The 111,924-nt window shown below is 64.4% G+C and carries 111 protein-coding genes, 2 tRNA genes and 1 other RNA gene (1 of these 114 running past the window's edge); 60 read left to right on the top strand and 54 right to left on the bottom strand.

What is annotated here, in order from left to right; translation table 11 throughout:
• Positions 1–426: 426 nt before the first annotated feature.
• The 5 genes from B0G69_RS16215 to B0G69_RS16195 form a co-directional block, all read right to left on the bottom strand.
• A complete protein-coding gene (locus B0G69_RS16215) occupies positions 427–2,970 on the bottom strand; it encodes a glycoside hydrolase family 2 protein (protein ID WP_121319476.1) in 2,544 nt (847 codons plus the stop codon).
• A 183-nt stretch (positions 2,971–3,153) separates the two neighbouring features.
• Positions 3,154–4,221, bottom strand: coding sequence for a DUF1839 family protein (locus tag B0G69_RS16210; protein ID WP_121318556.1), 1,068 nt, complete (start codon positions 4,219–4,221; stop codon positions 3,154–3,156).
• Positions 4,218–5,288: an amino acid--[acyl-carrier-protein] ligase gene (locus B0G69_RS16205; protein ID WP_121318554.1), complete on the bottom strand. Its 1,071-nt coding sequence runs from the start codon at positions 5,286–5,288 to the stop codon at positions 4,218–4,220. Before B0G69_RS16205 ends, B0G69_RS16210 begins: the two co-directional genes overlap by 4 nt.
• Positions 5,289–6,560, bottom strand: a complete 1,272-nt coding sequence (locus B0G69_RS16200) for an acyl-CoA dehydrogenase family protein (RefSeq protein ID WP_121318552.1) — start codon at positions 6,558–6,560, stop codon at positions 5,289–5,291.
• Positions 6,557–6,808 (bottom strand): acyl carrier protein, encoded by a 252-nt coding sequence (locus B0G69_RS16195; protein WP_121318550.1) that lies wholly within the window; start codon positions 6,806–6,808, stop codon positions 6,557–6,559. Before B0G69_RS16195 ends, B0G69_RS16200 begins: the two co-directional genes overlap by 4 nt.
• 284 nt (positions 6,809–7,092) lie before the next feature.
• On the opposite strand from B0G69_RS16195, the gene B0G69_RS16190 reads away from it, so the two are divergent.
• From B0G69_RS16190 to lepB, 5 genes are all read left to right on the top strand, one after another.
• A complete protein-coding gene (locus B0G69_RS16190; protein WP_121318548.1) occupies positions 7,093–7,626 on the top strand; it encodes a GNAT family N-acetyltransferase in 534 nt (177 codons plus the stop codon).
• 56 nt (positions 7,627–7,682) lie between these two features.
• Positions 7,683–9,266, top strand: coding sequence for a mannose-1-phosphate guanylyltransferase/mannose-6-phosphate isomerase (locus B0G69_RS16185; protein WP_121318546.1), 1,584 nt, complete (start codon positions 7,683–7,685; stop codon positions 9,264–9,266).
• Between the two features lie 464 nt (positions 9,267–9,730).
• Positions 9,731–10,450: an FCD domain-containing protein gene (locus B0G69_RS16180; RefSeq protein WP_121318544.1), complete on the top strand. Its 720-nt coding sequence runs from the start codon at positions 9,731–9,733 to the stop codon at positions 10,448–10,450.
• A 144-nt stretch (positions 10,451–10,594) separates the two neighbouring features.
• Positions 10,595–11,593 (top strand): Gfo/Idh/MocA family oxidoreductase, encoded by a 999-nt coding sequence (locus B0G69_RS16175; protein WP_241991334.1) that lies wholly within the window; start codon positions 10,595–10,597, stop codon positions 11,591–11,593.
• A gap of 126 nt (positions 11,594–11,719) precedes the next feature.
• Complete coding sequence (lepB, locus tag B0G69_RS16170) at positions 11,720–12,418, top strand: signal peptidase I (RefSeq protein WP_121318540.1); 699 nt, start codon at positions 11,720–11,722, stop codon at positions 12,416–12,418.
• A 24-nt stretch (positions 12,419–12,442) separates the two neighbouring features.
• Here lepB and B0G69_RS16165 read toward each other — a convergent pair whose 3' ends face one another.
• The 7 genes from B0G69_RS16165 to B0G69_RS16135 form a co-directional block, all read right to left on the bottom strand.
• On the bottom strand, positions 12,443–13,102 hold the full coding sequence (locus B0G69_RS16165) for an amino acid ABC transporter permease (protein ID WP_121318538.1): 660 nt from the start codon (positions 13,100–13,102) through the stop codon (positions 12,443–12,445).
• A 344-nt stretch (positions 13,103–13,446) separates the two neighbouring features.
• Complete coding sequence (locus tag B0G69_RS16160) at positions 13,447–14,238, bottom strand: cystine ABC transporter substrate-binding protein (RefSeq protein ID WP_121318536.1); 792 nt, start codon at positions 14,236–14,238, stop codon at positions 13,447–13,449.
• Between the two features lie 145 nt (positions 14,239–14,383).
• Complete coding sequence (locus tag B0G69_RS16155) at positions 14,384–15,445, bottom strand: quinone-dependent dihydroorotate dehydrogenase (protein ID WP_199731230.1); 1,062 nt, start codon at positions 15,443–15,445, stop codon at positions 14,384–14,386.
• 100 nt (positions 15,446–15,545) lie between these two features.
• Complete coding sequence (locus tag B0G69_RS16150; RefSeq protein ID WP_121318532.1) at positions 15,546–16,367, bottom strand: arginyltransferase; 822 nt, start codon at positions 16,365–16,367, stop codon at positions 15,546–15,548.
• A gap of 107 nt (positions 16,368–16,474) precedes the next feature.
• Positions 16,475–17,212, bottom strand: a complete 738-nt coding sequence (gene aat / locus B0G69_RS16145) for a leucyl/phenylalanyl-tRNA--protein transferase (protein ID WP_121318530.1) — start codon at positions 17,210–17,212, stop codon at positions 16,475–16,477.
• 9 nt (positions 17,213–17,221) lie between these two features.
• A complete protein-coding gene (locus tag B0G69_RS16140) occupies positions 17,222–17,767 on the bottom strand; it encodes an NUDIX hydrolase (RefSeq protein ID WP_121318528.1) in 546 nt (181 codons plus the stop codon).
• 362 nt (positions 17,768–18,129) lie between these two features.
• Positions 18,130–18,206: transfer RNA gene (locus B0G69_RS16135), tRNA-Met, on the bottom strand.
• Positions 18,207–18,476: 270 nt separating this feature from the next.
• Between B0G69_RS16135 and B0G69_RS16130 the strand changes: the two genes are divergently transcribed.
• Positions 18,477–18,974 carry a heme-degrading domain-containing protein gene (locus B0G69_RS16130; RefSeq protein WP_121318526.1) on the top strand — a complete coding sequence of 166 codons (498 nt, stop codon included), beginning with the start codon at positions 18,477–18,479 and terminating at the stop codon, positions 18,972–18,974.
• Positions 18,975–18,978: 4 nt separating this feature from the next.
• Positions 18,979–19,317 (top strand): SMR family transporter, encoded by a 339-nt coding sequence (locus tag B0G69_RS16125; protein WP_121318524.1) that lies wholly within the window; start codon positions 18,979–18,981, stop codon positions 19,315–19,317.
• Positions 19,318–19,438: 121 nt separating this feature from the next.
• On the opposite strand, the gene B0G69_RS16120 is transcribed toward B0G69_RS16125, so the two are convergent.
• Positions 19,439–19,831 (bottom strand): hypothetical protein, encoded by a 393-nt coding sequence (locus B0G69_RS16120; protein WP_121318522.1) that lies wholly within the window; start codon positions 19,829–19,831, stop codon positions 19,439–19,441.
• A 72-nt stretch (positions 19,832–19,903) separates the two neighbouring features.
• Positions 19,904–20,095 carry a hypothetical protein gene (locus tag B0G69_RS16115; RefSeq protein WP_121319474.1) on the bottom strand — a complete coding sequence of 64 codons (192 nt, stop codon included), beginning with the start codon at positions 20,093–20,095 and terminating at the stop codon, positions 19,904–19,906.
• A 264-nt stretch (positions 20,096–20,359) separates the two neighbouring features.
• On the opposite strand from B0G69_RS16115, the gene B0G69_RS16110 reads away from it, so the two are divergent.
• Complete coding sequence (locus B0G69_RS16110) at positions 20,360–20,623, top strand: hypothetical protein (protein ID WP_121318520.1); 264 nt, start codon at positions 20,360–20,362, stop codon at positions 20,621–20,623.
• Between the two features lie 200 nt (positions 20,624–20,823).
• Positions 20,824–21,108, top strand: coding sequence for a DUF1488 domain-containing protein (locus tag B0G69_RS16105; protein ID WP_121318518.1), 285 nt, complete (start codon positions 20,824–20,826; stop codon positions 21,106–21,108).
• Positions 21,109–21,260: 152 nt separating this feature from the next.
• Here B0G69_RS16105 and B0G69_RS16100 read toward each other — a convergent pair whose 3' ends face one another.
• On the bottom strand, positions 21,261–22,259 hold the full coding sequence (locus tag B0G69_RS16100) for an NAD-dependent epimerase/dehydratase family protein (protein ID WP_121318516.1): 999 nt from the start codon (positions 22,257–22,259) through the stop codon (positions 21,261–21,263).
• A gap of 133 nt (positions 22,260–22,392) precedes the next feature.
• Between B0G69_RS16100 and B0G69_RS16095 the strand changes: the two genes are divergently transcribed.
• Positions 22,393–23,316 (top strand): TetR/AcrR family transcriptional regulator, encoded by a 924-nt coding sequence (locus B0G69_RS16095; protein ID WP_121318515.1) that lies wholly within the window; start codon positions 22,393–22,395, stop codon positions 23,314–23,316.
• A gap of 45 nt (positions 23,317–23,361) precedes the next feature.
• Positions 23,362–24,498, top strand: coding sequence for an enoyl-CoA hydratase/isomerase family protein (locus B0G69_RS16090; protein WP_121318513.1), 1,137 nt, complete (start codon positions 23,362–23,364; stop codon positions 24,496–24,498).
• 153 nt (positions 24,499–24,651) lie between these two features.
• On the opposite strand, the gene B0G69_RS16085 is transcribed toward B0G69_RS16090, so the two are convergent.
• A complete protein-coding gene (locus B0G69_RS16085; RefSeq protein ID WP_121318511.1) occupies positions 24,652–25,077 on the bottom strand; it encodes a hypothetical protein in 426 nt (141 codons plus the stop codon).
• 500 nt (positions 25,078–25,577) lie between these two features.
• Here B0G69_RS16085 and ssuD point away from each other — a divergent pair, with 500 nt between their 5' ends.
• The 4 genes from ssuD to B0G69_RS16060 are packed head-to-tail and all read left to right on the top strand — an operon-like array spanning position 25,578 to position 28,945.
• Positions 25,578–26,738, top strand: coding sequence for an FMNH2-dependent alkanesulfonate monooxygenase (gene ssuD, locus B0G69_RS16075; protein WP_121318506.1), 1,161 nt, complete (start codon positions 25,578–25,580; stop codon positions 26,736–26,738).
• A 55-nt stretch (positions 26,739–26,793) separates the two neighbouring features.
• Positions 26,794–27,663, top strand: a complete 870-nt coding sequence (gene ssuC / locus B0G69_RS16070; protein WP_199731228.1) for an aliphatic sulfonate ABC transporter permease SsuC — start codon at positions 26,794–26,796, stop codon at positions 27,661–27,663.
• Positions 27,660–28,682 carry an ATP-binding cassette domain-containing protein gene (locus B0G69_RS16065; RefSeq protein WP_121318504.1) on the top strand — a complete coding sequence of 341 codons (1,023 nt, stop codon included), beginning with the start codon at positions 27,660–27,662 and terminating at the stop codon, positions 28,680–28,682. The genes ssuC and B0G69_RS16065 overlap by 4 nt, the downstream gene beginning before the upstream one ends.
• 47 nt (positions 28,683–28,729) lie before the next feature.
• Positions 28,730–28,945, top strand: a complete 216-nt coding sequence (locus B0G69_RS16060) for a molybdopterin-binding protein (protein WP_008922916.1) — start codon at positions 28,730–28,732, stop codon at positions 28,943–28,945.
• 15 nt (positions 28,946–28,960) lie between these two features.
• Here B0G69_RS16060 and B0G69_RS16055 read toward each other — a convergent pair whose 3' ends face one another.
• Positions 28,961–29,224, bottom strand: coding sequence for a hypothetical protein (locus tag B0G69_RS16055; RefSeq protein ID WP_121319469.1), 264 nt, complete (start codon positions 29,222–29,224; stop codon positions 28,961–28,963).
• A gap of 410 nt (positions 29,225–29,634) precedes the next feature.
• On the opposite strand from B0G69_RS16055, the gene B0G69_RS16050 reads away from it, so the two are divergent.
• Both B0G69_RS16050 and B0G69_RS16045 read left to right on the top strand, forming a co-directional pair.
• Positions 29,635–29,829 (top strand): hypothetical protein, encoded by a 195-nt coding sequence (locus B0G69_RS16050; protein ID WP_121318502.1) that lies wholly within the window; start codon positions 29,635–29,637, stop codon positions 29,827–29,829.
• Positions 29,830–29,967: 138 nt separating this feature from the next.
• Complete coding sequence (locus B0G69_RS16045) at positions 29,968–30,210, top strand: DUF6566 family protein (RefSeq protein ID WP_121318500.1); 243 nt, start codon at positions 29,968–29,970, stop codon at positions 30,208–30,210.
• 287 nt (positions 30,211–30,497) lie between these two features.
• On the opposite strand, the gene B0G69_RS16040 is transcribed toward B0G69_RS16045, so the two are convergent.
• Positions 30,498–30,764, bottom strand: a complete 267-nt coding sequence (locus B0G69_RS16040) for a hypothetical protein (protein ID WP_121318498.1) — start codon at positions 30,762–30,764, stop codon at positions 30,498–30,500.
• Positions 30,765–31,159: 395 nt separating this feature from the next.
• Here B0G69_RS16040 and dusA point away from each other — a divergent pair, with 395 nt between their 5' ends.
• Together dusA and B0G69_RS16030 are read left to right on the top strand one after the other, a co-directional pair.
• The gene (dusA, locus tag B0G69_RS16035; RefSeq protein ID WP_121318496.1) at positions 31,160–32,161 is read left to right on the top strand and encodes a tRNA dihydrouridine(20/20a) synthase DusA; all 1,002 of its coding nucleotides are present in this window, start codon (positions 31,160–31,162) and stop codon (positions 32,159–32,161) included.
• A 90-nt stretch (positions 32,162–32,251) separates the two neighbouring features.
• Positions 32,252–32,327, top strand: a tRNA-His gene (locus B0G69_RS16030).
• 141 nt (positions 32,328–32,468) lie between these two features.
• Here the strand turns inward: B0G69_RS16030 and B0G69_RS16025 are convergent.
• Positions 32,469–32,819, bottom strand: a complete 351-nt coding sequence (locus tag B0G69_RS16025) for a hypothetical protein (protein ID WP_121318494.1) — start codon at positions 32,817–32,819, stop codon at positions 32,469–32,471.
• Between the two features lie 353 nt (positions 32,820–33,172).
• On the opposite strand from B0G69_RS16025, the gene B0G69_RS16020 reads away from it, so the two are divergent.
• Positions 33,173–34,771, top strand: coding sequence for a sulfotransferase (locus B0G69_RS16020; RefSeq protein ID WP_121318492.1), 1,599 nt, complete (start codon positions 33,173–33,175; stop codon positions 34,769–34,771).
• A gap of 94 nt (positions 34,772–34,865) precedes the next feature.
• Here B0G69_RS16020 and B0G69_RS16015 read toward each other — a convergent pair whose 3' ends face one another.
• Both B0G69_RS16015 and B0G69_RS16010 read right to left on the bottom strand, forming a co-directional pair.
• Positions 34,866–35,111 carry a hypothetical protein gene (locus tag B0G69_RS16015; RefSeq protein ID WP_121318490.1) on the bottom strand — a complete coding sequence of 82 codons (246 nt, stop codon included), beginning with the start codon at positions 35,109–35,111 and terminating at the stop codon, positions 34,866–34,868.
• 216 nt (positions 35,112–35,327) lie between these two features.
• Entirely contained in the window at positions 35,328–35,540 is a 213-nt protein-coding gene (locus B0G69_RS16010; RefSeq protein ID WP_042323893.1) for a DUF3820 family protein, read from the bottom strand.
• A 144-nt stretch (positions 35,541–35,684) separates the two neighbouring features.
• Here B0G69_RS16010 and B0G69_RS16005 point away from each other — a divergent pair, with 144 nt between their 5' ends.
• Together B0G69_RS16005 and B0G69_RS16000 are read left to right on the top strand one after the other, a co-directional pair.
• Entirely contained in the window at positions 35,685–36,737 is a 1,053-nt protein-coding gene (locus B0G69_RS16005) for an NADP(H)-dependent aldo-keto reductase (RefSeq protein WP_121318488.1), read from the top strand.
• A gap of 561 nt (positions 36,738–37,298) precedes the next feature.
• Positions 37,299–37,721, top strand: coding sequence for a hypothetical protein (locus B0G69_RS16000; RefSeq protein ID WP_121318486.1), 423 nt, complete (start codon positions 37,299–37,301; stop codon positions 37,719–37,721).
• 134 nt (positions 37,722–37,855) lie between these two features.
• Here the strand turns inward: B0G69_RS16000 and B0G69_RS15995 are convergent, their stop codons facing one another.
• Together B0G69_RS15995 and nodI are read right to left on the bottom strand one after the other, a co-directional pair.
• Positions 37,856–38,683, bottom strand: a complete 828-nt coding sequence (locus B0G69_RS15995; protein WP_121318477.1) for an ABC transporter permease — start codon at positions 38,681–38,683, stop codon at positions 37,856–37,858.
• A gap of 47 nt (positions 38,684–38,730) precedes the next feature.
• On the bottom strand, positions 38,731–39,645 hold the full coding sequence (gene nodI, locus B0G69_RS15990; protein WP_121318475.1) for a nodulation factor ABC transporter ATP-binding protein NodI: 915 nt from the start codon (positions 39,643–39,645) through the stop codon (positions 38,731–38,733).
• Between the two features lie 275 nt (positions 39,646–39,920).
• Here nodI and B0G69_RS15985 point away from each other — a divergent pair, with 275 nt between their 5' ends.
• Positions 39,921–40,385: a universal stress protein gene (locus B0G69_RS15985; protein ID WP_121318473.1), complete on the top strand. Its 465-nt coding sequence runs from the start codon at positions 39,921–39,923 to the stop codon at positions 40,383–40,385.
• Between the two features lie 61 nt (positions 40,386–40,446).
• Here B0G69_RS15985 and B0G69_RS15980 read toward each other — a convergent pair whose 3' ends face one another.
• The 3 genes from B0G69_RS15980 to lexA all read right to left on the bottom strand — a co-directional run bounded on the left by B0G69_RS15980 (position 40,447) and on the right by lexA (position 42,284).
• Positions 40,447–41,052: a DUF2939 domain-containing protein gene (locus B0G69_RS15980; RefSeq protein ID WP_121318471.1), complete on the bottom strand. Its 606-nt coding sequence runs from the start codon at positions 41,050–41,052 to the stop codon at positions 40,447–40,449.
• 175 nt (positions 41,053–41,227) lie between these two features.
• Positions 41,228–41,572 carry a hypothetical protein gene (locus B0G69_RS15975; protein ID WP_147440734.1) on the bottom strand — a complete coding sequence of 115 codons (345 nt, stop codon included), beginning with the start codon at positions 41,570–41,572 and terminating at the stop codon, positions 41,228–41,230.
• A gap of 61 nt (positions 41,573–41,633) precedes the next feature.
• Positions 41,634–42,284 carry a transcriptional repressor LexA gene (lexA, locus tag B0G69_RS15970; protein ID WP_121318467.1) on the bottom strand — a complete coding sequence of 217 codons (651 nt, stop codon included), beginning with the start codon at positions 42,282–42,284 and terminating at the stop codon, positions 41,634–41,636.
• Positions 42,285–42,594: 310 nt separating this feature from the next.
• Between lexA and B0G69_RS15965 the strand changes: the two genes are divergently transcribed.
• The 6 genes from B0G69_RS15965 (at position 42,595) to B0G69_RS15940 (ending at position 49,044) form a co-directional block, all read left to right on the top strand.
• Positions 42,595–43,635: a sulfate ABC transporter substrate-binding protein gene (locus B0G69_RS15965; RefSeq protein WP_121318465.1), complete on the top strand. Its 1,041-nt coding sequence runs from the start codon at positions 42,595–42,597 to the stop codon at positions 43,633–43,635.
• 148 nt (positions 43,636–43,783) lie between these two features.
• Entirely contained in the window at positions 43,784–44,683 is a 900-nt protein-coding gene (gene cysT / locus B0G69_RS15960) for a sulfate ABC transporter permease subunit CysT (RefSeq protein ID WP_121318463.1), read from the top strand.
• Positions 44,680–45,753: a sulfate ABC transporter permease subunit CysW gene (gene cysW, locus B0G69_RS15955; protein WP_199731226.1), complete on the top strand. Its 1,074-nt coding sequence runs from the start codon at positions 44,680–44,682 to the stop codon at positions 45,751–45,753. The genes cysT and cysW overlap by 4 nt, the downstream gene beginning before the upstream one ends.
• Positions 45,753–46,811 (top strand): sulfate ABC transporter ATP-binding protein, encoded by a 1,059-nt coding sequence (locus B0G69_RS15950; RefSeq protein WP_121318461.1) that lies wholly within the window; start codon positions 45,753–45,755, stop codon positions 46,809–46,811. The genes cysW and B0G69_RS15950 overlap by 1 nt, the downstream gene beginning before the upstream one ends.
• A 132-nt stretch (positions 46,812–46,943) precedes the next feature.
• Entirely contained in the window at positions 46,944–47,870 is a 927-nt protein-coding gene (locus B0G69_RS15945) for a CysB family HTH-type transcriptional regulator (RefSeq protein ID WP_042323869.1), read from the top strand.
• Between the two features lie 160 nt (positions 47,871–48,030).
• The gene (locus tag B0G69_RS15940; RefSeq protein ID WP_121319465.1) at positions 48,031–49,044 is read left to right on the top strand and encodes an asparaginase; all 1,014 of its coding nucleotides are present in this window, start codon (positions 48,031–48,033) and stop codon (positions 49,042–49,044) included.
• Positions 49,045–49,206: 162 nt separating this feature from the next.
• Here B0G69_RS15940 and lysM read toward each other — a convergent pair whose 3' ends face one another.
• From lysM to gcl, 4 genes are all read right to left on the bottom strand, one after another.
• Positions 49,207–49,695: a peptidoglycan-binding protein LysM gene (gene lysM / locus B0G69_RS15935; RefSeq protein ID WP_121318459.1), complete on the bottom strand. Its 489-nt coding sequence runs from the start codon at positions 49,693–49,695 to the stop codon at positions 49,207–49,209.
• Positions 49,696–50,453: 758 nt separating this feature from the next.
• Positions 50,454–51,362, bottom strand: coding sequence for a 2-hydroxy-3-oxopropionate reductase (locus tag B0G69_RS15925; RefSeq protein ID WP_121318457.1), 909 nt, complete (start codon positions 51,360–51,362; stop codon positions 50,454–50,456).
• Between the two features lie 81 nt (positions 51,363–51,443).
• A complete protein-coding gene (hyi, locus tag B0G69_RS15920) occupies positions 51,444–52,253 on the bottom strand; it encodes a hydroxypyruvate isomerase (RefSeq protein ID WP_121318455.1) in 810 nt (269 codons plus the stop codon).
• A gap of 126 nt (positions 52,254–52,379) precedes the next feature.
• The gene (gcl, locus tag B0G69_RS15915) at positions 52,380–54,155 is read right to left on the bottom strand and encodes a glyoxylate carboligase (RefSeq protein WP_121318453.1); all 1,776 of its coding nucleotides are present in this window, start codon (positions 54,153–54,155) and stop codon (positions 52,380–52,382) included.
• Between the two features lie 181 nt (positions 54,156–54,336).
• Between gcl and B0G69_RS15910 the strand changes: the two genes are divergently transcribed.
• The 10 genes from B0G69_RS15910 (at position 54,337) to B0G69_RS15865 (ending at position 62,420) form a co-directional block, all read left to right on the top strand.
• Positions 54,337–55,251 carry a LysR family transcriptional regulator gene (locus tag B0G69_RS15910; RefSeq protein ID WP_121318451.1) on the top strand — a complete coding sequence of 305 codons (915 nt, stop codon included), beginning with the start codon at positions 54,337–54,339 and terminating at the stop codon, positions 55,249–55,251.
• Positions 55,252–55,427: 176 nt separating this feature from the next.
• Complete coding sequence (locus B0G69_RS15905; protein WP_121318449.1) at positions 55,428–56,333, top strand: RNA polymerase sigma factor; 906 nt, start codon at positions 55,428–55,430, stop codon at positions 56,331–56,333.
• Positions 56,323–57,342, top strand: a complete 1,020-nt coding sequence (locus B0G69_RS15900) for a zf-HC2 domain-containing protein (RefSeq protein ID WP_121318447.1) — start codon at positions 56,323–56,325, stop codon at positions 57,340–57,342. Before B0G69_RS15905 ends, B0G69_RS15900 begins: the two co-directional genes overlap by 11 nt.
• Positions 57,343–57,665: 323 nt before the next feature.
• On the top strand, positions 57,666–58,040 hold the full coding sequence (gene rpsF / locus B0G69_RS15895) for a 30S ribosomal protein S6 (RefSeq protein WP_006048823.1): 375 nt from the start codon (positions 57,666–57,668) through the stop codon (positions 58,038–58,040).
• A gap of 51 nt (positions 58,041–58,091) precedes the next feature.
• On the top strand, positions 58,092–58,391 hold the full coding sequence (priB, locus tag B0G69_RS15890; protein WP_121318445.1) for a primosomal replication protein N: 300 nt from the start codon (positions 58,092–58,094) through the stop codon (positions 58,389–58,391).
• 2 nt (positions 58,392–58,393) lie between these two features.
• On the top strand, positions 58,394–58,669 hold the full coding sequence (gene rpsR / locus B0G69_RS15885; protein WP_007182109.1) for a 30S ribosomal protein S18: 276 nt from the start codon (positions 58,394–58,396) through the stop codon (positions 58,667–58,669).
• 27 nt (positions 58,670–58,696) lie between these two features.
• On the top strand, positions 58,697–59,149 hold the full coding sequence (gene rplI, locus B0G69_RS15880; protein ID WP_121318443.1) for a 50S ribosomal protein L9: 453 nt from the start codon (positions 58,697–58,699) through the stop codon (positions 59,147–59,149).
• A gap of 133 nt (positions 59,150–59,282) precedes the next feature.
• Positions 59,283–60,668: a replicative DNA helicase gene (locus B0G69_RS15875; protein WP_121318441.1), complete on the top strand. Its 1,386-nt coding sequence runs from the start codon at positions 59,283–59,285 to the stop codon at positions 60,666–60,668.
• A gap of 115 nt (positions 60,669–60,783) precedes the next feature.
• The gene (locus tag B0G69_RS15870; protein ID WP_121318439.1) at positions 60,784–61,410 is read left to right on the top strand and encodes a DUF47 domain-containing protein; all 627 of its coding nucleotides are present in this window, start codon (positions 60,784–60,786) and stop codon (positions 61,408–61,410) included.
• Positions 61,410–62,420, top strand: a complete 1,011-nt coding sequence (locus tag B0G69_RS15865; protein ID WP_121318437.1) for an inorganic phosphate transporter — start codon at positions 61,410–61,412, stop codon at positions 62,418–62,420. Before B0G69_RS15870 ends, B0G69_RS15865 begins: the two co-directional genes overlap by 1 nt.
• 177 nt (positions 62,421–62,597) lie before the next feature.
• Here B0G69_RS15865 and B0G69_RS15860 read toward each other — a convergent pair whose 3' ends face one another.
• From B0G69_RS15860 to B0G69_RS15800, 12 genes are all read right to left on the bottom strand, one after another.
• Positions 62,598–63,404 carry an SDR family oxidoreductase gene (locus tag B0G69_RS15860; protein ID WP_121318436.1) on the bottom strand — a complete coding sequence of 269 codons (807 nt, stop codon included), beginning with the start codon at positions 63,402–63,404 and terminating at the stop codon, positions 62,598–62,600.
• Between the two features lie 118 nt (positions 63,405–63,522).
• Complete coding sequence (locus B0G69_RS15855; protein ID WP_121318434.1) at positions 63,523–64,752, bottom strand: C40 family peptidase; 1,230 nt, start codon at positions 64,750–64,752, stop codon at positions 63,523–63,525.
• 202 nt (positions 64,753–64,954) lie between these two features.
• The gene (locus B0G69_RS15850; protein WP_121318432.1) at positions 64,955–66,808 is read right to left on the bottom strand and encodes a PhoH family protein; all 1,854 of its coding nucleotides are present in this window, start codon (positions 66,806–66,808) and stop codon (positions 64,955–64,957) included.
• A 347-nt stretch (positions 66,809–67,155) separates the two neighbouring features.
• On the bottom strand, positions 67,156–67,617 hold the full coding sequence (locus tag B0G69_RS15840; RefSeq protein ID WP_121318430.1) for a peroxiredoxin: 462 nt from the start codon (positions 67,615–67,617) through the stop codon (positions 67,156–67,158).
• Between the two features lie 151 nt (positions 67,618–67,768).
• A complete protein-coding gene (locus B0G69_RS15835; RefSeq protein ID WP_121318428.1) occupies positions 67,769–68,662 on the bottom strand; it encodes a polysaccharide deacetylase family protein in 894 nt (297 codons plus the stop codon).
• Between the two features lie 12 nt (positions 68,663–68,674).
• Positions 68,675–69,721, bottom strand: coding sequence for a bifunctional UDP-4-keto-pentose/UDP-xylose synthase (locus B0G69_RS15830; RefSeq protein WP_121318426.1), 1,047 nt, complete (start codon positions 69,719–69,721; stop codon positions 68,675–68,677).
• Complete coding sequence (locus tag B0G69_RS15825) at positions 69,718–70,653, bottom strand: formyltransferase (protein WP_121318424.1); 936 nt, start codon at positions 70,651–70,653, stop codon at positions 69,718–69,720. Before B0G69_RS15825 ends, B0G69_RS15830 begins: the two co-directional genes overlap by 4 nt.
• Positions 70,650–71,693, bottom strand: coding sequence for a glycosyltransferase (locus B0G69_RS15820; RefSeq protein ID WP_121318422.1), 1,044 nt, complete (start codon positions 71,691–71,693; stop codon positions 70,650–70,652). Before B0G69_RS15820 ends, B0G69_RS15825 begins: the two co-directional genes overlap by 4 nt.
• A 6-nt stretch (positions 71,694–71,699) precedes the next feature.
• A complete protein-coding gene (locus B0G69_RS15815) occupies positions 71,700–72,851 on the bottom strand; it encodes a DegT/DnrJ/EryC1/StrS aminotransferase family protein (protein WP_121318420.1) in 1,152 nt (383 codons plus the stop codon).
• 248 nt (positions 72,852–73,099) lie between these two features.
• Entirely contained in the window at positions 73,100–73,471 is a 372-nt protein-coding gene (locus B0G69_RS15810) for an SMR family transporter (protein WP_121318417.1), read from the bottom strand.
• A 25-nt stretch (positions 73,472–73,496) separates the two neighbouring features.
• Positions 73,497–75,218, bottom strand: a complete 1,722-nt coding sequence (locus B0G69_RS15805) for a glycosyltransferase family 39 protein (RefSeq protein WP_121318415.1) — start codon at positions 75,216–75,218, stop codon at positions 73,497–73,499.
• Positions 75,219–75,615: 397 nt separating this feature from the next.
• A complete protein-coding gene (locus tag B0G69_RS15800) occupies positions 75,616–75,990 on the bottom strand; it encodes an Mth938-like domain-containing protein (protein ID WP_121318413.1) in 375 nt (124 codons plus the stop codon).
• 602 nt (positions 75,991–76,592) lie between these two features.
• Here B0G69_RS15800 and B0G69_RS15795 point away from each other — a divergent pair.
• The 6 genes from B0G69_RS15795 to moaE all read left to right on the top strand — a co-directional run bounded on the left by B0G69_RS15795 (position 76,593) and on the right by moaE (position 82,969).
• Positions 76,593–77,840, top strand: a complete 1,248-nt coding sequence (locus B0G69_RS15795) for a pyridoxal phosphate-dependent aminotransferase (protein ID WP_121318411.1) — start codon at positions 76,593–76,595, stop codon at positions 77,838–77,840.
• A gap of 91 nt (positions 77,841–77,931) precedes the next feature.
• On the top strand, positions 77,932–79,263 hold the full coding sequence (locus B0G69_RS15790; protein ID WP_121318409.1) for a homoserine dehydrogenase: 1,332 nt from the start codon (positions 77,932–77,934) through the stop codon (positions 79,261–79,263).
• A 7-nt stretch (positions 79,264–79,270) separates the two neighbouring features.
• Positions 79,271–80,722: a threonine synthase gene (gene thrC / locus B0G69_RS15785; RefSeq protein WP_121318407.1), complete on the top strand. Its 1,452-nt coding sequence runs from the start codon at positions 79,271–79,273 to the stop codon at positions 80,720–80,722.
• A gap of 195 nt (positions 80,723–80,917) precedes the next feature.
• Positions 80,918–82,156, top strand: coding sequence for a gephyrin-like molybdotransferase Glp (gene glp / locus B0G69_RS15780; RefSeq protein ID WP_121318405.1), 1,239 nt, complete (start codon positions 80,918–80,920; stop codon positions 82,154–82,156).
• A gap of 34 nt (positions 82,157–82,190) precedes the next feature.
• Positions 82,191–82,448 carry a molybdopterin converting factor subunit 1 gene (gene moaD, locus B0G69_RS15775; RefSeq protein WP_121318403.1) on the top strand — a complete coding sequence of 86 codons (258 nt, stop codon included), beginning with the start codon at positions 82,191–82,193 and terminating at the stop codon, positions 82,446–82,448.
• Between the two features lie 44 nt (positions 82,449–82,492).
• Positions 82,493–82,969 (top strand): molybdopterin synthase catalytic subunit MoaE, encoded by a 477-nt coding sequence (gene moaE, locus B0G69_RS15770; RefSeq protein WP_121318401.1) that lies wholly within the window; start codon positions 82,493–82,495, stop codon positions 82,967–82,969.
• Between the two features lie 89 nt (positions 82,970–83,058).
• Here moaE and B0G69_RS15765 read toward each other — a convergent pair whose 3' ends face one another.
• Positions 83,059–83,598 carry a group III truncated hemoglobin gene (locus B0G69_RS15765; RefSeq protein ID WP_121318399.1) on the bottom strand — a complete coding sequence of 180 codons (540 nt, stop codon included), beginning with the start codon at positions 83,596–83,598 and terminating at the stop codon, positions 83,059–83,061.
• A 303-nt stretch (positions 83,599–83,901) separates the two neighbouring features.
• Between B0G69_RS15765 and B0G69_RS15760 the strand changes: the two genes are divergently transcribed.
• Positions 83,902–84,414, top strand: coding sequence for an Rrf2 family transcriptional regulator (locus B0G69_RS15760; RefSeq protein ID WP_121318397.1), 513 nt, complete (start codon positions 83,902–83,904; stop codon positions 84,412–84,414).
• 129 nt (positions 84,415–84,543) lie between these two features.
• Positions 84,544–87,141 carry an ATP-dependent chaperone ClpB gene (clpB, locus tag B0G69_RS15755; RefSeq protein WP_121318395.1) on the top strand — a complete coding sequence of 866 codons (2,598 nt, stop codon included), beginning with the start codon at positions 84,544–84,546 and terminating at the stop codon, positions 87,139–87,141.
• A 140-nt stretch (positions 87,142–87,281) separates the two neighbouring features.
• On the opposite strand, the gene B0G69_RS15750 is transcribed toward clpB, so the two are convergent.
• Together B0G69_RS15750 and B0G69_RS15745 are read right to left on the bottom strand one after the other, a co-directional pair.
• Positions 87,282–87,713 (bottom strand): YidB family protein, encoded by a 432-nt coding sequence (locus B0G69_RS15750; protein WP_121318393.1) that lies wholly within the window; start codon positions 87,711–87,713, stop codon positions 87,282–87,284.
• Between the two features lie 199 nt (positions 87,714–87,912).
• Positions 87,913–88,503: a helix-hairpin-helix domain-containing protein gene (locus B0G69_RS15745; protein WP_121318391.1), complete on the bottom strand. Its 591-nt coding sequence runs from the start codon at positions 88,501–88,503 to the stop codon at positions 87,913–87,915.
• Between the two features lie 301 nt (positions 88,504–88,804).
• Here B0G69_RS15745 and B0G69_RS15740 point away from each other — a divergent pair, with 301 nt between their 5' ends.
• Together B0G69_RS15740 and B0G69_RS15735 are read left to right on the top strand one after the other, a co-directional pair.
• On the top strand, positions 88,805–89,299 hold the full coding sequence (locus B0G69_RS15740) for a MerR family transcriptional regulator (RefSeq protein WP_199731223.1): 495 nt from the start codon (positions 88,805–88,807) through the stop codon (positions 89,297–89,299).
• A complete protein-coding gene (locus B0G69_RS15735) occupies positions 89,251–89,685 on the top strand; it encodes a carboxymuconolactone decarboxylase family protein (protein WP_121318389.1) in 435 nt (144 codons plus the stop codon). Before B0G69_RS15740 ends, B0G69_RS15735 begins: the two co-directional genes overlap by 49 nt.
• Before the next feature lie 162 nt (positions 89,686–89,847).
• Here B0G69_RS15735 and B0G69_RS15730 read toward each other — a convergent pair whose 3' ends face one another.
• The 8 genes from B0G69_RS15730 to trxA form a co-directional block, all read right to left on the bottom strand.
• Entirely contained in the window at positions 89,848–91,227 is a 1,380-nt protein-coding gene (locus tag B0G69_RS15730) for an MATE family efflux transporter (RefSeq protein ID WP_121318387.1), read from the bottom strand.
• A gap of 2 nt (positions 91,228–91,229) precedes the next feature.
• On the bottom strand, positions 91,230–92,987 hold the full coding sequence (locus B0G69_RS15725) for a glycosyltransferase family 39 protein (RefSeq protein WP_121318385.1): 1,758 nt from the start codon (positions 92,985–92,987) through the stop codon (positions 91,230–91,232).
• 352 nt (positions 92,988–93,339) lie between these two features.
• A complete protein-coding gene (locus tag B0G69_RS15720; protein ID WP_121319461.1) occupies positions 93,340–93,606 on the bottom strand; it encodes a type B 50S ribosomal protein L31 in 267 nt (88 codons plus the stop codon).
• A 303-nt stretch (positions 93,607–93,909) separates the two neighbouring features.
• Positions 93,910–94,743, bottom strand: coding sequence for a M90 family metallopeptidase (locus B0G69_RS15715; RefSeq protein WP_121318383.1), 834 nt, complete (start codon positions 94,741–94,743; stop codon positions 93,910–93,912).
• Positions 94,744–94,758: 15 nt separating this feature from the next.
• Positions 94,759–96,315: an MFS transporter gene (locus tag B0G69_RS15710; protein ID WP_121318381.1), complete on the bottom strand. Its 1,557-nt coding sequence runs from the start codon at positions 96,313–96,315 to the stop codon at positions 94,759–94,761.
• Positions 96,312–96,848: a MerR family transcriptional regulator gene (locus tag B0G69_RS15705; protein ID WP_121318379.1), complete on the bottom strand. Its 537-nt coding sequence runs from the start codon at positions 96,846–96,848 to the stop codon at positions 96,312–96,314. Before B0G69_RS15705 ends, B0G69_RS15710 begins: the two co-directional genes overlap by 4 nt.
• Positions 96,849–97,027: 179 nt before the next feature.
• Complete coding sequence (gene rho, locus B0G69_RS15700) at positions 97,028–98,296, bottom strand: transcription termination factor Rho (RefSeq protein WP_006048863.1); 1,269 nt, start codon at positions 98,294–98,296, stop codon at positions 97,028–97,030.
• A gap of 241 nt (positions 98,297–98,537) precedes the next feature.
• On the bottom strand, positions 98,538–98,864 hold the full coding sequence (gene trxA / locus B0G69_RS15695) for a thioredoxin TrxA (RefSeq protein WP_006048864.1): 327 nt from the start codon (positions 98,862–98,864) through the stop codon (positions 98,538–98,540).
• Positions 98,865–99,306: 442 nt separating this feature from the next.
• Between trxA and ffs the strand changes: the two genes are divergently transcribed.
• The 8 genes from ffs to B0G69_RS15655 all read left to right on the top strand — a co-directional run bounded on the left by ffs (position 99,307) and on the right by B0G69_RS15655 (position 108,183).
• Positions 99,307–99,405, top strand: an RNA gene (gene ffs / locus B0G69_RS15690) — signal recognition particle sRNA small type.
• A gap of 239 nt (positions 99,406–99,644) precedes the next feature.
• Positions 99,645–102,392: a DNA polymerase III subunit gamma/tau gene (locus B0G69_RS15685; protein ID WP_121318377.1), complete on the top strand. Its 2,748-nt coding sequence runs from the start codon at positions 99,645–99,647 to the stop codon at positions 102,390–102,392.
• Positions 102,393–102,460: 68 nt separating this feature from the next.
• Positions 102,461–102,787 carry a YbaB/EbfC family nucleoid-associated protein gene (locus tag B0G69_RS15680; RefSeq protein ID WP_007182071.1) on the top strand — a complete coding sequence of 109 codons (327 nt, stop codon included), beginning with the start codon at positions 102,461–102,463 and terminating at the stop codon, positions 102,785–102,787.
• Between the two features lie 306 nt (positions 102,788–103,093).
• Positions 103,094–103,690 carry a recombination mediator RecR gene (gene recR, locus B0G69_RS15675; RefSeq protein WP_121318375.1) on the top strand — a complete coding sequence of 199 codons (597 nt, stop codon included), beginning with the start codon at positions 103,094–103,096 and terminating at the stop codon, positions 103,688–103,690.
• 133 nt (positions 103,691–103,823) lie between these two features.
• Positions 103,824–105,077 carry a CaiB/BaiF CoA-transferase family protein gene (locus tag B0G69_RS15670; protein ID WP_121318373.1) on the top strand — a complete coding sequence of 418 codons (1,254 nt, stop codon included), beginning with the start codon at positions 103,824–103,826 and terminating at the stop codon, positions 105,075–105,077.
• A gap of 192 nt (positions 105,078–105,269) precedes the next feature.
• On the top strand, positions 105,270–106,307 hold the full coding sequence (locus B0G69_RS15665) for an ABC transporter substrate-binding protein (RefSeq protein ID WP_121318371.1): 1,038 nt from the start codon (positions 105,270–105,272) through the stop codon (positions 106,305–106,307).
• 151 nt (positions 106,308–106,458) lie between these two features.
• Positions 106,459–107,271 (top strand): ABC transporter ATP-binding protein, encoded by an 813-nt coding sequence (locus B0G69_RS15660; RefSeq protein WP_121318369.1) that lies wholly within the window; start codon positions 106,459–106,461, stop codon positions 107,269–107,271.
• A gap of 87 nt (positions 107,272–107,358) precedes the next feature.
• Entirely contained in the window at positions 107,359–108,183 is an 825-nt protein-coding gene (locus B0G69_RS15655; protein WP_121319459.1) for an ABC transporter permease, read from the top strand.
• A 121-nt stretch (positions 108,184–108,304) separates the two neighbouring features.
• Here B0G69_RS15655 and B0G69_RS15650 read toward each other — a convergent pair whose 3' ends face one another.
• On the bottom strand, positions 108,305–109,279 hold the full coding sequence (locus B0G69_RS15650) for an NADPH:quinone oxidoreductase family protein (protein WP_121318367.1): 975 nt from the start codon (positions 109,277–109,279) through the stop codon (positions 108,305–108,307).
• A gap of 219 nt (positions 109,280–109,498) precedes the next feature.
• On the opposite strand from B0G69_RS15650, the gene surE reads away from it, so the two are divergent.
• The 3 genes in view from surE to B0G69_RS15635 are tightly spaced (at most 5 nt apart) and all read left to right on the top strand, a layout consistent with a single transcriptional unit that may run on beyond the window.
• Positions 109,499–110,257, top strand: coding sequence for a 5'/3'-nucleotidase SurE (gene surE / locus B0G69_RS15645; protein ID WP_121319457.1), 759 nt, complete (start codon positions 109,499–109,501; stop codon positions 110,255–110,257).
• A complete protein-coding gene (locus B0G69_RS15640) occupies positions 110,254–111,354 on the top strand; it encodes a protein-L-isoaspartate(D-aspartate) O-methyltransferase (RefSeq protein WP_121318365.1) in 1,101 nt (366 codons plus the stop codon). Before surE ends, B0G69_RS15640 begins: the two co-directional genes overlap by 4 nt.
• Positions 111,355–111,359: 5 nt before the next feature.
• Positions 111,360–111,924 carry the 5' portion of a peptidoglycan DD-metalloendopeptidase family protein gene (locus B0G69_RS15635; protein ID WP_121318363.1) on the top strand. Its footprint extends 365 nt past the window's final position, so the window shows 565 of its 930 coding nt (coding positions 1–565); its start codon is at positions 111,360–111,362; the stop codon falls past the right edge of the window.

Genomic DNA, 111,924 nt, shown 5'->3' with positions numbered 1-111,924 from the left:
CCAACGCCACCTAAAGCGAGCGCTGGTGCGGCGCAGCGAACCAAGCCTGAGCGGCGCGCGAAGCCAAATGTGACTTTTTGTTTCAAATCTGTACAACGCGCCGCCTCGAGGTCCGCGTTTCGCGGGCTTATTTCAAACGACCGAAGCCGTTGATGGTATTGGCCTGGAGCGTGTCCGCCGGGTTCACGCAGCAGGTGTCTCAGCGGCGAAATAGCCCTGCCATGGGCGTTGTGGTGCGATGTCCGCGATGTGCCGGAATTGATTCAGATGTGTTCAACGCGTTGCGTACGTTGCCGCACGGAGTGTCTTTTCGACGATGCGGAAGTCGCAAAAAAACCAACAGTGATTCGCTCAGGCAGACACATGGGTTCGCGAAGTGTGAGGTTTTATGCGGCTCGCGCGCGATACCTAGATCAGCGCGACAATCTAGCGATAGAAGGTGGCGGATATCGCATTGATCGCGCGCACTTCACCCGCGGGGCTCGCGCATGTTGCATCAGCGTTAACCATGGAGCTGGATGCGTGCGCAACGATTCGTTCTTGCGCCGCCGGTGAGGTCAGAGGAATCAGCGGCACGATGACGGGACGATGCGGAGCGACGTGGAACCAGTCGCGCGCGCCACGATAGTGTGGGTCGATGATATGAACAAAGCGCGCAAAGCGTTTCGTTTCGATGACGAGCTGCCAGCCGTCGCCACTGCGCTGGACGAGGGCAGTCAGACCGAGGTCGTGACGCTCGCTCATGCGCCGATCGGGCAGATGAAACGCCTCGCAAACGATTTCTTCGCTTGCCGCCTCGCGCAGTGTCGCCAGCGTGACATCATGCGCGCGCGGGCCGAATCGGTAGGCGTGCGTAAAGTCGAAGAACTGGCCGAGGCATACGGCCGCGCCGAGACGTTGCGCGCTGCGCGGCGGCAACTCGACGGGGCAACTCGCGGACACGACCTTCACGCTGCCATCGCGCAGGCAGACCAGTTCGAGTCGTCCGCTAAACGTTTGCGCGCGTTCGTTGATCAGGTGGATATCGAGGCCGTTGAGGCCTTCGTCGGTCAGCGTGATCTGGATGGGTTGCAATGTGTGCGCGAGCCCGTGTAGCGCGCTTTTGGGCCGTCCTGTGGCGTCGATCACGCCCCAGCCTGCGCCCGCGCGCAGATCCTGCAATTGCCAGACCAAACCGCCGGCACAGGTCGAGTCCGCGCGTCGCCATTCGGCGAACACGTCGCTCATCACCTCCGCCACCACCGCGCGCGACAGATCCAGATAACGCTCGGGGTCTTCATAGCGCAACTGCGCGGGCTCGACGCCGTACAGCGTGCGCAGGTAGTGGTCGCGCACGTCGTCGAAATCCCAACCGGCGCCAAGGTCGCGCGGCACGGCGGCCTTCCAGCGCGGATCGTGCGAATGGATCGTGCCCAGCGCGTCGTGCAAGGTCGCGTCGTCGGGGACGTTGGCGAAGGCGAGGCATTCGGCGGCAAAGCGCACCCGCGCGCGGCGCGCGTCGTCGAGCGGACGCTGATAGGCGCCTACCCCGTAGTAGTGCGTCACGCCTTCGTCGGTCGAAAACGGCCACGTTCCACCCGTAGGCGAGTTGGGGACATACGGCACGTCCGGCCGTTCGCGCGCGACGATGGCGGGTAACAGTTCAGTGAACACGGCTTGTGCGCGCAGCGAAGGCGGCAGGCCGAGCATGGCCGCCTGCTGGTCGACTTCGCTGCCACCGCACAGTACGGCGAGCGCCGCGAAGCGTCGTGTGCGGGTCAGAAACTGCGTGGCTTCCAGTTCGATCGACGCACGGAAGGCCGCATCGTTCGGGTAGTCGAAATTTGCCAGCGCGAAGTCTTGCCAGACGAGCAGGCCGTATTCGTCGGCGAGCGCATAGAACACGTCGGACTCATACACCATCGTGCCGCTCACGCGCAGCATATTCATGCCGGCCGCGCGAGCCAGCTCCAACGTGTGACGCAGTTGCGCTTCAGTGCCGGCGAGCGTCACGAGGTCCGCGCTGGTCCAGCACGCGCCGCGGCAGAACACGGGCACGCCATTGACGTGGATGGCGAAGCCCCTGCCGTCGGCGCCGCGTTGCACGTCGAGGCTGCGAAAGCCGATCGAGCCTAGAGAGTATGAATTTGAGCGATCGTCATCGAGTTGCAACGTCAGAGGATATAAAGTCGGCTCGCCGTGCGTGTGCGGCCACCAGCGCTCGGCGTGCGGCACGCGCACGGCGCCGGTCAGGGTATAGGCGTCACGCCATTGCAAAGACGAAATGGCTGCGCCGCATGTGAGCGTCGCGCCGCCAGTCGCGGCGTCGTGTGGATACGCGAAACGTAGCGTGAGCGAAACAATGCCGTCATCGCCATCGACGCGGCTAGCCAGGTCGACCGTGTCGAATGCATGCGGCGCGTCGCCCAGCAGTTCGACTGGACGCCATGGACCGACCGCCTGAATCGACGGGCACCAGCCCGGCATATGGCCGAGCAGTGTGGTGCGCACGTTGCGCAGCGAAGGCGGCGAAACGAGGCGCGGCCGCCAGCGCGCGCGCGGGCGTTTTGCCGTCAATGCGGCTGTCAGTGCGCGAAAGCACAGCGCCAGTGTCGCGCTGCCATTCAGTTCGATGTCCAGATCATGTGCGACGAACATCGAATCGGAGTCGAGGCGCCGCACATCGTCGAGCCAGACTTCGGCGAGCGTGGCGAGGCCGTGCAGCCGCAAGCGGCGTTTGCCTATGCCGGTGAGCGTGACGCGATACCAGTGGTCGTCGAACGCGAGGGGCGGCGGGTGAGCGGCGTCGAGCAGACCCGCGGCCCGCCGTGCGCTTGCGACGGTGCCGGGCACCGGCGCAGCGAGCCAGCCATGCGCGGGCAGCGCCGCAGGCGACCCGCATGCGCCCGCCGGCGTGCTGACACACTGCCAGCCGGTGTCGAGCCGCTGCGGCCAGAGTGAGGGCGTCGCCGCCTCGTCCGATGCAGCCACGCATGTGCGCGCATCCTCGGTTGGGGCGAGCCGCGCGGCTTCAGCGAGTGAGGCGGCGATGGTGGTGGTTGCGACAGCATGCGCAATCGAACCATCGCCGCGAGCGTCATCGGCCGCCGGACCGTGCGTCAGTACATCCACACCAAACCCCCAAAAAACGCTATATGGCGCGAGAAGCGCGCGTCATCGCACCAGCGCGGCGAGCGGTGGCAAGGTCGCTTCATAGGCGCTTTCGAGCACGTCGAAGCAGTCTTCGCACGCATCGCGCCGTCTGCGCGCGATGGCTCGCACGAGCCGGAACTGCATCACCATCGACTCCGACGCGATGCGCTGCGCCGCGGCCGGGATCGACGCGGGCATGTCGAAGCCTTGCGCGGACAGCCACAACAGATACTTCGACAGAAACTCGAAGTTCGCGCCGAGCTGCCGCATCAGGTTGAACGAGTACGGATGGAAGAACGCCTCGCCGCGTTCGAGCAGCATGTCGAGATGCGCGGGAAACGCGGCACGCCACGACGAAATCGGATTGACGAGCGGCCTTCGCTGCAGATGCGCGCACAGCAATTCCGCCGAGGTTTCCGCGAGCGCGGCGCCTTCGAGCGCGGGCCGCGCCTGTTTGGCGAATTCCACATACGGAAACAGCAGATCGGGTTGCTGTGCGAATTGCGGAAGTTTGCGGAACACGCCGTCGTAGTCCTCGCCGTCGAGCAGGTGATAGCCGGTGTTGTGGAAATAGCCGAGGCGGCGCGCGGCGGGATCGATGAAGTCGATGCCCACCGTGGTCTTCGGATGCTCGCGGCGATACGACGTGGCGCGCGTGTTCGGCAGGTAATAGCCGTCCACTTCCACCAGCACCGTATGGCCGCGCGTGGTCTGCGCGAGCACGCGGGCTTCGAGCGAATCGTAGATGGCCAGTTCCTGCACTTGGGTGCCGTACAGCCGCTCGATGTCGTCGAGCGGGAATTTGAAGAACGTGAACTGGTCGCCTTCGAAGTCTTGTGTGACGGTAAAGGCGAACGCCGCGCGCGGGTCGAGCCCGAAGCCATGCAACAGTTCGATCCACAGATCGACGTAGCAGTTGGTCTCCTGCCACACGCGCTCGCCCTGATGCAGCGCGTGCGGCACGTGTTCGCGCAGGCGCATGCCGGATCCCGGCGCGGCGGCGCTGTCACCCGTAGACAGCTCGACGCGCCGGGGCATCGGCAAAGCGCTGGACGTGCTCGTTGGCGTAGATGTCAGAGACGGGTTCATGCGCCACCTCCGGTGTGTGCCGCGCTCGCCAGCAAGCTCTGCAGGCCTTGCGCGACGCGCGCTTCGGTGTCGCCCCACAGCAGCGCGCGCACCTCGTCAGGCCAGCCGTTCACGTCGAGGCCATGATGACGGAACAGCGCGAGCGTGATGCGTTCCATGCCGAAGCCGACGCAGCCCGTATGCGCCACGGCACCGTCTGCGCAGGCGATCTTCCAGATCGCGCCGAAGTGCTCCATGTGATAGTTGAACGACAGGCAGGCAGTCTTGCCGCGCGGATCGGCGATGGGAATCAGCAGTTCGAACTTCAGCGCCTGGGCGCGCTGACTGTCGGCGACGATCTTGCCGCCGCGGCCGAAGAAAGGATCGTTGGCGAGATCGACCTCGACCGGCAATTGCAGCAACGTCACCAGCAGCGAGCCGCGATCGATCCACATCTGCCGGAACGCCATCACCTGTTCGGCGCTGCCGAGGCGCACGTATTCGCGCTGCCGGAACAGCTGCATGCGGCCCGGATCGCGCGACGGTTCGTGGCGGAAGCAGTACGACAGCACGTCGACCGTGCGGCCTTCAGCGGGCAGTGCGCCGCGCCGCGCCATCACCGGATAGATCGGATAGCAGGCGGCGGGCGTCAGCACCACACGCGTGGGCTTTTGCTGCGCCATCCATGCGTCGCTGCGCTCGTCGCCGCTGTCGCTGTCGGTCAGCGCATCGTCGAGCGCGCGCAGCAGGCGGCGGTGACCCAGGTCGTCGCCGCAGAACGAATGGATCGTGCCCGCGAGATTCGGGAAGCTCTTCAGGTATTCGCTGTCTTCGAAGTCGGTGCGGCGCATCGCCGGTGGAAAGCGCAGCACTTCCGGTTGCTGGTCCGCGCCCAGACGCGTGATCGCGACGTTCAGGCGCTCGAGCACATCCTCGAAAATCTGGCTGCGGCCGTACAGGCCGTTTTCACCGGTATCGATCAGCAGGCCCGCGGCCAGCAGTTCGTCGCGAAAGTCCGGCGCGGTGTTCGCGTCGGCAACGGTGCCGGCGGCAGCAGCGGCCGCGGCGGTATCGGTCATCGTGTTCATTCAGGCTTTCCCCGGTGCGGCAGGACGCTGCGCGAGCAACAGGCTCGCGGTGTTTTGCGCAATGCGGTCGTTATTGATCATGAGCGGCGCGGAGTGCAGGTCGCGCAAATGGCGTCCTACGCTGTACGGCGTGCCGTTCTTGTAGCCCGCCATGCCGCAGATCATCAGCACTTGCTGGACGACTTGCAGCGCGGTGGTCGAGATGCTGGTCTTCAGCGTGTTCATGTCGGACGCGAAGCCGAGCAGCGCCGCGAGCGGCGCATCGGCCTGCGGACCGTCGTGCCGCGCCTGATGCGCAGCGCGTGCCGCTTCCAGCGCGACCGACAGGCGCGCCTGCATCATCTGCAGCAGGCCGACCGCTTCAGCAAGGCGCACGCCCGCCGGCGCAATCGAGCCGGGCGTCGCACGCGCCTGAGCGCGGAAGAACGCCTTCGCGCGATTCACCGCGTCGATCGCGATGCCGGTCCAGACGGAGGCCCACAGCGTGTGCGAGACCGGCAGCATGGTCTGGTCGGCGATCTCGGCGAACGGCGTCGCGAGGATCTGTTCGGCGAGTCCCGTGGCGATCAGCCGGAAGCCCTCGCTGCAGGTGCCGCGCATGCCGAGCGCGTCCCAGCCGCCGCGCTTTTCGAGTTGCGTGTCATCGCGCAACGCGACGATCAGCACCTGGTCGGCGGCCGCCGACTCCGCGGTGCGGCGCGCGGTGACGAGGATGCCGTCGGCGTGCGCGCCGTAGGAGATCGTCGGCGCGAGCTTTTCGATCCGGAAACGCGGACCGTCGAGCTCGACCGAGCAGGCGCTCGTGCGCATGTTGCCGCCGATGGTTTCCTCGGAAGTCGCCGATGCCAGCAGCCATTGATGCTCGACCAGTTGCGCGAGCAGGCGCCGATGCCACGCCGATTCGCCACCATGCGCCTCGACGCACGCGACCTGGATCTGATGCATCGCATAGACCATGGCGGTCGACGCGCAGCCTTGCGCGAGCGTCTCGCAGATCGCGCCGATGTCTGCGAGCGACAATCCCGCGCCGCCGCACGCGCTCGGCACCATCGCCGACAGCAGACGTTCGCGTTTGAGCGCGTCGAATGCTTCGCTGGGAAAGCGGGCGTCGCGGTCGACCGCATCGGCGAACTGCGCGGCTACTGCGGCGCAGCGGTGCGCGGCCGCGCGCCAGCCGGGCTCGGCTTCGACCGTCGTCAACGTGACGGTCGCTTCAGCGCTGTCGTGCGCTGGGGTTGCGGCGCTGGCCGCATCCGGCTGTGGGGCGCTCATGCTGCGGCCTTGCCCTGCTGCAATTCGGTGATCGCAGCGGCCATCGAATCGATGCTGGAGAAGAGCCGGCGTGTCAGCAGGCGGTCTGGGATCTCGACGTCGAATTCATCTTCGATGGCCAGCATCAGATGCACGGTCGCCAGCGACGATAAGCCCGCAGCGTAGAGATCGGCGTCGTCCGCGAGGCTGTCGACCGGCACGTCGAGACGGGCGGATTCGGAAATGATGCGACGCAATGCAGTCTTCATGGTGCGGTGCCCCCTTGATGGTCCAACGGTGCTGAAACGATGTAGACGGAAAACGCGTGAGACGTGTGCGCTTTCCGCGTTTATCTGCCCGGCCGAGATCGTTGCCAGGCTCTGGAACGTATTTAAGGATTGAGAAAGCGGAGCGTCAGTGCGATGGCGCACGGAAACACGAGTTTCGCGCACGTACCGTGTGGACATGACAACGAGCCGGCATGTCGAGCCAGGCCGTCCAGGGTGGTGGACATCGTCACCCTCGTTGAACTTTCTGACCGGTGGGGAACGTGATGAATTGGAAGACGCTGGAGTTCGATCAGCTATCAGCCCGCGAGTTGTATCTGATCCTGCGGGCGCGTAGCGCGGTGTTCGTCGTCGAGCAATCGCATGTCTGCCTGGATGCGGACGGTCGGGATGAAAATGCGCTGCACGTGTTCGCGGTGGAAGATATGGGAAGGCCGATGCCGATCCTTGCTTACGCTCGTGTGCAACCCGGCGACGCGGAAGATCCGGAAATCACCATCGACAAGGTGCTGACGAGTCCGCTGCGGCGCGGCGACGGCACCGCGGAGCTGCTGCTCGACCGTGTGCTGGAAGCGATCGCCGAGCGTTGGCCCGGACACGCCGCGCGCGTGAGTGCGCCGCTCAATCTGCGTGGCTTCTATGAGCAGTTCGGTTTTCGCAAGACGGAAGGGCCGTTTCTCGAACATGGCGTGCCGTTCATCGGCCTCACGCACCAGGTTCGCAGCAGTCAGCCGCGCTTTGGCGCGCGGCGCCGTGCACGTGATGGTGAATCACTCGTCGATACATTCGAGCTACTGTAACGGGGGCATTGCTGGATCACGAATCGGACCTGACCTGACATCGACGGGAACCGTTCATGAATCGTATCGTAGTACCAGGCAATTCATTCGCTCCGCGCGTGGGCGCCTCCGAAACAACGACGCGCTTTTCCGTGCAGCCGGCGATTCTCGCAGGCGGGCCCGGCACGCGGCTTTGGCCGTTGTCGCGCGAGCGCAATCCCAAGCAGCTGATCGATCTGATCGGCGACGAATCGCTGCTCGAAGCCACGCTGCGCCGCCTCGACGAGGCGTTCGTGGTGGCCGCGCACGACATATCGTCCGTCGCCGCGCTCGCGACGGCCACGCCGCTGGTGCTCTGCTGCGAGGAGTTGCACCAGCAAACGCGCGAGCGCCTCGAACACTGCGGCCAGCGGGTGCGCATGGTGCTCGAGCCGGTGCCGCGCGATACCGCGCCCGCGCTGACCATCGCCGCGCTCGCCGCGCGCGCGGCGGCGGCTGGCGATGATCCGATCATCGTTGCGCTGCCCGCGGACCATCTGATCGCCGATCACGCCGCGTTCGGCGTGGCGCTCGCCGAAGCGCTCGCGCACGCGGCGCGCGGTGCGATCGTCACGCTCGGCGCGCCGCCGCGGCACGCGGCAACCGGGTACGGCTATATCCGCACGGGTATGGCGCTCGGCACGCACGGCGCGCGCGCGATCGAACGCTTCGTCGAGAAGCCCGATGCCGAAGAACTCGCCGAACGTTATGTCGCCTCCGGCGAGTACTGGTGGAACAGCGGCATGTTCGTGGTGCGCGCGTCGGTGTGGCTGGCGGCTATCGAGCTGTGTGCTCCCGTGATCGCGGCGGCGTGCGCGGACGCTTTCCAGCAGGCCAGCGTCGACGACGACGGTGCCCTGCATCTCGGGCGCGACGCGTTCGCCGCGTGTCCGTGCGATTCGATCGACCACGCGGTGATGGAGCGCGTCGCCACCGATGCGCGGTTCGTCGGCGTCACGGTGCCGCTGGTGGCGGGATGGTCGGACGTGGGGGCGTGGGACTCGGTGTGGGACGCGTCGGCCAAAGATGACGCGGGCAACGTCGCACGCGGCCGCGTGATGTTCGACGGCTCGACCGACAGCTTCGCGCATTCGGAAGGGCGCCTCGTCGCGTGTGTCGGCGTGAGCGGCGTGGTGGTGGTCGAAACCGCCGATGCGGTGCTGGTCGCCGCGAAGGACCGCGTGCAGGACGTCAAGGCGATCGTCGACCGGCTGAAGGCGGAGCGCAGCGCCGAAGCGCAGGAGCATCGCAAGGCCGGGCGGCCATGGGGCTTTTCTGATTCGCTCGACCGCGGCGAACGCTTTCAGGTGAAGCGCATCGTCGTCAAACCGGGGGGACGCCTTTCGTTGCAGATGCATCATCATCGCGCCGAACACTGGATCGTCGTGCGCGGCACGGCGTTCGTCACGCGCGGCGAGGAACGCTTCCTGCTCTCGGAGAATCAGTCGACGTATATCCCGCCCGGCGTCACGCACCAGCTCGAAAATCCGGGCAAGACATCGCTCGAAATGATCGAGGTGCAATCGGGCGACTATCTCGGCGAGGACGACATCGTGCGCTTCGACGATCCATACGGCCGCGATCAGGCCGGCACCGAGGCGGGCAAGGGCGCGTCACTTTAACGTGTACGGCGGGCGTACCCGGCCGCGGCCGTCGGGTCCGACGAGCGCGTGCCGCTGGCGCCTGGCGCGCGGACGTGGCCTTCGTTTGCGAATTGCTCGAGCGCCTGCGATCACGCAAGCCGACGTCCTCCAGACCACGCGCCTCTCTTCAACCGCCACCGCGAGCCAACCGTAAGTTCTCCCAAATCAGACAATTCGCGCCGCTACGTGCGTATTCGCACTATGAACATTTTGCAACACAGGCACGCTTGAGGCGCAAGCTTATGGCCCATCGAAACGTTTTGCGTTACACGAACGAAACAATTCATCAGAGGGATAACCCTGTCAGGAAGTGTCCCAACTGGCGCAGATGTTTCGAAGCTAGCAACGTATCGTCAAGAACTGCTGCACCTATAAAAACGATACGCCAGGGCCGCTCAATTCAACAGGCTACGCGGGGAGAACACCGCTTCGGGGAGAGTGCCATGGAACAGGCAAACAAAGATCGATCGCTGGTCAGCAAGGTGATGGACGGACTCGTCACCGGCATCGTCGAAGAGAAGTACGGCGCGATCCTGCCACCGCAGGATGTGCTGTCGAAAGAGTTCGACGTCAGCCGCACCGTCATGCGCGAGGCGCTGTCGATGCTGCTCGCGCGCGACATGCTGGACGTGCGGCCGAAAATCGGCACGCGCATCCGGCCGATGAGCGACTGGCGCATGATCGACGAGGACGTCGTGAACTGGCGTTTTCGCGCGAAGCCCGATCCGCTGTTTCTGCGTGACGTGATCGAGTTTCGCATCCTGATCGAACCGCGCGCGTCGGCGCAGGCGGCCGCGCGAGGCAGCGCCGCGGACATCGCGGGCATTCGCGAGGCGTTCGAGGCGTTTCGTGTGATCCGCCCGGGCGAGGCCAGCTATCAGGAAGCCGACGAACTGTTCCATACCCGCATCGTGGTGGCGAGCGGCAATCAGTTCTTCAAGCAGATGGCGGCGATCGTGCGCGGCGCGCTCTCGACGGTGAACCCGATCGTCACCGACAAGGACGGCCTGTGGGAAGGCGCGGTGAGTTCGCATCAACGCGTGCTCGAAGCGATCGAGCGGCGCGATCCGAACGAAGCCGAAATTGCGTCGCTCGCCTTGATCGACTTTACGGCCGGCGAAGTCGGCGGCAAATTTTCAGCGGAGCCACCCACGCGCGTCTGAGCGCGGATACGGTGGCCTGGTTTTACTGCGAGCTCTCCTGCGGGATACAGCGGATCACGGCAGACGCCATCGGATCTCCACGCGTCCACGTTCGGCATGCGCGACAATAGCGCCTGTTCCGAACCGCATGGACCCGAAGAAACGATGACGATTGCAACGCAGGAAACGCCCTCGAACCGCGTGATTCGCTGGGGGATTGTCGGCACGGGCCGGATTGCCCGGCGCTTTGCGCAGAGCCTCGCGCATGTGCCGCATGCGCGGATCGGCGCGCTGTGGTCGCGTCGCGCGCAACCGGCGCAGGCCTTTGCCGAAGAATTCGGCGGCGAGGCGTGCGCGAGTTTCGACGCGCTGCTCGCGAGTGGGATCGACGCGCTCTATATCGCCACCGTCCAGGACAGTCACGCCGACTATGCGATCGCCGCGCTAAAAGCCGGCCTGCACGTGTTGTGCGAAAAACCCGCCGCCATCAACCGGCCGCAACTCGAGCGCGTGCTCGATGCCGCGCGCGCCGCGCAACGGCTCTTCATGGAAGCGATGAAGCCGCCGTTCTACCCGCTCTACAGACAATTGCGCGAGCATCTCGCGGCCGAACCGATCGGTGACGTCGGGCTCGTGCGTGCGGGCTGTTCGGTGCCGGGCGTGCCGGACGATCATCCGTCGCTGTCGTTCGAGCATGCGGGCGGCGCGCTGCTCGATATCGGCATCTACGAAATGTTTCTCGCGGTGGACTGGCTCGGCGCGCCGCACGAAGTGCAGACGCTCGGGCGGCTCGGCTCGACCGGCGTCGATACGTTCGCGAGTCTGAATAGCCGGCACGAGCGCGGCATCGCGCAGCTTTTCTGCGGGCTCGATCTGCATGGCAAGGGCGATGCGCTGCTGATGGCCCCCAGCGGCCACGTGACGATTCATGAGCCGTGGTGGAATCCGTCGCGCGCGACGATCCGCTACGCCGACGGCCGCGTGGTCGAACTGGACGCGCCGTTCGAAGGCGGCGGTCTGAACTACGAGACCGCGCACTTCTGCGAGCTGATCCGCGCAGGGCTGCTTGAGAGCCCGGTGATGCCGCACGCCAGATCGTTGCAGATGATCGCGATGGCCGACGCGGCGCGTGCGACGCTGGGGCTGAAGTTCGCCGGGGAGTGAGCGCAGCGGGGCGGCGCCGAAGACGCGCCGCTGCGCGCTGCGATGGTACGATGCCCGCGGGTCCGCCGCTGCGCCACGCTGCGCGCGCGGACGCCGCTTTCGAATTTCTTCCACTGGAGCCTCGCCATGCGCATGCTCGGCAAGCTGTGGCGCGAGAGCAGGAGCCTCGTCGCGTTTGTTTTCCTGATGGTGCTGTTTCGCAGCGCCGTGGCCGACTGGAATGTCGTGCCGAGCGGCTCCATGCTGCCGACGATCCGCATCGGCGACCGGATCTTCGTCGACAAGATGGCCTACGATCTGCGCGTGCCGCTCACACATATCGCGCTCTTGCATCTGCACGATCCGCAGCGCGGCGACATCGTCACGATCGATTCGTCGGCCGCGCACGAACTGATGGTCAAACGCCTGATCGGCTTGCCCGGCGACAGCGTCGCGATGCGTGAGAACGTGCTGTATGTGAATGGCGTGCGCGCCGATTACCAGCCGCTGACACTCGCGCCACTGTCGGGCGATGCCGTGTCTCACGGCGATTATCTGACCGAGCGTTTCGACGGCGTCGCCCATGCGGTGCGGCTCGCGCCCGACGCGCCGAGCCCGCGTGATTCGTTCGGTCCGGTCACCGTGCCGCCGGGCAAGTATCTGATGCTCGGCGACAATCGCGACGACAGCGCCGACTCGCGTTACTTCGGCTTTTTCCCGCGCACGGAACTGATGGGCCGCACGCGGCGCGTCGCGTTCTCGCTCGATCCGGAGCACTACTACGAGCCGCGCTTCGAGCGCTTCGGCGCGCCGCTGGACGCGGCCTCACCGCTCGCCGGCCGCTAGAGCGGGCGAGCGAGAGCGGGGCGCTCAGTGGCGCGACGGCAGCGCAAGGCGCCGTTCGTACCAGCGCTGCGCCCATTCGAGCACCTGGCACAGCGCCCAGTACACCGCGGCGGCGGCGAGATAGAGCGGCAGCGGCTGATAGGTCGACGCGATCATTTCCTGCGCGCTGCGCAGCAGTTCGGTCACGGTGATCACCGACACGAGCGAGGTGTCCTTGATCAGGCTGATCAGACTGTTCGACAGGCTCGGCACCGCAATGCGCAACGCTTGCGGCGCGATCACGTAGCGCAGCGTCTGGCGGCGCGAGAGTCCGAGGCTATAGGCGGCCAGCCATTGGCCGCTGGGAATCCCGAGAATTGCGCCGCGCATGCTCTCCGACAGATACGCCGCCACGTTCGCCGACAGCGCGATCACGCCAGCCGGCGTCGGATCGAGCGAAATGCCGAAGCTCGGCAGGCCGTAGTAGATCACGAAGATCTGCACCAGCAGCGGCGTGCCGCGCATTATGCTCACGTAGATACGCGCGATCCAGTTCAGCAGCCGGTTGTGGCTGATGCCCATCAACGCGAGCATGGCGCCGGCAATCAGGCCGAAGATCATCGACAGAACCGCGAACTTGACCGTCAGGACGGCGCCCTGTGCGAGCACAGGAAGCGATTGGACGAGCAGGGAGGTGGTGGACATGAGCGGTGGTCTGGTTGGCGCACAAAGCGCACATCATAAACTTTGGCGGCCGTTAAGGCGCGCTTGCCGTGGGGATTGAATGCGTGGAGGGCGCGCGTATCGATAGAGAGGGGGGCGGTGCGACCGGGGACGCGGCATTCCGCAGGCCGTCGGTGTCGCGCTGCGCGGCGTGCGTCATGCGCTGCGAGGCGTCTCACCACGCAGCAGTGTGCGGGCAACGCGCCGGTCCAGCGGCGGTTACGCGCGGGCGAGGCGGGCTCACGCAGCATGCATGGGCGCCATGCCGCAAAAACGCGAAGAGCGGCATCGCCGCCGATGCCGCCCTTCGTTTTATACCGCGTGTCTTACTTGATCGGCTTGCTGACGTCGATACCGAACCACTTGTCCGAGATCTTCGCGAACGTGCCGTCCGCTTCGAGCTGGGTCATCGCATCGGCGATCGCCTTGGCGAACTTCGGGTTGCCCTTCCTGAACGGAATGCCCGACGGGTTGCCCGCGCCGACGTTCGCGCCAGTGCGCAGCGGCAGCTGCGAGTTCTTCAGCAGGTACGCAAGCATCAGACGGTCGTTGAGCGCCGCATCCAGCCGCCCGGCGGCCAGATCGCGCAGATACTCGGGCGCGCCCGGATACGTCTTCACGTCGATGCCCGGCACCGACTTCGCCATGTCCATGTAGTTCGTGCCCAGACCGACGCCGAGCTTCTTGCCCTTCAGGTCTTCGAGTGTCTTGAACTCACGCGTGTCGTCTTTACGCTGGATCAGCTGCGCGGCCGAGTACGTGTAAGCCGGCGAGAAGTCGAGAGCCTGCTTGCGCGCGTCGGTGATGCCGACCTGGTTGACGATCACGTCGAACTTGCCCGCCTGCAGACCGGCGATGATGCCGCTCCATTCGGTCGTGACGAATTCCGGCTTCACGCCGAGCTTCGCGGCGACCGCCTTGGCGATGTCGACGTCGTAGCCGACCAGCTCACCCGACGGCGCCTTCGAGTTGAATGGGGGGAAGGTGCCTTCCAGACCGATGCGCAGCGTGCCGCGCTGCTTGACCTGGTCGAGCAGGTCTTCCGCGTGCGCGGCGGCGGTGAACGACGCGCCGATCAGACCGGCGACCAGAAGCTTTTTCAGCAGGCCAAATTTCATCGTGTTCCTTTTTTGTACGTCTGGCGTTTTAACGGACGAGAGCTTAACTAAAAGGCTATCGAAAACCAAAATATCGTTTGCTTATGTCTATATTGCCCGAGCGGTCGAAGCCTCAAGCTGGCGCCGGGCCATGACCGATCGCGACTCAGCGCAACGCCTGCGCGCATTCTGCCACCAGCGCGGGACCGCGATAGATGAAGCCGGTATAGAGCTGCACCAGCGACGCGCCGGCCGCCAGCTTCGCGCGTGCATCCTCGCCCGAGAAAATTCCGCCGACGCCAATGATCGGCACCGTCTCGCCCACCTCGGCGCGCAGCTTGCGGATCACTTCGTTCGAGGCGTCGAACACCGGCCTGCCCGACAGGCCGCCGGCTTCGTCGCCGTGCTGCATGCCAGCGACGGCGGTGCGCGACAGCGTGGTATTGGTCGCGATCACGCCTTCGAAACGGTGGCGCAAGAGCGTGTCGGCGATCGACTTGACCTGTTCGTCGTCGAGGTCCGGCGCGATTTTCAGCGCGAGCGGCACCAGCTTGCCGTGCATGTCGGCAAGGCGCTGCTGTTTGTCCTTGAGCGCTGCGAGCAGCGCGTCGAGTTCGCCCGCGCCTTGCAACTGGCGCAGGTTCTTCGTATTCGGCGACGAGATGTTGACCGTCACGTAGCTCGCGAACGGGTACACGCGCTCGAGGCAGTACAGGTAGTCTTCGGCGGCGCGCTCGATCGGCGTGTCGGCGTTCTTGCCGATGTTCAGCCCGAGAATGCCGCTGTAGCGCGCGGCCTGCACGTTCTTCACGAACTGGTCGACGCCTGCGTTGTTAAAGCCCATCCGGTTGATGACCGCGTTCGCCTGCGGCAGGCGGAACATGCGCGGGCGCGGGTTGCCCGGCTGCGCGCGCGGCGTCACGGTGCCGACTTCGATGAAGCCGAAGCCAAGCGCGGCCAGTCCGTCGATGCACGCGCCGTCCTTGTCGAGACCCGCCGCGAGCCCGACCGGATTGCGGAACGTCAGCCCCATCACGGTACGCGGCGCGTCCGGCACATGCGGCGCGAGCACGCCGGCAAGGCCGGCGCGGCCGGCGGCGCCGAGCATGCGCAAAGTCAGGTGGTGAGCGTCTTCCGCGTCCATGCGAAAGAGTTGGGCGCGAATAAGCGGGTAGAGGGGACTGAACACAGGGCGAAGCCGGGCGGCCGGAAAATGAGAACCCGTCATTTTACCGGTTTTGCGTTTTAATGAGACCGATTCACGGAGTCGGCGCCGCTGGTGCACGACGCCGGCGTTGAATCAGCAGCGAGGCGAACGGCGCGCCGCGTTAAGGCCTGAGCGGTCCGCGCTTGCCGTGAATCGCCAGATCGACCGGCGGCAGATCGATGCTTGCGGGATCGAGCACGCGCCACGCGCCGTCGATCAACCCTTCGAGCGGGCGGAAATTCGCCTTGTACGCCATCTTCGGGCTCTCGCGGATCCAGTAGCCGAGATACACGTACGGCAGCTTCAGGCTACGCGCCTGTTCGATCTGCCAGTAGATGTTGTAGGTGCCGAAGCTGGTTCGCGTGAGCCCTGGCTCGAAGAACGTGTACACGGACGAGAGCCCGTCGCCGAGAATGTCGATCATGCTGATCATGCGCAGGATGCCAGCCGCGTCCGGCTGGTCCGGCAGCGGCTCGCGGAATTCGACGAGGCGCGAATTGATCCGGCTCTGCAACAGGAACTGCTCGTACTGGTCGCGGCTGTCGCGGTCCATGCCGCCGCCCGCATGCCTGGCCGACTGGTAGCGCATGTACAGCGCGTAGTGTTCTTCGTCGTAATGGAGCGGCGCGACGGTGGCGACCATCTCGCCGTGCTTCTTCCACACGCGCCGCTGCGTGCGGTTCGGCTCGAACTGTTCGACTGGCACGCGCACTGGCACGCAGGCGCGGCAGCCGTCGCAATACGGCCGGTACGTGAAGACGCCCGAGCGCCGGAAACCCGCCTTGACGAGATCGGTATAGACGTCGGAGTTGATCAGGTGACTGGGTGTGGCGACTTGCGAGCGCGCGATGCGGCCATCCAGATAGCTGCAGGGATAGGGCGCCGTTGCATAAAACTGCAACGCTGAAAGCGGAGAAAGAGGCAGCTCGTTGGGATGAGTCACGTTGGCAGCTCGCGAAGCGTCTCTGGTAATGCGAACCCGGCGCCCTGCAGTTTTGTCACCCGCGGCTCGGTGGACGGCGGGTCCGGATTCGGCCTGATTCTTCCTTCCTACGCCGCCCGCGTGACGATCTCGAGTAACGCGGTCTTGTCGAAGCGCCAGGGAATGGGCGCTGCGTCGACAGACGCGCGAACATGCGCGATGAACGCCTTGCGCGCTATCTCGCGACCGCCCAGCGATGCCAGATGCGACGTGTTCTGCTGGCAGTCTATCATTTCTATTTCGTGACGGCGCAAGTGGCCGACCAGCGCGGCCAGCGCGATTTTCGACGCGTCGGTGGCCTCTGCGAACATCGATTCGCCGAAGAACATCTTGCCGAACGACACGCCATACAGGCCGCCCACGCGCTTGCCTTCGAACCAGCTTTCGATGCTGTGCGCATCGCCCATCCTGTGCAGCGACGAATAGGCTTCGACCACGTCGGCGGTGATCCACGTCCCGCGCTGTCCGCGTCGCGGCGCTTGCGCGCAGGCGCGCATCACGGCGGCGAAGTCATCGTCGACGCGGATTTCCCACGCGTCGTCGCGCAGTACGCGCCTGAGCGTCTTGCGTAGCGACGGCGACAGTTTGAATTCGGCGGGACGCAGGATCATGCGCGGGTCGGGGCTCCACCACAGCACCGGCTGGCCGTCCGAATACCACGGGAAGATACCGCGCCGATAGGCGTCGATGAGCCGTGATGGCAACAGATCGCCGCTCGCCGCGAGCAGGCCGGGCGCGCCGCTCGTCGCGCCCAGTGCACGCTCGACGGACGGGAACGGATCGTCAGCTCCGAGCCAGGGAACCATGCGCGCCGCTCAACCTTCGCGCAGCGAGCGGAAGATATCGCCCGTGTGCAGGCCAAAGCTGCCGGTGGCGCGGTCGGCGAAAAAGAACCGTAGCGTCTGGCCGACGGTGGGGAAGGCGATCTCGTCCCACGGAATTTCGTGTTCCTCGAAGAGTTTGACTTCGAGACTTTCCTCACCCGCGGCGATGTCGAGATCGAGCAGGCGCGCCATGTAGAACAGATGCACCTGATGCACGTGCGGCACGTTCAGCAGGGAGAACAGGCTTTGCACTTCGACGCGCGCGCCGGCTTCCTCCAGCGTTTCGCGCGACGCCGCCTCGGCGGTCGTTTCACCCATCTCCATGAAGCCCGCGGGCAGCGTCCAGTAGCCGTAGCGCGGTTCGATCGCGCGGCGGCACAGCAGCACCTTGTCGTCCCAGACCGGGACGGTGCCGACCACGTTGCGCGGATTCTGGTAATGCACCGTGCCGCAACTGTCACAGACGAAGCGCTCGCGGTTGTCGCCCGGCGGGATGCTCAGACTGACGCCGTGGCCGCAGACAGAACAGAATTTCATAGGAAGGAGACGAGAAGGAGTGGTGGGAGTTTATCACCGGGGCGGGGGGTTAATTGGGACGAAGGCCTGTGGCGGAGCAAGCGTCGGCATCGCCCGTGAGGCGTGGACCTGATCGCTTCGGAGTCCGGATGGACGGGCGGCGTGACGAGATGGCCGTGGCCGGCGTGACGCGTGTCGCGTGAAAATCTGATGCGTAGTAGCGCGTGGAGGATCTGGAGCAGATCGCGCAAAGACAAAGAGTCAGGCGAGGGGAACGTGCGGGATGCACAGCGCAAGAGCCCGGCGGCAGCGCAAAACAAAAAAGGCCTGCCGGTTTGGCAAGCCTTCAATGTTTTTCGACGATTCCAACCAGTTGATGCGCTTGGTTGCGGGGGTAGGATTTGAACCTACGACCTTCGGGTTATGAGCCCGACGAGCTGCCAGACTGCTCCACCCCGCGTCCGTCGAAGAAAAGATTATAGGGCAAAGCTTACGCTAGTGCAACAGCTATTTAAGAATCGCCTTCACTTCGCGGGTGGGCGCCGAGCACCGCACGATACGCGCGCTTGCGCGGGTCCGACGTCGCCGCACGCATCGGCCACGTCGCATGCGGCAAAGCCCGTCATGAACGCTGCGCTAGAATCAGGTTCTCTTTGCGCGGCTCGCCGGGCGTTCACGCCGGACCACGAACAACGGCGAGCGCCTCAACTCCTACCTTGCTCTGAACCCCATGGATATCGCTCACGATCTGCAGGTGATTGCCGCTCAGGAACACGTCCTGGTGTTCCCTCAATTCGATGCCGACCGCGCATGGCAAATCGGCGCCTATCTGCACGAGGTTGCGAAGGCGCGCGGCATCGCCGCTGCGATCGACGTGCGCACCTTCGGTCAGCCGCTGTTCTTCAGCCTGCTCGGCGGCGCGACGCCGGACAACGTGGATTGGGCACACCGCAAGGGCAACACGGTCGCGCATTTTCGCCGCAGCTCGTATGCGATCGGCCTGAAGATGCAACTGGCGGGCAGCACGCTCGCCGACAAGCACGGCTTGCCGAACACGGAATACGCCTCGCATGGCGGCGCGTTTCCGTTGACGGTGGCGGGCGCGGGCGTGATCGGTTCGATCACCGTGTCCGGCTTGCCGCAGCGTGCCGATCACGAACTGGTGGTGGAGGCGCTGTGCGCGCATCTCGGCCACGACTACAGCAAGCTCGCGCTTGCCAAGGTCTGATGCAATGCGGGTGCCGCCCTACGCATTGCTGGGCATCGCGATCGTCGCCGAGGTGGTGGCGACTTCCGCGATGCGAGCCTCGGAAGGCTTCTCGCGGCTCCTGCCGTCGGCGATCGTCGTGCTCGGCTATGGCGTGGCGTTCTATTGCCTGTCGCTGACGCTGCGCAGCATTCCCGTCGGCATCGTCTACGCGGTGTGGTCGGGCGCGGGCATCGTGCTGATCACGCTGGTCGCGCTGCTGCTGTACCGCCAGGTGCCCGATGTGCCGGCGATCATCGGGCTCGGACTGATCGTTGCCGGCGTCGCCGTGTTGAACATCTTCTCGAAGATGCAGGCGCATTGATCCAGCGAAGCGACGCCGCGTCCGCCGGTGATCAGGATCTCGTCCGCCGCATTGCCATGGTCGAAGTTGAGCGTCACGTCGGCGCCCGGCGTTCAGCGGCGCCCAACGTTGCGGATGGCGCTTACTTGCAGCGCACGATCATCGAGCGGTTTTTCACGTTGGCCGATACGACGTTGGTGACGCTGCCGCCCGCGGTGCCGCCTTCGTCGTTATCTTTCGACACGATCTCGTAGCCGGTCGCGCCGCATGCGTTGCCGGCCTGCACGTAGCAGGAGGCCCAACTGGAAGCGGCGTCGGCGCCGCTGCAATTCACCGCGAAACCGCTCTGGCCGTTCGGCAGGTTGATCAACGAGGTCGTGTTCGACGATGCGCAACCGGCGAGACCCGTGCCCAGCAGCATGGCGGCGGGCAGGGCGGCCGACAGCGCAACCCGGCGGACCAGCGCGAGCGCGGTAGTGGATCGGAAGCGGCCGGCGCGGCGCGGTTGAGTCCGCAGTTGCGTCATGAAATGCATCGTGATGATTTCCTTTCTGGTGTTCGGGTGGTTCGTGGGCTCGACGCCGCCACGCGACGTGCGCGCCGACAGCTAGGGTGTCTCGATCGTGATGCCCGCTGCGCTGACCAGCCGGCGGCTTTCAGCGCCGCTTTCGGTGGCCGCGTCTTCCCAGATGCTGATGGCTTTCGGAATGTCGATGCCGTGGCTTTCGGCATACGCAAACCACTTGTTCGCCGCATCCGGCTCGGGCAGTTCCTGGTTCTGTAGAAAATATTTTCCCATATTGCGCTCGTCGCCCTCGAAATCGCGTCTTGCGGCAGCACGGATCGTGCCGATGTCGAAGTTCGACCCGCACGGCCCGAACAAGTGCAATGCGCGGCGACGGCCGATACGCATCCGGTAGAACTTATCGGTGCGCGAGGCGCCTTACTTACTGGCTGTTTGCCAGAAGCGCATGCGTGCGACGCCATCTGCGGACCTGCGGCGAAGCGCAGGCCGACGCGCCGCACGCCGCGCTCTCCATCAATCGCAACGAGGAGGAAGACTATGGCTGAACGGGTCAGCGGACCTTATCGCGGCTATTACATCAGCGCCGCCGCGCGCTTCGTGCCGGCCACCGATGTGCCGGAGGCGGGCGGCACCTACGTCGGTTCGGTGAGTCTCGCCGAACACGGTCCGGACGATCCGCGCCGGATGGAAACGCTGCTGGATCTCGGCGGCGAGCAACGCTTCGGCAGTGAGGCGGACGCGCTGGTTTTCGTCGAACAGGCGGCGCGCGACTATGTCGACCGTCTATTGGGTGGACACTGATGGCAACACGGAATACGGGCAAACTCGCCGCTGCAGGCGCACAAAAAAACGCACCCGAAAACGCGCCCGATAACTCAGAAGAAAGCCCCGCGGCCCGCTGGACCGCGCTCGGGCCGCGCGAGTACCATAGCGGGGTTCGCGGCGCGCGGCCAGTTCTGGGCGGCGCCGCCTTCCTGCCGGAACCTTCTGATGAGGCGACCATGGAAATTCGGTTTCCCGCGGACGCGCCTGCCTACCGCGGCTCCAATCTGACCGTAGTCTTTCCCGCGCTGGTGGACGGCGAGCCGGTTCCGTGCGCGATTTCGGTCGAAGCGCTCGAAGACCACTTCGGCGTCTACACCGAGGACCGCGAAGGCTGGCTGCGCGCGTTCGATGCCGGCCGTCCGCGCATCGAGGCCGTGGCGCGCGAGCACTTGCAGATCAGCAACGGCACGCCTGTGCTGCTCAAGAGCGGCCATTTCCCACCCGGTAAGCTGGCGGACTAGTCCGGCTCTTGCCCGGCTCTTGCCCGCCTCTTGCCCGCCTCTTGCCCGCCTCATACGTGCGACACATTCGTGCGAACGCGCGGTAACGATAAAGTCCGATCGACCCGCGCCGGTTTCGCTGGCATGCGCGGCCCCAGCGCGGGCTGCGCCATTCAAACCGTTTTCGCGGCGCTTCGCTGCGTCGTGCCGTGAGCCGATGCCGCGTCGCGCGCGGCTTCGACGCAGCGCCGGATCCCTTCCTCGTACGGCGTTTTGACGATCGGGCCGATCAGCCTCCTCAGCGCGGAATCGTCGAGCACGACCGGCTCGGTCATCAGGTAGTTCATCTCCACCAATTCGCGCATCAGCGGATTGACGAGGCCGAGCACGCGCAGCAGGGTCTTGCCGGCCACCATCAGCTTCGGTGCGCGGCCCGTCAGCGCGTAAGCCTGCCGCGCCACTTCGCGCTGCGTGAGCGTGCCTGCGCCGGCGAGGTGCCACCAGCGTCCATAGGCTTCGGGCGTGCGGGTGAGCGTCTCGACCACCGGCCCGATGTCCGGCAGGTAAATGAATTCGTGCGGCACGTCCAGTGGGCCGATCATCTGCGCACGCTTTCCGGCGGCGGCGCCCTCGAACACGCCGTTCAGCAGGCTGCGCTCGATGCAGGGACCATAGAAGTCAGGCAGACGCAGCACCAGCGTCGAGAGGCCGTGCCGGCCGTGCGCCGCCAGCACGAGATTTTCCTGCGCGAGCCGCATCCGGCCTTTGAATGTGTGAGGCTCGCGCGGATGATCCTCACTGATCGGATTGCCGCGCGCGCGACCGTACGGATACACCGTGCCGATCAGGATGAAGCGCTCCACGCCCGCGGCCACGACGCCAGCGAGCGTTTTTTCCATCAGCGGCGGATGGGTGGCGAACTGGTCGTACGGCACACCGACCAGGTAGATCACGGTCTGCAAGCCGGCGGCCGCCGCGCGAATCGACGCGGCGTCGTCGGGATTCCACGTGACGATTTCGGCGCGCGGGTCGTGGCCGAACGCCGCTTCGAGCGGCTCGCGCGAGCGGCCGACCACGCGGTAGTCACGACCCGCCGCGCTCAGGGCCGCCGCGATGATCCGACCAGCCGCACCCGCAGCGCCGAACAAACCCACTTTCCCTGACTCTTCCATGACGACTCCTCGGAGGCGGCGCCGTATCGCGCTCGCACATTCAGATGACGATTGAAAATTTACTAAACACTGTTCAGTAAACGGTGTTCAGTTTAAATTGACTTTTCAGTTTGTCAATCTGAAAATGTCCGCCATGGGAATCGCCGAACGAAAAAGCCGCCAGAAACAGGCGCTGCGCGAACGCATCCTCGATGCCGCGCGGCGCATCGTCATGCGTGAAGGCTTCGCCGCGCTCTCGATGCGCAAGATCGCCGACGCCATCGAATATTCACCCGCCACGCTGTATCTGCATTTCGCGAGCCGCGACGAGATCGCGCATGCGTTGTGCGCGGAAGGCTATGCGCAATTGCTGGAGACCTTCGTGCCGCTCGCGGGGATCGTCGATCCGGCTGAGCGGTTGAAGGCGCTCGGGCGCGCTTATGTTGCGTTCGGCATCACCCATGGGGAGACGTATCGGCTGATCTTCATGGAGGATCAGAGTTATATGGGGGCGGCGCTGGCCGGCGCGGGGGCTTCGGTTGCAGATAAGGCCAAGGCGCTCGCCGACGACAAGTCGCTCACCACGCCGGACCCGATGGCATCGGCGATGCCACCGGCTAGCGAGGTGAACGACGACGCAGCCGCCACCACCGCCGACGACGACCCCGGCGCGACTGCATTGCACTTGATGATTGCGGCGCTCGAAGCACTCAAAGCGGCGGGGCGCCTGCCGGTTTCGACGGATACCGCGGTGTGGGCCGAGGCATTCTGGGCGACCCTGCACGGCATCGTCGCGCTGAACCTCACGTGTCCGGTGTTTCCAAGCGCACCGCTCGACACGGTGGTGGACATCGCACTCGACGCCTGGCTCGGCGCATCGCAAGCGGGCGCCTCGCCATCGCGCCGCGTCGCGAGCACGGCCGGTGCGGGGAAGAAATCACCCGCAGACATGCAGACCACATCGCCCGCCGATCGCGGCAGTGCCCCGTCGTCGCCGGTCTCGGGCGGCAAGCCGGGCAAAGCGCCGCGAGGCAAGACCCACAGTCCGGCCACGAAGCGCAAAACCATGGGCGCGTGATAACGTTCAGTTCCCCTTACTCGACGCCGCTGCGCCTCGTACGCCATGTCCATCTCCGCCTCGCCCGCCGTCAGCGACGAAGTCGCGACTTACGTAGCCAACCGCATCGGCTTCATCGAACTGGAAAGGCCGAAGGCGCTCAACGCACTGTCGACCGGCATGATTCGCTCGATCCACGCGGCGCTCGATCAGTGGCGCGACAATCCCGACGTGCTCGCCGTCGTCGTGCGCAGCCCGCACCCCCGCGCGTTCTGCGCGGGCGGCGATATCCGGTTTCTGTACGAGTCGGCGCAGCGCGGCGAGCATGACGCGCGCGACGTGTTCTTCACCGGGGAATACCGTCTCAATCACGCGATCTTCACTTATCCGAAGCCGTACATCGCGTTGATGAATGGCGTCGTGATGGGCGGCGGCATGGGCATCTCGCAAGGCGCGCATCGCACCGGCGGCCTGCGCGTGGTCACCGGCTCGACGAAGATGGCGATGCCGGAAACGCGCATCGGGCTCTTTCCCGATGTCGGCGCGAGCTGGTTTCTGGCGCGCACGCCGGGCGCGATCGGCCGCTACCTGGCGGTGACCGGCGAGACGATCGGCGCGGCCGATGCGCTCTACGCGGGTCTCGCCGATGTGTATTTCGACGATGCGGCCTTGCCCGCGCTGCTCGACACGTTGCGCAGCCAACTGTTTGAGCGCGGCGCGGACGTGGTTGCATGCATCGAGCGGGCGGCGCTCGCCCAGCATGTCGTGCCAGCGCCGGAGGCTTCGTCGCTGGCGGGCGCGCGTGCGTTGATCGACCGGCATTTCGCGTTGCCCGATGTCGCGCGGATCCTTGCGTCGCTCGAACAGGAGCGCGCCCATGAGGGCGAGGCAGCGGAGTGGGCCGAACAGATGATCGGTGTGTTGCGTGAGCGCTCACCGCTGTCGATGGCGGTGTCGCTGGAAGTGGTGACGCGCGGGGAGGGGTCGATGGCCGACGTGCTGCGCCGCGATCTCGATCTGACGCGCTCGAGCTTTCTCGCGGGCGACACGCTCGAAGGCATTCGGGCGCGCATCATCGATAAGGACAACGCGCCACGCTGGCGCTTTGCGCGCATTGAAGACGTGAGCGCGGCCTACGTGGAGAAAATGTTCGAGAGCCCGTGGCCGGCGGACGAACATCCGTTGCGTGATTTGCGCGGTTAAAGAGAGGAGTGAAGTGAACGGGTCTATGTGGGCATGGTGGCGGGCATCAACCTGCAAGTGCGCTGGCGTAAAACCCGCAAAGCCCGCAAAACTACAAGTCGAGCCTTCAGCGTGTCAGCGCGTATCGCCGCAGTCGACTCCCCGCCAGGCCCCTCACTCCTCGTCTTCGCTCGCCATAAACGCGCGCATGAACACCAGCGCGCCCCAGCCCCACATTGCGTTCGCCGCGAACCCCACGGCGAGGCGCGGCAGCATGTTGCCGCTCGGCCAGATGCCGCGCAGCGGGTCGATCACGAACACACTCGCCGCGGTCAACACGACGCCGCCGAACACGAAGGCCGGTACCCACGGCGCGCGCCGGTGCGGTGCGACGCGCAGCAGCCATGCCATCAGCACGGCCCAGAACGCGCTCCAGATTGCATTCGCGATGAACTCAGGCAGTTCGAGCGGTAAGAACGGCGCTGTCGAAAAACCGGTGGGATCGATCATGCCCGCTGCGTGCATCAGCGCCAGCGTCGATTCGTGAAAGAACAGGGATGCCAGAAAACCGGCGACGAACGGCAGGATGAGTTTTTGCATGCATTGCACCGCCAGGGTACAGGCGGCGTCATTCGCGTGGCCTGCACCGGATTATTGGAAACGTGCGCCATTATATATAGGGGTACCCCGTTTCCCGCGTGCATAAAGCGCAACACCCCGTATGCTTTAGCGTCGGGCTAATCACGAAAGTGGAAAACCTAAGCTAAAAAAAATCGTTCAAAAGCCGCCCGCCGATCCATAGACTGCTTCTTCATGCAGACGGCGTTTGGCGCCGTCGTCCGTTAATCGAGCGTGTCATGCGCACGTCTGGTCGAGGGAAGCCGTCGCGATGTCCTGCCTGATGCCGATCTTTACCCGCCGCATGGCGCAAGCGCGCCGGCGCTGTCGCCGGTAGCCCGCGGCCGCCACGCTCCATTTCTCACTCTTTTTCGTTGCACCTTCCGGCCGCGTGCCGGACGGATGCGCGCGGCCGGCGTGTGCGCGGACCCTTCCCGCATCGTCGCCGTTCAACCCAGTTTCGAACACGCGGGAGCAGCAAAATGAAGGTGTTCTGGTTCATTCCGACTCACGGCGACAGCCGCTATCTCGGTACGTCCCAAGGTGCACGCGCAGCGGACTACGACTACTTCCAGCAGATCGCCGTCGCGGCCGATACGCTCGGCTACGAAGGCGTGCTGCTGCCCACGGGCCGTTCGTGCGAAGACGCCTGGGTCGTCGCCTCGAGCCTGATCGCTGCGACCAAACGTTTGAAGTTCCTGGTGGCGATCCGTCCGGGTCTTTCGTCGCCGGGGCTGGCCGCGCGCATGGCGGCGACCTTCGACCGTCTGTCGAACGGGCGTCTGCTGATCAACGTCGTGACCGGTGGCGATGCGGCCGAACTGGAAGGCGACGGCGTGTTCGTCGATCACGACACGCGCTATGAAATCACCGATGAGTTCCTGCACATCTGGCGCAAGCTGCTCAGCGCGTCGCACACCAACGACGCGATCGACTTCGAAGGCAAGCATCTGAGTTCGAAGGGCGGCAAGGCGCTATATCCGCCGGTGCAGAACCCGCATCCGCCGCTGTGGTTCGGCGGTTCGTCCCCGGCCGCGCACGACATGGCGGGCCAGCATATCGACACCTATCTGACGTGGGGCGAGCCGCCCGAGGCGGTGGCGAAGAAGATCGCCGACATTCGCGCGCGCGCCGCGGTGCATGGCCGCGAGATCACCTTCGGCATTCGCCTGCACGTGATCGTGCGCGAGACCGAAGAAGAAGCCTGGGCCGCCGCCGACAAGCTGATCAGCAAGCTCGACGACGACACCATCGCCCGCGCGCAGGCCTCGTTCTCGAAGATGGACTCCGAAGGTCAGCGCCGCATGGCCGCGTTGCACGGCGGCAAGCGCGGCGGGCGCGCCGAACTCGAGGTCTATCCGAATCTGTGGGCGGGCGTGGGCCTCGTGCGGGGCGGCGCCGGCACCGCGCTGGTCGGCAATCCGGAGCAGATCGCCGCGCGCATGAAGGAGTACGCCGAGCTCGGCATCGACACTTTCGTCCTATCGGGCTATCCGCATCTGGAAGAGTCGTATCGCTTCGCCGAACTGGTGTTCCCGCTGTTGCCGAACCGCCGCAACAAGGTTTCGAATGGTCCGCTGTCGGGGCCGTTCGGCGAAATCGTCGGCAACAACTATCTGCCGAAGGCGGCGAGCGCGAGCTGAGCGCACGGGTGCCTGCGGCACGGACGAGCTTCGACAAGCAATGAGGAAAACCATCATGACTCAAGTCACTCTGGGTGCGGCTCGCGGCGACGCGAACGCAAACGCGGGGGCGGACGCCAATGCGAACGCAAGCGCCGACGCGGGCGCGCTGCGCCGCATCGGCGCGCATCTGGCGCCATGGATCGCGCCGCTCGTCATTCTGCTCGCGTGGGAATTCGCCGCGCGCAGCGGCGTGCTGTCGACGCGCGTGCTGCCCGAACCGCTCGCGGTCGTGAAGGCGGCGTGGTCGCTGACCCAGTCCGGCGAAATGTGGGCGGACGTGAAGGTCAGCACGTGGCGCGCGGTGTCGGGATTCGCGATCGGCGGCGGCATCGGTCTCGTGCTCGGACTCGCGACGGGCCTGTTCAAGCCCGCCGAAGTCGCGCTCGATTCGACCGTGCAGATGATCCGCAACATCCCCGCGCTCGCGATGATCCCGCTCGTGATCCTGTGGTTCGGCATCGAGGAGCAGGCGAAGCTGTTTCTCGTCGCGCTCGGCGTGTTTTTCCCGGTCTACGTGAACACGTTTCATGGTATCCGATCGGTCGACGCCAACCTGATCGAAATGGCGCGCAGTTATGGCGTGAGGGGTTTCGCGCTATACCGCCACGTGATTTTGCCGGGCGCGTTGCCGTCGATTCTCGTCGGCGTGCGTTTCGCGTTGGGGCTGATGTGGGTCACGCTGATCGTCGCCGAGACCATTTCCGCGCAATCGGGCATCGGCTACATGACGATGAATGCGCGCGAATTCCTGCAAACGGACGTGGTGGTGGTCGGCATTCTGCTGTACGCGGCCCTCGGCAAACTCGCCGATGTGCTCGCGAAGAGCCTGGAGCGCGTGTCGCTGCGCTGGCATCCGGCCTATCAACGAGGAGCGAAAGCATGAACGCAACGACATTGTCGGCATCGTTCGGTGCGATTGCGGGCAGCGATCTCGAAGTCGAAGTCGCGCAGCTGCGGATCGCCGATCACAACGCGGACCAAGCCGCGGGCTTCGAGCATGCCGATTCGACCCACGGCAAGCCGCGAGTGACGACGCGGGGCGACGCGCTCAAAACCGACGGCACGCTCGCGCGCCATGGCGCACCCGGCGCGGCCCGTTCGTCGTCTGATTACTCGGTGCAGTTGCGTGGCGTCGGCAAGCAGTATGGCGGGCGCAAGGTGTTGTCCGATTTCGATCTGTCGATCGAGCGCGGCAGTTTCGTCGCGATCGTCGGCCGCAGCGGTTGCGGCAAGTCGACCTTGCTGCGGCTCGTCGCGGGCCTCGAAAAGACCAGCGCGGGCGTGCTCGAAAAGCGCGCCGAAGACGGCGGCCCGCTCGACACCCGCATCATGTTCCAGGACGCGCGCCTGCTGCCGTGGAAGAGCGTGCTGCAGAACGTGACGCTCGGTCTCGGCCGCAGCGCGCGTGAAGATGCGCGCGCCGTGCTCGCCGAAGTCGGCCTGCTCGAACGCGCCAACGATTGGCCGGCACAGCTTTCCGGCGGCCAGCGGCAGCGCGTGGCGCTGGCGCGGGCACTCGTGCATCGTCCGCAATTGCTGTTGCTCGATGAGCCGCTCGGCGCGCTCGACGCGCTGACGCGGATCGAAATGCACGCGTTGATCGAACGCCTGTGGCGCGAGCATCGGTTCACCGCGCTGCTCGTCACGCACGACGTGCATGAAGCCGTGGCGCTCGGCGACCGGATTCTGCTGATCGAAGAAGGGCGCATCGCGCTCGATCAGCCGGTTGCGCTTGATCGTCCGCGGGCGCGCGCGTCGGCCGGTTTCGCCGCCCTCGAAGACCACGTGTTGCAACGCGTGCTGAAGAACGCGCCGAACGACGACGCGCTTTCCGATCGCCCGTACGACGCGCGTGACGCTGGCCGTCTCACGCGGCCGACAGACGTCCGCTGGGCCATCTGAGTTTGCTGGCCTGATCTGTTTTAACCGCATCTCAGGAGTCACTCGATATGAGCATTTCCGCAATCAACGTACGCAATCAGTTCAAAGGCAAGGTCAAGGAAATCATCCGCGGCTCGGTGGTGTCCGAGGTTGACGTGGAGACGCCGTTCGGCATCGTCACATCGGTGATCACCACGCGCTCGGTCGACGAACTCGAACTGAAGGTCGGTTCGGAAGTGGTCGCGCTGGTGAAGTCGACGGAGGTGTCGATCGCGCGCCTGTAGCGTGTAAAGCCGCCGCTATTTCGCGTTCGCGCCGCTGGCGGGCGGCTCGTGCATCATCCGGTCGTTGGTCGGCTGGCGCGGACGTTTGATCGGCATGTTGTCGGGATTGCTCGAGCCGCCGGAGCCGGACGCGGCTTCGGGCGGTTTTGCCATCGACGCGCTACTGTCCGCTGGCGCTGTTTTCGCGGTTTGTGCGAATACTACAGGGGTGATGCTGATTGCGGTGGCCGCTGCGAGCGCGATGCCGGCGCTCAGCGTTGTCCATCTGCTTCGCTTCATTTGATCCTCCGCTGCGATGAGGTTGGCTGCTGGTTGTGCCCCGGCGCCGATTGTGGCGATGGACCCGGTGCAGACGCCGGCGGCGCGTGCCGTCTTCCCATCCTGCTCTTCGGCGCCCATCACTCTGATACGCCGACGTTCGCTCCCGCGCGGCCCGCAATGATTACGGGGGAAGTGTTTCCATGAAGACTTCCCCGCGTGCCGGCGGCTCGCGTGATGCGCGCTTGCCGGGACCGGCATGGCCGAAGCTGCCTGCCGGGCATCGGTCATGAAGGTGAGGACGCATCAGCAGGCGAGCAAGCTCCATACCTCTGTCCAAAGCCCGCCGCGCAACGTCTATGCGTTGACACGCACCTCCATACGTCCCCGAAAGTTGCTAGGATGAATTGAACATTCCGACGGAGACGGCCATGTCGAAATCATTGAGTCCCGAAGCGGTTGAAGCGTTGCGGCGTCTGAACGACGTCGGCGTCGGTCAACCGGCGCCGCAGCTCGCGCAGTCGGTCACCGCGGAATTGCTGGCGGGTGGCCTGGTTGCCGAAGCGGGCGGGGAAGTCCAGATCACCTGTAGCGGACGGCAGTATCTTTCCGGCGATTGCGATTGATCGTCGGACAGGAAGGGCAGTCCGCAAAGGCGCCGCTGGGTGCCGCGGACGGGCGCGCGCGCTCGCCGGACACCAGTTTCCGCCGCCGACATTTCACCGGCAGCCTGCGACACTCATACACCACTCACGGAGGCGAACATGGAGCCGAAGGGCCTCGACATGGGCGACTACGAGGAGCGTTATCAGGACTACGACATCGAGGTGGCAGTCGAGCAGGTGCTGACGGGCGTCAAGGCGCATTTTCGGGTGCTGCGGGAGGGCGCCGTGGTGGTCGATTGGCGGCTCGTGCATATCGACAGCTTGTGGTCGACCGAACGTGCCGCCGCCGAGGCCGGCTTTCACGCGGCGCGGGAATTGATCGATGCGGGCCTGGCGAAATAGTGGCGGGCATACCGCGAGCTCGGATGTTCAGCTTTTGCCGCCGAGCCATGCTTGCTGAAGCGGGCGGAGCGCTGTGGACCTGACGGGCGCTGCGTTCATCCCCATTGCAGAGCACGATCGATTCGGTGAATCATCGCCCGGGGTTTTACGAGCGGCTGGTTGGCGCGCAGACGCGTTGCGCCTTGCACGCTGCGCCGTAAACGCCACTGGGCGCCGGCATCAGTCCTACATGCGCGGCGCCCAGTCAGGCCGCTGCCCTTGCAGGCAGCGGATTCGACGGCGAGTCTTTAGTGGCCGAAGAAAACCGATTGCGGGCCGGAAACCGGCTCACGCGTACCCGATTGCGACGACGCATTCTGCACGCCGCCGTAGGCATTCGCTTCGCTTTTGGCGCGTTCAGCCGCCACGGTTTGCGCGTTCTGACCTTGCTGCGAAGCCGGTGCGCCGACCGACGGACGATAGAACGGTGCCGGGCCGTAGCCGCTGGCAAAAGCGGGGGCGGCGATCGAGGCAGAAGCGGCAACCAGCAGGGCGGCGATGAGCTTGGTCTTCATGGTGTGACTCCGATAACGTTCGACTTCATTTCAGGAAGGCGTCGCAGGCCGGTGAGGTGTAGCTGCAACGTCGATGGAAAGGAGTGTATACCCCTACTATCGAAAATTTGTGCCGATAAGCTGAAATTACTATTCCTGATTTCGGAATAATTCGTCTGAGGCCTGCGGCGTAAGCCTCGGCGGTGATCCGGCCCTGGTGACCAAGCGGTTTTGGAGCCCAAAGGCTTATTGGCAGGCGGGTTATTGGGATTGGCGAGGCGGCGGCCTCGGCGAGCCGGGTGAAGCTGGGAAGCCAGGGAACATGGGCATCTCGACAGCCAGATATGCGCCCCGACCGGGCGCTGTCCCGCGTTGCGGTAAAATTGGCGTTTTGATTCACGCCATCTGGCTGCCCCATGTCTTCACCTCGAATTCCCAGTCCGCGCCGCGTCTCAGTGGCGCCGATGATGGACTGGACTGATCGCCACTGTCGCTCGCTGCATCGCGTCATCTCGCGCCATACGTGGCTTTACACGGAGATGGTGACGACCGGCGCGCTGCTGCATGGCGATGTGCCGCGCCATCTCGCGTTTACTGCCGACGAAGCGCCCGTCGCGCTGCAACTCGGCGGCAGCGAACCCGACGACCTCGCCCGTTCGGCGAAACTCGGCGAGCAATGGGGTTACGACGAAATCAATCTGAACTGCGGGTGCCCGTCGGAGCGCGTCCAACGCGGCGCGTTCGGCGCGTGCCTGATGAACGAGCCGCAACTCGTGGCGGACTGCGTGAAGGCGATGCGCGACGCGGTCTCCGTGCCGGTGACGGTCAAGCACCGTATCGGCGTCGATGCGGTCGAGGAATACGGCTTCGTGCGCGATTTCGTCGGCACGATTGCAGACGCCGGCTGCAACGTGTTCGTCGTGCACGCGCGCAACGCCATCCTGAAGGGCTTGAGTCCGAAGGAAAATCGCGAGATTCCGCCGCTCAAGTACGACTACGCGTACCAGTTAAAGCGCGACTTCCCGGAGTTGGAGATCATCATCAACGGCGGCATCAAGACGCTTGAGGAAGTCGAGTTGCATCTTCAATATGTGGATGGTGTGATGCTCGGGCGCGAGGCTTATCACAACCCGTATCTGCTCGCCGAGGTCGACGCGCGCTTCTATGGTTCGACGCAAACGCCGCTGACGCGCGAGCAGGTCGAAGCGAAGCTGATCGACTATTGCGCCGCTGAAATGGCGCGCGGCACCTATCTTGGCGCGATCACGCGCCATGCGCTCGGTCTTTATCGCGGCGAGGCAGGGGCGCGTGGCTGGCGGCGCGTTTTGTCCGATAGCAAACGCCTGGCCGCGCGCGATCTGAGCATCTTCGACGAGGCAAGACAGCATCTGCGCGAGCCGAACGAAATTTTTGAATAAAGGACTAGGCAAACGGAAATCTTGTTCGTATAATCTCGTTTCTTCATCGACGAGCCAGATTTTTTCCGGCAAGTCAAGCAGATGTCAGTGGTGGCTGTAGCTCAGTTGGTAGAGTCCAGGATTGTGATTCCTGTTGTCGTGGGTTCGAGCCCCATCAGCCACCCCAAAGAATTCAAGCGGTGAAGGGTTTGGCAAACGGTTTTTGCAAACGGCGTTGTGAGAAATCACAGCGCCGTTTTTGTTTTTGGCGGTCGTTTGGTGACCTGGCTCCAGCCGCGCCGGTCAACCACTGCGACTGCGCCGCCCGTCAACGGCCATGTCCCCCATGCCCGCCATGCCCGCCACCGCCACCGCCACCGCGGCTCCATGTGCCACCGCCGTGCGATCCGCCATACCCACCGTCGTGCCAGCCCCCGCCACCGCCATGCCAGCCACCGCGCCCATGCCAATGGCCACCGTGATAACAGCACGGGCCGCCACCCCAGCCTCCCCAGATACCTACCGTGCCATAAGCCGGTACATACGGTGGCCCGTACGCATATCCATAGCCGGGGTAGTAGGGCTGCGCGTAGGCATAGTCATATCCGGGTGCAACCGCGCATCCGGTCAGACCTGCCGCCAGCGCTAACAGCGCGATCGATGCAACGAGCCTGCTCACGATTTTCTCTCCTTCGTATAAGCATGAGAAAAATCGCCTGCGATGGAGTTCAGGAGTATTTGTGTCCACACATTACGATGCGTCACGAGCGAGCTCGCGTCCGTGACTCACCTGTGGCGATCGAGTCCATGGCGGCCAGCCATCGCGATAATCTTCCATCACCTTACCAATGTGCATGGCGGTAACAGTTGGTTAACTATTCGCAAAGCAACTGTAGGGGACGCCTGCTAATTTCCGCTCACACAATTGTCTCCGAATCCGCACCCCATGCACGCGTTGAATCTGAACAAAAAAGCAAGACCTGCCCATCGCCACGACCGCTCGACGCGGAGCCGGCAAACACCCTGCCGGCGATGAATCACGATCCATCACCGATTGCCGCGACGGCAAAACGCGTCGAAGGCGCGGCGTGCATCGCACGTGGCGAACTCGACGCCGCGCTGTCCTGCTTCGAAGCCGCGTGCGCGCTCGATCCCTCCGATGCCGTCAACTACGAACGGCTCGCCGCGACGCTGGCCGCGTTGCAGCGCTTTCCCGAGGCCGTCGACCGCTATCGCGACGCGCTCACGCGCAATCCGTCCAACGCGGATTTGCATCACGGACTCGGCTGGACGCTCGAGCAGATGCATCGGCTCGAACAGGCCGTGGACGCGTACCGCGAAGCGGTGCAACTGAACCCGGGCGCCGACGGCTCGAACAACAACATGGGCAACTGTCTGCAGGCGCTCGGCCGGTTCGACGAGGCGCATGCTGCATACCGTCGCGCGATCGACGGCGCCCCGCGCGTGCCGCTCTATTACCGCAACTTCGTGCAGACGAGCCGTCTCGCTGCAGACGATCCCGTTTTCGCATCGCTCGAACAGCTAGCCGGCGACGCCGCTTCGCTGAGCCCGGCCGATCAGGCGGAGCTTCACTTCGCATATGGCGAGGCATTGTCCGGCGTAGGCCGCCACGATGCGTCGTTCGATCACATCCTGAAAGCCAACGCGTTGCATCGCGCCGGCGTGCGTTATAACGAAGCCGAAACGCTCGGCCTGTTAGCTCAGTTGCCGCAGATGCACAGCGCGGACGCGCTCGCGGCGGCGCGCAGTCTTGGCGATCCGTCGGCCGCGCCGATTTTTATCGTCGGCATGCCGCGCTCCGGCTCGACCTTGATCGAGCAGATCCTGGCGAGCCATCCGCAGGTGGTCGGGGCGGGCGAGCGCGCGGAATTCGGCGTGGCGCTGATGCAGTGCCTGCGCCGGGACGCCGACGATCCGCTGAGGATCGACATCGCGGCACTGCATGGCGTGGGCGGGCCGCAGCTGCGCACGCTCGGCGCCGACTATCTGGAACTCATGCGCCGCGCGCTGCCTGAATGCCAGAGCGATAGGCAGAATGCGGCGCGAGATCGCATGCATGGTTCGGTGGACAACGACGCACAACGTACAGCGCCACACCCCTTCCGTTTTACCGACAAATGCCCGTTCAATTTCATCAATGTCGGGCTGATCCATCTGGCGCTGCCGAACGCGCGCTTCATCCATAGCCGCCGTTCGCCATTGCAAACCTGTCTGTCGATTTTTTCCCGGCTCTTTCACGACGTGCCATTCGGTTACGACCTCGGCGAACTCGGCCGCTACTATCGTGCGTACGATGCGTTGATGGCGCATTGGCGAAACGCGCTGCCCGAAGGCGTAATGATCGAGGTCCAGTACGAGCAGCTGGTCGACGATTTCGAAGCGACCGTGCAGCGGATGCTCGCGCATTGCGGTCTCGACTGGGACGATCGCTGTCTTGCGTTTCATCAGACGGCGCGTCGGGTCACCACGGCGAGTTCGGCGCAGGTGCGGCGTCCGCTTTACCGGAGCTCGGTGCGTCGCTGGCAGCCGCGGCGGGCGTTACTCGAACCGCTGTTCGAGGGGCTTGGACCGGATTTGATGGCGGATGATGCTCTGGATGAGCTAGCCTGAGTATGAGTACCGGCGCACGACGTCTTCCGCGCCAGTCACGCCGACGTGTCGGTGCGTGCGCATCGATCGCGCGAAGCCCGCAATGTCAGGCCCGCTAATGCGGCAGGAGCCCCGAATGATGCAGCGCAGGGTACACGCCGATGATGAACGCCGCATAGATCGCAGCCATCGTCACGCCGGCGGCCGTGCCCCAGATGTCGCGCGACGCAGCGCCCCGGCGAAAATGCAAGGGCAGTCCGACGACCAGATAGCCGATCAGAAAAAAGACGATGACGGCACGCACGGGCGAGAGGTCGTGACCGATAAATTCCAGCAGGGCGGGCAGACTGAATTCGGGCATGGACGCACGGGTAAGCGGGATCGGGTGCGAAGCTTCGAGCGGGCCATCGGACCATCCACGACGACGTGATGACTTATGCCGATTTAAGTCCACGCGAGTGCGCGGCGCAAGAAAAAGACTGTATAAATTTGTACCGCCTGCATGGCTTGCACGTTGCCTGCGCCGATACTTTCATCCGGCTTCGCTTTAATCGAACCGGTTTGCATCGCGCGGCTATCAGCGCTTGCGCAAGGGTTCGAGCAGCGGCTTCAAACCGTTGTGATCGATCTCCTGCATCAGGGCGAGCAGGCGGCCGATTTCGCCCGGTGGAAAGCCTTGGCTCGCAAACCAGTTTAGATAATGGCCGGGCAGGTCGGCAATCACACGGCCTTTATATTTTCCGTAGGGCATCACGCGCGTGACCAGCAGTTCGAGGTGTTCGGGATTCATCGCGGGAAGGATCGACACGTGGCCTGTTGAGTGCGAAAAAGTGGGCGATGCCCGCCCCGGTTCGCATTCTAGCCTCGATGCAGGCATTGCGCCGGCGTGGTAACGTCAGCGCTTTCCATTCACCTATTCAACAGGACAAGATAGATGGAACACCGCAGACTCGGCGACTCCGATGTGCAGGTTAGCCTGATCGGTCTCGGCACCATGACGTGGGGCGAGCAGAACACCGAGCAGGAAGCGCATGCGCAGATCGATTACGCGCTCGATCATGGCGTCAACCTGATCGACACCGCCGAAATGTACCCGGTGCCGCCGCGCGCCGAAACGCAGGGCTCGACGGAACGCTACATCGGCAGCTGGCTCGCGCAGCATCGCAGCGCTCGCGAGAAAATCGTGCTCGCCACCAAGATCGCCGGACCGGCGCGTCAGCCGCACAATCCGCGCCATATTCGCGGCGAGGGCAATCAGTTCGATCGCAAGAACCTGACCGAAGCGCTCGACGGCAGCCTGAAGCGCCTGCAAACGGACTACGTCGATCTGTATCAACTGCACTGGCCGGATCGCAGCACGATGACGTTTGGCCGTCCCGCTTATCCGTGGGTCGACGACGCGTACACGGTGCCGATCGAAGAAACGCTGTCGGTGCTCGCCGAGTTCGTCAAGGCGGGCAAGGTGCGCCACATCGGCGTGTCGAATGAAACGCCGTGGGGTGTCGCGCAGTTCCTGCGCGCGGCCGAAAAGCTCGGCTTGCCGCGCATCGTCAGCATCCAGAATCCGTATAGCCTGCTGAACCGCACGTATGAAGCGGGTCTGTCCGAGTACGCGCATCGCGACAACATCGGCTTGCTCGCCTATTCGCCGCTCGCGTTCGGCTGGCTGTCGGGCAAGTATGAAGGCGGCGCGCGCCCGGCCGGCGCCCGCATCTCGCTGTTCGAGCGCTTCGCGCGTTACAGCAAGCCGCAAGCGGTTCAGGCGACCACGCGCTATGTGGAACTCGCGAAACGTCATGGCCTGTCGCCCGCGCAGTTCGCGCTCGCGTTCGTCAACAGCCGGCCGTTCGTGACCAGCAATCTGATCGGCGCAACCTCGCTCGATCAGTTGAAGGAAAACATCGCCAGCGCCGAGGTGAAGCTTTCGCCGGAAGTGCTTGCGGAGATCGACGCGCTGCATGAGTTGCAGCCGAACCCGGCGCCTTGATGGGGTCGTCGAGCGTGGGTCGACAAGCCTGGTTCGAAGTGGTTTCGAGCGAGGCATGAACCCGCGCGGCAGCTCGCTTTGGCGTGGTCGCCAGAGCGGCTGCGATGTCGTTTGCTTGGGCTTCGCCCATACCGCCGCTTGAAGCGCGTGCCAACTTTCCGTCCTGCGCATAGAACATCCAGAACACACCGGGCGCGAACGCGATGAGCGCTTGCATCGATCAGCCGGATCGTCACGAGCGACGCCAACTCTTGCGCTAGTCATCGCCACGCCGGTAGGGGGGCTGATCTGCGCACCGGTCGCGTGTGCTCACATCTGAAAAGACCGCATTCGTCAGCTGGCAGGCAAATGTCCCTCCAGGAACCCGATTCACGACCTAAACTGAGGTGGACGGAGGCGAGCGGGAAGAACCGGGCTGTGGGTGCTGCAATGCTGCAGCGCACGCCCGAAGGAAGTCCTCCTGAGGGGCACCAGTGGTAGGATTCAGCCCGAAAAATCGAGCGCGGCAGGCCATCGACATGCCCGCCGCACACAACAGAGCGATAGGACTCAGGACATCGAATGGCGCAACAAAAAACAAACCCAAAACTCGAGCAGGCGCTCACGCGCGGGGATCTGGCAATCCGTCAGGCGAATTCGGCACGGGCGACAGCCTTGCTGCGCGCGCTGGGCAAGATGATCGTCGACGCTTCGGCGACCATCGGTGTGGAAGCGTTCACGCTGATTCCCGATGGCGACAAGATTTACGATCCCGCCGATGGACTGTGGCCGCAGGAACTGCAGGTTTCGCTCGATGGTCCCGTCGAGGAAGCCGATCCCGATGAGGTTCGGACCGTGCGCCTGATTGCCGACGATCCGGGCACGGTGTTCCGGGTCGAATGGCAGCGCGCGGATGGCAAGATCGGGCGCCAGGATGGCGGCCCGTTCGCGACGGTGGCGTTCATCTCCGACGTCGACATTCCGTGGACGGACGAAGAGGACTGAAGGGAATTGTTTTTCGGGCGCGTGCGCGGATGCTGGCACTGACGCGCCTCGGGTTGCCGCAGGTCCATCAGCCTGCACGCCAGCTGCGGCTATTGAAGTCATTCGACGTATTCAGTGTATTCGACAGGCGGGCGCTATTTCATCATCCGTCGTCGAAACAGAATCGCCGACACGACAAACCCGCCCACCGCATAAGCCGCCAGCACGGTCAGATGCAGAAGCGCGTTGTCGAGGGGCCGCCCGAGCATCGCCGGGCGCATCAGATCGACCGCATGCGCGAGCGGCAGCACGCCGGTCACCGCTCGCGCGGCCGCGGGCAGTTGCGATGCGGGAAAGAACACGCCGGAGAGCAGCAACATCGGCGTCAATACCAGCGTCTGATAGAACATGAAAAAGTCGTACGACGGCGCGAGCGCCGTCACGACCATCGCGATGCTCGCGAACGCGAGCCCGGTCAGCACGATCACCGGCAACGCCAGCAGCATCGACGGGAAATTCGCGTAGCCGAGCGCGCCCGCCACCAGCATGATCGCCGCACCCGACAGCATCGACTTGCTGGCCGCCCAGATCACCTCGCCCAGCACGATGTCACCGAGTGTCAGCGGTGTATGCATGATCGCCTCCCACGTGCGCTGCACGTGCATGCGCGAGAAGCCCGAATACATCGACTCGAAACTCGCCGACATCATCACGCTCGACGCCACCGTGCCCGCCGCCAGAAACGCGATGTACGACACGCCGTCGACGTGTCCGACCATCAGCCCGAGCCCGAAGCCGAGGCCGAACAGATAAATCATCGGATCGGCGAGATTGCCGAACATCGACGCGAGCGCGAGCTTCTTCCAGACCAGATAGTTGCGGCGCCATACCGAAATCCAGTTGACGGCGTTGGCCGGAAAGGCGGCGAAGGGCTCCTGTTTCGACGGCGTGTCGCCAGGGGGGTCGTAAGTGCGTGCGTCCATTGCGTGTCTCGTGCGGTGTCGTGATGGCTTCGGCGGTGGCGGTGTCTTCAATCCTGCATCTCGCGGCCCGTGAGCCGCAGGAACACGTCCTCCAGATTCGCCGGCCGGTGCAGATAGCGCAGATCGGCGCGCTGCTTGAGCCGCGCATGCACCGGCTGCGCGTCGTTCACGTAGCAGAACAGCGTCTCGCCGCTGATCTCGGTTCGTTCGACGAGCGGCGCCAGTTCATCGCGCAATGCAAGCGGATCGGGACCGAAGATCTCGATCACGTCGCAGCCGATCTCGGATGCGATCAGCTCGCTCGGCGCGCCTTCGGCAATCTTGCGGCCTTCTTCGATCACACATAGCCGGTGACAGAGGCGCTCGGCTTCCTCCATGAAGTGGGTGGTCAGCAGGATCGTCTTGCCGCGCGTGAGCAGCGAGCGCAGTCGTTCCCAGATCAGATGGCGCGCCTGCGGATCGAGGCCGGTGGTCGGCTCGTCCATGATCAGCACGTCGGGGTCGTTGACGAGCGCGCGTGCCAGCGTCAGACGCCGTTTCATGCCACCCGACAGCTCGCTCACGCGCGCATCGGCCTTGCTTTCGAGCCGCGCGAATTCGAGCAGCGACGGCACCATCGCGCGGCACTGCGCGGCGCTCAGGCCGAAGTAACGGCCGAACACGAGCAGGTTTTCGCGCACGGTGAAGTCGGGATCGAGATTGTCGAATTGCGGCACCACGCCGACGCGCGCCCGCGCGAGCCGCGCGCGGCCCGGGATCGGCTCGCCGCATAGGCGGATCGCGCCGGCGTCGGGTGCCGCGATGCCGAGCAGCATGCGCAAGGTGGTCGTCTTGCCCGCGCCGTTCGGGCCGAGCAGACCGAAGCATTCGCCGGCGTTGACATGAAACGACAGTCCATCGACGACCGTTTTTTCGCCGTAGCTTTTCTTGACCTGGTGGAATTCAATGGCGGCTTCAGGCATAACTCGATCGAGGCTCCGGGAAAGACGCGAATGGCCGGGAAGGCCGCCTATTCTAGGGCATCGGCAGGTTGACGTCGGTAGGCGGATAGCGATTCGGAGGCCGGGTTTTGCACTGCCGCATCCGTTTGCCTAACCACTGCGAAGCTCGCACAAGCCCGCGCGCACCGGTTTAGGGCGCACGGCCCGCGCACATAGCGTTTTCCATCCCTTGCAACCTGAATTGCGGCGCACCATGATTCATTCAGCCCGCGCTTCCTGCGCGAAGGGAGAAAACCATGGCGAGCTACCAAAAAATTCTGCTGTGTTACGACGGCTCGCGCGAAGGCCGCAAAGCGCTGCGTTGCGGCGCCGACCTCGCGTTGGACCTGAAGGCTGAAACGCATTTGCTGTCCGTGGTCGACATGCGCTCCAGCATTGCGCAAAGCGCAGGTCTGCTGACCGATGTGGCCTGCGGCAGCTTCGAAAAAACCGCGCGCGACATCCTGCAGGAAGGGGTGGACTGGCTCACCGAACGTGGTGTGCACGCGCAAGGGCATTTCGCGTTCGGTCATCCCATCGACGAGATTGCGAACCTCGCCAATGACCTGCATGTCGATCTCGTGGTGGTAGGACATCGCTGCCGCACCGGCTTGTCGCGATGGTGGATGGGGGCAGGCAACACGCCGCTGCTCGATCGCGTGTCGTGCAGCATTCTGGTGGCGTGTTCTTCCGCGCAGGAGCAGCAGCAAGCCGCGGCTTGATGCGGCTTGCTGCGTGGGGACGCGCGTATGGAGCGAGTGGCTGGCCGTAACGGCCGGCCGGTCATTCGTTCAGATTGATTGCGGCGAGCTTCCACGTGAACAGACCTTCGCGCCGGAAGACCGCCGAGTAGTGCGCGTTGGCTTCGCCGCGCCGGTAAGTGACGACGAACTCATTGAGGCCGCGATAGCCTGCCGTGGTTTGCCGAGATGCCGGGGCCGTTGCGGTGGTGGGGGTGTCGCCAGCGGCGGGAGAGGCAGGCGTTTGCGTGGCTGGGGCAGGCGGATGTTCGCCAGGATCGCCGCGCGGCGGCATGCCATTCAGTAAGGCTGCGACGCCGTCTGGTGTCGCATAGGAATCCACCAGCGGACCGATCAGCGTCACGCCGATCATCGCGCCGATGGTGGCCATTTTGCTGTCGTTATCCGCGTCCAGCCGGCGCGTCAGCATGCCTGCGATCTGCTCCTTCAGGCTGCCGCGCAACGCGGGAAAATCCACGTATTGATTGACGGTTTGCGCGTCGCGCGCATCTGCCGCGCGTTTGAGATTATTCAGCGCGATATAGGGTGACGCGTAAGCAAACCCGAGTGCCGCAATCACTACGACTACAACCAGCGCGATCAGCAGCGGCCGGGTGGCGGCGCCCTTGGTTCGTGTCGGACCTGTCATCGAATGGAACTCCCGATCAGATTGGATTTAACGTGGACTACGGCCCCGCAAAAACAATCCCATTCTATGCAAATATCCGAACAGCAGGTCTGAAAAGCGAGCACGACAACCGCGATGCGTGAGGCATGGTGCGGCCTCCATGGTGCGGCCTCTTTACTGCTCATGACACACACGCTCACGACTCGAAGACTGCACCATGCACATTGGCTTCATCGGCAATGCACCGGTCGATCATGCGGCACACCGCGTCGACCGTGCCCACCATGATCAGCCGCGACGGCCCATGATAGACGCGCACCGGCGCGCGCCGTGCAGGTTCCGCCGTATTCAACCCGGAGTTCAACGACACACGGGCAAACGCCGGCAACGACGACGGCAGGCTCGCCGTATCAGCGGGCGCGTCGAACAGCGACGCGGAGTCCTGAGCCGGTGCTTCGATCAATGAGCAAGGCACCACATTGCGCAAATGGCGCAAACGGCCGAACTGGCGAAAGGGCAGCAGGCGGGCAAGGCGTTCCATGAGTCTCTCCAGGCGATGCAGCGTTGATGCGGCGTGGGATTAAGCGAACAGGCGCGGTGGCTTAGAACTCGCCAGGGCGGATCAGCCCCACGGCGATGCCCTCCAGCGCGAATTCCGCACTGCCGGTTTCAACGAAAATGTTCTCGTAATCGGGGTTCTCCGCGATCAGCTCGAGGCCGTTCGGCCGACGCTTCAGGCGCTTGACCGTGACGTCGTCGCCGAGCCGGGCGATGATGATCTGGCCGTCTTTCGCCTCGCTCTTCTTTTGCACCGCGAGCAGGTCGCCGTCGAAGATGCCTGCGTCGCGCATGGACAGCCCGCGCACCTTCAACAGGTAGTCGGGCTTGCTCGAGAACAGCGCCGGATCACACGCGAAGTGCTGCGAGATATGTTCCTGCGCGAGGATCGGGCTGCCGGCAGCCACCCGGCCGATCAGCGGCAGCGACAGCTGCATGATGCTCGAGTGCGGCAGCGTGAACTGATGCGGTGAATCTTCCGGGCCCGCCAGCAGGCGAATACCGCGTGACGCGCCGGCGGCGAGTTCGATCACACCCTTGCGAGCGAGCGCGCGCAAATGTTCTTCTGCCGAGTTGGCCGAGCTGAAGCCCAGTTCGGCGGCAATTTCCGCGCGGGTGGGCGGAAAACCGGTGCGTTCGATCGCCCGGCGAATCAGATCGAAAACCTGCTGCTGTCGTGCGGTGAGTTTTGTCATGGCCACTGTATGTATGAACAGGTGACTGTATTTTTATACAGTATTCGGCGCAATTCAAGCTTTACTTTAAGTTCGTGACCCTGGGTGCCGTTACGGCGCCCGTAATCGGCGTCCAAACGTCCGTTTTCATGCCGCAACGCCTTATCCAGCTGTCATTACCACTTTTGCGTATTAAAGAATGAAGAAACATTATTTTTAATGATGAAAGCGCTTCGATAGACTGCCTTCCAGTTGCCGCTCATGTGCACGTGACCGCGACGCAGAACAACACCACGCTGGTTTCAGCGCACTACACGCGGAGAAAGTTCACATGAATCATCGACACACGGGGCTGGCTCGGAAAACGAAGCAACTCATCGCGGCGCTCGCGTTCGGCGCGGCCGGCGCGCTCGGCGCGATGACACCGGCGCATGCGGCCGACACCACACTGCTGAACGTTTCCTACGACCCGACGCGCGAGCTGTATCAGGAGGTCAACCAGGCGTTCGGCAAGGAATGGAAAACGAAGACCGGCGAGACGATCACCTTCAAGCAGTCGCACGGCGGTTCCGGCGCGCAGGCGCGCTCGGTGCTCGACGGCCTGCAGGCGGACGTCGTCACCCTCGCACTCGCCTACGACATCGATGCGCTCGCCGGCAAGGGGCTGCTCGACAAGGGCTGGCAAAAGCGCTTGCCGGACAACGCGTCGCCGTACACGTCGACGATCGTGTTCCTCGTGCGCAAGGGCAACCCGAAGCACATCAAGGACTGGGACGATCTGATCAAGCCGGGTGTGTCGATCGTCACGCCGAATCCGAAGACTTCGGGCGGCGCGCGCTGGAACTACCTCGCGGCGTGGGCGTACGCGCAACATCAGCCGGGCGGCAATGCCCAGAAAGCGAAGGAATTCGTCGGCAAGCTGTATAAGAACGCCGGCGTGCTGGACTCGGGCGCGCGTGGCGCGACTACCAGCTTCGTGCAGCGTGGCATCGGCGACGTACTGATCGCGTGGGAAAACGAAGCGTTCCTGTCGCTGAAGGAGTTCGGTCCGGACAAGTTTGAAATCGTCGTGCCGTCGGTGAGCATTCTCGCCGAGCCGCCGGTCGCGGTGGTGGACAAGGTCGTCGACAAGCGCGGCACGCGCAAGCTGGCCGAGGCGTATCTGAACTTCCTGTATAGCGAGCAAGGCCAGGAGATCGCCGCGCGCAACTTCTACCGTCCGCGTTCGAACAAGGTGCCGGCCGACCTGACCGCGAAGTTTCCGAAGCTGAAGCTGTACACGGTGGACGATTCGTTCGGCGGCTGGGCCAACGCGCAGAAGACGCACTTTGCCGACGGCGGTGTGTTCGACTCGATCTACCAGCCTCAATAACGCTGTCGATGCCCTAACCGGCATCGATACACCGGCGCGGCGGCGCGCCACTTCCGGGCGCGCCCAGTGGGCGCGCTTCTGGCCAACCGGAATCCGGACCCGTTGGCCGAAGATCAAACGCCAGCATCAACCTGAACGAGTATCCAGCATGACGACGTTGACCTTCCGAAAGCCGAGTGCATTGCCCGGCTTTGGCCTGACACTCGGCATCACGGTGGCTTATCTGAGCCTCGTGGTGCTGATTCCGCTTGCGGCGACCTTTCTCAAGACCGCGACGCTCGACTGGGACCAGTTCGTGCGCGCGGTCACGTCGCCGCGGGTGCTCGCGTCGTACCGGCTGACGTTCTTCTCGGCGCTCGGCGGCGCGCTGATCAACGCGGTGTTCGGCTTTCTGGTCGCGTGGGTGCTGGTGCGCTACACGTTCCCGTTCAAGCGCATCGTCGACGCGGTGGTCGATCTGCCGTTCGCGCTGCCCACGTCGGTCGCCGGCATTTCGCTCGCGGCGGTGTACTCGGGCAACGGCTGGATCGGGCAGTTTCTCGAACCGCTCGGCATCAAGATCGCCTTCACGCCGGCGGGTGTGCTGGTCGCGCTGACCTTCATCGGCTTGCCGTTCGTCGTGCGCACGGTGCAACCGGTGCTCGAAGAGTTCGAGCGCGAGCAGGAAGAGGCCGCCGCGTGCCTCGGCGCGACGCGCTGGCTGACGTTTCGCCGCGTCGTGCTGCCGGCGGTGTTCCCGGCGCTCCTGACGGGCTTCGCGCTCGCGTTCGCGCGTGCGCTCGGCGAATACGGCTCGGTGATCTTCATCGCCGGCAACGTGCCGATGAAATCGGAAATCACCTCGCTTCTGATCATCACCAAGCTCGAGCAGTACGACTACGCCGGCGCGACCGCGCTGGCGGTGGTGATGCTGGTGGTGGCGTTCCTGATGCTGCTGTTCATCAATACCTTGCAATGGTACTTGCAGCGCCGCACGAGCCGCGGCAGCGCGGGCCCGGCGCCTGGCACGGCAACCGGTGTGGCGGCGATCGGCGCAGGTGTGCAATGAGCCGCCGTCCCGAGCATGACGTGAACCGCGCGGCGCCGAGCGCGACCGCGGCCGTGGCCCCGCGTGCGCCGCTGAACGTCGCGCGCCGGCCCGATCCGGTGACCGAGCGGCCCGTGGTGCGCTGGCTGCTGACCGGCATCGCGCTGCTGTTTCTCGCGCTGTTCCTGGTCGTGCCGCTGGTGGCCGTGTTCTACCAGGCGTTGAACAAGGGTCTCGCGTTCTATTTTGAAGCGCTCGCCGATCCCGATGCGCTCGCGGCCATCAAGCTGACCGTGATTACCGCCGCGATCGCAGTGCCGTTGAATCTCGTGTTCGGTCTGCTGGCCTCGTGGTGTATCGCGAAGTTCGAATTCCGCGGCAAGGCGCTGCTGACCACACTGATCGATCTGCCGTTCTCGGTGTCGCCGGTGATTTCGGGTTTGATCTACGTGCTGATGTTCGGCGCACAAGGCTGGTTCGGTCCGTGGCTGCAGGCGCATGACGTGCAGATCATCTTCGCGGTGCCGGGCATCGTGATGGCGACTATCTTCGTCACGTTCCCGTTCGTCGCGCGCGAGCTGATCCCACTGATGCAGGCGCAAGGCAACGACGAAGAAGAGGCCGCGCACGTGCTCGGCGCCTCGGGCTGGCAGATCTTTCGCCGCGTCACGCTGCCGAACATCAAGTGGGGTCTGCTGTACGGCGTGATTCTGTGTAACGCGCGGGCGATGGGCGAGTTCGGCGCGGTCTCGGTGGTGTCGGGCCACATTCGTGGCCAGACCGACACGATGCCGCTGCACGTCGAGATTCTCTACAACGAATACAACTTCTCGGCGGCGTTCGCCGTGGCGTCGGTGCTGGCCTTGCTCGCACTCGTGACGCTGGGGCTCAAGCTGCTCGCCGAGCGCCATATGTCGGCGGAACTGTCGGCCGCGCGCGATGTGCCTGCCTACGCTGGGCCGCCCACGCCGTCCACCGTCGCCGCATCGGGATCGCACGCCGGGTCGCGTTCCGTTCCGTCTTCTTTCCAGCAGTCCGTCAATACGACGCATGCGTCGCAGCAACACCCGCTCAAGCAAGGAGAGCTGTAATGGGTATCACTGTTCGTCACCTGCAAAAGCGCTTCGGCGATTTCGTCGCGCTCGACAACGTCTCGCTCGATTTTCCGCCGGGCGAACTGGTTGCGCTGCTCGGGCCGTCGGGTTGTGGCAAGACCACCTTGCTGCGCGTGATCGCCGGACTCGAATATGCGGACGGCGGCCAGGTCGTGCTGCAAGGGCAGGACGTCGCGACGGTCGGCGCGCGCGAGCGTGAAGTGGGTTTCGTGTTCCAGCATTACGCGCTGTTCCGCCACATGACGGTGTTCGAGAACGTGGCGTTCGGCCTGCGCGTGAAGCCGCACAAGGAGCGGCCGTCCGAAGCGGTGATCCGCGAGAAAGTGCATGAATTGCTCAAGCTCGTGCAGCTCGACTGGCTCGCGCAACGCTATCCGTCGGAGCTGTCGGGCGGTCAGCGGCAACGGATCGCATTGGCGCGCGCGCTTGCGGTCGAGCCGAAAGTGCTGCTGCTCGACGAGCCGTTCGGCGCGCTCGACGCCAAGGTGCGCAAGGAGCTGCGCAGCTGGCTGCGGCGTCTGCACGACGATCTGCATATCTCGACGATCTTCGTTACGCACGATCAGGAAGAAGCGCTCGAAGTGGCCGACCGCATCGTCGTGCTCAATCGCGGTCATGTGGAGCAGGTAGGCAGTCCGCAGGACGTGTACGACCATCCGCAGACCTCGTTCGTCTACGAGTTTCTCGGTGCGGCGAACCGTCTGCACGGCAAGGTCGACGCGAGCGGCTTCGTGGTCGACGGCGCCGCGCTGCCGGTCGCGATTACCGCCAGTTTTAGCGGTCCGGCTTTCGCCTACGTGCGCCCGCACGATCTGCAGTTGTATCCGCAGGCGGCGGGTCATCGCGAAGGCATCGTCGTCGACGTGCGGCGCGTGGTGACGCTGGGCGGCTCGGTGCGCGTCGAACTCGCGGGCCGCGAAGGCAATATGCTGGAAGCCGAACTCGATCGCGAATCGTGGCGTGATCTGCAACTGGCGGTTGGCGACGGGGTGACGGCGGTGCCGCGCGCACTGCGCGTATTTCCGGCGCAGTGAGGCAGGCGCGCAGCGACAGATTGCGCGCATCACCCGGCAACATACCGGGCGACGGAAGCGGATAGCGCAACGTCGGCCGACGTTTCGATAGAACTCGAATAACTCAACTCTGGCTGAACCGGAGACATACAAATGAATTTCCAGCAATTGCGCTTCGTGCGCGAGGCTGTGCGTCAGAACATGAATCTGACCGAAGTGGCGAACGTGCTGTACACGTCGCAGTCGGGCGTATCGAAACAGATCAAGGATCTGGAAGACGAACTCGGCGTCGATATTTTCATCCGGCGCGGCAAGCGCCTGACGGGCCTGACCGAGCCGGGCAAGGCGGTGCATCAGCTGATCGAGCGGATGCTGCTCGACGCGGAGAATCTGCGCCGCGTCGCGCGCCAGTTCGCCGATCAGGACAGCGGCCATCTCGTCGTGGCGACGACCCACACGCAGGCACGTTACGCGCTGCCCAAGGTGATTCGCCAGTTCACCGAAGTATTTCCGAAGGTGCATCTGGCGCTGCGCCAGGGCAGTCCGCAGCAGATCGCGCAGATGATCATCAACGGCGAAGCGGATATCGGCATTTCGACCGAAGCGCTCGACCGCTTCCCGGATATCGTCACGTTCCCGTGCTATTCGTGGCATCACGTCGTGGTGGTGCCGAAGGATCACCCGCTGGTGGGCCGGCCGAATCTGACGCTCGACGAGATCGCCGAATTCCCGATCGTCACGTACGACCAGGACTTCACGGGCCGCTCGCACATCGACCAGGCGTTCGCGAAAGCGGGGGCGCTGCCCGACGTCGTGCTGACCGCGATCGACGCCGACGTGATCAAGACCTACGTCGAACTCGGCATGGGCATCGGCGTGGTCGCGGCGATGGCCTACGATCCGAAGCGCGACACCGAACTGGTCGCGCTCGACACGCAGCATCTGTTCGAAGCGAGCACGACGCGTGTCGGTCTGCGTAAGGGCGCGTTCCTGCGCGCCTACGCCTACCGGCTGATCGAAATGTTCGCGCCGCAGCTCAACGAAGCGGACATCGCCGCGCAGTTGCGCGAAGCGGTTTGAGGAGGGCGCCGGGCCGGCGAGGTCCGGTGCGGGTTTGGCGCGTGACTCGATGCGCGCCTGACACGCGTAGCCCGGCGCGAACGTCGGGCCGGCCCGAAACGAACGGGCATCCGTTTAATCCCGCGTGGCGGCGCGCGGCGCATCGCTTACAATCGCGGCCATGAATACTTTGACATCCTCTTGCGCGCTGCCGCGCATCGCCGTGCTGGCGACCGGCGGCACGATCGCCGGGGCGGCCGCGGACGAGACCAATACGTCCGGCTACCAGGCGGGCGTCGTCGGCGTCGATCAATTGCTGGCCGTGGTGCCGGCCCTGTCGACGGTGGCGCGGATCACGCCCGAACAGATTGCCAGCGTCGACAGCAAAGACATGGCAACGTCGCTCTGGACCACGCTCGCGCAACGCATCAATACGCTGCTCGCCACCGACGACGTCGATGGCGTAGTGGTCACGCATGGCACCGACACGCTCGAAGAAACTGCGTATCTGCTGCATCTGACCATCAAGTCCGACAAGCCGGTGGTGCTCACCGCGGCGATGCGCCCGGCCTCCGCACTGTCCGCCGATGGTCCGCTGAATCTGCTGAATGCGGTGACGGTCGCCGCACATGCGGGCTCGCGCGGGCAGGGCGTGCTGGTCGCGTTCAACAACCGCATTCACAGCGCCCGCGACGTGGTCAAGACGAGCACGTACGCGGTGGATGCGTTCCAGTCGCCGGAGATCGGCGCGCTCGGCTGGGTGCAGGACGGCCGCGTGGAATTCCAGCGCGCCGTGGTGCGCGCGCATACGCTCGCCACGGGGTTCGTGATCGGCTCGAACTGGCCGCACGTGGAGATCGTCACGAGCTATGCGGGCGTGTCGCGCATCGCCGTCGATGCGCTGGTGGCCGCCGGGGTGCGCGGTATCGTCGTCGCCGGCACGGGCAATGGCTCGATTCACGTGTCGATGCTGCAGGCGCTCGCCGATGCCGCGTCGCAAGGCGTGGCGATAGTGCGTGCGTCGCGCGCGGGTTCGGGACACGTGATGCACAACGGCGCCGCCGCCGACGATGCGCTCGGTTTCATCAGCGCGGGTTCGCTGAATCCGTACAAGGCGCGAGTGTTGCTGATGCTGGCGCTGGCCGCGGGTGGCACGGGGCCGGTTGCATTGCAGAAGGTGTTCGACACGTACTGACGATGCGGCGCTAGCTCTGCCGACTGGCGGCTCGCGCCGGTGCTGCATAGTGTGAACACTCAATGAAAAACGCGGCGCTCGGGCCGATGACCCGAGCGCCGCGTTGTCGTTTTCCGCGTGCGTCTTTACGCCGATACGGAAGGGCGTGTCACGCCGGCCTTATCACTGCGGCGGAATCACCAGCACCTGGCCCGGGTAAATCTTGTCCGGGCTCTTCAGCATCGGCGTGTTCGCCTGGAAGATCACATCGTTCTTCGCGCCGCTGCCGTAGTACTTCTCCGCAATCTTCCACAGATTGTCACCGGATACGACCGTATGGAACTGCGTCGGCGCGGCGGCCGGCGTGGTAACGGTCAGTTGATCGTCGACCTTGTCGACGTTTTGCACGTTGCCGGCGGCGACGAGGATCTTGTCTTTGGTCGGCTGATCTGCCGCCTCACCGGCGACGGTGACGGTATGGCTCGTGCCGTCGTACGTGACCTGAAGGTTGGTCGCGTCGAGGCCCTGGCTGCGGATATACGTGGCGACCGCGTCGCCCGCGGTTTTATTCAGGGCGGCCAGATCGGGCGCGGCGGGTGCGGCTTGCGCGGGCGTAGAGGCGGCGCCGAACAGCTTTTCGCCGGCTTCCTTGATGAAACTGAGAATACCCATCGATCACTCTCCTGACGTGGTGGCGCAAAAAAAATTTACGCACGGGTTAGGCACTGGTTGAGAAATCAGGCAAACGCTCAGGACGACACGCGCTGCGACAGGCAGGACGCCATGCCCAGGCGCCATCACCAGAAACAACTCAGGGCGCGTGGTGTCCGTCACGCGTGCAGCCGGACTCAACGAGTGTAGGAGAAAAGCGCGCGACGATGTGTCAAAAAAGGTTCGGGGGAAGGCGGGGAGTTGCAAGCAAATGCAAACGGACGTGCAAGCGGGCGCGAGCCGTGATTGCTATTGGTGCGCGTGATTGCCGCGGCGACTGGCGCGTGGCGGAAAAAGCATGATGATGAATCCGACAGCCGGACACCCGACGACGACGTCTGACCGACCAAGGCTTCCCCGGCATCGCCGGGCGCCGCTGCGGACCCCACTTGCCGCTCTCAGCCCAGAGCGGCACGATTTGCCCGTTGCGCCGCGCATGCTGCGCGACGAACGGGCGCCCCACCTGTGATTGCCGTGAAAGCGACGATGCGCGGATCGTGGCAGTCGGTATGACGGTTTGATGTATTTTTTGTACGTGTGCGTCACCGGTCTTGCTGATGACGCTTGCGGCATGCCTCCCCGATTGGCCTGTCGCTTCATTGCATGACTGGTTGCGCTTCGCTGCTGTGCGTCGGTACGGCTCTCTCGCAGCAGCAGCGGGCACAGGCAACGTAGCCCCTGCAAAAAAGGCGCTGTTACGCGCCTTCCGGCAAACCGCGTCAAGCCGCCTTGGCTTCGCTGCCCGACGCCTGTGCGACTTCGTAGTTCGCCATGATTTCCAGCGCGCGCACCATCGCCGAGTGATCCCAGGCCTTGCCGCCGTTCGCCGCGCACACGCTGAACAACTGCTGCGCGCTCGCGGTATGAGGCAGCGCGATGCCGAGCTTGCGTGCGCCATCGAGTGCGAGGTTCAGATCCTTCTGATGCAGCTCGATACGGAAGCCCGGATCGAACGTGCGTTTGGTCATGCGCTCGCCATGCACTTCGAGAATTCGCGACGACGCAAAGCCGCCCATCAGCGCGCGGCGCACCCGCTCCGGATCGGCGCCCGAACGCGACGCGAACAGGAGCGCTTCGGCCACCGCCTCGATGTTCAGCGCGACGATGATCTGGTTCGCCACCTTGCAGGTCTGGCCCGCGCCGTTCTCGCCGATCAGCGAGATGTTCTTGCCCATCAGTTCGAACAGCGGCTTGGCCTGCGCGAAGGCTTTTTCCGGGCCGCCCACCATGATCGTCAGCGACGCTTCGCGCGCGCCGACTTCGCCGCCCGACACCGGCGCGTCGAGATAGTCGACGCCCAGTGCGTTGATCTTTTTCGCGAAGGCTTGCGTGTCGAGCGGGGAGATCGAACTCATGTCGATCACGAGCTTGCCCTTCGTGAGACCGGCGGCGACGCCGTCGTCGGCGAACAGCACGTTGGCGACGTCAGGCGTGTCCGGCACCATGATGACGACGATGTCGGCGGCCTGCGCGACGGCGGTCGAATTGGCGACCACGCTGGTCGTCCTGGCGAGGTCTTCCGGCACCGGATAGGCGCCGTTCACGAACAGCGAGTGACCGCCCTTGATGAGGTTGCGCGCCATGTGCGCGCCCATGATGCCGAGGCCGATGAAACCGATCTTTGCCATGTGTCTGAATCTCCAGGGTTGTTTGGTGTGCCTGGGGGCACTTCCTTCTGGGCGTGAAGCGTGACGCGCCCGACTTGCCGCTCAGGCCGCCACGTGCGCCGCGCCGCGCGTTTGCCCGGCCATGCTCTGCACCCAGCAAAGGCCGGCGGCGGTGGTCGTGCGCGGCTTGTACTCGCAGCCGACGTAGCCGTCATAGCCAATCGAATCGAGCAGCGAAAACAGATAGGGGTAGTTGATTTCGCCGGTACCCGGTTCGTTGCGGCCCGGGTTGTCGGCAAGCTGGATGTGTGCGATCTGCGCCAGGTTCTTCCTGATGGTCGCCGCGAGTTCGCCTTCCATCCGTTGCATGTGATAGATGTCGTATTGCAGGAACAGATTGTCCGAGCCGACCGCACGAATCACGTCGAGGCCCTCGCTCGAACGGTTCAGCGCGAAGCCGGGAATGTCGTACGCGTTGCACGGCTCGACCAGCAGTTTGATGCCGGCGTTCTTCAGTTCGCCCGCGGCGAAACGCAGGTTGTCGACGATCGCCGTGCGCGCCTTGTCCGCATCGACACCCGCCGTCGGAATGCCGACGAGGCAATTCAGTTGCGGCACCTTCAACGCGCTCGCGTATTCGATCGCGCGTCCCACGCCTTCCTGAAACTCGCCCACGCGATCCGGCAGACACGCGATGCCGCGTTCGCCCGCTTCCCAGTTGCCCGCCGGCAGGTTGTGCAACACCAGCTTCAGACGGTTCTGCTGCAGGCGCTCGCTCAACTCGGCGATCTGATACGGATACGGAAAGAGGAATTCGACGGCGTGAAAGCCCGCGTCCGCCGCCGCGGCGAAGCGGTCGAGGAACGGGACTTCGTTGAACAGCATGGTGAGATTCGCTGCAAATTTCGGCATGGTGCGTGTGTCTCTCTGGTCGGTCAGTGGAATAAGTCTTGAGGCTTCTGGCGACAGCGAAGGGCAGGTCGGCATGGCGACGCTGCCCGTCGCATTCATCGCGCAGTGATGCGCGACCGGTGACGCTCAGTCGAGCATGCTGATCGCGGTCGGCGCATCTGCGCGCGTCGCCGCGAGTTCCTCGAACTCGTTGATCGCGTCGATCTCGGTGCCCATCGAAATGTTGGTCACGCGCTCGAGTATCACTTCGACGATCACCGGCACGTTGAACTCGGCAAGCATCGACTGCGCTCTTTGCAACGCGGGCTTCAGTTCTTCCGGCTTGAACACGCGGATCGCCTTGCAACCCAGACCTTCGGCCACCGCGACGTGATCCACGCCATAACCGTTGGTCTGCGGCGAGTTGATGTTCTCGAAGCCGAGCTGCACGCAGAAATCCATCTCGAACGCGCGCTGCGCCTGGCGGATCAGGCCGAGGTACGAGTTGTTCACCACCACATGCACGTACGGCAGCTTGAATTGCGCACCGGCCGCGAGTTCCTCGATCATGAACTGGAAGTCGTAGTCGCCCGATAGCGCGACGATCGGCCGTTGCGGATCGGCAGCGCGCACGCCGAGCGCCGCGGGAATCGTCCAGCCGAGCGGGCCGGCCTGGCCGCAGTTGATCCAGTTGCGCGCCTTGTACACATGCAGGAATTGCGCGCCGGCGATCTGCGACAAACCGATCGTGCTCACATAGCACGTGTCGCGGCCGAACACCTGGTTCATCTCTTCGTAGACGCGCTGCGGCTTCATCGGCACGTTGTCGAAGTGCGTCTTGCGCAGCATGGTGCGCTTGCGTTGCTGGCAATCGGCGACCCATGCGCTGCGGTCTTTGAGCTTGCCCGCGGCCTTCCATTCCCGAGCCACTTCGACGAACAGTTCGAGCGCGGCTTTCGCGTCCGACACGATGCCGAGATCCGGGCCGAACACGCGGCCGATCTGCGTCGGTTCGATGTCCACGTGCACGAATTTGCGGCCCTTCGTGTAGACGTCGATGCTGCCCGTGTGACGGTTCGCCCAACGGTTGCCGATGCCGAGCACGAAGTCGGATGCGAGCATCGTCGCGTTGCCGTAGCGGTGCGAAGTTTGCAGGCCCACCATGCCGGCCATCAGCGGATGATCGTCGGGAATCGCGCCCCACGACATCAGCGTCGGGATCACCGGTACGCCGAGCGTTTCGGCGAACGTCACCAGCAGGTCTTCAGCGGCTGCGTTCAGCACGCCGCCACCGGAGACGATCAACGGCTTGTCGGCATCGTTGAGCATGGTCAGCGCGGCTTCGATCTGCTTGCGCGTCGCCTTCGGCTTGTAGACCGGCAGCGGTTCATACGTGTCGATGTCGAATTCGATTTCCGCGAGCTGCACGTCGATCGGCAGGTCGACCAGCACCGGGCCCGGGCGGCCCGAGCGCATCAGATGGAACGCCTGCTGGAACACGCGCGGCACCAGCGCCGGCTCGCGCACCGTTACGGCCCATTTGGTGACGGGCTTGGCGATCGATTCGATATCCACGGCCTGGAAGTCTTCCTTGTACAGACGCGCGCGCGGCGCTTGACCCGTGATAGCGAGAATAGGGATCGAGTCGGCCTGCGCGGAGTACAAACCGGTGATCATGTCGGTGCCGGCGGGGCCCGAGGTGCCGATGCACACGCCGATGTTGCCCGGTTGCGCCCGCGTATAGCCCTCGGCCATGTGCGACGCGCCTTCGACGTGGCGCGCCAGCACGTGGCTGATGTTGCCGGCCTTGCGCATCGCCGAGTAGAACGGGTTGATCGCGGCGCCCGGCACGCCGAACGCGGTGTCGATGCCTTCTTTTTCGAGCACCAGCACGGCTGCGTCGACGGCTCTCATCTTGGCCATGAATGTCTCCTGAATGTCTGGGATTGGGGCGAACTCAAGCGTGTTGAGGCCACTGTAGGCCCGACCTAAAGGTTTGATAAGATCAGTGCGGGTCGCTTATTCCGAAACAAAAAGTATTGAATGGGCGCCAGGCCCGGCGTGGGGCCCGGCAGTGACCGGTTCTGCAGGGGAGGAGACAGCGATGGACCGCTTCAAACAGATCGAAACCTTCGTGCGGGTCGCGGACGCGGGCAGCCTCGCGGCTGCCGCGCTGGAGGAGGGCGTGTCGCCGGTGATTCTCGGCCGCCGCATCGACGCGCTCGAAAAGCGCCTCGGCGTGAAGCTGATGTACCGCTCGACGCGGCGCCTGGTGGTCAGCGAAGAGGGCGCCGCATTTCTGGAGCGCTGCCGCGGCCTGCTGACCGAGTGGGATCAGGCGGAAAACGAACTGAGCGCCGGACGCCGCGCGGTGAACGGCCATCTGATCGTATCGGCGCCGGCCGCGTTCGGGCGAAAGCACGTTGCGCCGCTCGCGCCGGCGTTTCTTGCCGACAAGCCGGAGTTGCAGGTGTCGTTCAATCTGACCGACCGGGTCGTGGATCTGGTGCGCGAGGGCTATGACCTGTCGATCCGCATCGGCGGCGCGGTCGATCCGAACTTCGTCGCCGTGAAGCTGGCGTCGAACCGGCGCGTGGTGTGCGGCACGCCCGACTACTTCCGCCGGCACGGCAAGCCGAAAACGCTCGACGATCTGCCGCGCCACAACTGTCTCGCGTTCAATCTGCAAGGCGGGCAGAACCGTGGCTGGTATTTTCGCCGCAACGGCAAGCTGGCGACCGTGCGTGTGGGCGGGACGCTCGACTGCAACGACGGCGAACTGCTGCATCGTTGGGTATCCGAAGGACTTGGACTCGGCTGGCGCTCCACGTGGGAAATCCAGCAGCAGCTGGCGCGCGGCGAACTCGAAACCGTGCTCGACGAATTCGCGCTGCCCGACTACGACATTCTCGCGGTCTACCCGCAGCAGCGCTATGTGCCGGCCAGGGTGCGCTATTTCATCGATTATCTGAAAGAGGTGTACGCGAGCGAGGATTACTGGAACCGGCCGGCTTATTGACAAAAGGGGCGCGGGCGGCGCGGGCAATGAGCTGGGCGCGGAGTGCGCGCGCCGATCTTTTGGCGGATTGGCGGCGGTGGCGGGAATAAACTCGGCGTGTGGCCGGTTATGCGATGAGAGGAACGTGACGACGAGCCGCACCGCACAGCCTAGCCGCAATGCCCTGGAGGGCCGAGGTGGTCCAGACCGAAACCGATGCCGACGCCTGCGAGCGAGGCGAAACCGATGCAGCGAGGAGCCGCCGTTTCCAGCAGCTTGCGCTGCCGCACCTCGACGCCGCGTACAACCTCGCGCGCTGGCTGTGCGGCAACGCCAGCGACGCGGAGGACGTGGTTCAGGAAGCCTTCATGCGTGCGTTCCGCTTCTTCGATACGTTTCGCGGCGATTCCGCGCGGCCGTGGCTGCTGGCGATCGTGCGCCGCACCTGGTACACCGAGTGGCGCCGCCGCGCGTCGCCACACGAAATGCTCGAATTCGACGAGACCATGGACGAGGCCACTTTCGACGGCTGGAGCGTGGGCGGCGCCGATCCGCAGGCGCTCCTGATCCGTGACGAGGATACGAGGCGGGTGCACGAGGCACTGGCGCTGCTGCCGGTCGAGTATCGGGAGGTGCTGATTTTGCGGGAACTCGAAGAGATGGGTTATCGGGAGATCGCCGCGGTGGCCGATGTGCCGATCGGCACGGTCATGTCGCGGCTCGCGCGCGGGCGTCGCAAGCTGGCCGCGCTACTGGTGGACACGCAGGGCGTGGCGGGCGGTGGCGGGGCGATGGGTGGTGCGTCGGCGGGGGGCACGCCTGACGCGCGTAACGGCGCGCCGACTTCCGGGCATTTGCGATCCGCCGCTTCCGCGCCGCCTTCGCTGGCGGATTGCGCCGATCCGCGTGAGAGCGGTCGCGCGGCTGGCTCATGCGCTGCCGAGCCGGGCGGCGGCAACGACGCGCGCGCTGCCATACCCGTCGCCGGCAAGCTGCCTGGCGCGACGGTCATGCCACTCCGGGCGTCTGCGAACGGCCGGCCTCTGAACCTCCCCGGCGGCAACGCCGCCGGCCCCGCCAAGGAGACGCCGGATGGACTGTAACGAAGCACGGCCGCTCCTCGATGCGAATGCCGATCACGAATTGCCCGCGCCGGATGCACGGCGCGTCCAGCAGCATATCGAGAGCTGCGAGGCCTGCCGGCGTGAAAGCGAACACCTGCGGGCGCTGGGCGGCGCGCTGCGCGCGGCACCTTATCATCGCGCGCCGCAGTCGCTGCGGGCGCGGATCGTCGCCGCATTGCCGGAAGTGGATCAGGCACTGGCGGAGTCTGCGGCGTCCGGGAGCTCTGGGGCCGCAGGGGCTGCGGCGATGCCGGACGCTTCGGCGGAGGACGAGAAGCCTGCGCGTCAGTCCGCGTGGCCGCAGCGGCTTGGCGGCTGGCTGAAGGACTGGTTTCAGGGACCGGCACGCGGTCCGGGTCAGGGCAAGCCGGGCGGCTGGGGCGGCTCGCCCCGCGGCGCCGGCCAGCCGCTCGCCACGGGCGGCGCGCAGCGCCTCTTCGCGCCGGGCTGGCTGGCGGCGCTCGCAGTCGCGCTGTGCGCGGTGGCGGCGGTCGTCACGCTGAACTGGCGGCGCCCGGCCGATTTCACGCCGTTTGCAGACGAACTCGTGGAAAGCCATGTGCGGGCGCAGGTCTCGGGACGCGACATCGACGTGATTTCGACGGACCGGCATACGGTCAAGCCATGGTTCAACGGCCGGCTCGACTATTCGCCGCCCGTCGAGGATCTCGCGGCCAGCGGCTTCGCGCTGGAGGGCGGCCGGCTCGACTACATCGCGCATCAGCGGGTGGCGGTACTGGTGTATCGCTATCGCAAGCACGTGATCGACGTATATGTGTTCCCGCAGGCGGGCGCGGGGGCAGGCCGTGGCGCGGATGGCGCGGCGCCTGCGGCACTCGGCCACGAAGGCTATTCGATCGCCCACTGGGACGCGGAAGGCATGACCTGGTGGGCGATCACCGACGCCGCGCCAGACGCGTTGAGCGGTCTCGAAGCGGCGCTCAGGGCGCGCTTGCAAGGCGGCAGTGGGCGAACCGAAGGCGGTTGAGGGTTGGGGAGCGGTCGCCAGGTGCCGATGAGCGGTAACGCAGAGGGGCGAGCGGAGCAGGGGCAGAAAGCTGGTCTGCGGGCCCGCCGGGCGGGCGGATAGCACCCTGACGCGCAGCAGGCTGGCACAAGTGTCAAAAGCCACTCCGGCCTTTCTCACTCCATCTCCCCCGTCCGCCCCTAAACCGTTGAAAACACACCCGATTCGTGCGCCGCACTAACGAGATATCTTGCAACCCGGCCCCATTCGGGTTACACTCTTTGGCTTCTCACTTGCCGCACCGGTTCCGACGCCCGGGTGGCTTTAATCCACAAGGAGTGAATATGCGTCATTACGAAATCGTATTTATCGTGCACCCGGATCAGAGCGAGCAAGTGCCCGCCATGATCGAGCGTTACAAGTCCACGATCACCTCGCACGGTGGCCAGATCCACCGTATCGAAGACTGGGGCCGTCGCCAACTGGCCTACATGATCGAGAAACTCGCGAAGGCTCACTACGTCTGCATGAACATCGAATGCGACCAAACCACGCTCGACGAGCTGGAACACGCATTCAAGTTCAACGACGCTGTTCTGCGTCACCTGATCGTCAAGATGAAGAAGGCCGAAACGGGCCCGTCGCCGATGATGAAGGAAGTGCAGCGCGAAGAAGCCAAGAAGTCGGCTGCTACGCAACCGTCCGAAGCGCAGGCTTAAGACACACTATTTAAGCTACCAGACCCAAGCGTCGCTTTCGCCAAAGGCTTCATGAACCGGCTGCAACTCACGGCCAGCGTCGTCGAACGCGAACCGGTGCGGTACACCCCCGCCGGCGTTCCGATCGCAGGATGCACGTTGCAGCATCGCACGGAAGTCGTCGAAGCGGGTATTGCCCGCCAGGTCGAACTGACCATGCAGGCAGTCGCAGCAGGCGAAGCGAGCGGCAGGCTGGAAAGCTGTCCGATGGGCGTGGAAACGCTCTTCACAGGCTTTCTGGCAAAAAAGCACCGCAACGCAAGAACTCTGGTATTTCACATCACAGCATTGCAGGACATTGGAAAGGACTGAACATGCCCCGCCCGACTGGTAAGAAATTCGACAAGCGTCGTCAGCAACAAAATCCGCTCTTCAAGCGCAAGAAGTTCTGCCGTTTCACGGCCGCTGGCGTCGATCACATCGACTACAAGGACCTCGAAACGCTGAAGGACTTCATCGGCGAAAACGGCAAGATCACGCCGGCGCGTCTCACGGGTACGAAGTCGCACTATCAACGCCAGCTGGATACGGCAATCAAGCGCGCACGTTTCCTCGCGCTGGTGCCGTACACCGACCAGCACAAGGCCTAACCCGACGACGCGATAAGGAGCATCCGAATGCAAATCATTCTTCTGGAAAAAGTCGTCAATCTGGGCAACCTGGGCGATATCGTGAAGGTCAAGGACGGTTACGCACGTAACTTCCTGATCCCGAACAAGCAAGCTCGCCGTGCAACGAAGGAAGCCCTGGCTGAATTCGAAGTGCGCCGTGCAGAACTCGAAAAGGTCGCCGCTGAAAAGCTGGCGGCCGCCTCGGCTCAAGGCGAAAAGCTGGCAGGTTCGACGGTTCAGATCGGCCAGAAGGCTGGCGTCGACGGCCGCCTGTTCGGCTCGGTGACGAACGCCGACATCGCTGACGCACTGGTCAAGCAAGGCTTCGCAGTGGAAAAGGCGCAAGTGCGTCTGCCGGAAGGCCCGCTGAAGACGGTCGGCGACCACGCAGTTCAAGTTTCGCTGCACACCGACGTTCTGGTCGATGTGACGGTGGCTGTGATCGGCGAACACGTCTAAGCATCAGCTAGTACCTGCCAGGATGGTGCTGGCGAAGGGCAGGGGCCGGGTAACCGGCCCCTGCTTTTTTTGTGCCCGTTTTTTTCGTTTTTGCGCTCGCCCCGGCCGCCCGATTACCCGATAATTCCACTCCATGAACGCACCGTCCAAAGATCCCCAACTCGAGTCGCTGAAAGTCCCGCCGCATTCGATCGAGGCCGAGCAATCGGTGCTGGGCGGCCTGCTGCTCGACAACGCGGCATGGGACCGCATCGCCGACTTCCTGTCGCAGAGCGATTTTTACCGCTACGACCACCGCATCATCTTCGAGCACATCGGCAAGCTGATCGCGGCGACGCGTCCGGCCGACGTGATCACCGTGTTCGAGGCGCTCGGCACCTCGGGCAAGGCGGAAGAGGTCGGCGGTCTCGCCTACCTGAACGCACTGGCGCAGAACACGCCGAGCGCGGCCAATATCCGCCGCTACGCGGAAATCGTGCGCGATCGCGCGGTGTTGCGCCGGCTGGTATCGGTCGCCGATGAAATCTCGGCCGATGCGTTCAATCCGCAAGGCAAGGAAGTCCGGCAATTGCTGGACGAAGCCGAATCGAAGGTGTTTTCGATCGCTGAAGACGGCGCGCGTGGGACCCAAGGCTTCCTGGAAATCGGGCCGCTGCTGACCCAAGTGGTCGAGCGGATCGACACGCTGTATCACACCGCGAACCCGAGCGATGTGACCGGCACGCCGACCGGCTTCGTCGACCTGGATCGCATGACGTCAGGCATGCACGGTGGCGAGCTGATCATCGTCGCTGGGCGTCCGTCGATGGGTAAAACCGCGTTTTCGATGAACATCGGCGAATATGTGGCGGTCGAGTATGGTCTGCCGGTCGCCGTGTTCTCGATGGAAATGCCGGGGTCGCAGCTCACGATGCGTATGCTCGGCTCCGTCGGCCGGCTGGATCAGCACCGTATGCGAACAGGCCGTCTGACCGACGAGGATTGGCCCAAGCTCACGCACGCGGTGCAAAAAATGAGCGAAGCGCAAATCTTCATCGACGAAACCGGCGGATTGAACCCGATGGAATTGCGCTCGCGCGCACGCCGGCTGTCGCGCCAGTGCGGCAAGCTGGGTCTGATCATTATCGACTACCTGCAGTTGATGAGCGGGTCGTCGTCCGGCGAAAACCGTGCGACCGAAATTTCGGAAATCTCCCGTTCGTTAAAGAGTCTCGCCAAAGAACTCGACGTGCCGGTGATCGCGTTGTCGCAGCTCAACCGGGGTCTCGAACAACGCCCGAACAAGCGACCCATCATGTCGGATCTGCGTGAATCCGGCGCTATCGAGCAGGATGCGGACGTGATCCTGTTCATTTACCGCGACGAAGTCTATAACCCGGACAGCCCGGACAAGGGCACGGCCGAAATCATCATCGGTAAGCAGCGGAACGGCCCGATTGGCCCCGTACGGCTGACGTTCCATGGCCAATTTACGAAGTTCGACAATTTTGCCGGTGCGCAGAATTTCTACAGCGAGTAAAGACGCAAACGGGCGCCTGTTGTAACGGCGCTTTCAAAAGTGCGACACAAGCCCCGCGACGGTACAATATGGCAGTTTTATGTCAGCCATTACGTGACCAATTTTCGGGATCTCAATGTTCGGTCGATTCATGCCCACCGAGGGCAAGTTCTTTGAAATTTTCAATGCACACGCAGCATGCATCGTCTCGGCGAGCCGCGAACTCGAGCTGCTGATCGACAATCTGCAAGACGCGGAAACCCATAAGCAAAACGTGCAAAAAGCCGAGAAGGCCGCTGACAAGCTCACGCACGAAGCCATCGATCTGCTGCACAAGACCTTCATCACGCCGCTCGACCGCGATGAGATCCACAAGCTGATCACCACGATGGACGACATCCTCGATCTGATGGAGGACGTCGCCACTGCTATCTCGCTGTACGACGTGCAGGCGGTGACCTCGGAAGCCAGCCAGCTCGCGCACATCTGCACGGCAACTTCGGAGCGCGTGCAGTTCGCCGTCAGCCTGCTGTCGGACATGAAGCAGGCTAGCCAGATTCTCAAGGCGTGCGAGGAAATCGACCGTCTGGAATCGGAAGCCGACCGTGTGCTGCGCTCGGCAATGTCCAAGCTCTTCCGCGAGGAAGACAACGTCAAGACCCTGATCAAGCTGAAAGCAATCTATGAATTGCTCGAGACGATCACGGACAAATGTGAAGATGTAGCGAACATCATCGAAGGCATCGTGCTGGAAAACGCATAATGCAATCGATACAACTCGCCATCTGGGTCGTTGCCGGCCTGGTCGCCGTCGCGCTGATTTTCGACTTCATGAACGGCTTTCACGACGCGGCGAATTCGATCGCCACGGTCGTTTCCACTGGCGTACTGAAGCCGCAGCAGGCGGTGGCCTTCGCGGCGGCGTTCAACGTCATCGCGTATTTCGTGTTTCACCTGAAAGTGGCCGCGACCGTCGGCCGAGGCACGATCGATCCCAACATCGTCGATCACTACGTGATCTTCGGCGCGCTGGTCGGCGCGATCGGCTGGAACGTCATCACCTGGATTTACGGCATCCCGTCCAGTTCGTCGCATGCGCTGATCGGCGGCCTGGTGGGCGCCGCGCTCGCCAAGTCGGGCTGGGGCTCGCTCAACATGGACGGCCTGCTGAAGACGGTGGCGTTCATTTTCATCTCGCCGTTGCTGGGCTTCGTGCTCGGCTCGTTTTTTATGCTGGCGGTGTCGTGGATGTATTTCCGCACGCCGCCAAGCAAGGTCGACCGTCGTTTCCGGCGTCTGCAAATGGTGTCCGCAGGTTTGTATAGCCTCGGCCACGGCGGCAACGATGCGCAGAAAACCATCGGCATTATCTGGATGCTGCTGATCGCGACTGGCATCGCGTCGGCGGCCGCGGACGCGCCACCGCTGTGGGTAATCGGCGGCTGTTATCTGTCGATGGGCCTCGGCACGCTGTTCGGCGGCTGGCGGATCGTCCGCACGATGGGCCAGAAAATTACCAAGCTCAAGCCGGTCGGCGGTTTTTGCGCGGAGTCGGGCGGGGCGATCACGCTGTTTACCGCGTCGTGGCTCGGCATTCCGGTGTCCACCACGCATACGATTACCGGCGCAATCGTCGGTGTGGGCGCGACGCAGAAGCTCAGCGCGGTGCGTTGGGGTGTGGCCGGCAACATCGTCTGGGCGTGGATTCTGACGATTCCCGCCTCGGCGGTGCTGTCCGCGGCGGCCTGGTGGTTTGGCCACCATTTTCTGTAATTCCTTGAGCGTCGTGAGCGCGCGGGCCGGTGCGTGGCGTGGCGTGGTGCGTGCACCGCTGACGATGCGTGGCGCGCTCGCCGCTGCTCCTAAAGCACGAGCGCCGCTCGCACCCTCGGTACGCAAATCGTCCGCCATACGTTGTAACGTACGCAGCCAGCCTTAGCCGCGCGCCGCTCAAATGAGCGGCGCGCTGCCCCCATCCATCGGGACAATCGCGCCCGTTACATAGCTCGCGCGGCGGCTCGCCAGAAACAGCGCGACGTCGGCAATCTCCTCCGGTTTTGCATAGCGTCCGAGCGGCACCCTGGCCTGTCCGCGCGCCAGCGCGTCCGCGTTCGCGATGCCTTGCTGCGCCGCTTCCAGTTTGACCGCTTCCTCGACGCGCTCGGTCAGCGTCGCCCCCGGGTTGATCGCGTTGATGCGGATGCCGTAGCGCGCATAGTAGTGGGCGAGGCCGACGGTAGCGAGCATCAGCGCTGCATTCGCGGCGCCGCCGGCGATATGGATGTCGCTCGCCATCTTGCCGCCCATGCCGATGATGTTGACGATCGTGCCCGGCTCCGCGCCGCCGCCGGTTTTCACGCGCTCGGCCATGCGGCGCAGCACTTCCTGCTGCGGATAGATGTACGGGAAGTACTTGGCTTCCATCGTCGCCCTGAACGCGTCGGCATCGAGCGTTTCCGGGTCATAGCGGCGCGCCGCGCCGGCGCTGTTGATCAGGACGTCGATCGGGCCCACCGCGGTGCTGACTTCTTCGACGATATCGGCGGCGCTGTGCGGTTCGTGCAGATCGGCGCGAGTCCGGTGCACGTGCAAGCCTTCCTGCTTCAATTGCTCGTAGGCGCGCGCGAGGTTGGCGGGGTCGCGTGACACGATCGCGACTTTGGCACCTTCCTGAGCGAACGCTCTGGCGCAGGCGAAGCCGATTCCCTTACTGCCGCCTGTGATCAACACCACCTTGTCTTTCAGCCCGAGATCCATCGTCACCACCCGCTGTCGGAAGAATATCGATGACGATAGCAGATCGGCGGCGTTGCTGTGACCCTTGGGCTCTGCGATACCGCGCGGGACCGCTCGATGGTGTGGCTACAACTGCGAGTCAGAAGTTGCCGTTGGCGAAGCGGGCGATCGGATCGTCGTTGGTTTGGGTGGGGGCCGGTACGCTACGCGAGGACGTGGACGCTCGCATGATCTGCACGCTGCCGTTGGCATCGGCTTGTTGTGCCTGCCGGGCCTGACGCGCGGCCACCGCAGCGGGTGGCGGGGGCTCGAACGCATCGGCGGCGGCGTCGATGGCGTCCGGCGCGTGAGCGGCCGTGGTTTGTGGGACCGTTTGTGAGGCTGTCGCCGGTTGAACCGGTGAGCCGACCGGGGCGTCATACGCGCTCGCCTGGGCAGCCGGAATCGCTATCGGCGCCACGGCGCCCGCCGCGCGGGCCTGGATCTGCGCCGCGCTCATGCCCGGCGGCGGTGGCTCGAATGGGTCGGCTTGCACGGTGGCCGCGGTTCCGGCCGAGGCGGTCGTCGCGACCGGCTGAGCCGCCGCTGTCGACGGGGCGGCCGGCGTCACCGCAACGCGGGCCGTTTGCTGCGGCTGGCCCACTGATTGCGTTGCCGGCGACGCGGCAGCATAGCCCGATTTCGCAACCGCGGCTCCGGCTCCCGCGCCCGGCGCCGTTGCCGTCGTCGAGCCGGCATACGCTGGCGCTACCTGCATCACTGGCGCGCCAATTTCGGGCTGCGGCGTCGCAGCCTGATAACTCGGCGTATCGAACGGCGCGGGTGCGGCTGCCGGGGCGGCCACCCGGCGAATGCCGTCGAAGCGCTTGGCCCAATAAGGATTGGTCAGATAGTCGAGCCGCACCGTGCCGCCCGTCGACGGCGCATTGACGAAGCGCAGCTTCCCCACATAAATGCCGACATGCGAATGGGCGCGGCCGGTCGTGTTGAAGAAGATCAGATCGCCCGGCGCGATCTCGTCGGGTTCGATCGATTCGCCGCGTCCGCTCATGTCCGCCGTGGTGCGCGGCAGATTCACCGACGCGGCGCGCAGCACCACATAGCGAACCAGCCCGCTGCAATCGAAGCCGCTATCGGGCGTATTGCCGCCCCAGCGGTAGGGCACGCCCACCAGACTCATCGCCTGAATCGAGATTTCTTCGCGGCCGATGCTGTGATCGACGAAATGCGGAAAGCCGGGCGGCGGCGCATGATACGCGCCGTTCGCCACCACGACCGAGCTGCCGGACCCGCGCGACGTCTTCTGCGGCGCGCCGGCACAGGCGGCGAGCAGCAGGAGGGACAGCAGCGAAAAGGCGAGACGGCGCATGGCAAGCAAGGCGAGCGTTAACACTCGTTGACTGAACGACGATGTCCGGATGGTAGCCCGCCGCACATGGCGCGGGCAAGAATTGTTGATAAATTACTTGAAGTTCGTGCGCTAAGTGTTGCCCGTTCAGCACGAGGAAGTAAAAAAGCCGCGTCCGGAATCGTCCGGACGCGGCTTCGAGGCAGAGCTAACTAACTGAAATTTAGAGGATTTCGGACGCGTAGTCGGCGAGGCGCGAGCGCTCGCCGCGCGCCAGCGTCACGTGCCCGCTGTGCGCCCAACCCTTGAAGCGATCGACCACGTACGTCAGCCCCGAACTGCCTTCGGTCAGGTAAGGCGTATCGATCTGCGCGATATTGCCCAGACAGATGATCTTCGTGCCCGGACCCGCGCGGGTGACCAGCGTCTTCATCTGCTTCGGCGTCAGGTTCTGCGCCTCGTCGATGATCAGATACTTGTCCACGAACGTACGGCCGCGCATGAAGTTCATGCTCTTGACCTTCAGGCGCGAGCGGATTAGCTCCTGCGTCGCGGCGCGGCCCCATTCGCCGGCGGCGTCGTCGGTTTTCTGCAGGACTTCGAGGTTGTCGTCGAATGCGCCCATCCACGGCTGCATCTTTTCCTCTTCCGTACCCGGCAGGAAGCCGATGTCTTCGCCGACCGGCACCGTCGCGCGCGTCACGATGATCTCGTTGTAGCGCTTGTCGTCGAGCACCTGCGCGAGGCCGGCCGCGAGCGCGACCAGCGTCTTGCCGGTGCCGGCCTGGCCGAGCAGCGTGACGAAGTCGATTTCCGGATTCATCAGCAGGTTCAGCGCGAAATTCTGCTCGCGATTGCGCGCCGTGATGCCCCACACATTGTTCTTGTGGTGGCCGTAGTCACGCAGCGTTTGCAGCAGTGCCGTCTTGCCGTTCAACTCGCGCACCAGCGCATGGAACGTGGGTTCGCCGTTTTGCGGCTCCAGATAGACGAACTCGTTGACCAGCATCGACGCGCACAGCGGACCCGTCACCCGGTAATACGTAGTACCGGTCTTGGTGTCCTGCCAGCTCTCCATGCCCTTCGCGTGCTTCGTCCAGAAATCCTGTGGCAGCGCGCGGATGCCCGAGTACAGCAGGTCGCTGTCTTCGAGCACCTGGTCGTTGAAATAGTCTTCGGCCGGCAGTCCGAGCGCATGCGCCTTGATGCGCATGTTGATGTCTTTCGACACCAGCACGACCTGGCGATCCGCGCGGTCGCGCTGCAGCGCGCGCACCACGCCGAGAATCTGGTTGTCGGCCTTGCCTTCCGGCAGACCTTCGACCGGCTCGATCGCGGTGAGCTTGGTCTGGAAGTACAGGCGCCCGGACGCCTCGCGGCTGCCCAGACGGGCGAGCGAAATGCCGTCGGACATGTTGCCGGCGTTCGCCACCAGCGCGTCCAGCGTGCGGCTCACCTGGCGAGCGTTGCGCGCGACTTCCGACATGCCCTTCTTGTGATTGTCGAGCTCTTCCAACGTCATCATCGGCAGATAGACGTCGTGTTCCTCGAAACGGAACAGGCAGCTCGGATCGTGCATCAGCACGTTGGTGTCGAGCACGAAGAGTTTCTGGACTTCGAGCGCTTCGGCGCCCGCGCCGCGTTTCTTGCTGGTGCCACGCGTGCTTGGCGCGGCAGCCGGCGTGTCGGCTGCGGGCTGTTTCGCGCTCGGCGCGCGCGCGACCACCGGCTGCGGATGAGCCGCGGGCGTGGCCGGTTCGGCTTGCGGACGGGTGGCCGGCACCGGCTGCAACAGCGCAGCGGTCTGCTTCGATCTGCGGCTGCGCGCCGGCGCGGCGGCTTCGGCCGCGGCAGGCGACGCGGATGCTACGGGCACAGGCCGCAGTGTCGTTGCGGCGTTGGCCGCCTGCGCCATCGGTGCGGCGACGTTCGCGCGGCCGTAATCGGCCGGCTCTGCGGCTTCCCCGGCGCCAGCCTGTTTCTTCGCGGCGGAGCGCGCCGGAGTGGCGGCTTTGGCCTTGTATTCGTCAGGCGGCAGGAGATTGCCGAGCTTGCTGGGGGGAGTAGGCAAAGGCATGGTTTCCCTCGAATTAATCGGGTCGCATATCGTGCGCCGCCTGTCGCATTCTGCCGGTGCCAGTGGATGCGCACGCAGTTTGCGCCCGGAGGCGCGCATTCGGTCTAGAGATGCCGGTTCGCCTGGTCTTCGATCGGCTCCTTGATGCAAGCGCGCGGCCGAGTGAACGAACGGTTGCGCGCAATTAAAAAAGCCGCCGCCCCGGAGTACGGGGCAAGCGGCTCGCCTAGGGTGCTCGCGTTGCGCCTCACGACTCCGACGGTCCCGGTAGAGGGGCCGTCAAGTCGGGTGCAGCGGAGGAAAATGTGGGGTGGACAGGCACTCATTGCAACCCAATATAACGCGCCTCAAAGCGCTTGTACAGCCACCAGAATATCGTCGACATGGCCGGGCACTTTCACGCCGCGCCACTCCTCGCGCAGCACCCCTTCGGCGTCGATGAGGAACGTGGAGCGCTCGATTCCCCGTACTTCTTTGCCATACATTTTCTTCATTTTGATGACATTGAAGAGTGCGCACAGGTTTTCTTCCGGATCGGAGATCAGCGGGAAGGGCAGTTCGAGCTTGGCCTTGAAATTGTCATGCGAGCGCAGGCTGTCGCGCGACACGCCGATGATTTCCGCGCCGGCCTTCCTGAACTTCGGATACAGATCGCGGAATTGCAGACCTTCCGTCGTGCAGCCCGGCGTGTTGTCCTTCGGGTAAAAATACAGCACCACCTTCTTGCCCCGCAGCTTGGACAGCGTGATCTCGCCACCGGTAGCGGGGGCGGTGAAGTCGGGGATGGGTTGGTCGACTGCGATGGACACGAGGTTCTCCGTTTGTTATGGTCGGCGCCGCTTTGCTGCGGTGGCGTCGGCCTGGCATCGAGGCTTATGGGGAGGTGGGCGCCTGCACGCGCGGTGGCGGTTCCGGTTGTGGTTCCGTCCGGGTGGTCAGGATTGGCCGCCGATTGGTCGCTCAGGGCTGGACGATCAGTTCGCCGGAACGCCCTGGAATTTCGCCCCACGTTACAGGGTACGTTGGCAGCGTGCTGCGGTCTAGCGCGGCGTAGTAATCACCCATGGTCGCGAAGGTATGGCCTTGCGCGCGCCAGCCTTCCAGCAGTTGTTCGAAAATCGGCGCGAGCTTTTGCCCTTCGAGTTCCGCGTGCAACGTGAACACCTGGTCGTGCGGATTATTGGCCGTGTGCTTCAGCATCCATTGCGCGACGTTGTGCTCATCGACCTCGTCCACGCCGAGCACTTCGTCGAGCGTGGGCAGCGTGGTGGGCATCTGCACGTGGCTGAGCGTCCTGCCGCCGACCACCGGCAGATACGGCGAGTGGCCACGCCCGTCGGACGCATACCGCATGCCCCAAGCGTCGATCTGCTCGAACGCATGGCCGTTCATCTGCCAGCCCGCCGCGCCGTGCGTGGCCGGCGAAGCGCCGAACACCTCGACGAAACGGTCATGGCTTTTCTGCATCTGCGCGCTGGTCCACGCGCGGTCTTTCGAGCGCACGTTGTCCTGCCAGTACACGTGATCCCACGTGTGGATGCCGCATTCGAAACCGGCTTCGTGGATCGCGCGCATCTCGGCGGCTGCCTTGGTGCCAATGTCCGGACCGGGCAGCAGCACGCCGTACATCAATTGCTTGACACCGTAGTGTTCGACCACCGAAGTGCGCGACACCTTCTTCAGAAAGCCCGGCCGCAGCACGCGGCGCATCGCCCAACCGGTGTGGTCGGGGCCGAGGCTGAAGAGGAAGGTGGCGCGCGCCTTGAAACGATCAAAGATGCGCGCGAGATTCGGCACGCCTTCGCGGGTGCCGCGCAGCGTGTCGACGTCGATCTTCAGGACGATACGAGCCAAGGCGATCCGCCCTTATTGCTGTTCGACGAGCGCGCGGGCTTCGCCGACATGGCCGCGATACGCTTCGAAAATCTTGCGCAGCGCTTCGTCGAAGGTCGACTTGGGCGCCCAGCCGAGTTCCTGCATCGTGTTGTCGATTTTCGGCACGCGGTTCTGCACGTCCTGGTAGCCGGCGCCGTAGTACGCGCCCGACGACGTTTCGATCAGCTGCACCTGTCTGGCCGTGTCCGCGTATTCGGGGAATTCGGCGGCGAGCGTCAGCATCTTGTGCGCGAGTTCGCGCACCGAGAAATTGTTGATCGGGTTGCCGATGTTGTAGATCTTGCCGGTGGCGACGCCGTCCTTGTTCTCGATGATCTTCATCAGCGCGCCGATGCCGTCGTCGATGTCCGTGAACGCGCGCTTTTGCGCACCGCCGTCGACGAGGCTGATGTTCTCGCCGCGCACGATGTGGCCGAGGAACTGCGTGACCACGCGCGAGCTGCCTTCCTTCGGCGTGTAGATCGAGTCGAGGCCCGGGCCGATCCAGTTGAACGGACGGAACAGCGTGAAGTTCAGGCCTTCCATGCCGTAACCCCAGATCACGCGGTCCATCAACTGCTTCGAGCACGCGTAGATCCAGCGCGGCTTGTTGATCGGGCCGTACGACAGTTGCGATTCTTCTGGATCGAACTGCTCGTCCGTGCACATGCCGTAGACCTCGGAGGTCGACGGAAACACGAGATGCTTGCCGTACTTGACGGCCGAACGCACGATCGGCAGGTTCGCCTCGAAGTCCAGCTCGAACACGCGCAGCGGCTGCTTCACGTAGGTGGCGGGCGTGGCGATCGCGACCAGCGGCAGGATCACATCGCACTTCTTGATGTGATACTCGACCCACTCCTTGTTGATCGTGATGTCGCCTTCGAAGAAGTGCATCCGCTCGTGATTGAGGAGGTCGCCCAGACGTTCGGTCTGCATGTCCATCCCGAAGACTTCCCAATCGGTCGTTTCGAGAATGCGTTTGGACAGGTGATGGCCGATGAAGCCGTTCACACCCAGAATCAGGACTTTTTTCATGAAGGTCGGGGAGTTTGGATGAGCTGGGCGAATGCCGCCGGACTGACGACAGTTTCGCCGCCGTCGTGCTGGTGCCGCAATTCGTGGATGATGATCGAGCGGCCGTCGCCGCAGATCGCAAAAAAGGCATTATCGCTTACGTGCAGGCCCGGCGGCAAATCCGGACGGAGCGCGCCGGGCGCGGCCAGCCGTGCGCGGGCGACGATGAAGCGGTGTCCGTCGAGATCGGTGAACGCGCCGGGATAGGGCGGCGCGACCGCGCGAATCAGGTTGTAGACCTGCTGCGCGGGCTGGCTCCAGTCGATCCGGCCGTCTTCCGGTTTGCGTCCGCCGTAGTAGCTGCCGTGCGCGAGGTCGTTCGGCAAATGCGGCGCTTCGCCCGCCAGCAGTGCCGGCAGCACGCGCCACAGGGTTTGCTCCGCGGCGACCGTGACCTTGTCGAACACCTGCGCGGCGGTGTCGTCGGGCAGGATCGGCACCGGCGTCTGCGCGATGATCGCGCCCGCGTCGGGCTTGGCGGCCATTTCGTGCAGCGTCGCGCCGGTTTCGGTCTCGCCGTGGATCACCGCCCAGTTGGTCGGCACGCGGCCGCGGTATTTCGGCAGCAGCGAGCCATGCATGTTGTAAGCGCCCCGTGCGGCGAGCGCGAGCAGGTCGACCGGCAACATGTGGCGGTAATAGAACGAAAAGATGAAGTCCGGGCGCGCGGCGCTGAGCGCGGCGCGCAACTCCGCGCTCTTCGGATCGGCCGGCGTAATGACCGGAATGCCGTGCTCGGCCGCGACCGAGGCCACGCTGCCGAACCAGATGTTTTCGCTCGGGTTGTCTTCGTGGGTGACGACCAGCGCCACGTCGACACCGCGCGCGAGCAGCACCTGCAGGCAGCGCACGCCGACGTTGTGATAGGCGAATACGACGGCGCGCGGCTTCATGGCGTCGGCCCCTGATCGATCAGCGGCGCGGCTTGCACCGCCTGCACGACGGCCTGGCGCGGCACTTCGGCGACGGCCGCGCCGTCGCGCTGCTCAAGGATGGTTTGCACCAGATAGCGCGGCCGCGCGCGTACCTGCTGGTAGATCCGGCCGATGTACTCGCCGAGCAGGCCGAGCGCGAAGATGATCACGCCGAGCAGGAAGAAGGTGATAGCGAACAGCGTGAACACACCTTGCACTTCCGCGCCGATGATGAAGCGGCGAATCAGCAGCAGCACGAACAGCGCGGCGGAGCCAAGCGACAGGATCACGCCGATGAACGACAGCCATTGCAGCGGCACCACCGAGAAGCCGGTGACGAGGTCGAAATTCAGGCGGATCAGCGAGTACAGCGAATACTTCGATTCGCCGGCAAAGCGCTCTTCGTGCGCGACTTCGATTTCGACCGGATTCTGCGCGAAGGTGTATGCGAGCGCCGGAATGAACGTGTTGATTTCGCCGCAGCGATTGATCGTGTCGATGATGTGCCGGCTGTACGCGCGCAGCATGCAGCCCTGGTCGGTCATCTTGATGCGGGTGATGCGCTCGCGCAACCGGTTCATCGCGCGCGACGCCTTGCGGCGCCACAGGCTGTCCTGGCGTTGCAGACGGATCGTGCCGACGTAGTCGAAGCCTTCGCGCATCTTCGACACCAGCTTGCCGATTTCCTCCGGTGGATTCTGCAGGTCGGCGTCGAGCGTGATGACGATCTCGCCGCGCGACTGTTCGAAGCCCGCGAGAATCGCCATGTGCTGGCCGTAATTGCCGTTCAGCAGAATCACGCGGGTCGTGTCGGGCCGCGCGCGGAATTGCTCGGCGAGCAGCGCGGCGGATTTGTCGCGGCTGCCGTCGTTGATGAAGATCACTTCGTAACCGGTGCCGAGCGCGTCGAGCGCTGGGTAGAGGCGCGCGAACAGCGCGGCCAGCCCGGCTTCCTCGTTGTACACCGGGATGATGATCGACACTTCCGGTGCGGCGGCGCGATGTTCCGAATAAATCATTTCCGCTTATTTTCCGTATTGTTCGCAAATTTCATTGACCGCGCGGCAGACGCGCGCCACGTCGCTTTCGTTCATCAACGTGAAGAGCGGCAGCGTGACGGTGCTCGCGCCGAAGCGCTCCGCATGCGGGAACATGCCTTCCTTGAAGCCGAGCGCGCGGTACAGCGTGAACAGATGGATCGCCGGGTAATGCATGCCCGACCCGATGCCGCGTTCCTTCAGTTGCGCCATGAAGCCGGCGCGGTCCAGCGAGAGTTTTTCCAGCGGCAGCGTGATCTGGAACATGTGCCAGTTGCTGTTGCCGAAGTCGGCAAACGGCAGGCCGACGCCCAGTTTCACCGCCGCGCCGCCTTCGAAGCCCGCGAAATACGCACGCACGAGTTTTTTGCGCTGTTCGAGAAAGCGCGCGAGATGCGGCAGCTGGCCGAGGCCGACGCGCGCGGCGACGTCCGTCAGATTGTATTTGCCGCCGAGCACGTCGCAGTCCATGCCGTCGAAGCCCGTGCGGGTGATGCCTTGCAGCCGGTATTTCTGGGCCAGCACGGCTTCCTCCTCGTTGTTCAGCACCAGCGCGCCGCCTTCGATCGAGGTCAGGTTCTTGTTCGCGTGGAAGCTGAACGACACGATGTCGCCGAGCTTGCCGATGCGCTCGCCGTTCCACGTCGAACCGAAGGCCTGCGCGGCATCTTCGATTACGCGCAGCTTGTGCGCGCGGGCGATCGCGTAGAGGCGGTCCATGTCGACCGGCAGGCCGGACAGAAACACCGGCAGCAGTGCCTTGGTGCGCGGTGTGATGGCTTTTTCGAGCAGGTCGAGGTCGATGTTGCGCGTCACCGGATCGATGTCGACGAACACCGGCGTAGCACCGGTTTCGAGGATCACGTTGCTGGTCGAGACCCAGGAGGCGGGCGTCGTGATGACTTCGTCTCCCGCGCCCACGCCGGCTATGCGCAGCCCGATCTCCAGCGTCGCCGTGCCGGAGTTGAACGTGCGCACCGGACGGCCGCCGCAGAACTCGGACAGCGCCGCCTCGAACTTCTGGTTCTGTGGACCGGTGGTGATCCAGCCGGAGCGCAGCACGTCGGCGACGCCCTGAATCGTTTCTTCATCGATTTCAGGTTTGACAAACGGCAAAAAGGGGACTGTTGACTGGCTCATGAATGCTTCGCTCGATTGAAAAGGGCGCTACCCGAAGGGCGCGAAGTAAACCACAAACTACGCGCAAACCCAAGGTGGCGGCGAAAAATGCGCAACCGCACAGCATACTGCGATCAACCTTAGGTCATGCTTGGTCCGTCCGCAGGCTGCGCTTACGGTATCTTGCTCAGGCCGGCCCGCGCCAGCCCGGCGCGGACGATAAACGGCAATAAAACGTTTTCGCCAGCACGCAGCGGCGGCGTTCGCGTCTAGCTGCGCGCGACGATGACTACGCCGATCAGGATGATGCCGATCCCGACCAGCTTCTGCACCGACAACACTTCGCCGAACAGGTACCACGCCGCGAACGCGTTGACGACATAGCCGAGCGACAGCATCGGATAGGCGATCGACACGTCCACTCGCGACAGCCCTACCACCCAGACCACCAGGCTCACCACATAGCACACGAGTCCCGCGATGAGCGGCGGCTGGGTTGCGAGCCGCCAGCCGATGGGCAGGATGTTCGCACGGGTGAATTCGAAGTGTCCAACGGCATTCGTGCCGGCTTTGAGCAGCAACTGCGCGGCGGCGTTCAATGTCACGCCGGCGAGGATGCAAAAGAGGGAAATCGGGTTCATCGAACGATTGAATCCTGAGATGGGGTCATTGTTGTGGTTTTTCCACGGCCGCCGGCGCGTCGGCCGCCGCGAGCGGTTTCATCACCACCACGCGGCGCGAATCTCGCGCGATCACCTGCATCGGCAGGCCTTCCTTGAGCAGGCGCTCGTAGGTCGGCGGCGGGATCAGCGCGAGCGCGTAGCGGTCTGCCTTCCAGCGTTCGATCCACGCGTCGATGGACGGCACCCACTTCTGCGGTTCGACGGACACGCCGAACGCCAGCTCGTCGGGATGCTCGACCATGATCATCGTGTGGTCGATATAGAACGGCAGGGTGTGGTCGAGCACGCCGACCGAGTAGAACGGCGTATCCGCGGGCAGCTTCGCGAGCTGCGCCTTGATCGCGGGGGCGAGCGGCGCGCCGGAGCTGAGGCGGCCGAACACGTCGTGACCGGTGCCGGCGATCGTCCCCAGCAGGAGCCACGCCGCGCCGAAGCAGGCGATCGCACCGAGGCTGCCGGCCCGGCTGCGGCGGTTCAGCCACAGCGCGCCGAGCGTGAGCACGAAGGCGACGCCGAGCGCGCCCAGCACCCAGCCGCGGTACTCGGCGTACAGCTCGGCCGGGTTGCGCGCGCTGCCCAGACGCGTCATGAACAGCGCGGCAAACGCGGCGACGACGAGCAACAGCGCATAGCCCGCCAGATGCCGGCGCCACTGGTCGCGCGTGACGAGCGGCAGATACATGCCGATCAGGAGCGCGATCGGTGGGGCGATCGGCAGCGTGTAGGAGAGCAGCTTCGAATGCGATGCGCTGAAGAACAGGAAGATGAAGGCGATCCACACGAGCATCAGCGTGACCGGCGCGAAGCCGTTCGGCTGGCGCGGCTGGCGCCACGCGTGGCGCACGCTTTGCAGCGTCACCGACAGCCACGGCAGAAAGCCCACCAGCAGCACCGGCACGAAGTAGTAGAACGCGCCGGGGCGGTTCTGCTCGGGCGTCAGATAGCGCTTGAACTGCTGGACGACGAAGAAGAAGTTCAGGAATTCCGGATTGCGCTGCTGCACCAGCACGAACCACGGCGTGACGATGACGAAGAATACGATCAGGCCGCCGATCAGATGCAGGCGTTTCCACAATGCCCAGTCGCGCGCGATCAGCGTGTAGAGCACGAGCACGGCGCCCGGCAGGATCACGCCGACGAGCCCCTTGGACAACACCGCCAGCGCCATCGACGCCCAGCACACCCACATCCAGCCGCGCACACACGAGCTCGGCAGGTTGGGGCGTTGCGCGAGCATCAGCGCACAGAGCGTCAGCGCCATCCAGAACGACAGGCCCATGTCGAGCGTGTTGAAGTGCCCCATCAGGTTCCAGTACGGCGAGCACGCCAGCACGATCGCGGCGAATACGCCGGTCGCCGCGTTGAACACGCGCGCGCCGGTGAAGCCGATCAGCAGCACGCCGGCGAAGCCCGTCAGCGCGGTGTACAGGCGCGCCTGCCACTCGCCGATGCCGAACCACGCGAACGTGAGCGCGTTCGCCCAGGTTTGCAGCGGCGGCTTCTCGAAGTACTTGTAGCCGTTGTAGCGCGGCGTGATCCAGTCGCCGGTGACGAACATCTCGCGCGCCATTTCGGCATAGCGGCCTTCGTCGCTCGGCAGCAGATGGCGCCAGCCGAGCGGCACGAACCAGATCACGGCGAGAGCCAGCACCAGCAGCAGGATCGTGGTGCGGTTGAGCGGTAGCCTCGACGGCGTATCGTTCATGAATTTCAACCTTTATGGCGACGCCGCGTGGGCGGCGACGCGATGTTATCTGGAAACGGCGAGCGGTCGTTCGCGGGGCGGCCATTCGCGGAGCACTGCGTGCGGAGCTGCGGCGTCGCACCCGCCGCAGTCGGCTTCGCCGGTGGGCGCTCGGGCGTCGGCTGCCGGGTCCGAGGCGGTAAGACGCTGCGCATGACCAGGCGCGATTGGCCGGCACCACACCGATGGCGCGCAGTGTACGTGATCGGCCGTGATGCGGCGAGAGCGCAAGGGCGGCGCGGCACCCTGAGCGTGCTTTCGCGCGGCGGCAACGAGCGGCGCGCCGCCCCTGCGAAGCCGGGCCGGACGGCGCCTCGGCTACGCCGCGACCGTACCGCCGCGCGACCCCGCTCCGGTGCTACGCCTCGATCAGCAACGCGGCGGCGACCTTGCGGCCCTCGGCCATCAGAATGTTGTAAGTGCGGCAGGCGGCCTTGAAGTCCATCGTTTCGACGCCGATGCGCTTCGCGGTGAGCGCGGCCGTCAGGCGCGGGTGCGGAAAGCGCAGCCGCTCGCCGCTGCCGAATATGACTACTTCGGGTGCGGCATCGATCAGCATCGCAAAGTGCTCGGCGCTCAGCTGGTCGAAAGACGAGACGGGCCAGGGGATGACCGGCGCCTGCGGCAGCACGAGGAGGCTGCCCGAATGGCGGACCGCATTGATTTCGACATAGTCGGCGCCATAGCCGGTGACGGTGTTGAGGGCGCCGCTGGAATCCTGATGTAATTTCAAATTGGTTTTCCGAAGTCGTCGTGAGACATCATGCGTGTCGGCGGCCTGGTGGGACGGAGCCAGCAGGGCGGTTCCACGCGATTGGACACGAGGGGCCAAAAAGAAGAAGGGGCCGAAACGGCTTGCCGATGCGGTTGGTGCATTGCGGAAGTCGGCCAAAATCCGCTAAATTATAACTTTTTAGCCGCCTTGCGGCGCCCCTCGCTCATGTGCCGCCATAAGCCGCGCTGAGCTCGCCGGCGCGGCCCACCGGCTACCTGCCCCTGGTTTTGCCCGCTATCACCGGTTTTCTGTCCGTTTTTTGGCTGTTTTGCCCGCTTTTCGTCCGATTTTTGCTCGTTTCGCGGCTGTGCCGGCGCAATCCGCCCCAGCGCGACCAGCGGCGCAGGTGAAACCGCAGTCGAACACCGAAAGACGGCACGCAGGTGTGCTCAGGAAAGCACGCCGGCTGTAGCGAGCAACGGCCGCTCGACAGAGCGGCCCAATCCGCGTTTGGCGGCCTTCGCCGGCCCTGCGCGTTCCGAATTCCCCGTACGGCGAACTTGCCCGGCCTGGCGTTTTTTAGCCCGTGTCTGTCCGCCCAAGCTATCAACCAGGATGAAGTGCCCGCCGTGAAACCGATTCTCAAATCCAACAAGTTGCTGAATGTTTGCTATGACATTCGCGGGCCCGTCCTCGAACACGCGAAGCGGCTCGAAGAAGAGGGCCACCGCATCATCAAGCTGAACATCGGCAATCTCGCGCCGTTCGGCTTTGAAGCGCCCGACGAAATCATTCAGGACATGATTCTGAATCTGCCGGGCTCGTCTGGCTATTCGGACTCCAAGGGTGTGTTCGCCGCGCGCAAGGCGATCATGCATTACACGCAGCAAAAGGGCGTGCACGGCGTCGAGCTGGACGACATCTACATCGGCAACGGCGCGTCCGAGCTGATCGTGATGGCACTGCAGGGCCTGTTGAATGACGGCGACGAAGTGCTGCTGCCCGCGCCCGACTACCCGCTGTGGACGGCTGGCGTGAGCCTCGCGGGCGGCACGCCGGTGCATTACACCTGCGACGAGTCGAACCGCTGGATGCCCGACCTCGACGACATTCGCGCGAAAATCACGCCGAACACGCGCGCGCTCGTCGTCATCAATCCGAACAACCCGACCGGCGCGCTGTACTCGGACGAACTGCTGCTCGGCCTCATCGAAATCGCCCGCCAGCACGGCCTCGTGATCTTCGCCGACGAGGTCTACGACAAGATCGTCTACGACGGCAAGACGCACACGTCGATGGCCGCGCTCTCCGAAGACGTGCTCACGGTCACGTTCAACAGCCTGTCGAAGAGCTACCGCTCGTGCGGCTACCGCGCCGGCTGGATGTTCATCTCGGGCCTGACCGGCGAGAACCGCCGCCACGGCAAGGATTATTTCGAGGGTCTCGGCATCCTCGCGTCGATGCGGCTGTGCCCGAACGTGCCCGGCCAGTACGCGATCCAGACCGCACTCGGCGGCTATCAGAGCATCAACGACCTGATCGTGCCGAGCGGGCGTCTGTACAAGCAGCGTGAACTCGCGTATGACATGCTGACGGCTATCCCCGGCGTGAGCTGCGTGAAGCCCGAAGCGGCGCTGTACATGTTCCCGCGCCTCGATCCGAAGGTGTATCCGATCAAGGATGACCAGCAGTTCATCCTCGATCTGCTGCTCGAAGAGCGCGTGCTGCTCGTGCAGGGCACCGGATTCAACTGGAAGACGCCGGATCACTTCCGCGTCGTGTTCCTGCCGAATGTGGACGACCTCGCGGATTCGATCAACCGGATCGCGCGTTTCCTCGACGGCTACCGCAAACGTCACACGGCCTAACGCACAATGGGGCGCACGGCGCGGCAAGCACTGCTCCGCGCGCCACCGAGACTCGTCTCTTTTTAATCACCTACTCGAAAACACACGCTGCATGGAACCGATCAAAGTTGGACTGCTGGGCTTCGGCACGGTAGGCAGCGGCACCTTCACGGTACTGCGTCGCAATCAGGAAGAAATCAAACGCCGCGCGGGGCGCGGCATCGAGATTGCGCGCATCGCCGTGCGCAATCCCGCCAAGGCGACGGCGGCGCTCGGCACGCAAGCCGGCACCGTGGCGCTGACCGATGACTTCAACGCGGTGGTCGACGATCCGTCGATCGATATCGTGGCCGAAATGATCGGCGGCACCGGCGTGGCGCGTGAGCTCGTGCTGCGCGCGATCAAGAACGGCAAGCACGTGGTCACCGCCAACAAGGCGCTGCTCGCGGTGCACGGCACCGAGATTTTCGAAGCGGCGCGCGCCAATGGCGTGATGGTGTCGTTCGAAGCGGCGGTGGCGGGCGGCATTCCGATCATCAAGGCGCTGCGCGAAGGGCTGACGGCCAATCGCATCCAGTACATCGCGGGCATCATCAACGGCACCACGAACTACATCCTCTCGGAGATGCGCGACCGCGGGCTCGACTTCGCGACCGCGCTGAAGGCCGCGCAGGAACTGGGTTATGCCGAAGCCGATCCGACCTTCGACATCGAAGGCGTGGACGCCGCGCACAAGGCAACGATCATGAGCGCGATCGCGTTCGGCGTGCCGGTGCAGTTCGACCGCGCGTACGTCGAAGGCATCAGCAAGCTCGCCGCGATCGACATCAAGTACGCCGAGGAACTCGGCTACCGCATCAAGCTGCTCGGCATCGCGCGCCGCGCCGCCAAGGGCATCGAACTGCGCGTGCACCCCACGCTGATTCCGGAAAAGCGCCTGCTCGCGAACGTGGAAGGCGCGATGAACGCGGTCGTCGTGCATGGCGACGCGGTCGGCACCACGCTGTATTACGGCAAGGGTGCGGGCGCGGAGCCGACGGCCTCGGCCGTGGTGGCCGATCTGGTCGACGTGACGCGCCTGCATACGGCAGACCCGGAGCATCGCGTGCCGCATCTCGCGTTCCAGCCGGACAGCCTGTCGAACACGCCGATCCTGCCGATCGACGAAGTGACGAGCGGCTACTACCTGCGTCTGCGGGTGGCGGACGTGACCGGCGTGCTGGCCGACATCACGCGCATTCTGGCCGACACCGGCATCTCGATCGACGCGCTGCTGCAAAAGGAATCGGAGCAGGTCGACGCGAACGGCAAGGGCGAAACCGACATCATCCTGATCACGCACGAAACGGTCGAAAAGCATGTCAACGCCGCGATCAAAACGATCGAAGCGCTGAAGACCGTCGTCTCGCAAGTCACGAAGCTGCGCATGGAAGCGCTGAACTAGGCCCACTATGAACTACCTCTCCACGCGCGGCGCCGGAGCCGGCGAGCGCCACACCTTTTCGGACATCCTGCTGGGCGGTCTCGCGAAAGACGGCGGCTTGTACCTGCCGGCCGAATACCCGCGCGTCAGCGCCGACGAACTGACGCGCTGGCGCACGCTGCCTTACGCGGACCTCGCCTTCGAGATCCTGTCGAAATTCAGCGACGACATTCCCGCCGAAGATCTGCGCGCGCTCACGCGCAAGACCTACACGGCCGCGACATACTGCAACGTGCGCGACGACGAGAGCGCCGCGCAGATCACGCCGCTCAAAACACTGGGCGTCGAGAACGGAGCGCCGCTGTCGCTGCTGGAACTGTCGAACGGTCCGACGCTCGCGTTCAAGGACATGGCGATGCAGCTGATCGGCAACCTGTTCGAGTACGCGCTGGCCAAGCACGGCGAGACGCTGAACATTCTCGGCGCGACCTCGGGCGACACCGGCAGCGCCGCCGAATACGCGATGCGCGGCAAGAAGGGCATTCGCGTGTTCATGCTGTCGCCGCACAAGAAGATGAGCGCGTTCCAGACCGCGCAGATGTACAGCCTGCAAGACCCGAACATCTTCAATATCGCCGTTGAAGGCGTGTTCGACGACGCGCAGGACATCGTCAAGGCGGTGTCGAACGATCACGAGTTCAAGGCGAAGTACAAGATCGGCACGGTCAATTCGATCAACTGGGCGCGTGTCGTCGCGCAGGTCGTCTATTACTTCAAGGGCTACTTCGCGGCGACGACGTCGAACGACGAGCGCGTGTCGTTCACGGTGCCGTCGGGCAATTTCGGCAATGTGTGCGCGGGTCACATCGCGCGGATGATGGGTCTGCCGATCGAGAAGCTGGTTGTCGCAACCAACGAAAACGACGTGCTCGACGAGTTCTTCCGCACCGGCATCTATCGCGTGCGCAAGGCGGCCGAGACGTATCACACGAGCAGCCCGAGCATGGACATTTCGAAGGCGTCGAACTTCGAGCGCTTCGTGTTCGATCTGCTGGGCCGCGATCCGGCTCGCGTGCTGCAGCTGTTCCGCGACGTCGAGGAGAAGGGTGGATTCGACCTCGCGGCGAGCGGCGATTTCGTGCGCGTGAAGGAATTCGGTTTCGTGTCGGGCCGCAGCAGCCACGATTCCCGCGTGGAGACGATCCGCGACGTGTTCGAGCGTTACGACACGATGATCGACACGCATACGGCCGACGGTCTGAAAGTGGCGCGCGAGCATCTGCAGCCGGGCATTCCGATGATCGTGCTGGAGACCGCGCAACCGATCAAGTTCGGCGAGACGATCCGTGAAGCGCTGTTGCGCGAACCGGAGCGGCCGGCTGCGTTCTCGGGGCTGGAATCGTTGCCGCAGCGCTTCGAAGTGCTGCCGGCCGATGTGCAGCGCGTGAAGAACTTCGTCGTGGCGAACACGGGCGAGTAACCCGGGTGGTTGTCGCGCTGCGTGCGTCCGGGGGGCTCGCGCAGCGCACACGCCGCACCGCACAGCCCCGCATCACACCAAGCCGAACCCGCGCCTCACGCCCGGCCGCCCAAGCCGACGGCATCGACCGCTACAATGTTCTTTTAATCTGCGGCTTCGACACCAGAGATGTCCACACCAACGCCCCGCGCTGCCATGCTCGCCACCGCCGACGCGTTGGCGACCCTGCTTGGCGCCGCGCGCCCGATCGACGGCACTGAATCCATTCCCACGCTCGAGGCGCTGAACCGCGTGCTGTCGGCCGACGTCATGTCGCCGCTCGACGTGCCACCGATGAACACCAGCGCGATGGACGGCTACGCGATCCGTACCGCGGACCTCGCACGCGAGGGCGTGAGCCGCCTGCCGGTGTCGCAACGCATTCCCGCGGGCCACGCGCCCACGCCGTTGCAGCCCGGCACCGCGGCGCGCATCTTCACCGGCGCGACGGTGCCGCCCGGCGCGGACGCGGTCGTGATGCAGGAGCAAACCGAAGCCGCCGGCGATCAGGTCACAATTCTCCACACCCCGCAAGCCGGCGAATGGATCACGGCGCAGGGCGCGGACATCCGCAGGGGCTCGGTCATTCTGCCGGCCGGCACGCGGCTCTCGCCGCAGGCGCTGGGGCTGGCGGCGTCGGTCGGCTGCGCGCAGCTCGAGGTGCGGCGGCGCGTCAAGGTCGCCGTGTTTTTCACCGGCGATGAGCTGACCATGCCGGGCGAGCCGCTCGAGCCCGGTGCGATCTACAACTCGAATCGCTTCACCCTGCGCGGTCTGCTGGAGAAGCTCGGCTGCGAGATAACCGACTATGGCATCGTCGCCGACAAGCTCGACGCGACCCGCGCGACGCTGCGCGAGGCCGCCGAGGCTCACGATCTGATCCTGACGTGCGGCGGCGTCTCGGTGGGCGAGGAAGATCATGTGAAGCCGGCTGTGGAGGCGGAAGGGCGTCTGTCGATGTGGCAGATCGCAATGAAGCCGGGCAAGCCGCTCGCCTTCGGCGCGGTGCGCCGTGCCGCATCGCGCGCGAGTGCGGGGGCATCGGCATCGGCCGAAACCTTCTTCATCGGCCTGCCGGGCAATCCGGTGTCCAGCTTCGCCACCTTCCTGCTGTTCGTGCGTCCGTTCGTGCTAAGCCTTGCCGGTGTGCGAACCGTGGCGCCGCGTGCGCTGTCGCTGCGCGCGGACTTCACGCAGAGCAAGGCCGACCGCCGCAACGAATTCCTGCGTGCGCGGATCAACGAAACCGGTGGCCTCGATCTGTTTCCGAATCAGAGCTCGGCCGTGCTGACTTCGACGGTCTGGGGCGACGGCCTGATCGACAATCCGCCAAATCACGCGATCAGCGCCGGCGAGAGCGTGCGCTTCATTCCATTTTCGGAATTGCTGAACTGAGGCCGGCCATGCATCGCAGACCGGTGACATCCCGATGAAAATTGAACTCCGCTATTTTGCGAGCGTGCGCGAAGCGCTCAACCTGGCCGACGAAACCGTCGATCTGCCCGACGGCATCGCGACCGTCGGCGACGTGCGCGCCTGGCTGCGCGTGCGCGGCGGCATCTGGGCCGAGACGCTCGCCGAAGGCCGCGCGCTGCGCATGGCCTGCAACCACGTGATGACGGGCGCCGGCACCCGCATCACCGACGGCTGCGAAGTCGCTTTCTTCCCGCCCGTTACCGGCGGCTAGGCGAGACGCCGCTCACCTGTCCTCAACCCGCCCAGGAGCCGCCGATGCCCGTTCGCGTCCAGACTGAAGACTTCGACCTCAGCGCCGAGGTGGCCGCATTGCGCGCGCGCAATCCGAAGGTCGGCGCGGTTGCGTGTTTCGTCGGCACCGTACGTGATCTGAACGACGGCAGCACGGTCGAGACCATGGAGCTCGAACATTACCCCGGCATGACGGAGAAGTCGCTGGAGGCGATCGTCGTGAATGCGCGTGAGCGCTGGCCGGGCATCGAGGTGCTGATCGTGCATCGGGTCGGCAAGCTGTATCCGCTCGACCAGATCGTGCTGGTGGCGACGACGGCCGCGCATCGCGGCGACGCGTTCGCGTCGTGTGAATTCGTGATGGATTATCTGAAGACCCAGGCGCCGTTCTGGAAGAAAGAGAGGACCGGGAGTGGCGAGCGCTGGGTAGACGCTCGCGTCACCGACGACGCCGCGCTGGCGCGGTGGGGCATCGACTCAGGGAATCAATCGCGGGAGTAGCCGCGCGCCGGAGCACGGATGGGCTGGGTGAGCCACGGTCCCAGCACACGCTCAATGTGCAACACACACGACGCCCCGAACCTCGTCATTCATTCGTCGCGCGGTTGCCCGATAATCCGCGTCGGAAACGGCTCGCCCGCCGGACGTGCGGCATGGGCGTCGTCGTCATGCGGACGACGCTTCGGCGCCACGCGTTCGAGCAGCGCCTGCTGTTCCGCCGGAATCTTGTAATCCCACCCGAAGCGGCTCAACTGCAGGCTCTGCGCGATACGCAGCGCCGGTTCCATGAAGCGCACTGCCGCAGCCGGCTGATAGCGGGACTCGACCGTATCCAGAAACAGATACAGCCAGCGGCTGAAGTGCTGCGGTTCGACCCCGTCAAGCGGCTGATGCGCCTGCTGCACGTTGCCGCGGTACTGCTTTGCACCCAGCACGAGACTGCCCCAGAACGTACACATCTTCGGCAGATGGTCGTCCCAACGGCCCGCCAGCGTGGCGTCGAACACGGGACCGAGCAGCGGATCGGCGCGCACGCGATCGTAAAAGCCGTACACGAGTTCGCGGATGTTCGCTTCGGTCGGCTCGGCGGCGCGCTCGACCGCGGGCGCGGCGGGAAAAGACGGATTCATGCTGATTCCAGAAAAAGGCGGCTGCAGATGGCGGCGCGTCACACGGCGCCACGGGCGACCGGGCGTGGCGTGAAACCGTTTGCGAAGAAAGGAAGAGGGCGGCGAATACCCTGCTTTTCTTACGAATGACCGAGGCGGGAAACGTTACCATTACGACCGGCACATCAACGCCGCCTGTCGAGGCAAAATCACCAAACATGCTTATTGCCGGCATCTTAGGGTGAAGCGGCGGCCCCCGGCAACCCTTGCATCGACGCGGTTATCTTTAGGATCGCGGCTTGCGCCCTTCGTGATACCTGCCCTATGCGACTGACCGATTATACGGATTACTCACTACGCGTCCTGCTGTACCTCGCGGTCCGGGGGGACGCGTTGTCGACGATTCAGGATATTTCGCAAGCCTACGGGATATCCCGCAACCATCTGATGAAGGTCGTGCAGCAACTCGCGGAACGCGGCTGGGTCGAGACCGTGCGGGGGCGCAACGGCGGTCTGCGGTTTGTCGAACATATCCGTGATTTGACTGTCGGCGAGGTGGTGCGCGCGACGGAAAGCGACTTCGCGCTGGTCGCCTGCATGCCCGACCATCGCGGCGAGCACCGGCCCTGCGTGATCTCGCCGCAATGCCGTCTGCGCGCGGCGCTTCAGGCGGCGCGCGATGCCTTTCTCGCCGAGCTCGACCGGCATACGATCGGCGAAGTCACGCAGCCGCAAGGCGCACTGGCCGCGCTGCTCGGCATGAACGGTGCGATCCCGATCTTACCGGTCGCGCCGGCGCCGATGCCGGCGTCAGCGCCGGCCGACGGCGGTGCGTAGGCGGCCGCAAACGGGGCGCGGACAGTTGTTTCGCTCAAATGTTAAATAGTTGCCGCTGGACGCGAAAAAGTGCTTGAAACCTGAATAAAACGCCTCATTTTGGTGGTAATCGAAATTGGAGGTCTCTTGATGAGAATCGACAAACTCACCACTAAATTCCAGGAAGCGCTCGCGGATGCGCAGAGTCTGGCCGTCGGCCATGACAATCAATACATCGAACCGGTTCATGTGCTCTCGGCGCTCGTCGCCCAGCAGGATGGCTCGGCGCGCTCGCTGCTCTCGCGTGCCGGCGTGCACGTGCAGGCGCTGCAAACGGCGCTCGGCGATGCGATGACACGTCTGCCGCAGGTGCAGGGCACGGACGGCAACGTGCAGATCGGCCGCGAACTGACCGGCTTGTTGAATCAGGCGGACAAGGAAGCGCAGAAGCTCAACGACACGTTCATCGCGAGCGAGATGTTCCTGCTCGCGATCGCGGACGACAAAGGTGAAGCAGGCCGCCTCGCGCGTCAGCATGGCCTGTCGCGCAAGTCGCTGGAAAGCGCGATCGCGGCGGTGCGCGGCGGCTCGCAGGTGCACAGCCAGGACGCCGAAAGCCAGCGTGAAGCGCTGAAGAAATACACGATCGACCTGACCGAGCGCGCGCGGGCCGGCAAGCTCGACCCGGTGATCGGCCGCGACGACGAAATCCGTCGCTCGATCCAGATCCTGCAACGCCGTACCAAGAACAATCCGGTGCTGATCGGCGAACCGGGCGTGGGTAAGACCGCGATCGTCGAAGGGCTCGCGCAGCGCATCGTCAACGGCGAAGTGCCGGAGACGCTCAAGGGCAAGCGCGTGCTGTCGCTCGACATGGCTGCGTTGCTGGCCGGCGCGAAGTATCGCGGCGAGTTCGAAGAGCGGCTGAAGGCCGTGCTCAGCGACATCGCGAAAGACGAAGGCCAGACCATCGTCTTCATCGACGAAATTCACACGATGGTCGGCGCGGGCAAGGCCGAAGGCGCAATGGACGCGGGCAACATGCTCAAGCCGGCGCTCTCGCGCGGCGAACTGCATTGCGTCGGCGCCACCACGCTCGACGAATACCGCAAGTACATCGAGAAAGATGCCGCGCTCGAACGCCGCTTCCAGAAGGTGCTGGTCGATGAGCCGTCGGTGGAGGCGACCATCGCGATCCTGCGTGGCTTGCAGGAGAAGTACGAACTGCATCATGGCGTCGACATCACCGATCCGGCGATCGTCGCGGCAGCGGAACTGTCGCATCGCTACATCACGGATCGTTTCCTGCCGGACAAGGCGATCGATCTGATCGACGAAGCCGCGTCGAAGATCAAGATGGAAATCGATTCCAAGCCGGAAGAGATGGACCGGCTCGACCGTCGTTTGATCCAGTTGAAGATCGAACGCGAAGCCGTGAAGAAGGAAAAGGACGAAGCGTCGCAAAAACGTCTGCAATTGATCGAAGAAGAAATCGAGCGTTTGAATCGGGAATACTCGGACCTCGACGAAATCTGGACCGCGGAAAAAGCCGCGGTGCAGGGCAGTGCGCAACTGAAGGAAGAGATCGAGAAAACGCGTGCGGAAATCACGCGTCTGCAGCGCGAAGGCAAGCTCGAGAAAGTCGCCGAGTTGCAGTACGGCAAGCTGCCGGGGCTCGAAGCGCAACTGAAGGAAGTGACGCGGGCCGAGGCGGAAGAGCAGAACAGCCCGCAGCGTCGGCGGCTGTTGCGCACGCAGGTCGGTGCGGAAGAAATCGCGGAAGTCGTGTCGCGTTCCACCGGCATTCCGGTCTCGCGCATGATGCAGGGCGAGCGCGAAAAGCTGCTGCAGATCGAGGAAAAACTGCACGCCCGCGTGGTCGGCCAGGACGAGGCGATCAATGCGGTGGCCGATGCGATCCGCCGCTCGCGTGCGGGTCTGTCAGACCCGAACCGTCCGTATGGTTCGTTCCTGTTCCTCGGGCCGACCGGTGTGGGCAAGACGGAACTGTGCAAGGCGCTGGCTTCGTTCCTGTTCGATTCGGAAGATCATCTGATCCGTATCGACATGAGCGAATTCATGGAGAAGCACAGCGTCGCGCGCTTGATCGGCGCGCCGCCGGGCTACGTCGGTTACGAAGAAGGCGGTTATCTGACCGAAGCCGTGCGCCGCAAGCCGTATAGCGTGATCCTGCTCGACGAAATCGAGAAGGCGCATCCGGACGTGTTCAATGTGCTGCTGCAAGTGCTCGACGACGGCCGCATGACCGATGGCCAGGGCCGTACCGTGGACTTCAAGAACACGGTGATCGTGATGACCTCGAACCTCGGTTCGCAGGTGATCCAGGCGATGGTCGGCGAGCCGCAGGAAGCGGTCAAGGACGCCGTGTGGGAAGAGGTGAAGCTGCACTTCCGGCCCGAGTTCCTGAACCGGATCGACGACGTCGTGGTGTTCCATGCGCTCGACCGCTCGAACATCCAGTCGATCGCGCGTATCCAGCTCCAGCGTCTGCATGAGCGGCTTGCCAAACTCGACATGCAGCTCGTGGTGTCCGACGAGGCGCTCGAACACGTCGGCAAGGTTGGCTACGATCCGTTGTTCGGCGCGCGGCCGTTAAAGCGTGCGATCCAGCAGGAGATCGAGAACCCGGTTGCCAAGCTGATTCTGGCTGGCAAGTTTGGTCCGAAGGATGTGATTCCGGTCGAACTGGAAGACGGCAAACTGGTGTTCGAGCGCGTCGTGCATTAAGCGGTGAAGCGCGGGTGCGGCGGTGGTCGAGCCGCACCGCCAGTATGCAAAAGCGGCAACGAAGGTCACTTCGTTGCCGCTTTTTTTTGTCTGATCGACGAGCCGCTCAGGCAAGGCTGCCCGCCTGCGCAGGCGTGCTTTTATGCGTTCTTGTTGCCGAACAGCGCCGACAGCCCGCCGAGCGCGCCGAGCACCGTGGTCGCATTGAGCTTGCCCTCGGCCGGCACTTCGCCTTCGGGTGTTGCCGCGTTGACGACGTGCGGCAGGATTTGCGAGAGCAGGCCCGAGACCTGATCCGGTGCCACGCCGGCTTTCGCCGCGAGGTTGGTCACGGCGTCCGAGCCGAGCACGCTGTGCAGCGCCTCGGGGGCGATCGGCTGATTTTCGCCGTTGCTGACCCACGACGACACGACGTCGCCGAGACCTTTTTCCTTGAAGCGTTCGATCAGCCCATTCAGGCCGCCCGGCTGGTTATTGACGAATTCGAGTGCGGCTGCGATCAGCGCTTGCTGGCCACCGCCGCCTTCGGGGGATTTGCCAAGCAGGGAACCGATAGTGTCGAGTAGGCTCATGACGGTCTCTCTTGAATGCCGACACGTGCGTGACGGGTCAGCGGGTGAAAACGCCGCGCGGTTGCGCGGCGCAGTGGAAAAAATGGACGGTCGACAGCGGGACGGTTTCGGTGCGCGCATGCCACAGGGATCATGCGGGTCATGCGCGTACCGGGGAATCCTCGCGATGCCGGCGCCCACCTCTTTGCGCGTCGTTACGTTACGCGCCAGAGGCCGCCGCGGCCGAGGCGGCCTTGCTCTTCTTTGCCTTCTTCTTCGAGGCCTTGGTGCCGGACGCGTCGGCCGGCGCGGTGGCCGCAGGTGCGGCGGCCGGTGCGGAAGCTGCTGCTGCTTCGGATGCCGCGGCCTTGCTCTTCTTCTTCGACTTCGATGCCTTCGCGCCCGACGCTTCCGCGGGAGCGGCCGGCGCCGGGGCTGCGGTCGTGGCCGGTGCCGGGGTGGTCGCTACGGGTGCTGCTGCCGGTGCCGCCTTGGTGCTGCTGGTCGACTTCGTCGCGGGTTTGGCGCCGGTCGGCGGCGCGCCCGAGCCGTTGATCGTCAGGCCGGCCGCTTCGAGGTTGGTGACGGATTTGGCGCCAATGCCCTTGACGCGGTTGGCGAGATCGTCGGCGTCCTTGAACGGGCCATTTTTGGTGCGTTCGTCGATGATCGCCTTGGCGTGAACGGGGCCGATGCCCTTGACCGATTCGAGCGCCGCCTGATCGGCGGAATTCACTTCGACGGCCGCCGCCAATCCGGCCGACAGCGACAAAACCACAGCAACGCAAAGCATTAAAAGCTTCTTCAGCATGGCAAGCACTCCATTGAAGGCAAACGAAATAGCCGGGAACGGACGACGCATCCTGTCAGCAGGCGCTGCGTTTAAGCATAGAACAAATCGCGCGCCCTCATTTGTGAATGCCGCCGATTTATACCGATCGGTTCGTGACAAGTAAATCAGGCCGCACAATATTTAAACCTTTTGCTTGGCCATTAGGCTGTTGCGAATTTATCCATTCAATGCCGTCCGCCATAAAAAATCACACCGCAGACAAATGACAGCGGCGAGCGCTTGACTTAGAGTGCACTCGAAGTCCTAACCTGAGTCCGTCATGTCGAAAATCTCAACCGCACTCACCATCGGTCAGGTCGCCGAAACGATCGGTGTCTCGACGCATACGCTGCGCTATTACGAACAGGCCGGGCTGATCCGCGAGGTCGGGCGCACGCAGGCGGGGCATCGCCTGTATTCGCCGGCCGATCTCGACTGGCTGCGCTTCGTGATGCGTCTGAAGGCGACCGGCATGCCGATCGCCGGCATGCAGGCATTCGCGGCGCTGCGCGCACGAGGCCAGCCGACGATGGGCGCGCGCCGCGACCAGTTGGTGGCGCACCGGGATGCGGTTTTGGGGCGGATAGCCGAACTGCAGAGCAACCTGGGCGCGATCGTCGACAAGATCGCGTACTACGAGGCAGCTGCGCGCAACGGCGGCGCGGATGAGCCGACACGACGGGGCGATGCAACCGCATCGCTTTCACATTCGGACAAGGACGCACCATGGACTACGCACAAAACGACCGCTACACCCGGGGCTGGGACAAGCTGAAGGAGATCGACGGCTCGGCCGGTGAGCAGGTGATCGCCGCGCTCGCGCCGATCGCGCCGGATTTCGGGCGGCTGCTGATCGAGTTTGGTTTCGGCGATATTTACAGCCGGCCGCAGCTCGATCTGCGGGCGCGTGAAATTGCAACGATTGCGTCGCTTGCGACGCTCGGATGTGCGCAACCGCAACTTAAAGTGCATATCGAGGCGGCGTTGAACGTCGGGTGTACACGCGAGGAGATCGTCGAGGTGTTCATGCAGATGGCCCTCTACGCGGGTTTCCCGGCGGCGCTCAATGCGCTGTTCGCCGCGCGTGAGGTTTTCGAGCGCCACGATCGGGTGGGCGTGGCGGGGCTGCGGGAAGTCACCGAGGCAGTGGGAGTGGAGTAACCGATATGACGGGCGGCGGGGCGAGCGGTGCCTGGCGGCCCGCCTTTCCTGTGGGCTAAAAAAGCAACTAACCGTCTGTTTCTAGTAGCCGTATTCACAGGGCGTGGGCGGTAAAACCGTAAAGCACCGGTCAGCAAGCCAAGCCGCCAGCCAGATGGCCTCTCAGGCCGCCGAATCCACCACGCCCACCCCCTCCGCGCGCAAATACCGCTTGCTCACCACCCGCCAGTACGTCAGCAAACCAAAACCAGCAATCGCAAGACTCGCGGTATTCGCGACCCAGAATCCCCGCGCGCCGGTCAGCCATTCCGGCGTGACGCCGCTCACGTTGAAGCCGAGCAGATATCCGCCACCCAGCCCCACGCCCCACAAGGCAACCGCATAGATGACGGTCGGCACGACCGCCACCTTGTACGCGCGCAGTACGAACGCGGTGGTGATCTGCAACGCATCGAACAGGTGGTAGCACACGACGATCAGCACCAGCGGCAGCGCCGCGGCCACGACCTGCTCATTCGGCGTATAGCCTTCGATGATGTACGGTCGCAGCACCAGCACGATCGCGCCATAACAGCAGGCGATCGCGACCGCCATCATGATGCCGTGACGCGACAGCGTGCGCGCCGCTTCCGGCCGATGTGCGCCGAGCGCCTGCGCGACCAGCGTCGACGAAGCGATGCCGATCGACAGCGGCGTCATGTACAGCACCGCGCCGATGTTGCCGGCGATCTGATGACCCGCGAGCGTCGTCGTGCCGAAGCGCGCGATGAAGAGCGCCATGAACGTGTAGGACGTGACCTCGATCAGATAGGACAGGCCCATCGGAATGCCCAGCCGCAACTGCGCTGTCTGACGCCGCCACACCGGCCAGCAGAAGTGCGCGAAGATCGCGAACGGCTTGAACACGTCGACGCGCGTGAGCAGCACCATGCCGAGCACCGCCAGGCCCCAGTTGATCGCCGTGCTGGCGAGCGCGCAGCCCGGCCCGCCGAGCGCCGGCACGCCGAACCCGCCGAAGATGAACCAGGTATTGAGCGGAAACTTGAGCAGCAGCGCGCCGATCTGCAGGATCATCACGAGCCGCGGCTGGCCGACCGCATTGGTGATCGAACTGTAGACGCGAAACGCGAGGCCCGCCGGCAGGCCGAAGGCCAGAATCCGCAGATAGGCGAGCGTGCGTTCATGCAGCGCGTCGGGCACGCGCGCCAGATGCAGCACCGGCCCGGGGAAAAACAGAATCAGGAAGCCGATGACGGTCAGCGCGAGCGCGAGCCACAAAGACTGACGCACTTCCTCGCCGATCTCGGCGTAGCGGCGCGCGCCATACAGTTGCGCGGCGATCGGCTGCAACGCGGTCAGAATGCCGGTCAGCCCGATGTAGACCGAGATATAGATCGACGAGCCGAGACCGAGCGCGGCCAGATCGATCGCCGAGTAGCGGCCGACCATCGCCGTATCGATCACGCCGAACGCGATGATCGCCAGTTGGCCGATCAATACGGGCCATGCCAGCGCGGCGATTTTCCGTACGTCGGCGAACATGGTCAGTCGAGCTTCTTGTGCCAGCTGCGGCGTTTGACGACCGGCGGCTTCGGCCGGTCGATCCGCACGTACAGGCGGAAGCGTTCGTCGCGGTCGGCCACGCGGCGCCCTTCCCACACCAGTTTCCAGATGTAGTCGGGCAGCGCACTCGGGTCGCCGTATTCCTGCGAGTCCTGGCGCAGGATCACGTCGCAGTCCTGGTCGAACGAGAAATGCATGTCGCCGAAATAGGCGAAGGTCGCGATCTGCGCATTACCGAGCCGCACCGGCGAAATGCAGGTGTAGTCCTCCGGCAGGTGGCTCGCGATCTGTTGCGCCACGTCCTTGTAGGTCCGGCTGTAGTTGACGACCGGCAGCCACAGCGTCATCAGCAGCACCCACATCAGCGTCGTGCCGGCGCTCGAGAGTACGACGCTGCGCCACAGGACCTTCGGATGACGCGCGAGACGCCAGCGCACCAGCATGAACCAGCACAAGGTCACGGCGACCGCGCACACGAACGACAGAATCTTGAACTGCGGCGCGAAGCCCGGCGCGAGACGCGCGAGGTTGCGCGCAAGCGGATGCGGGAAACCGGTCAGCCCGGCCACGTACACCAGCCAGACGAAGCTGCCGAGGATCGTGAAGCTCAGCAGCGCGAACCAGTCGATTGCGTTGATCGCGCCGCGTTTGAGCGTGGGCAGCGCAAATGTGGCCAATACCGCGAGCGGCGGCAGCAACAGCATGTAGAGCCGGTTCGACTGGTGGCTCTGCAGGATCACCAGCACCAGCAGCGGTCCGATCACCGACAGCGGAATCGCCACGTGCGGCCCGCGCCGCAGGCCCTTCCAGCTGAACCACGACCATAGCGCGAGCGGCCACGCCGGCCACGTGAAGAGCGGCAGGTTTTTCAGCGCATACACGGCGACCGAGCCGGGGGGGCCGGCGAACGAACTCAGACTGACGTGCAGCCACTGATTGAGATACCAGACGGCGTCGTCCGGGAAGGCGGCAAGCGCCGCGATCGGCCACGATACCGCCACCACGAGCGCGATCGGCAAACCGGCCAGCAGCAGCCAGCGGCAGCGCGTTTCGCGCACGATCAGGGTCATCGCCAGTGTGCCGAGCAGCAGCGCGCCGACCAGCACTGGGCTGCTTGCCAATGTGACGAGGCCGATTGCGAGGCCCCAGATCGCCGCACCTTGAATCGGCTTGTCGATCATTCGCACGAGGCCGTACACGAGCATCGCGATACAGACGAACTGCGCGAGTTGCGGCGTGGTTTCGTGGCCGCGTTCGGCGAGCCCGAAGCAGGCGAGCAGGATCAGTAGCGCGCCGTCGGCGAGCGTGCGGCCATAGTCGCGGGGTTCCGGCTCGCCGCCAAACGCGTATTTGAACGGCTGCACTTCGGCGCGCCGGCCGAGCAGGTAGGCGGCATACCAGACGAACGCGCAGCCCGCGCAGAACAGCAGGCCGGTGAACACGCGCGAGGCGTTGCTCGCATCGACCCACGGCGAGAGCACGCGGATCCCGCTGGCGCCGAGCCAGTAGCCGAGCGGGCCGTCCTCGGTCAGGTATTTGCCGACCAGATTCGGCAGCAGCCAGTCATGTGCGCCGCCGTTCGCCATCGTCCACATGACACCGAAGCCGGCTGCGTCCTCGTTCTTCCACGGATCACGGCCGAATAGTCCGAACGACGCGTAGACGATACAGATGGCTAGCAGCAGCCAGCGCGGCAGCGCGCTGGTCGCAGAGGCAGTGAGGCGAACGACAGGTCTCATGCGGTGTGTGGAAATTGGATAAGCGGTGCGGCCAGGACCGGACGGCGGGTCCGGCCGGCATGGCCCTTCTGAAGCATGCGGCATTGTAGTCGTGCCGTGCGATGCGCGTCACGGCCGGTAACGGCCTGCAACGTCGTGGCGAATGCTGTAACACGGCACCGCAGGCAAGTGCCGGAGGGTTGATCCGTGCTCAGGCCAGCGCTGTTGACGCACGAAGCGACCCACGCAGCTTCGCTCTGGAATTCAAACCGGGCGCCGGCCCGATGCATTGGCCGAGGCGACAAAAAAGGGCAGCTCACGCTGCCCTTTTTCGCTGCTTCGCTGTCGGCCAAAGCCGACCACGACGCGGGTATTACTTCGCTACTGCCTTGCCGGTAGCGCGCGTGCCGAACTTCTTATTGAACTTCTCGACGCGGCCTGCCGTGTCCATGATCTTTTGTTGGCCGGTGTAGAACGGATGCGATTCCGACGACACTTCGATCTTGGCGAGCGGGTAGGTGTTGCCGTTGAATTCGGCGGTTTCACGCGTCTGGATGGTCGAGCGCGTCACGAACTTGAAGTCGTTCGACATATCGACGAACAGGACTTCGCGGTAATTCGGGTGAATGCCTTCTTTCATGATCTTTCCTTTAATCTGGCGGTAGCCAACCCGCGTGCGGGCCGCAATGAGCGCGGAACGCATCTAGGCGCGAGCCACTTGCCTATGGTCGAAAAAGGGCGATTATGCCAGAAAATCAGTCGCTTGACGACTTTTCCGCCAGCTTTTTGGCAGCTCGCTGGCCTTGGCCTTAACCGGCGGCGCTGGCGGTCCGGGGCGGGGGCGGTGCGCCGGAGCGCCCGGGGCCGCGCGGTGCCGGCAATTCGGCTCGCAGCGCCTTCGCCTGCGGGTGCCCGGCTCCAGGCGCCCCCCCGTGCGTCTGCGTCAGGCCGGCGCGAAGCTCAAGCCAACGCGCGCCGGATCCTGCCGGTAGTAGCGCGCCAGCAGCCGGTATAACTCCGGATACTCCGCCTCGAACGCGTGCGGCTGCGCGAATAGCGCCTCGCTGCACACCGCAAAGAATTCCGACGGATGGTCCGCGGCATACGGATCGATCAGCGAATTGCGTTCGAAACGCGCCCAACGACGCTCCGGTACCGCGTCGACTCGTGCGCAGAAGTGGTCGTACGCAGGGTCGAACACGTCGGCCCAGGCTTGCGAATCGAGCGGCGCGTGCCAGCGGCGCACGAGCGGCGGGTGGCCGTCCGCCTCGCCGTTGAGCATGTCGATCTTGTGCGCGAATTCGTGGATCACGACGTTGTAGGCGTCCGGCCCCTCGGTCATCTGCGCGTCTTCCCACGAGAGCACCACCGGGCCGCCTTCCCACGCTTCGCCGCTCGCGTCGTGTTCGACCTCGTGCACGACGCCGTCTTCGTCCTCGACTGTCTTGCGGATCACGAATTCGCCCGGGTAGACGATCACGCCGACCCAGCCCCGATACAGGTCGAGGCTCAGGTTCAGCACCGGCAGACACGCCTGCGCGGCGATCGCCACGGTCATCGCGTCGGTCAGCTCCAGCTCGTGCGCGGTCGAGAATTCCTTTTGGGCGATGAACAGGCTGGTGAGTTCGCGCAGACGCGCGAGGTCCGGGGCGTCGAGGTGCACGAGAAACGGCAGGCCGTCGAGCGTGGCTTGCCACAGCGCGTCGTCGATCGCATAGTCGCGCAGCGCGCGGTCGCGGCGGCGAGTGCCCAACCATTGAGTGAGTTTCGAGAGCATGGCCTGATGCAACCTTTAGTCGATCTGTTTTTGCCACGCGGCGAAAAGGCCGCCGCATATCGCTACGCCGATCAGAAAATAGAAGCCGTCCAGCGAGGCCAGAAAGCTCGCCTGCTGCGCGACCGACCGGCTGATCTCGACGAGCGCCAGCGAGTGCGCGTCGGACGCGGTGCGGCCCGCGGCGGCGAGGCTATTCGTCAGCGCGGTGAGCGAGTTCCGGAACACTGGATTGTACGGATTCACGAACTCCACGAGGCGAGTTTGATGCAGCGCCTGCCGATGCTGTTCGACGATGATCACCGAGGCCGTGGCGAACGAGATCGTCAACTGCCGCACGATGTTCTTCAGCCGGTAGCCATGCGTGAATTCTTCGATCGCAAATATTCTGAAGGTCAGATTGGCGACCGGCAACACGATGAACAGCAGCAACAGTCCGCGCAGCAGCAGCGGCACGAGCAGCGCCGCTTCGCCGACACCGGGCGACATGCGCGTCATCCACGCGGCGGCGAATGCGGCCACCGCGAAGCCCGGCACGATGATCCACTTCTTGCGCGGGAGCAGCTTCGCATAACGCAGATAGACGAACAGCGCGCTCGCGGAAATCAGCGACGTCGTGCCGACCAGCCGCCCGGTGTTCTCGACGGGAAAGCCGAGGCCGCTTTCGAGAAAGCGCGAGATCAGATAGCTGAATACCGTTGAGATGTAGTAGTAGAACACGTACAGCACGAGCCCGACCTGGAAGACCTTTTCGCGCAGCGCATGCAGGCGCATCAGCGGCGCGGGATGATGCCACTGCTGATAGATGAACCAGCCCAGCGCGACAAGGCCGGCGACCGTCAGCAGGATCAACCCCGGCGATGCGCTGAACAACTGGAAGCGCACCTGTTGCATCACGATCTGCAGCGCGCCTTGGGCGAACGCGAAAATCAGATATGGCCAGAAATGCGCCGACCCGCGCTCTTCGGGCAGGCGGTTGCCCGAGTCGGGCAACGCGAGCAGGGCCAGCATCGCGAACAGCACACCCACGGGCGCCGTGCACGCGAATAACGCGCGCCAGTCGAAATGCGCGACCAGTTGGCTGCCGATCAACGGCGCGAGCGCGCTGCTCAACACGATCAGCAAAAGAAACGCGCGCGTGGCCGCCGGCCGCTGCTGTGGCGTGAAACTCATCTGGATCAGGATGCGGCAGGTGCCCATCATCGGGCCGATGAAGTACCCTTGAAAGCCACGCGCCAACGCGAGTTCGATCGACGATTCGCAGAGTGCTGCGGCCACCGCGCCGGCGCAATAGAGCAGCATGCAGCCGGCCACGTAGCGCCGGTAGCCGACGCGCTCGACCCACCATTGCTGCTGAAGGATGCCGAGCACCGCGGCGACCGCATAGGCGCTCGAGGCCCACACCAGTTCGTCAGGCGACGCGTTGATGCCGCCGGCGATATAGCTGGTGAAAAACGAGAAGATCGTGTTGTCGAAATAGTCGAGGCCGGTCACGACCGCCAGCACCCATGGGAAAAAATCGCCGCGCAGCTTTTCGACGCTGAACAGCGCGACGCGGTATGACGGGGTGTTCATGACGATTCGTCCGGCGCCGACGTGCGTGATTTCCTGATGCGTCTGGCGGGCGATGCGCCGGCCGCTTTGCCCAGCGCGTTGCGCCGTTGCTCGAGCAGCGCGTCGGCGTTCTCGCCGGCGAGGCGTCGTTCGAGATAGTCGAGGTCGGGGCTCAGTTCGGCGCGCTGCTTCTGCGCTTCCTTGAGTTCGCGGCGCATGGTTTCGATATGGGCGTCGAGCGCTTCGACCTGCTGTGCGATGGCGTCGCGAATCTGCTGCAGCGATTCGGTCGAGAAGCGATGACCGCCGTCGACCGCTTCAAGCGGTCGCTTGAGCATTTCGGTGATGCCCTGCAGCGAAAAGCCGAGTGAGCGCAGACGGAGGATGCGGCCGAAGCGCTTCAGATCCTCTTCGTCGTACAGCCGGTAGCGGCCTTCGCTACGGGTGGGCGAGACGAGGCCGCGTTCCTCGTAGTACTTCAGCGTACGTGGCGTGACGCCGAGGCGTTCGGCTGCGTCGCGCACGGTCAGCAGGGCGGGTGAGTCCTTCGACATGAGCAATGGACAGGTAGGGTGGACCGGCCGCATTGTACTCCAACGTGTACGTTCACGTTCATGTTGTCCGTGCCGGCGGGACCCAGGGTGCAAACTCTGCGGACGAAAAAAAACCGCTCGTCATCGACGAGCGGTTTTTTCATGCAGGACGGCCGATGCAGCTATGCCGGCGCGAGGCCTTAGCTGCCGCCGCCGCGACGCATCATGTCGAAGAACTCAGAGTTGCTCTTTGTCTGGCGGATCTTGTCGAGAAGAAATTCCATCGACTCGACTTCGTCCATATCGTGAATGAACTTGCGCAGCACCCAGATCTTTTGCAGAACTTCGGGCTTGATCAGCAGTTCTTCACGGCGCGTGCCGGACTTGTTCAGGTTGATCGACGGGTAGACGCGCTTCTCGGCGAGACGGCGCTCCAGGTGCACTTCCATGTTGCCGGTGCCCTTGAATTCTTCGTAGATCACGTCGTCCATGCGGCTGCCGGTTTCGATCAGCGCCGTACCGATGATGGTGAGCGAACCGCCTTCCTCGATATTGCGCGCCGCGCCGAAGAAGCGTTTCGGACGTTGCAGCGCGTTGGCGTCGACACCACCCGTCAGCACCTTGCCCGAGGCCGGCACGACGGTGTTGTAGGCGCGCGCGAGACGCGTGATCGAGTCGAGCAGAATCACCACGTCGTTCTTCATTTCGACGAGGCGCTTGGCTTTTTCGATCACCATTTCGGCGACCTGCACGTGACGCGCAGCGGGTTCGTCGAACGTGGAGGCGATCACTTCGCCGGCCACTGAACGCTGCATTTCGGTCACTTCTTCAGGGCGTTCGTCGATCAGCAGCACGAACAGCACCACGTCGGGATGGTTCTGCTTGATCGCGTGGGCGATGTGCTGAAGCATCACGGTCTTGCCGGACTTCGGCGATGCGACCAGCAGGCCGCGCTGGCCTTTGCCGATCGGCGCGATCATGTCGATGATGCGGCCCGTGACGTTTTCCTCGCCGCGCATTTCGCGCTCGAGCAGCAGCACCTTGTTCGGGTGCAGCGGCGTCAGGTTCTCGAACATGATCTTGTGCTTCGAGGCTTCCGGCGGCTGGCCGTTGACCTTGTCCACCTTCACCAGCGCGAAATAGCGTTCGCCGTCTTTCGGCGTACGCACTTCGCCTTCGATCGTGTCGCCCGTATGCAAGTTGAAGCGGCGGATTTGCGACGGGCTGATGTAAATATCATCCGTGCTGGCGAGGTACGAGGTTTCCGGCGAACGCAGGAAGCCGAAGCCGTCCGGCAGCACTTCGAGCGTGCCGTCGCCGAAGATCGTGTCGCCCGTTTTGGCTCGTTTTTTTAGGATGGCGAACATCAGTTCCTGCTTGCGCAGGCGGTTCGCACTTTCGATCTCGAGGCCATTGGCCATCTCGATCAATTCGGACACGTGCAGAGTCTTAAGCTCGGATAAATGCATACGGAGAACCCGCAGGAGAAGGTGCGACGAAATGAAATCTGGGAGGAGAGTGAGCGGAACCGCTCAAGGACTTACACGTCTTTTCGACGTTTTGCGGATTCTAGCATAGCACACGCCAATTTCCGCCAGTGCGGCGTGATGGCATCTTTCTTGTCGAGCGTGTTGCCGGCTGACAACACGCTCATCTCGACGCGCTCGCCCGTCAAGCGGACTGCGGGCGCGCCGCTATGCGCCGCTTGCTTTACAGGTTGCCGTCGAGGAACGCGGTGAGTTGCGACTTCGACAATGCGCCGACCTTCTGCGCGGCGACAGCGCCGTTCTTGAACAGGATCAGCGTGGGGATGCCGCGCACGCCAAACTTGACCGGCGTCGATTGATGCTCGTCGACATTGATCTTGGCGATTTGCAGGCGATCAGCGTAATCCTTCGCGACTTCGTCGAGGATCGGCGCGATCATCTTGCACGGACCGCACCATTCGGCCCAGAAATCGAGCAGCACGGGTTTGTCGGATTTCACGACGTCCTGTTCGAACGATGCGTCGCTAATATGCTTGATTTGTTCGCTCATTGTATGAATACCTCTATCGGTTCGAGGCCCGCCTGAATTGCTCGCCACGATACGTGAAAACCTAAGGAAACTTCTGTTCGCTTTGCCGCACGCGCAGCCTTGCCGACACGCCAGGAAAAACACGATCCCTTCTCCTGGAATGCGCGGAAGGCACGCGCATGCGGGTCATTCGTACGGCAGTTTAGCTTAATTCGCTATGCGTTGCCGGGGGCGATAGTACTCATCAGGGGCAGTGGGGCCAACGGCTGCCGGTGAAGTGCCACGACGTTCCAGTCACTGCGATGCACTGTATCTGGTGGCTGGCGCGGCGAACTCAAGTACCTCCGCAGACGCCCGCGCCGGGCGACTGCTATATGGAGCGAAGAGCCTGATTCGCGCATCGAGTCCGCTTTGCTCGTATTAACAGTCGCGCGATGGGCCAAGCGGTGATAGAATGTTTCGTGACGGGCCTCCTCGCATGGAGGGATGGTCAATCTGGTCAGGTCGGGAACGAAGCAGCCACAGCCGTTTTCCACCAGTGCCGAGGGTCGGGCTCGTCACCTTCCTTTTTCTTGCATTGTCTGTTTCTTCTGTTTGTGTCTTCGCGGGTTTCTCCGCACCCTCTTCGAACTCGTGATTTACCCTTAGCGTCGCCATTTCAGGTGCATGCGGTCATGTCGCCGTTGTCTTTCGCGCGCTCCATCTATTTTTTTCTATCAGTCCGGTAGCCGGGTTCAATGAAGCGGCGCGACGCCCTCATGTGCTGGTTTTGAGCGGCATCGTTACTGATACAATTTCCGGATGACCTATCAAGTTCTCGCACGCAAATGGCGGCCGAAGGATTTCGCGTCGCTAGTCGGACAGGAGCACGTGGTGCGCGCGCTCACGCATGCGCTCGACGGCGGCCGTCTGCACCATGCCTATCTGTTCACCGGCACGCGCGGCGTCGGCAAGACCACGCTGTCGCGTATCTTCGCCAAGGCGCTGAATTGCGAAACCGGTGTGACTTCCACGCCGTGCGGCGTATGCCGTGCATGCCGTGAGATCGACGAGGGGCGCTTTGTCGATTATGTGGAGATGGACGCGGCGAGCAATCGCGGTGTCGACGAAATGGCGGCGCTGCTGGAGCGTGCGGTGTATGCGCCGGTCGACGCGCGCTTCAAGGTCTACATGATCGACGAAGTGCACATGCTCACCAACCACGCCTTCAACGCGATGCTGAAGACGCTGGAAGAGCCGCCGTCACACGTCAAGTTCATTCTCGCCACCACCGATCCGCAGAAAATTCCGGTCACGGTGCTGTCGCGCTGTCTGCAGTTCAACCTCAAGCAGATGCCCGCGGGTCATATCGTCTCGCATCTCGAGCACATTCTCGGCGAGGAGAATGTGCCGTACGACGCCCAGGCGCTGCGCCTGCTGGCGCGTGCCGCCGATGGTTCGATGCGCGATGCGTTGTCGCTGACCGATCAGGCGATTGCCTACTCCGCCAATCAGGTGAATGAAGAGGCGGTGCGCGGCATGCTCGGCGCGCTCGACCAGAGCTATCTGATCCGCTTGCTCGACGCGCTGGCGGACGGCGACGGCGCGGCGGTGCTGGCGGTCGCCGACGAGATGGCATTACGCAGCCTGTCGTTTTCGACGGCCTTGCAGGATCTGGCGAGCTTGCTGCATCGGATCGCGTGGGCGCAGTTCGCGCCGTCGTCGGTGCTGGACGAGTGGCCCGAGGCCGGCGATCTGCGCCGCTTTGCCGACGCGTTGAGCGCCGAGCAGGTGCAATTGTTCTATCAGATCGCGACCATCGGCCGGAACGAGCTGGGCCTCGCGCCGGACGAGTACGCCGGCTTCACGATGACCCTGCTGCGGATGCTGGCGTTCGAGCCTGCGCCTACCGGTGGCGGTGGTGCGGCGGGTGGGGCGCGCGCGGCTGGCCAGGCGAGCGTGGGCGGTGCGACGCGCACGGGGGCATCGACGGTGTCGGCCTTGCGAGCCTTGTCGGGTTCGCCGGTGGCGGCTGCGCCGATGCCGACGAGTGCGCCAGCCAATGCACATGAAGCGCCAGGCGCCAGTGCGGCGATTCGTGGTTCGCAGGCTGGAAGCGCGATGGCGGACAACGGCGCGATGACACGTGCCGCGGCCGAATCCGCGGCGGCCGCAGTGGAGCAAACTACTCGTGCAATCAGCGCGCGGTCGGCATCGGAAGATACTGCGCAAGACGCCGCGACGCTGCAATCACCGAATGCCGAAGCGGGAGTCGTCGCCGAGCCGATGAAGGCTGTCGGGGAAGCGGTTCCGTCGTCAAACGCTACGCCCGCAATAACTGTCGCGAGTGCAGCGCCCGCGTTGGCACCATGGGACGACGCGCCCGGCGATACGGCTTCTAATGAGGGTTCCGCAAACGCGAACTTCGTTGACGCGGGGGGCAATCCACCCGCCACACACGCTCACTTCGACGACGCGAACGCGAACGCAAACGCAGCCGCCGCAGCCAATGTCACCCTCAACCACGCGACCTCAAACGAAGCGCCCGTCGCGTCCGCTCTCAACGACCCAACATCGGCCTCTGCGCTCACCGCACCGGCCACTGCCGCGCTCGCACGCACGGAGCAGGCCGCAGCCGGCCGGCAAGAGCCCGCCGAGCGGGCAGCGCCCGCAGCCGATGCCGCGCCGCGCCGTGCGGGCGGCGCGAGCGCCGCACTTGACGTCTTGCGCAGCGCCGGTCTGAAAGTATCGTCGGACCGTGGCCGTGCCACTTCGGCGGCGGCTGCGAAGCCCGCAGCGCCGGTCGCGCCGAAGCCGGCAGCGCCGCGCGTGGTCGTCCCGGTGCCGACGCCTGGTGCGCCGCGCCGCGCGCCGCAGCAGGATGCCGCGCCGGCCGCCGGTGCGCCGTCGCCACCGGCTCAGCGCAATGGCGCAGAGCAGAACGGCTCGTCGATGCCGCCGTGGGATGACATGCCGCCCGACGATTACATGCCGATCCCGGCATCGGACGATGGCTATTTTGGGCCGCCCGACGACGACTACATGCCCGTGTTCGACCGCGGTCCCGACGATGTCCGCGTGAACCCGCCGGCCACCGCCGCGGCAGCGCCGGTGCTCGACTCGCGGCCGCTGCCGGCCGCCGTGCCGCTCGATCCGCTGGGTTTCAACGGCGACTGGCCCGCGCTCGCCGCCGATCTGCCGCTCAAGGGCATTTCGTATCAGCTCGCGTTCAACAGTGAGCTGATGGCGCTCGACGGCAGCACACTCAAACTGAATGTGCCGGTGCCGCAGTACGCGGAAGCGTCGCAGGTCGCTAAACTGAAGGCCGCGCTGGCGGAAAGGCTCGGCCGGCAGGTCGACGTGCTGGTCGAAGTCGGTGCGGCGCGCCGCACCGCCGCCGCGCACGACGCCGCGATGCGCGCGCAGCGTCAGCAGGAAGCGGAGCGTGAGATCGGCGCCGATCCGTTCGTGCAATCGCTGATCCGCGAGTTCGGCGCGAGCATCGTGCCCGGCTCGATCCGCCCGATTACACCGGACGCCGCCGCGAACGGCGCGGCGCCGGCCCACTGATTCGCCGCGTTTTTCCGCTGTAGCAAACCGGATTTCCAGATTTCACGCTATCAAGAAGGAGCATGTCCATGATGAAAGGCCAACTCGCCGGGCTGATGAAGCAAGCCCAGCAGATGCAGGAAAACATGAAGAAGATGCAGGAGCAACTCGCGCTGATCGAAGTCGAGGGGCAGTCGGGCGCGGGTCTCGTGAAGGTGACGATGACCTGCAAGAACGACGTGCGCCGCGTGTCGATCGACCCGAGCCTGCTCGCCGACGACAAGGACATGCTGGAAGACCTCGTCGCGGCCGCGTTCAACGACGCCGTGCGCAAGGCCGAAGCCACCGCCCAGGAAAAGATGGGCGGCATGACCTCGGGTCTGCCGCTGCCGCCGGGCTTCAAGCTGCCGTTCTGAACGACACTGTCGCCACGCACGTGAGCGCCGCGGCTGCTGCCGCCGCGGCGCGAACGGAGCATGTTGACCGCCAGCGCCGAGCGGCACGCGCCAAGGCAAGGTGCGAACCGAACGGCCTGAACGCAGCGCGCGTCCCGTATGCGCCGTCCATTCGCATCGGTGCGCGCCGGGTCGCTCGAACCGTCCGTCAGACGCGAGGGCGCAGGCCTCCTGACCATGACCGCGCCGGCAGACAACGACTGACCGAATTCACCGCATCGCTATCCGCATCCATCACGGGCATCATCCACTTCGACGCCGATCCGCATGAAACAACCTTCCGCCTTGTCGGCGCTCGTCGAAGCGCTGCGCGCGCTGCCCGGAGTTGGGCCGAAGTCCGCGCAACGCATGGCGTATCACCTGATGCAGCACGATCGCGAGGGCGCCGAGAAGCTCGGCCGCTCGTTGCTGTTCGCGACCGAGCATCTGAAGCACTGCGAGAAGTGCAACACCTTTACGGAAGCGCAGATCTGCGAAGTCTGCCTCGATGAGGAGCGCGATCCGACGCTGCTGTGTGTCGTCGAAACGCCTGCCGATCAGATCATGCTCGAGCAGACCATGACCTACCGCGGGCTGTATTTCGTGCTGATGGGGCGGCTGAGTCCGCTCGACGGCATCGGCCCGAAGGAGATTCATTTCGACCGGCTCGTCAGGCGCGCGTCGGATGGGGTCGTCAAGGAAGTCGTGCTCGCGACCAATTTCACCAACGAAGGCGAAGCGACCGCGCACTACCTCGGGCAGACGCTCAAGGCGCGCGGTCTCGCCGTCACGCGTCTCGCGCGCGGTGTGCCGGTGGGCGGCGAGCTGGAGTATGTCGACGCCGGCACGATCGCCCGCGCGATGCTCGACCGGCGTTCGATGTAAAACTACGGTGGCCCGCGCGTCGCGCTGAGCAGGCAGCGGGCGCGGCATCGGGCGCGAGCCGCAGCCGCACCCGGTATCGTGATGACCGCACACGTTGAAACCGTGCAGGTCAGGACCAGAAGAAAGGAGACACATGAGCGCTACCCCCGAAGCAGACGCGAGCGCCGCACATGACGGCCAGAGTCAGGCACCGCGCGGCCCGCTCGCTGGCGTCAAGGTGCTGGAACTCGGCACGCTGATCGCGGGCCCGTTCGCCGCGCGTTTTCTCGGCGAGTTCGGCGCCGACGTGATCAAGATCGAAGACCCTGGAGGCGGCGATCCGCTGCGCAAATGGCGCAAGCTCTATCCGGAAGTCGGCGGCACCTCGCTGTGGTGGGCCGTGCAGGCGCGCAATAAGAAGTCCGTCACGATCAATTTGAAGGCCGAAGAGGGCAAGGAGATCGTGCGTCGCCTCGCCAAAGAAGCGGACATCGTCGTCGAGAATTTCCGGCCGGGTCTGCTGGAGAAACTCGGACTCGGTTACGACGTGCTGTCCGCGGACAACCCCGGCCTCGTGATGGTGCGTCTGTCCGGCTATGGCCAGACCGGCCCGTATCGTGACCGGCCCGGCTTCGGTGCGATCGCCGAGTCGATGGGCGGCTTGCGGCATATCACCGGGTATCCGGATTTGCCGCCGCCGCGCATCGGCATTTCGATCGGCGATTCGATCGCCGCGCTGCACGGCGTGATCGGCGCGCTGATGGCGCTGCATCACAAGCAGGTCAACGGCGGCAAAGGGCAGGTCGTCGACGTCGCGCTGTACGAGGCCGTCTTCAACATGATGGAAAGCGTGGTGCCCGAATATGGCGTGTACGGCATAGTGCGCGAGCGCACCGGCGCATCGCTGCCGGGCATCGTGCCGTCGAACACGTATCCGTGCCGCGACGGCAGCATCGTGATCGGCGGTAACAGCGATCCGATCTTCAAGCGTCTGATGGTGGCGATCGAACGCGAGGACCTCGCGAACGATCCGGGGCTCGCGCATAACGACGGGCGCGTGCCGCGCACGCAGGAGATCGACGGCGCGATTGCCGCGTGGCTCGCCACGCGCACCATCGACGAAGCGCTCGCGGTGCTGAACGCGGCCGACGTGCCGGTTGGCCGCATCTATAGCGTGGCGGATATGTTCACCGATCCGCAGTTCATGGCGCGCCAGATGATCCAGCGCTTCAAGTGGCAGGACGGCAAGGAAATCACGCTGCCGTCGGTCACGCCGAAGCTGTCGGCGACACCGGGCGAGACGCGCTGGCTGGGTCCCGAACTGGGTGAACATACCGATGAAGTCCTGCAATCGCTAGGTTATGATGCTGACGACATCGCAAGGCTGCATGCGCAACAAATAGTGTGAAGCTTGGCGCGACACAAGCAGTCGCGCGACGCGGGACACGAACGCGGCGCCCACGAGCGCCGCGCAAGAAAACACGGCAGCGATAAAAACCGCTGCGAAAGTGGCTGCGAAAGCAGGTGAAGGGCAACCGCGAGCAGCCGCGAAAAAAAGCTTCAAAAAAGCCGCACAACAAAAGTTCGGAGACGACAGACCATGCAACGCAGAACCTTCCTCGCCGGTAGTGCCGCGCTCGCGGGCGCGACGCTGGCGGCTTCGCCGCTCGCTTTCGCGCAAGGCAAACCCGAAACCACCAAAGTAGCGATCGCGGTCGGCGGCAAGAACCTGTTCTACTACCTGCCGCTGACGATTGCCGAGCGTCGCAATTACTTCAAGGACGAAGGCCTCGACGTCGAGATTTCCGATTTCGCCGGCGGCTCGCAAGCATTGAAGGCCGCGGTCGGCGGCAGCGCGGACGTGGTCTCCGGCGCGTTCGAACACACGCTGCTGCTGCAGGCGCAGAAGCAGATGTTCCGCGAATTCGTGCTGCAGGGGCGCGCGCCGCAGATCGTGCTGGCGGTATCGAAGAAGACGATGCCGAACTACAAATCCATCGCCGATCTCAAGGGCAAGAAGATCGGCGTGACGGCGCCGGGTTCCTCGACCTCGATCATGGCGAGCTTCGTGCTCGCGAAGGCCGGGCTGAGCGCGAAGGATGTCGCGTTCATCGGCGTGGGCGCGGGCGCCGGGGCGATCGCCGCGCTGCAGTCGGGGCAGATCGATGCGCTTGCCAATCTCGATCCGGTCATGACCAAGCTCGAGCGCACCGGCGAGATCCGCGTCGTGTCCGACACGCGCACGCTCGCCGATACGCGCAGCGTGTTCGGCGGCAACATGCCGGCGGGCTGCCTGTACGCGTCGCAGAGCTTCATTACGAAGAATCCGAACACGACGCAGGCGCTCACCAACGCGATGGTGCGCGCGCTCAAGTGGCTGCAGGCATCGACCGGCAGCGAGCTGATCAACACGGTGCCGGAAGGCTATCTGCTTGGTGATCGCGCGGTGTATCTGGACGCGTGGCAGCATGTGAAGGAAGCGATGTCGCCCGACGGCCTGATGCCCGCCGACGGTCCCGCGACGTCGCTGAAGACCTTGCAGGCGTTCGATCCGAATATGCAGGGCAAGCCGATCGATCTGTCGAAGGCCTGGACCAACGACTTCGTGAAAAAAGCGCTGAGCACGGTCAAGGCGTAAAGCGCGCTCGGGCAGACGCACGCGAGGCAGGGCAGACGAGGCGTTGGGTGGGCTCGCCCCGCTCGCGCAGCTCCGGGCGCAACGCGATTTCACGTCGCCGCTACGACACCTCCCTCATCCACAACCGATCTTCGAACAAGCGAGCCGAACGATGACCGTAGCCGCTCTGGCGCTCGACAACATCACCTGCACGTTCGCCGCGCGCGATAACCGCGCGCAGCGCTACACGGCAGTCAAGGACACCACATTGCGCATCGCGCCGGGCGAGTTCGTCTCGGTGGTCGGTCCGACCGGTTGCGGTAAGTCCACGCTGCTGAACGTCGGCGCGGGCTTGCTGACGCCGTCCTCGGGTTCGGTCAGCGTGTTCGGCGAGCCGCTCGACGGCATCAACCGGCGCGCCGGCTACATGTTCCAGGCCGACGCGTTGATGCCGTGGCGCTCGGCGATCGACAACGTGATGGCCGGCCTTTCGTTTCAAGGCGTGCCGGCGCCGCAAGCGCGCGCCAAAGCCGACGAGTGGTTAAAGCGCGTCGGTCTCGGCGGCTTCGGCGACCGTTATCCGCATCAACTCTCGGGCGGCATGCGCAAGCGCGTCGCGATGGCGCAGACGCTGATTCTGGATCCGGACATCATCCTGATGGACGAGCCGTTTTCCGCGCTCGATATCCAGACGCGCCAGTTGATGGAAAACGAACTGCTCGACCTGTGGGCCGCCAAACGCAAGGCGGTGTTGTTCATCACGCACGATCTCGACGAGGCGATTGCGATGTCCGATCGCGTGGTGGTGTTGTCGGCGGGGCCGGGCACGCATCCAATCGGCGAATTCACGATCGATTTGCCGCGTCCGCGCGACGTCGCGGAAATTCGTGCGCATCCGCGCTTCGTCGAGCTGCATGCGCAGATCTGGAGCGTGCTGCGTGATGAGGTGCTCAAGGGGTATCAGCAGCAACTCAGCGCGGTTTAAACGCGCGTGTCGTCTGGCGCTGTGCCGCGCGCGCGTATGCGCGCCTCGCCCAGCGCGTTGTTTCAATCGTCCAAGGCAAACCGAATCATGTGGAAGACGTTACGCCCGAGGCGGGCGAATCTGGTGATCTGGCAATGGCTGCTGCTCGTGCTGTGCTTCGTGCTCTGGTACGTGCTGACCAGCCCGACGCTGCTGCCGGCGTTCTATTTCGACGATCCTGACAAGGCCGCGTTCTTCTTCGGCGAGCCGCAGAAGGTGTTGCAGCGGATCTGGGAGTGGTTCACGGGCGGCGAGATCTATCTGCATCTATGGATTACGCTGGTCGAGACCGTGCTCGCGTTCGTGCTCGGTACCGCGCTCGGACTCGGCGTCGGTCTGTGGCTCGCGCTCGCGCCGCTCGCGAGCGCGTTGTTCGATCCGTACGTGAAAGCCGCCAACTCGATGCCGCGCGTGATTCTCGCGCCGATCTTCGGCGTGTGGTTTGGTTTGGGGATCTGGTCGAAGGTGGCGTTGGGCGTGACGCTGGTGTTTTTTATCGTCTTCTTCAACGTCTACCAGGGCGTGAAGGAAGTCAGTCCGGTCGTGCTCGCGAACGCGCGCATGCTCGGCGCGAACCGCAAGCAGTTGCTGCGCTTCGTCTATTTGCCGAGCGCGATGAGCTGGGTGTTTTCCAGCTTGCATACGTCGGTCGGCCTGGCGTTCGTCGGCTCCGTGGTGGGCGAGTATCTCGGTTCGGCGCGCGGCGTCGGCTATCTGATTCTGCAAGCCGAAGGCACCTTCGATATCAATACCGTGTTCGCGGGAATTCTGGTGTTGACCGCGTTCGCACTGGTGCTCGACGCAATAGTCGGCATAGGCGAGCGGCGCCTGATGAAGTGGCAGCCGAAGACCGGCGAGACAGAGAAACTCTAGTCGCCGCCGGCGTGGGCGCCCGATAAAAAACGGCGTGCGGTTTTTCAAACCCCACGCCGTTTCCGTTTGTGCCGCTCGCTCGATCCGGCATCGCTTTGCCATCGATCAAACACGCCCTCACTCAAGGCGTAATCACCACCTTCCCGATCACGCGACGCTCGGCCATATCGCGCAATGCGCGGCCGGTGTCATCGAGCGAATAGCGGGCGGACACGTACGGCTTGAGCTTGCCTTCGCGGATCCAGCCGGTCATCTGCTCGAACGCGGCGTGATTGCGCTGCGGCTCGCGCTTTGCGAAATCACCCCAGAAGACACCAACCACGCTCGCGCCCTTGAGCAGCGTCAGATTGAGCGGCAACTTCGGGATTTCGCCGTTCGCGAAACCGACCACCAGATAGCGCCCGCGCCAGCCTATGCTGCGAAACGCCGGTTCAGCATACACACCGCCGACCGGATCGTAGATCACGTCCGGGCCTTTGCCGTCGGTGAGTGCCTTGATGCGCTCACGCAGATCTTCGGTGCTGTAGTTGATGGTCGCGTCCGCGCCGTGTTTGACGCAGGTGGCGAGCTTCTCGTCGCTCGACGCCGCTGCGATCACGCGCGCGCCGAGCGCCTTGCCGATCTCGACGGCCGCCAACCCGACGCCGCCTGCCGCGCCCAGCACCAGCATCGTTTCGCCGGCCTGCAACGCGCCGCGGTCGACCACCGCGTGATGCGAGGTGCCATACGCAAGCGTGAACGCCGCGGCCACGTCGAACTCGACGCCCTCCGCGAGCGGCACGCAGCCCGCGGCCGGCGCCAGCGCCTGTTCGGCGAAGCCGCCCGAACCGGTGTACGCGACCACACGCGAGCCGGGCTTGAACTGCGTCACACCTTCACCGACCGCACGCACGACGCCCGCGACTTCCGAGCCGGGCGTGAAGGGCAGGGGTGGTTTGAACTGGTATTTGTTTTCGATGATCAGCACGTCGGGGAAGTTGACGGCTGCGGCTTTGACGTCGATCACGACGTGGCCGGGTGGCGGCACGAGGTCCGGCAGGTCGTCGACGACCAGGCTCTCCGGCGGCCCGTATTGATTACAGCGAATCGCGCGCATCGTGTCTCCATATCGATCAGGGTTCGCAAACATTCGCAGACTTTCGCAAGCAGTCCGAGTGTAAAACAATCAGCACGATCGTGCGTTTTTATCGTGCGGTGCATGAGCGACGAGCGCTCCAGGATCGTTCATCGCAAACGTTGCATGCACGCGTCGCAACGGCGCGCGCGTAGCCGCCGTGTCGTTCGCGTGCCATCTTTCCTCGGTTACAATCGCCGCATGCGAATCCTACTCAGCAATGACGACGGTTACCTGGCGCCGGGCCTTGCCGCGCTTTACGAAGCGCTCAAGCCGATTGCGGACGTCACCGTGATGGCCCCCGAACAGAATTGCAGCGGCGCGTCGAATTCGTTGACGTTGTCGCGGCCGCTCTCGGTCCTGCGCTCGGCCAATGGCTTCTATTACGTGAACGGCACGCCCACCGACTCGGTGCACATCGCGTTGACGGGCATGCTCGACCATACGCCCGATCTGGTGGTCTCGGGCATCAACAACGGCCAGAACATGGGCGAAGACACGCTCTATTCGGGCACGGTCGCGGCCGCCACCGAAGGCATCATGTTCGGCGTGCCGGCCATCGCGTTCTCGCTCGTCGACAAGGACTGGGTGCATCTCGAAGACGCCGCCCGTGTCGCGGCCGACATCGTCAAGCATTATCTCGAGCAACCGCTGCCCGGACATCCATTGCTGAACGTCAACATTCCGAACCTGCCTTACGACCAGCTCGACGGTTGGCGTATCACGCGTCTCGGCAAGCGGCATCCATCGCAGCCGGTGATCCGCCAGACCAACCCGCGCGGCGAGCCGATCTACTGGATCGGTCCGTCGGGCAGTGCGCGTGACGCGAGCGAAGGCACCGATTTCCACGCGGTCGTCAACGGCCGTGTGTCGATCACGCCTCTGCAGCTCGACCTGACCCACACGCAAATGCTGCCCGCGGCGCGCGACTGGGCGCGCGCCGGCAGCGGCGCTTCATGACGAGCGAGCGCGCCAAGCGCTTTCCGCTCGGCCTCGAGGACCTGGTGCGCGAACCGCGCCGGCCCGAAGGGCGCCCGGGCGAAGTGCGCGCCGCGGCGCTCGCCGCGAGCGCGGCGCTGAATGCGCGTCAGCAGCCGGCGAAGCCGCAAGCGAGAACGCCGGGCAAAGCGCCGAGCGCGCTTCAGCCCAAGGCTCAAGCCGTGCCGCAAGCGAGAGCGCCGGGCCAATCGGCAGCCATTACTCAGCCGAAGCCGCAGGCCGCGCCGTCGACATTGCTGTCGTCATCGATCAAACCGTCGGCCAAGCCCGCAATAGTGACCCCACACGGCAAGGCCGCGCATAAGCCGAGCCCGACTGCACGCACCGCGCTGCAATCCGCACCGCCCGCCAAACCCGCCGCCCGCGCCAACGAACGCATGACGGCGCCGAACGTCGCGTTGAGCGGCGCATTGGCGCTGACTTCGGAACGGGTCCGCGAACGGATGGTCGAACGCCTGCGTGCGAACGGCGTGACCGATCAGCGCGTGCTGAACGCGATGTCGGTGGTGCCGCGCCACATGTTCGTCGACCCGGGCCTCGCGGCCCAGGCGTACGAAGATGCGGCGTTGCCGATCGGTCATCACCAGACGATCTCCAAGCCCTCGGTGGTCGCGCGAATGATCGAACTGGCCGCGGCCGGCCGCGCGTTGACCAACGTGCTCGAAATCGGCACGGGCTGCGGTTATCAGGCCGCGGTGCTAAGCCAGGTCGCGCGCGAGGTGTATTCGATCGAACGCATCAAGCCGCTGTCCGAGCGCGCGAAGACGAATCTGCGGCCGTTGCGCATTCCGAACATACGGTTGCATTACGGCGACGGGCGGCTCGGGTTGCCGTCGGCGGCGCCGTTCGATGCGATCGTGATCGCCGCGGCCGGACTCGACGTGCCGCAGGCCTTGCTTGAACAACTCGCGATCGGCGGCCGTCTGGTTGCGCCGGTCGGCTCGCAGGACGGCCAGAACCAGGTGCTGACGCTGGTCGAGCGCCTCGGGCCCGCGCAATGGCGCGAGTCGCGGCTTGATCGCGTTTTCTTTGTACCCTTAAAATCCGGAGTGATTTGACACCGATGAGTATGTTGCGCGCGATGCAAAGAACCAGCCTGAATGCCCCCATGACCGTAACCCAGCGTAGCGTGTGCGTGCTCGCCTTATCCCTGTTGATGACGGCTTGTGCTTCCCGGCTCGATCAGGCGCCTGTCGTCGACCGCTCAGGCGGCGGCGTGCTCGGCACCCAGGCCGCGCAGCCGGCCGTGCCGCTCGGCCCGCCGCCGCCCGGTTACTACCGCGTGAAGCCGGGCGACACGCTGTACCGGATTGCGTTGGAGAACGGCCAGAACTACCGCGATATTTCGACGTGGAACAATCTGACCAACCCGAATCAGATCGAGGTTGATCAACTGTTGCGCGTCGTGCCGCCGGGTGCGAATACGGCCGGGCTGACGCCGGGTGTCGCGACCGCGCCGATCGGCGGCACTGGCGCGGTGCAGAGTGCGCCGCTCGGGGGTGCATCGACGGGCGCCGCAGCCGGCGCCGCCGTGCCGCCGCTGTACGGCGCGACTGCGAACAATCCGGCCGTGAGCCCGCCGGCCAATCCGAACGCCGCCAGCGACTCGGTCAATAGCGCATCCGGCA

Origin of the sequence: Paraburkholderia sp. RAU2J (genome assembly GCF_003634845.1) — a bacterium.
GTDB classification, from domain to species: domain Bacteria; phylum Pseudomonadota; class Gammaproteobacteria; order Burkholderiales; family Burkholderiaceae; genus Paraburkholderia; species Paraburkholderia fynbosensis.
Note: the sequence above shows the minus strand (reverse complement) of the source record. Positions and strands in the feature narration are given on the sequence as shown.

Bases quoted from the DNA above. Each gene is read 5' to 3' on its own strand.
- B0G69_RS16065 (WP_121318504.1), top strand. From the start codon at position 27,660: ATGAACGCAACGACATTGTCGGCATCGTTCGGTGCGATTGCGGGCAGC.
- B0G69_RS15950 (WP_121318461.1), top strand. From the start codon at position 45,753: ATGGGTATCACTGTTCGTCACCTGCAAAAGCGCTTCGGCGATTTCGTC.
- B0G69_RS16085 (WP_121318511.1), bottom strand. From the start codon at position 25,077: ATGCAAAAACTCATCCTGCCGTTCGTCGCCGGTTTTCTGGCATCCCTG.
- B0G69_RS15720 (WP_121319461.1), bottom strand. From the start codon at position 93,606: ATGAAAGAAGGCATTCACCCGAATTACCGCGAAGTCCTGTTCGTCGAT.
- B0G69_RS16160 (WP_121318536.1), bottom strand. From the start codon at position 14,238: ATGAAATTTGGCCTGCTGAAAAAGCTTCTGGTCGCCGGTCTGATCGGC.
- B0G69_RS16040 (WP_121318498.1), bottom strand. From the start codon at position 30,764: ATGAAGACCAAGCTCATCGCCGCCCTGCTGGTTGCCGCTTCTGCCTCG.
- B0G69_RS15865 (WP_121318437.1), top strand. From the start codon at position 61,410: ATGCAATCGATACAACTCGCCATCTGGGTCGTTGCCGGCCTGGTCGCC.
- B0G69_RS15825 (WP_121318424.1), bottom strand. From the start codon at position 70,653: ATGAAGCCGCGCGCCGTCGTATTCGCCTATCACAACGTCGGCGTGCGC.
- B0G69_RS16105 (WP_121318518.1), top strand. From the start codon at position 20,824: ATGGAAATTCGGTTTCCCGCGGACGCGCCTGCCTACCGCGGCTCCAAT.
- B0G69_RS15715 (WP_121318383.1), bottom strand. From the start codon at position 94,743: ATGCTCTCGAAACTCACTCAATGGTTGGGCACTCGCCGCCGCGACCGC.
- B0G69_RS15945 (WP_042323869.1), top strand. From the start codon at position 46,944: ATGAATTTCCAGCAATTGCGCTTCGTGCGCGAGGCTGTGCGTCAGAAC.
- lysM (WP_121318459.1), bottom strand. From the start codon at position 49,695: ATGGGTATTCTCAGTTTCATCAAGGAAGCCGGCGAAAAGCTGTTCGGC.
- B0G69_RS15665 (WP_121318371.1), top strand. From the start codon at position 105,270: ATGCAACGCAGAACCTTCCTCGCCGGTAGTGCCGCGCTCGCGGGCGCG.
- B0G69_RS15965 (WP_121318465.1), top strand. From the start codon at position 42,595: ATGAATCATCGACACACGGGGCTGGCTCGGAAAACGAAGCAACTCATC.
- B0G69_RS15655 (WP_121319459.1), top strand. From the start codon at position 107,359: ATGTGGAAGACGTTACGCCCGAGGCGGGCGAATCTGGTGATCTGGCAA.
- B0G69_RS15850 (WP_121318432.1), bottom strand. From the start codon at position 66,808: ATGCCTTTGCCTACTCCCCCCAGCAAGCTCGGCAATCTCCTGCCGCCT.
- B0G69_RS15670 (WP_121318373.1), top strand. From the start codon at position 103,824: ATGAGCGCTACCCCCGAAGCAGACGCGAGCGCCGCACATGACGGCCAG.
- clpB (WP_121318395.1), top strand. From the start codon at position 84,544: ATGAGAATCGACAAACTCACCACTAAATTCCAGGAAGCGCTCGCGGAT.
- B0G69_RS15750 (WP_121318393.1), bottom strand. From the start codon at position 87,713: ATGAGCCTACTCGACACTATCGGTTCCCTGCTTGGCAAATCCCCCGAA.
- B0G69_RS16010 (WP_042323893.1), bottom strand. From the start codon at position 35,540: ATGAATCCCGAACACCTCGAACTGCTGGTCACGCGCGTGATGCCCTAC.
- B0G69_RS15705 (WP_121318379.1), bottom strand. From the start codon at position 96,848: ATGTCGAAGGACTCACCCGCCCTGCTGACCGTGCGCGACGCAGCCGAA.
- B0G69_RS15830 (WP_121318426.1), bottom strand. From the start codon at position 69,721: ATGAAAAAAGTCCTGATTCTGGGTGTGAACGGCTTCATCGGCCATCAC.
- B0G69_RS16140 (WP_121318528.1), bottom strand. From the start codon at position 17,767: ATGAAATTCTGTTCTGTCTGCGGCCACGGCGTCAGTCTGAGCATCCCG.
- B0G69_RS16165 (WP_121318538.1), bottom strand. From the start codon at position 13,102: ATGTCCACCACCTCCCTGCTCGTCCAATCGCTTCCTGTGCTCGCACAG.
- B0G69_RS15815 (WP_121318420.1), bottom strand. From the start codon at position 72,851: ATGAGCCAGTCAACAGTCCCCTTTTTGCCGTTTGTCAAACCTGAAATC.
- lexA (WP_121318467.1), bottom strand. From the start codon at position 42,284: ATGACAAAACTCACCGCACGACAGCAGCAGGTTTTCGATCTGATTCGC.
- dusA (WP_121318496.1), top strand. From the start codon at position 31,160: ATGTCTTCACCTCGAATTCCCAGTCCGCGCCGCGTCTCAGTGGCGCCG.
- B0G69_RS15860 (WP_121318436.1), bottom strand. From the start codon at position 63,404: ATGGATCTCGGGCTGAAAGACAAGGTGGTGTTGATCACAGGCGGCAGT.
- thrC (WP_121318407.1), top strand. From the start codon at position 79,271: ATGAACTACCTCTCCACGCGCGGCGCCGGAGCCGGCGAGCGCCACACC.
- B0G69_RS16015 (WP_121318490.1), bottom strand. From the start codon at position 35,111: ATGCCCGAATTCAGTCTGCCCGCCCTGCTGGAATTTATCGGTCACGAC.
- B0G69_RS16175 (WP_241991334.1), top strand. From the start codon at position 10,595: ATGACGATTGCAACGCAGGAAACGCCCTCGAACCGCGTGATTCGCTGG.
- B0G69_RS16100 (WP_121318516.1), bottom strand. From the start codon at position 22,259: ATGGAAGAGTCAGGGAAAGTGGGTTTGTTCGGCGCTGCGGGTGCGGCT.
- B0G69_RS16055 (WP_121319469.1), bottom strand. From the start codon at position 29,224: ATGAAGCGAAGCAGATGGACAACGCTGAGCGCCGGCATCGCGCTCGCA.
- B0G69_RS15735 (WP_121318389.1), top strand. From the start codon at position 89,251: ATGGACTACGCACAAAACGACCGCTACACCCGGGGCTGGGACAAGCTG.
- B0G69_RS16005 (WP_121318488.1), top strand. From the start codon at position 35,685: ATGGAACACCGCAGACTCGGCGACTCCGATGTGCAGGTTAGCCTGATC.
- ssuC (WP_199731228.1), top strand. From the start codon at position 26,794: ATGACTCAAGTCACTCTGGGTGCGGCTCGCGGCGACGCGAACGCAAAC.
- B0G69_RS15910 (WP_121318451.1), top strand. From the start codon at position 54,337: ATGGACCGCTTCAAACAGATCGAAACCTTCGTGCGGGTCGCGGACGCG.
- B0G69_RS15745 (WP_121318391.1), bottom strand. From the start codon at position 88,503: ATGCTGAAGAAGCTTTTAATGCTTTGCGTTGCTGTGGTTTTGTCGCTG.
- B0G69_RS15995 (WP_121318477.1), bottom strand. From the start codon at position 38,683: ATGGACGCACGCACTTACGACCCCCCTGGCGACACGCCGTCGAAACAG.
- moaD (WP_121318403.1), top strand. From the start codon at position 82,191: ATGAAAATTGAACTCCGCTATTTTGCGAGCGTGCGCGAAGCGCTCAAC.
- B0G69_RS15810 (WP_121318417.1), bottom strand. From the start codon at position 73,471: ATGAACCCGATTTCCCTCTTTTGCATCCTCGCCGGCGTGACATTGAAC.
- aat (WP_121318530.1), bottom strand. From the start codon at position 17,212: ATGGTTCCCTGGCTCGGAGCTGACGATCCGTTCCCGTCCGTCGAGCGT.
- B0G69_RS15855 (WP_121318434.1), bottom strand. From the start codon at position 64,752: ATGCGCCGTCTCGCCTTTTCGCTGCTGTCCCTCCTGCTGCTCGCCGCC.
- B0G69_RS15685 (WP_121318377.1), top strand. From the start codon at position 99,645: ATGACCTATCAAGTTCTCGCACGCAAATGGCGGCCGAAGGATTTCGCG.
- rpsF (WP_006048823.1), top strand. From the start codon at position 57,666: ATGCGTCATTACGAAATCGTATTTATCGTGCACCCGGATCAGAGCGAG.
- B0G69_RS16210 (WP_121318556.1), bottom strand. From the start codon at position 4,221: ATGAACCCGTCTCTGACATCTACGCCAACGAGCACGTCCAGCGCTTTG.
- B0G69_RS15940 (WP_121319465.1), top strand. From the start codon at position 48,031: ATGAATACTTTGACATCCTCTTGCGCGCTGCCGCGCATCGCCGTGCTG.
- B0G69_RS15805 (WP_121318415.1), bottom strand. From the start codon at position 75,218: ATGAACGATACGCCGTCGAGGCTACCGCTCAACCGCACCACGATCCTG.
- B0G69_RS16050 (WP_121318502.1), top strand. From the start codon at position 29,635: ATGTCGAAATCATTGAGTCCCGAAGCGGTTGAAGCGTTGCGGCGTCTG.
- B0G69_RS15790 (WP_121318409.1), top strand. From the start codon at position 77,932: ATGGAACCGATCAAAGTTGGACTGCTGGGCTTCGGCACGGTAGGCAGC.
- B0G69_RS15710 (WP_121318381.1), bottom strand. From the start codon at position 96,315: ATGAACACCCCGTCATACCGCGTCGCGCTGTTCAGCGTCGAAAAGCTG.
- B0G69_RS16045 (WP_121318500.1), top strand. From the start codon at position 29,968: ATGGAGCCGAAGGGCCTCGACATGGGCGACTACGAGGAGCGTTATCAG.
- B0G69_RS15875 (WP_121318441.1), top strand. From the start codon at position 59,283: ATGAACGCACCGTCCAAAGATCCCCAACTCGAGTCGCTGAAAGTCCCG.
- B0G69_RS15650 (WP_121318367.1), bottom strand. From the start codon at position 109,279: ATGCGCGCGATTCGCTGTAATCAATACGGGCCGCCGGAGAGCCTGGTC.
- trxA (WP_006048864.1), bottom strand. From the start codon at position 98,864: ATGAGCGAACAAATCAAGCATATTAGCGACGCATCGTTCGAACAGGAC.
- hyi (WP_121318455.1), bottom strand. From the start codon at position 52,253: ATGCCGAAATTTGCAGCGAATCTCACCATGCTGTTCAACGAAGTCCCG.
- B0G69_RS16115 (WP_121319474.1), bottom strand. From the start codon at position 20,095: ATGGGAAAATATTTTCTACAGAACCAGGAACTGCCCGAGCCGGATGCG.
- B0G69_RS15985 (WP_121318473.1), top strand. From the start codon at position 39,921: ATGGCGAGCTACCAAAAAATTCTGCTGTGTTACGACGGCTCGCGCGAA.
- B0G69_RS16095 (WP_121318515.1), top strand. From the start codon at position 22,393: ATGGGAATCGCCGAACGAAAAAGCCGCCAGAAACAGGCGCTGCGCGAA.
- cysW (WP_199731226.1), top strand. From the start codon at position 44,680: ATGAGCCGCCGTCCCGAGCATGACGTGAACCGCGCGGCGCCGAGCGCG.
- B0G69_RS16090 (WP_121318513.1), top strand. From the start codon at position 23,362: ATGTCCATCTCCGCCTCGCCCGCCGTCAGCGACGAAGTCGCGACTTAC.
- rpsR (WP_007182109.1), top strand. From the start codon at position 58,394: ATGCCCCGCCCGACTGGTAAGAAATTCGACAAGCGTCGTCAGCAACAA.
- lepB (WP_121318540.1), top strand. From the start codon at position 11,720: ATGCGCATGCTCGGCAAGCTGTGGCGCGAGAGCAGGAGCCTCGTCGCG.
- B0G69_RS16000 (WP_121318486.1), top strand. From the start codon at position 37,299: ATGGCGCAACAAAAAACAAACCCAAAACTCGAGCAGGCGCTCACGCGC.
- B0G69_RS15900 (WP_121318447.1), top strand. From the start codon at position 56,323: ATGGACTGTAACGAAGCACGGCCGCTCCTCGATGCGAATGCCGATCAC.
- B0G69_RS15730 (WP_121318387.1), bottom strand. From the start codon at position 91,227: ATGTTCGCCGACGTACGGAAAATCGCCGCGCTGGCATGGCCCGTATTG.
- B0G69_RS15765 (WP_121318399.1), bottom strand. From the start codon at position 83,598: ATGAATCCGTCTTTTCCCGCCGCGCCCGCGGTCGAGCGCGCCGCCGAG.
- B0G69_RS15680 (WP_007182071.1), top strand. From the start codon at position 102,461: ATGATGAAAGGCCAACTCGCCGGGCTGATGAAGCAAGCCCAGCAGATG.
- ssuD (WP_121318506.1), top strand. From the start codon at position 25,578: ATGAAGGTGTTCTGGTTCATTCCGACTCACGGCGACAGCCGCTATCTC.
- cysT (WP_121318463.1), top strand. From the start codon at position 43,784: ATGACGACGTTGACCTTCCGAAAGCCGAGTGCATTGCCCGGCTTTGGC.
- B0G69_RS15925 (WP_121318457.1), bottom strand. From the start codon at position 51,362: ATGGCAAAGATCGGTTTCATCGGCCTCGGCATCATGGGCGCGCACATG.
- B0G69_RS16155 (WP_199731230.1), bottom strand. From the start codon at position 15,445: ATGACGGGTTCTCATTTTCCGGCCGCCCGGCTTCGCCCTGTGTTCAGT.
- B0G69_RS15870 (WP_121318439.1), top strand. From the start codon at position 60,784: ATGTTCGGTCGATTCATGCCCACCGAGGGCAAGTTCTTTGAAATTTTC.
- B0G69_RS16180 (WP_121318544.1), top strand. From the start codon at position 9,731: ATGGAACAGGCAAACAAAGATCGATCGCTGGTCAGCAAGGTGATGGAC.
- B0G69_RS16200 (WP_121318552.1), bottom strand. From the start codon at position 6,560: ATGAGCGCCCCACAGCCGGATGCGGCCAGCGCCGCAACCCCAGCGCAC.
- B0G69_RS15640 (WP_121318365.1), top strand. From the start codon at position 110,254: ATGACGAGCGAGCGCGCCAAGCGCTTTCCGCTCGGCCTCGAGGACCTG.
- B0G69_RS16120 (WP_121318522.1), bottom strand. From the start codon at position 19,831: ATGCATTTCATGACGCAACTGCGGACTCAACCGCGCCGCGCCGGCCGC.
- surE (WP_121319457.1), top strand. From the start codon at position 109,499: ATGCGAATCCTACTCAGCAATGACGACGGTTACCTGGCGCCGGGCCTT.
- B0G69_RS16195 (WP_121318550.1), bottom strand. From the start codon at position 6,808: ATGAAGACTGCATTGCGTCGCATCATTTCCGAATCCGCCCGTCTCGAC.
- rho (WP_006048863.1), bottom strand. From the start codon at position 98,296: ATGCATTTATCCGAGCTTAAGACTCTGCACGTGTCCGAATTGATCGAG.
- B0G69_RS15760 (WP_121318397.1), top strand. From the start codon at position 83,902: ATGCGACTGACCGATTATACGGATTACTCACTACGCGTCCTGCTGTAC.
- rplI (WP_121318443.1), top strand. From the start codon at position 58,697: ATGCAAATCATTCTTCTGGAAAAAGTCGTCAATCTGGGCAACCTGGGC.
- B0G69_RS16110 (WP_121318520.1), top strand. From the start codon at position 20,360: ATGGCTGAACGGGTCAGCGGACCTTATCGCGGCTATTACATCAGCGCC.
- B0G69_RS16060 (WP_008922916.1), top strand. From the start codon at position 28,730: ATGAGCATTTCCGCAATCAACGTACGCAATCAGTTCAAAGGCAAGGTC.
- B0G69_RS16130 (WP_121318526.1), top strand. From the start codon at position 18,477: ATGGATATCGCTCACGATCTGCAGGTGATTGCCGCTCAGGAACACGTC.
- gcl (WP_121318453.1), bottom strand. From the start codon at position 54,155: ATGGCCAAGATGAGAGCCGTCGACGCAGCCGTGCTGGTGCTCGAAAAA.
- recR (WP_121318375.1), top strand. From the start codon at position 103,094: ATGAAACAACCTTCCGCCTTGTCGGCGCTCGTCGAAGCGCTGCGCGCG.
- B0G69_RS15740 (WP_199731223.1), top strand. From the start codon at position 88,805: ATGTCGAAAATCTCAACCGCACTCACCATCGGTCAGGTCGCCGAAACG.
- priB (WP_121318445.1), top strand. From the start codon at position 58,092: ATGAACCGGCTGCAACTCACGGCCAGCGTCGTCGAACGCGAACCGGTG.
- moaE (WP_121318401.1), top strand. From the start codon at position 82,493: ATGCCCGTTCGCGTCCAGACTGAAGACTTCGACCTCAGCGCCGAGGTG.
- B0G69_RS15820 (WP_121318422.1), bottom strand. From the start codon at position 71,693: ATGATTTATTCGGAACATCGCGCCGCCGCACCGGAAGTGTCGATCATC.
- B0G69_RS15725 (WP_121318385.1), bottom strand. From the start codon at position 92,987: ATGAGACCTGTCGTTCGCCTCACTGCCTCTGCGACCAGCGCGCTGCCG.
- B0G69_RS15980 (WP_121318471.1), bottom strand. From the start codon at position 41,052: ATGACAGGTCCGACACGAACCAAGGGCGCCGCCACCCGGCCGCTGCTG.
- B0G69_RS16020 (WP_121318492.1), top strand. From the start codon at position 33,173: ATGAATCACGATCCATCACCGATTGCCGCGACGGCAAAACGCGTCGAA.
- nodI (WP_121318475.1), bottom strand. From the start codon at position 39,645: ATGCCTGAAGCCGCCATTGAATTCCACCAGGTCAAGAAAAGCTACGGC.
- glp (WP_121318405.1), top strand. From the start codon at position 80,918: ATGCTCGCCACCGCCGACGCGTTGGCGACCCTGCTTGGCGCCGCGCGC.
- B0G69_RS16205 (WP_121318554.1), bottom strand. From the start codon at position 5,288: ATGAACACGATGACCGATACCGCCGCGGCCGCTGCTGCCGCCGGCACC.
- B0G69_RS16190 (WP_121318548.1), top strand. From the start codon at position 7,093: ATGAATTGGAAGACGCTGGAGTTCGATCAGCTATCAGCCCGCGAGTTG.
- B0G69_RS16125 (WP_121318524.1), top strand. From the start codon at position 18,979: ATGCGGGTGCCGCCCTACGCATTGCTGGGCATCGCGATCGTCGCCGAG.
- B0G69_RS16185 (WP_121318546.1), top strand. From the start codon at position 7,683: ATGAATCGTATCGTAGTACCAGGCAATTCATTCGCTCCGCGCGTGGGC.
- B0G69_RS15660 (WP_121318369.1), top strand. From the start codon at position 106,459: ATGACCGTAGCCGCTCTGGCGCTCGACAACATCACCTGCACGTTCGCC.
- B0G69_RS15975 (WP_147440734.1), bottom strand. From the start codon at position 41,572: ATGGAACGCCTTGCCCGCCTGCTGCCCTTTCGCCAGTTCGGCCGTTTG.